The sequence below is a fragment of the Serratia sp. AS12 genome (genome assembly GCF_000214195.1).
In the GTDB taxonomy this organism is placed as follows: Bacteria; Pseudomonadota; Gammaproteobacteria; order Enterobacterales; family Enterobacteriaceae; genus Serratia; species Serratia plymuthica.
The window spans coordinates 3,939,950-4,053,902 of the sequence record NC_015566.1 but is presented as its reverse complement, the minus strand read 5'-3'; the positions used below and the strand labels follow the sequence as shown (position 1 = coordinate 4,053,902).

99 protein-coding genes, 3 pseudogenes and 1 riboswitch (1 of these 103 only partly in view) are annotated in these 113,953 nt (G+C 57.2%); of the genes and pseudogenes, 42 read left to right on the top strand and 60 right to left on the bottom strand.

Annotated elements, in window-relative coordinates:
* Positions 1-7: 7 nt before the first annotated feature.
* The gene (locus SERAS12_RS18925) at positions 8-484 is read right to left on the bottom strand and encodes a GNAT family N-acetyltransferase (protein WP_013814127.1); all 477 of its coding nucleotides are present in this window, start codon (positions 482-484) and stop codon (positions 8-10) included.
* Between the two features lie 454 nt (positions 485-938).
* Positions 939-1,313 carry a helix-turn-helix domain-containing protein gene (locus tag SERAS12_RS18920; protein ID WP_013814126.1) on the bottom strand — a complete coding sequence of 125 codons (375 nt, stop codon included), beginning with the start codon at positions 1,311-1,313 and terminating at the stop codon, positions 939-941.
* A gap of 124 nt (positions 1,314-1,437) precedes the next feature.
* Between SERAS12_RS18920 and SERAS12_RS18915 the strand changes: the two genes are divergently transcribed.
* Complete coding sequence (locus SERAS12_RS18915) at positions 1,438-2,274, top strand: enoyl-CoA hydratase/isomerase family protein (protein ID WP_013814125.1); 837 nt, start codon at positions 1,438-1,440, stop codon at positions 2,272-2,274.
* 39 nt (positions 2,275-2,313) lie between these two features.
* On the opposite strand, the gene SERAS12_RS18910 is transcribed toward SERAS12_RS18915, so the two are convergent.
* Both SERAS12_RS18910 and SERAS12_RS18905 read right to left on the bottom strand, forming a co-directional pair.
* Positions 2,314-4,095 (bottom strand): hybrid sensor histidine kinase/response regulator, encoded by a 1,782-nt coding sequence (locus tag SERAS12_RS18910; protein ID WP_013814124.1) that lies wholly within the window; start codon positions 4,093-4,095, stop codon positions 2,314-2,316.
* A complete protein-coding gene (locus SERAS12_RS18905; protein WP_013814123.1) occupies positions 4,092-4,724 on the bottom strand; it encodes a response regulator transcription factor in 633 nt (210 codons plus the stop codon). Before SERAS12_RS18905 ends, SERAS12_RS18910 begins: the two co-directional genes overlap by 4 nt.
* 179 nt (positions 4,725-4,903) lie before the next feature.
* Here SERAS12_RS18905 and SERAS12_RS18900 point away from each other — a divergent pair, with 179 nt between their 5' ends.
* Positions 4,904-5,218 carry a hypothetical protein gene (locus SERAS12_RS18900; protein WP_013814122.1) on the top strand — a complete coding sequence of 105 codons (315 nt, stop codon included), beginning with the start codon at positions 4,904-4,906 and terminating at the stop codon, positions 5,216-5,218.
* Positions 5,219-5,448: 230 nt separating this feature from the next.
* Positions 5,449-8,574, top strand: coding sequence for an autotransporter domain-containing protein (locus SERAS12_RS18895; protein ID WP_013814121.1), 3,126 nt, complete (start codon positions 5,449-5,451; stop codon positions 8,572-8,574).
* Positions 8,575-8,676: 102 nt separating this feature from the next.
* On the opposite strand, the gene rluF is transcribed toward SERAS12_RS18895, so the two are convergent.
* Positions 8,677-9,405: a 23S rRNA pseudouridine(2604) synthase RluF gene (gene rluF / locus SERAS12_RS18890; protein WP_013814120.1), complete on the bottom strand. Its 729-nt coding sequence runs from the start codon at positions 9,403-9,405 to the stop codon at positions 8,677-8,679.
* A gap of 21 nt (positions 9,406-9,426) precedes the next feature.
* Entirely contained in the window at positions 9,427-9,876 is a 450-nt protein-coding gene (locus SERAS12_RS18885) for a helix-turn-helix domain-containing protein (protein ID WP_013814119.1), read from the bottom strand.
* Positions 9,877-9,970: 94 nt separating this feature from the next.
* On the opposite strand from SERAS12_RS18885, the gene SERAS12_RS18880 reads away from it, so the two are divergent.
* Positions 9,971-11,212 carry an MFS transporter gene (locus SERAS12_RS18880; protein ID WP_013814118.1) on the top strand — a complete coding sequence of 414 codons (1,242 nt, stop codon included), beginning with the start codon at positions 9,971-9,973 and terminating at the stop codon, positions 11,210-11,212.
* Here SERAS12_RS18880 and SERAS12_RS18875 read toward each other — a convergent pair.
* Both SERAS12_RS18875 and SERAS12_RS18870 read right to left on the bottom strand, forming a co-directional pair.
* Positions 11,189-11,869 carry a class I SAM-dependent methyltransferase gene (locus SERAS12_RS18875; RefSeq protein WP_013814117.1) on the bottom strand — a complete coding sequence of 227 codons (681 nt, stop codon included), beginning with the start codon at positions 11,867-11,869 and terminating at the stop codon, positions 11,189-11,191. The two genes, SERAS12_RS18880 and SERAS12_RS18875, sit on opposite strands and share 24 nt — an antisense overlap.
* A 365-nt stretch (positions 11,870-12,234) precedes the next feature.
* A complete protein-coding gene (locus SERAS12_RS18870; protein WP_013814116.1) occupies positions 12,235-12,663 on the bottom strand; it encodes a GNAT family N-acetyltransferase in 429 nt (142 codons plus the stop codon).
* 68 nt (positions 12,664-12,731) lie between these two features.
* A riboswitch (TPP riboswitch) is annotated at positions 12,732-12,823 on the top strand.
* Positions 12,824-12,859: 36 nt separating this feature from the next.
* Between SERAS12_RS18870 and thiM the strand changes: the two genes are divergently transcribed.
* The 3 genes from thiM (at position 12,860) to SERAS12_RS18855 (ending at position 14,996) form a co-directional block, all read left to right on the top strand.
* Positions 12,860-13,654 carry a hydroxyethylthiazole kinase gene (thiM, locus tag SERAS12_RS18865; RefSeq protein WP_013814115.1) on the top strand — a complete coding sequence of 265 codons (795 nt, stop codon included), beginning with the start codon at positions 12,860-12,862 and terminating at the stop codon, positions 13,652-13,654.
* Positions 13,651-14,451 (top strand): bifunctional hydroxymethylpyrimidine kinase/phosphomethylpyrimidine kinase, encoded by an 801-nt coding sequence (gene thiD, locus SERAS12_RS18860; RefSeq protein ID WP_006327254.1) that lies wholly within the window; start codon positions 13,651-13,653, stop codon positions 14,449-14,451. Before thiM ends, thiD begins: the two co-directional genes overlap by 4 nt.
* 86 nt (positions 14,452-14,537) lie before the next feature.
* Positions 14,538-14,996 (top strand): inhibitor of vertebrate lysozyme family protein, encoded by a 459-nt coding sequence (locus SERAS12_RS18855; protein WP_013814114.1) that lies wholly within the window; start codon positions 14,538-14,540, stop codon positions 14,994-14,996.
* A gap of 42 nt (positions 14,997-15,038) precedes the next feature.
* Here the strand turns inward: SERAS12_RS18855 and gutQ are convergent, their stop codons facing one another.
* The 10 genes from gutQ to SERAS12_RS18805 all read right to left on the bottom strand — a co-directional run bounded on the left by gutQ (position 15,039) and on the right by SERAS12_RS18805 (position 26,988).
* Entirely contained in the window at positions 15,039-16,010 is a 972-nt protein-coding gene (gutQ, locus tag SERAS12_RS18850; protein ID WP_013814113.1) for an arabinose-5-phosphate isomerase GutQ, read from the bottom strand.
* A 168-nt stretch (positions 16,011-16,178) separates the two neighbouring features.
* Complete coding sequence (gene fbaB, locus SERAS12_RS18845; protein WP_004951977.1) at positions 16,179-17,228, bottom strand: class I fructose-bisphosphate aldolase; 1,050 nt, start codon at positions 17,226-17,228, stop codon at positions 16,179-16,181.
* Between the two features lie 326 nt (positions 17,229-17,554).
* Entirely contained in the window at positions 17,555-18,241 is a 687-nt protein-coding gene (locus tag SERAS12_RS18840; RefSeq protein ID WP_006327242.1) for a GntR family transcriptional regulator, read from the bottom strand.
* Positions 18,242-18,350: 109 nt separating this feature from the next.
* Positions 18,351-19,814 (bottom strand): mannitol dehydrogenase family protein, encoded by a 1,464-nt coding sequence (locus tag SERAS12_RS18835; RefSeq protein WP_013814112.1) that lies wholly within the window; start codon positions 19,812-19,814, stop codon positions 18,351-18,353.
* 47 nt (positions 19,815-19,861) lie between these two features.
* On the bottom strand, positions 19,862-21,151 hold the full coding sequence (locus SERAS12_RS18830; RefSeq protein WP_013814111.1) for an MFS transporter: 1,290 nt from the start codon (positions 21,149-21,151) through the stop codon (positions 19,862-19,864).
* Positions 21,152-21,235: 84 nt separating this feature from the next.
* Positions 21,236-22,252 (bottom strand): Zn-dependent oxidoreductase, encoded by a 1,017-nt coding sequence (locus SERAS12_RS18825; RefSeq protein ID WP_013814110.1) that lies wholly within the window; start codon positions 22,250-22,252, stop codon positions 21,236-21,238.
* A 14-nt stretch (positions 22,253-22,266) separates the two neighbouring features.
* A complete protein-coding gene (gene manD, locus SERAS12_RS18820; protein ID WP_006327237.1) occupies positions 22,267-23,481 on the bottom strand; it encodes a D-mannonate dehydratase ManD in 1,215 nt (404 codons plus the stop codon).
* Between the two features lie 193 nt (positions 23,482-23,674).
* The gene (gene yegS, locus SERAS12_RS18815; RefSeq protein WP_013814109.1) at positions 23,675-24,574 is read right to left on the bottom strand and encodes a lipid kinase YegS; all 900 of its coding nucleotides are present in this window, start codon (positions 24,572-24,574) and stop codon (positions 23,675-23,677) included.
* Positions 24,575-25,061: 487 nt separating this feature from the next.
* Positions 25,062-26,414 (bottom strand): tRNA 5-hydroxyuridine modification protein YegQ, encoded by a 1,353-nt coding sequence (yegQ, locus tag SERAS12_RS18810; RefSeq protein WP_004951966.1) that lies wholly within the window; start codon positions 26,412-26,414, stop codon positions 25,062-25,064.
* 235 nt (positions 26,415-26,649) lie between these two features.
* Positions 26,650-26,988: a YegP family protein gene (locus tag SERAS12_RS18805; RefSeq protein WP_013814108.1), complete on the bottom strand. Its 339-nt coding sequence runs from the start codon at positions 26,986-26,988 to the stop codon at positions 26,650-26,652.
* 352 nt (positions 26,989-27,340) lie between these two features.
* Between SERAS12_RS18805 and SERAS12_RS26490 the strand changes: the two genes are divergently transcribed.
* Positions 27,341-27,514, top strand: a complete 174-nt coding sequence (locus SERAS12_RS26490) for a hypothetical protein (RefSeq protein WP_013814107.1) — start codon at positions 27,341-27,343, stop codon at positions 27,512-27,514.
* A 6-nt stretch (positions 27,515-27,520) separates the two neighbouring features.
* Here SERAS12_RS26490 and baeR read toward each other — a convergent pair whose 3' ends face one another.
* Genes baeR through SERAS12_RS18775 form a run of 6 tightly spaced genes read right to left on the bottom strand, consistent with a single transcriptional unit; the run spans position 27,521 to position 38,509 of the window.
* The gene (gene baeR / locus SERAS12_RS18800) at positions 27,521-28,237 is read right to left on the bottom strand and encodes a two-component system response regulator BaeR (RefSeq protein WP_013814106.1); all 717 of its coding nucleotides are present in this window, start codon (positions 28,235-28,237) and stop codon (positions 27,521-27,523) included.
* Positions 28,237-29,619, bottom strand: a complete 1,383-nt coding sequence (gene baeS, locus SERAS12_RS18795) for a two-component system sensor histidine kinase BaeS (RefSeq protein ID WP_013814105.1) — start codon at positions 29,617-29,619, stop codon at positions 28,237-28,239. Before baeS ends, baeR begins: the two co-directional genes overlap by 1 nt.
* Positions 29,616-31,049, bottom strand: coding sequence for an MFS transporter (locus SERAS12_RS18790; protein ID WP_013814104.1), 1,434 nt, complete (start codon positions 31,047-31,049; stop codon positions 29,616-29,618). The genes baeS and SERAS12_RS18790 overlap by 4 nt, the downstream gene beginning before the upstream one ends.
* A 19-nt stretch (positions 31,050-31,068) precedes the next feature.
* A complete protein-coding gene (gene mdtC, locus SERAS12_RS18785) occupies positions 31,069-34,149 on the bottom strand; it encodes a multidrug efflux RND transporter permease subunit MdtC (protein WP_013814103.1) in 3,081 nt (1,026 codons plus the stop codon).
* Positions 34,146-37,265, bottom strand: coding sequence for an MdtB/MuxB family multidrug efflux RND transporter permease subunit (locus SERAS12_RS18780; protein ID WP_013814102.1), 3,120 nt, complete (start codon positions 37,263-37,265; stop codon positions 34,146-34,148). Before SERAS12_RS18780 ends, mdtC begins: the two co-directional genes overlap by 4 nt.
* On the bottom strand, positions 37,265-38,509 hold the full coding sequence (locus SERAS12_RS18775) for an MdtA/MuxA family multidrug efflux RND transporter periplasmic adaptor subunit (RefSeq protein ID WP_041416304.1): 1,245 nt from the start codon (positions 38,507-38,509) through the stop codon (positions 37,265-37,267). The genes SERAS12_RS18780 and SERAS12_RS18775 overlap by 1 nt, the downstream gene beginning before the upstream one ends.
* A 270-nt stretch (positions 38,510-38,779) precedes the next feature.
* Between SERAS12_RS18775 and SERAS12_RS18770 the strand changes: the two genes are divergently transcribed.
* Positions 38,780-39,733, top strand: a complete 954-nt coding sequence (locus SERAS12_RS18770; protein ID WP_013814100.1) for an aldo/keto reductase — start codon at positions 38,780-38,782, stop codon at positions 39,731-39,733.
* Positions 39,734-39,801: 68 nt separating this feature from the next.
* Entirely contained in the window at positions 39,802-40,419 is a 618-nt protein-coding gene (locus SERAS12_RS18765) for a pyridoxamine 5'-phosphate oxidase family protein (RefSeq protein ID WP_004951944.1), read from the top strand.
* On the opposite strand, the gene SERAS12_RS18760 is transcribed toward SERAS12_RS18765, so the two are convergent.
* From SERAS12_RS18760 to yegD, 3 genes are read right to left on the bottom strand one after another with little or no spacing between them, the layout of a single operon-like run.
* The gene (locus SERAS12_RS18760) at positions 40,416-40,925 is read right to left on the bottom strand and encodes an AAA family ATPase (protein ID WP_239440951.1); all 510 of its coding nucleotides are present in this window, start codon (positions 40,923-40,925) and stop codon (positions 40,416-40,418) included. The genes SERAS12_RS18765 and SERAS12_RS18760 overlap by 4 nt on opposite strands.
* A complete protein-coding gene (locus SERAS12_RS18755; protein WP_013814098.1) occupies positions 40,919-41,482 on the bottom strand; it encodes a GNAT family N-acetyltransferase in 564 nt (187 codons plus the stop codon). Before SERAS12_RS18755 ends, SERAS12_RS18760 begins: the two co-directional genes overlap by 7 nt.
* A gap of 47 nt (positions 41,483-41,529) precedes the next feature.
* Positions 41,530-42,882: a molecular chaperone gene (yegD, locus tag SERAS12_RS18750; RefSeq protein ID WP_013814097.1), complete on the bottom strand. Its 1,353-nt coding sequence runs from the start codon at positions 42,880-42,882 to the stop codon at positions 41,530-41,532.
* Positions 42,883-43,063: 181 nt separating this feature from the next.
* Here yegD and alkA point away from each other — a divergent pair, with 181 nt between their 5' ends.
* On the top strand, positions 43,064-44,560 hold the full coding sequence (gene alkA, locus SERAS12_RS18745) for a DNA-3-methyladenine glycosylase 2 (protein ID WP_013814096.1): 1,497 nt from the start codon (positions 43,064-43,066) through the stop codon (positions 44,558-44,560).
* Between the two features lie 3 nt (positions 44,561-44,563).
* Here the strand turns inward: alkA and SERAS12_RS18740 are convergent, their stop codons facing one another.
* The 6 genes from SERAS12_RS18740 to ppk1 all read right to left on the bottom strand — a co-directional run bounded on the left by SERAS12_RS18740 (position 44,564) and on the right by ppk1 (position 54,260).
* Positions 44,564-44,914, bottom strand: a complete 351-nt coding sequence (locus tag SERAS12_RS18740) for a DNA-binding protein (protein ID WP_013814095.1) — start codon at positions 44,912-44,914, stop codon at positions 44,564-44,566.
* A 216-nt stretch (positions 44,915-45,130) separates the two neighbouring features.
* Positions 45,131-48,469: a diguanylate cyclase gene (locus tag SERAS12_RS18735; RefSeq protein WP_013814094.1), complete on the bottom strand. Its 3,339-nt coding sequence runs from the start codon at positions 48,467-48,469 to the stop codon at positions 45,131-45,133.
* A gap of 162 nt (positions 48,470-48,631) precedes the next feature.
* Complete coding sequence (gene mgtE, locus SERAS12_RS18730; protein WP_004951933.1) at positions 48,632-50,065, bottom strand: magnesium transporter; 1,434 nt, start codon at positions 50,063-50,065, stop codon at positions 48,632-48,634.
* Between the two features lie 200 nt (positions 50,066-50,265).
* The gene (locus tag SERAS12_RS18725) at positions 50,266-50,445 is read right to left on the bottom strand and encodes a YfgG family protein (RefSeq protein ID WP_013814093.1); all 180 of its coding nucleotides are present in this window, start codon (positions 50,443-50,445) and stop codon (positions 50,266-50,268) included.
* Positions 50,446-50,635: 190 nt separating this feature from the next.
* Positions 50,636-52,186 carry an exopolyphosphatase gene (gene ppx / locus SERAS12_RS18720; RefSeq protein ID WP_013814092.1) on the bottom strand — a complete coding sequence of 517 codons (1,551 nt, stop codon included), beginning with the start codon at positions 52,184-52,186 and terminating at the stop codon, positions 50,636-50,638.
* Positions 52,187-52,196: 10 nt separating this feature from the next.
* A complete protein-coding gene (gene ppk1 / locus SERAS12_RS18715) occupies positions 52,197-54,260 on the bottom strand; it encodes a polyphosphate kinase 1 (RefSeq protein WP_013814091.1) in 2,064 nt (687 codons plus the stop codon).
* Positions 54,261-54,749: 489 nt separating this feature from the next.
* Between ppk1 and SERAS12_RS18710 the strand changes: the two genes are divergently transcribed.
* The 6 genes from SERAS12_RS18710 (at position 54,750) to SERAS12_RS18685 (ending at position 67,412) form a co-directional block, all read left to right on the top strand.
* Positions 54,750-56,924 carry an ABC transporter permease subunit gene (locus SERAS12_RS18710; RefSeq protein WP_013814090.1) on the top strand — a complete coding sequence of 725 codons (2,175 nt, stop codon included), beginning with the start codon at positions 54,750-54,752 and terminating at the stop codon, positions 56,922-56,924.
* Positions 56,921-58,573 (top strand): phosphate ABC transporter permease PstA, encoded by a 1,653-nt coding sequence (pstA, locus tag SERAS12_RS18705; protein ID WP_013814089.1) that lies wholly within the window; start codon positions 56,921-56,923, stop codon positions 58,571-58,573. The genes SERAS12_RS18710 and pstA overlap by 4 nt, the downstream gene beginning before the upstream one ends.
* A 28-nt stretch (positions 58,574-58,601) precedes the next feature.
* Entirely contained in the window at positions 58,602-59,414 is an 813-nt protein-coding gene (pstB, locus tag SERAS12_RS18700) for a phosphate ABC transporter ATP-binding protein PstB (RefSeq protein WP_006316912.1), read from the top strand.
* 229 nt (positions 59,415-59,643) lie between these two features.
* On the top strand, positions 59,644-61,323 hold the full coding sequence (locus SERAS12_RS18695; RefSeq protein ID WP_013814088.1) for a ShlB/FhaC/HecB family hemolysin secretion/activation protein: 1,680 nt from the start codon (positions 59,644-59,646) through the stop codon (positions 61,321-61,323).
* A gap of 63 nt (positions 61,324-61,386) precedes the next feature.
* Positions 61,387-67,029 (top strand): DUF637 domain-containing protein, encoded by a 5,643-nt coding sequence (locus SERAS12_RS18690; RefSeq protein WP_013814087.1) that lies wholly within the window; start codon positions 61,387-61,389, stop codon positions 67,027-67,029.
* A gap of 47 nt (positions 67,030-67,076) precedes the next feature.
* Positions 67,077-67,412, top strand: coding sequence for a hypothetical protein (locus SERAS12_RS18685; RefSeq protein WP_013814086.1), 336 nt, complete (start codon positions 67,077-67,079; stop codon positions 67,410-67,412).
* A gap of 116 nt (positions 67,413-67,528) precedes the next feature.
* Here SERAS12_RS18685 and SERAS12_RS18680 read toward each other — a convergent pair.
* Positions 67,529-67,789, bottom strand: a pseudogene (locus tag SERAS12_RS18680) (spermidine acetyltransferase); the annotation flags it as partial.
* A 10-nt stretch (positions 67,790-67,799) separates the two neighbouring features.
* On the opposite strand from SERAS12_RS18680, the gene SERAS12_RS26655 reads away from it, so the two are divergent.
* From SERAS12_RS26655 to SERAS12_RS26310, 3 genes and pseudogenes are all read left to right on the top strand, one after another.
* Positions 67,800-68,537, top strand: a complete 738-nt coding sequence (locus SERAS12_RS26655) for a hemagglutinin (protein WP_239440950.1) — start codon at positions 67,800-67,802, stop codon at positions 68,535-68,537.
* 379 nt (positions 68,538-68,916) lie between these two features.
* On the top strand, positions 68,917-69,282 hold the full coding sequence (locus SERAS12_RS18670) for a DUF596 domain-containing protein (RefSeq protein WP_013814084.1): 366 nt from the start codon (positions 68,917-68,919) through the stop codon (positions 69,280-69,282).
* 208 nt (positions 69,283-69,490) lie between these two features.
* Positions 69,491-69,634, top strand: a pseudogene (locus tag SERAS12_RS26310) (IS4 family transposase); the annotation flags it as partial.
* 46 nt (positions 69,635-69,680) lie between these two features.
* On the opposite strand, the gene speG reads toward SERAS12_RS26310, so the two are convergent.
* Complete coding sequence (speG, locus tag SERAS12_RS18665; protein ID WP_004951898.1) at positions 69,681-70,232, bottom strand: spermidine N1-acetyltransferase; 552 nt, start codon at positions 70,230-70,232, stop codon at positions 69,681-69,683.
* Positions 70,233-70,378: 146 nt separating this feature from the next.
* Between speG and SERAS12_RS18660 the strand changes: the two genes are divergently transcribed.
* Both SERAS12_RS18660 and SERAS12_RS18655 read left to right on the top strand, forming a co-directional pair.
* Complete coding sequence (locus tag SERAS12_RS18660) at positions 70,379-70,573, top strand: hypothetical protein (RefSeq protein WP_013814083.1); 195 nt, start codon at positions 70,379-70,381, stop codon at positions 70,571-70,573.
* 3 nt (positions 70,574-70,576) lie between these two features.
* Positions 70,577-70,846 carry a type II toxin-antitoxin system RelE/ParE family toxin gene (locus tag SERAS12_RS18655; protein WP_013814082.1) on the top strand — a complete coding sequence of 90 codons (270 nt, stop codon included), beginning with the start codon at positions 70,577-70,579 and terminating at the stop codon, positions 70,844-70,846.
* Positions 70,847-70,899: 53 nt separating this feature from the next.
* Here the strand turns inward: SERAS12_RS18655 and purN are convergent, their stop codons facing one another.
* Both purN and purM read right to left on the bottom strand, forming a co-directional pair.
* Positions 70,900-71,538: a phosphoribosylglycinamide formyltransferase gene (gene purN, locus SERAS12_RS18650; protein WP_013814081.1), complete on the bottom strand. Its 639-nt coding sequence runs from the start codon at positions 71,536-71,538 to the stop codon at positions 70,900-70,902.
* On the bottom strand, positions 71,538-72,575 hold the full coding sequence (purM, locus tag SERAS12_RS18645) for a phosphoribosylformylglycinamidine cyclo-ligase (protein ID WP_013814080.1): 1,038 nt from the start codon (positions 72,573-72,575) through the stop codon (positions 71,538-71,540). The genes purN and purM overlap by 1 nt, the downstream gene beginning before the upstream one ends.
* Positions 72,576-72,830: 255 nt before the next feature.
* Between purM and upp the strand changes: the two genes are divergently transcribed.
* Positions 72,831-73,457, top strand: a complete 627-nt coding sequence (upp, locus tag SERAS12_RS18640) for a uracil phosphoribosyltransferase (protein WP_006316899.1) — start codon at positions 72,831-72,833, stop codon at positions 73,455-73,457.
* A gap of 192 nt (positions 73,458-73,649) precedes the next feature.
* Positions 73,650-74,930: a uracil permease gene (uraA, locus tag SERAS12_RS18635; RefSeq protein WP_013814079.1), complete on the top strand. Its 1,281-nt coding sequence runs from the start codon at positions 73,650-73,652 to the stop codon at positions 74,928-74,930.
* Between the two features lie 49 nt (positions 74,931-74,979).
* Here the strand turns inward: uraA and SERAS12_RS18630 are convergent, their stop codons facing one another.
* Together SERAS12_RS18630 and SERAS12_RS18625 are read right to left on the bottom strand one after the other, a co-directional pair.
* Positions 74,980-75,228 (bottom strand): GlsB/YeaQ/YmgE family stress response membrane protein, encoded by a 249-nt coding sequence (locus SERAS12_RS18630; protein WP_006316897.1) that lies wholly within the window; start codon positions 75,226-75,228, stop codon positions 74,980-74,982.
* Positions 75,229-75,266: 38 nt separating this feature from the next.
* Positions 75,267-75,782: a hypothetical protein gene (locus SERAS12_RS18625; protein WP_013814078.1), complete on the bottom strand. Its 516-nt coding sequence runs from the start codon at positions 75,780-75,782 to the stop codon at positions 75,267-75,269.
* Between the two features lie 229 nt (positions 75,783-76,011).
* Here SERAS12_RS18625 and hda point away from each other — a divergent pair, with 229 nt between their 5' ends.
* Positions 76,012-76,713 carry a DnaA inactivator Hda gene (hda, locus tag SERAS12_RS18620; RefSeq protein ID WP_013814077.1) on the top strand — a complete coding sequence of 234 codons (702 nt, stop codon included), beginning with the start codon at positions 76,012-76,014 and terminating at the stop codon, positions 76,711-76,713.
* A 27-nt stretch (positions 76,714-76,740) separates the two neighbouring features.
* Here the strand turns inward: hda and SERAS12_RS18615 are convergent, their stop codons facing one another.
* The 5 genes and pseudogenes from SERAS12_RS18615 to SERAS12_RS18600 all read right to left on the bottom strand — a co-directional run bounded on the left by SERAS12_RS18615 (position 76,741) and on the right by SERAS12_RS18600 (position 79,787).
* A complete protein-coding gene (locus SERAS12_RS18615) occupies positions 76,741-77,280 on the bottom strand; it encodes an AlpA family transcriptional regulator (RefSeq protein WP_013814076.1) in 540 nt (179 codons plus the stop codon).
* Between the two features lie 13 nt (positions 77,281-77,293).
* Positions 77,294-77,525: pseudogene (locus SERAS12_RS26650) on the bottom strand (hypothetical protein).
* Between the two features lie 200 nt (positions 77,526-77,725).
* A complete protein-coding gene (gene arsC / locus SERAS12_RS18610) occupies positions 77,726-78,079 on the bottom strand; it encodes an arsenate reductase (glutaredoxin) (RefSeq protein WP_013814075.1) in 354 nt (117 codons plus the stop codon).
* Between the two features lie 20 nt (positions 78,080-78,099).
* Positions 78,100-79,569: a M48 family metallopeptidase gene (locus SERAS12_RS18605; RefSeq protein WP_013814074.1), complete on the bottom strand. Its 1,470-nt coding sequence runs from the start codon at positions 79,567-79,569 to the stop codon at positions 78,100-78,102.
* 29 nt (positions 79,570-79,598) lie between these two features.
* Positions 79,599-79,787, bottom strand: coding sequence for a hypothetical protein (locus tag SERAS12_RS18600; RefSeq protein ID WP_013814073.1), 189 nt, complete (start codon positions 79,785-79,787; stop codon positions 79,599-79,601).
* A gap of 165 nt (positions 79,788-79,952) precedes the next feature.
* On the opposite strand from SERAS12_RS18600, the gene SERAS12_RS18595 reads away from it, so the two are divergent.
* Both SERAS12_RS18595 and SERAS12_RS18590 read left to right on the top strand, forming a co-directional pair.
* Positions 79,953-80,492, top strand: coding sequence for an Rrf2 family transcriptional regulator (locus SERAS12_RS18595; protein ID WP_004951873.1), 540 nt, complete (start codon positions 79,953-79,955; stop codon positions 80,490-80,492).
* A 164-nt stretch (positions 80,493-80,656) separates the two neighbouring features.
* A complete protein-coding gene (locus SERAS12_RS18590) occupies positions 80,657-81,865 on the top strand; it encodes an NAD(P)/FAD-dependent oxidoreductase (protein ID WP_013814072.1) in 1,209 nt (402 codons plus the stop codon).
* Positions 81,866-81,960: 95 nt separating this feature from the next.
* On the opposite strand, the gene SERAS12_RS18585 is transcribed toward SERAS12_RS18590, so the two are convergent.
* Positions 81,961-82,167, bottom strand: coding sequence for a DUF2767 family protein (locus tag SERAS12_RS18585; RefSeq protein WP_006316883.1), 207 nt, complete (start codon positions 82,165-82,167; stop codon positions 81,961-81,963).
* A 29-nt stretch (positions 82,168-82,196) separates the two neighbouring features.
* Positions 82,197-82,652: an Lrp/AsnC family transcriptional regulator gene (locus SERAS12_RS18580; protein ID WP_013814071.1), complete on the bottom strand. Its 456-nt coding sequence runs from the start codon at positions 82,650-82,652 to the stop codon at positions 82,197-82,199.
* 208 nt (positions 82,653-82,860) lie between these two features.
* On the opposite strand from SERAS12_RS18580, the gene SERAS12_RS18575 reads away from it, so the two are divergent.
* Positions 82,861-83,478, top strand: a complete 618-nt coding sequence (locus SERAS12_RS18575; protein WP_013814070.1) for a LysE family translocator — start codon at positions 82,861-82,863, stop codon at positions 83,476-83,478.
* Between the two features lie 63 nt (positions 83,479-83,541).
* Here SERAS12_RS18575 and SERAS12_RS18570 read toward each other — a convergent pair whose 3' ends face one another.
* From SERAS12_RS18570 to SERAS12_RS18560, 3 genes are all read right to left on the bottom strand, one after another.
* A complete protein-coding gene (locus SERAS12_RS18570) occupies positions 83,542-85,830 on the bottom strand; it encodes an FdhF/YdeP family oxidoreductase (protein ID WP_013814069.1) in 2,289 nt (762 codons plus the stop codon).
* A gap of 89 nt (positions 85,831-85,919) precedes the next feature.
* Entirely contained in the window at positions 85,920-86,252 is a 333-nt protein-coding gene (locus SERAS12_RS18565; protein WP_041416297.1) for a hypothetical protein, read from the bottom strand.
* A 342-nt stretch (positions 86,253-86,594) separates the two neighbouring features.
* Positions 86,595-87,560 (bottom strand): Dyp-type peroxidase, encoded by a 966-nt coding sequence (locus tag SERAS12_RS18560; protein WP_013814068.1) that lies wholly within the window; start codon positions 87,558-87,560, stop codon positions 86,595-86,597.
* Positions 87,561-88,188: 628 nt separating this feature from the next.
* On the opposite strand from SERAS12_RS18560, the gene SERAS12_RS18555 reads away from it, so the two are divergent.
* The 6 genes from SERAS12_RS18555 (at position 88,189) to moaE (ending at position 92,665) form a co-directional block, all read left to right on the top strand.
* The gene (locus SERAS12_RS18555) at positions 88,189-89,598 is read left to right on the top strand and encodes a cytochrome ubiquinol oxidase subunit I (RefSeq protein ID WP_013814067.1); all 1,410 of its coding nucleotides are present in this window, start codon (positions 88,189-88,191) and stop codon (positions 89,596-89,598) included.
* 1 nt (position 89,599) lies between these two features.
* Positions 89,600-90,610 (top strand): cytochrome d ubiquinol oxidase subunit II, encoded by a 1,011-nt coding sequence (gene cydB / locus SERAS12_RS18550; protein WP_013814066.1) that lies wholly within the window; start codon positions 89,600-89,602, stop codon positions 90,608-90,610.
* 28 nt (positions 90,611-90,638) lie between these two features.
* Positions 90,639-90,785 carry a DUF2474 domain-containing protein gene (locus SERAS12_RS25780; RefSeq protein WP_013814065.1) on the top strand — a complete coding sequence of 49 codons (147 nt, stop codon included), beginning with the start codon at positions 90,639-90,641 and terminating at the stop codon, positions 90,783-90,785.
* 159 nt (positions 90,786-90,944) lie between these two features.
* Entirely contained in the window at positions 90,945-91,931 is a 987-nt protein-coding gene (moaA, locus tag SERAS12_RS18545; RefSeq protein ID WP_013814064.1) for a GTP 3',8-cyclase MoaA, read from the top strand.
* A 37-nt stretch (positions 91,932-91,968) separates the two neighbouring features.
* A complete protein-coding gene (moaD, locus tag SERAS12_RS18540) occupies positions 91,969-92,214 on the top strand; it encodes a molybdopterin synthase sulfur carrier subunit (protein WP_004951848.1) in 246 nt (81 codons plus the stop codon).
* A gap of 1 nt (position 92,215) precedes the next feature.
* Complete coding sequence (moaE, locus tag SERAS12_RS18535; protein WP_013814062.1) at positions 92,216-92,665, top strand: molybdopterin synthase catalytic subunit MoaE; 450 nt, start codon at positions 92,216-92,218, stop codon at positions 92,663-92,665.
* Positions 92,666-92,727: 62 nt separating this feature from the next.
* Here the strand turns inward: moaE and SERAS12_RS18530 are convergent, their stop codons facing one another.
* Positions 92,728-93,645, bottom strand: a complete 918-nt coding sequence (locus SERAS12_RS18530) for a bestrophin family protein (protein WP_013814061.1) — start codon at positions 93,643-93,645, stop codon at positions 92,728-92,730.
* 605 nt (positions 93,646-94,250) lie between these two features.
* Here SERAS12_RS18530 and SERAS12_RS18525 point away from each other — a divergent pair.
* Entirely contained in the window at positions 94,251-95,321 is a 1,071-nt protein-coding gene (locus tag SERAS12_RS18525; RefSeq protein WP_013814060.1) for an AI-2E family transporter, read from the top strand.
* Between the two features lie 49 nt (positions 95,322-95,370).
* Here the strand turns inward: SERAS12_RS18525 and bcp are convergent, their stop codons facing one another.
* Positions 95,371-95,835 (bottom strand): thioredoxin-dependent thiol peroxidase, encoded by a 465-nt coding sequence (gene bcp / locus SERAS12_RS18520; RefSeq protein ID WP_006316879.1) that lies wholly within the window; start codon positions 95,833-95,835, stop codon positions 95,371-95,373.
* A 2-nt stretch (positions 95,836-95,837) separates the two neighbouring features.
* Positions 95,838-96,443 (bottom strand): glycine cleavage system transcriptional repressor, encoded by a 606-nt coding sequence (locus SERAS12_RS18515; RefSeq protein ID WP_199634699.1) that lies wholly within the window; start codon positions 96,441-96,443, stop codon positions 95,838-95,840.
* A 110-nt stretch (positions 96,444-96,553) separates the two neighbouring features.
* Here SERAS12_RS18515 and dapA point away from each other — a divergent pair, with 110 nt between their 5' ends.
* From dapA to ypfH, 6 genes are all read left to right on the top strand, one after another.
* Positions 96,554-97,435 (top strand): 4-hydroxy-tetrahydrodipicolinate synthase, encoded by an 882-nt coding sequence (gene dapA / locus SERAS12_RS18510; protein WP_013814058.1) that lies wholly within the window; start codon positions 96,554-96,556, stop codon positions 97,433-97,435.
* Between the two features lie 16 nt (positions 97,436-97,451).
* On the top strand, positions 97,452-98,504 hold the full coding sequence (gene bamC / locus SERAS12_RS18505) for an outer membrane protein assembly factor BamC (protein ID WP_013814057.1): 1,053 nt from the start codon (positions 97,452-97,454) through the stop codon (positions 98,502-98,504).
* A 257-nt stretch (positions 98,505-98,761) separates the two neighbouring features.
* On the top strand, positions 98,762-99,475 hold the full coding sequence (gene purC / locus SERAS12_RS18500) for a phosphoribosylaminoimidazolesuccinocarboxamide synthase (protein ID WP_004951825.1): 714 nt from the start codon (positions 98,762-98,764) through the stop codon (positions 99,473-99,475).
* Between the two features lie 173 nt (positions 99,476-99,648).
* Positions 99,649-100,515 (top strand): neutral zinc metallopeptidase, encoded by an 867-nt coding sequence (locus SERAS12_RS18495; protein ID WP_013814056.1) that lies wholly within the window; start codon positions 99,649-99,651, stop codon positions 100,513-100,515.
* Positions 100,516-100,590: 75 nt separating this feature from the next.
* Positions 100,591-102,585: a tRNA(Met) cytidine acetyltransferase TmcA gene (locus SERAS12_RS18490; RefSeq protein WP_168157932.1), complete on the top strand. Its 1,995-nt coding sequence runs from the start codon at positions 100,591-100,593 to the stop codon at positions 102,583-102,585.
* 111 nt (positions 102,586-102,696) lie between these two features.
* Positions 102,697-103,386, top strand: a complete 690-nt coding sequence (ypfH, locus tag SERAS12_RS18485) for an esterase (protein WP_013814054.1) — start codon at positions 102,697-102,699, stop codon at positions 103,384-103,386.
* 37 nt (positions 103,387-103,423) lie between these two features.
* Here ypfH and SERAS12_RS18480 read toward each other — a convergent pair whose 3' ends face one another.
* From SERAS12_RS18480 to SERAS12_RS18450, 7 genes are all read right to left on the bottom strand, one after another.
* Positions 103,424-104,350, bottom strand: coding sequence for a transglutaminase family protein (locus SERAS12_RS18480; RefSeq protein ID WP_013814053.1), 927 nt, complete (start codon positions 104,348-104,350; stop codon positions 103,424-103,426).
* Entirely contained in the window at positions 104,347-106,839 is a 2,493-nt protein-coding gene (locus SERAS12_RS18475) for a circularly permuted type 2 ATP-grasp protein (RefSeq protein ID WP_239440948.1), read from the bottom strand. The genes SERAS12_RS18480 and SERAS12_RS18475 overlap by 4 nt, the downstream gene beginning before the upstream one ends.
* A gap of 105 nt (positions 106,840-106,944) precedes the next feature.
* Entirely contained in the window at positions 106,945-110,232 is a 3,288-nt protein-coding gene (locus SERAS12_RS18470) for a DUF2126 domain-containing protein (protein ID WP_013814051.1), read from the bottom strand.
* Positions 110,233-110,495: 263 nt separating this feature from the next.
* Complete coding sequence (locus SERAS12_RS18465) at positions 110,496-110,687, bottom strand: YpfN family protein (RefSeq protein WP_004951808.1); 192 nt, start codon at positions 110,685-110,687, stop codon at positions 110,496-110,498.
* A 2-nt stretch (positions 110,688-110,689) separates the two neighbouring features.
* On the bottom strand, positions 110,690-111,364 hold the full coding sequence (locus SERAS12_RS18460) for a M15 family metallopeptidase (RefSeq protein WP_013814050.1): 675 nt from the start codon (positions 111,362-111,364) through the stop codon (positions 110,690-110,692).
* Positions 111,361-112,488, bottom strand: coding sequence for a succinyl-diaminopimelate desuccinylase (gene dapE, locus SERAS12_RS18455; protein ID WP_013814049.1), 1,128 nt, complete (start codon positions 112,486-112,488; stop codon positions 111,361-111,363). The genes SERAS12_RS18460 and dapE overlap by 4 nt, the downstream gene beginning before the upstream one ends.
* Positions 112,485-112,850, bottom strand: a complete 366-nt coding sequence (locus SERAS12_RS18450; protein WP_013814048.1) for an ArsC family reductase — start codon at positions 112,848-112,850, stop codon at positions 112,485-112,487. The genes dapE and SERAS12_RS18450 overlap by 4 nt, the downstream gene beginning before the upstream one ends.
* A gap of 226 nt (positions 112,851-113,076) precedes the next feature.
* Between SERAS12_RS18450 and SERAS12_RS18445 the strand changes: the two genes are divergently transcribed.
* On the top strand, positions 113,077-113,502 hold the full coding sequence (locus SERAS12_RS18445; protein ID WP_013814047.1) for a GNAT family N-acetyltransferase: 426 nt from the start codon (positions 113,077-113,079) through the stop codon (positions 113,500-113,502).
* Positions 113,503-113,517: 15 nt separating this feature from the next.
* Here SERAS12_RS18445 and SERAS12_RS18440 read toward each other — a convergent pair whose 3' ends face one another.
* Positions 113,518-113,953: the 3' portion of a GNAT family N-acetyltransferase gene (locus SERAS12_RS18440; RefSeq protein ID WP_013814046.1), read on the bottom strand. It continues 170 nt past the right edge of the window; only the last 436 of its 606 coding nucleotides appear in the window; its start codon lies off the right edge, out of view — the gene reads right to left on this strand; its stop codon occupies positions 113,518-113,520.

Genomic DNA, 113,953 nt, shown 5'->3' with positions numbered 1-113,953 from the left:
GGCAGTTTTAGTAACCGCTACAATTTTTTCTCATAAAGACGGTCGTTCCACCTTTGAATGGTTCATGTCTATCGATTTCATATCCTAGCGCCGCATATAGTGCAATGTTCGCCTCGAACGCCTTGTTCGTCTGCAAACGAATTTCCCCAAGCTCCGCTTGAGCTGCTTTACTTTCAACATGTGCCAGCAATGTACGGCCGATTCCTATTCCTTGCCGGTGGGGATGTACCGCAACATTTTCGATCCAAATATGATCAGCCTGGGGCCATATTTCGATGAGACCAACTACTTCTCCTTCGACAATGGCGAGGTCAATGTCATGATCACGGATGGCTTTATTAAAATCGGCAGTCATCGGAGTCGGTTCACGACCAATAACTGAAATCCATTTGGAATATGCCGCACGCACTATCTCACGAACCAATTCCGCATCATTTTCTTCCGCGCGGCGGAACCAAACGGCGATGTCAGGCGATTTGCTCATATAAACTCCTTAAAGCTCGGCTGCCACTAGCTCGGCTGCCACCAGTTCGACGTTGTAACTGCCAGATTACTGACACTGGATAGAATAAGCAAAGTGTACAGTTGGAGGAAAAAAGAGGTAAGAAAGCATGCTAGCGGCCTAGCTGTTAGGATTGACTCGATAGTTGAGATCTCGCCGTTAGAATCAAATTCAACACGTCGGTAATGTCCGCACCTCGCCCATAGCAGCCCAAGAACACCGTTACTGGCACTACAGCTACATTGATTTCAGAACAGGCTCACCGCGCTGCTGGGCCAATGGCGAAAACGGCAAGCTTTCTGGGATGAAACGGGCACTGATTTCCTCCTGAAAACTCTCCTGCATGTTTTTTTCACCGATGTACAGGATAAACCCCATCCCCAAATACGATTCTTGCCTGCAATGGAGCGCATGTATGCCTTATCAGTAGCCAGCCTCAATTTTCAATCTGGTTGTTCTGCTCATCATACCTGCGCTGGCAGTCCTGAATTGCCTCCATATTTCCCAGCGTCCAATTGAACAGTATCGAGAATGGCCCCTGCAAAGATTCGCCAAGCGGCGTCAGTGAATACTCGACGCCAAGCACCCGCCCATCCAACACCTTGCGTTTCACCATGCCGTTGCGTTCCAGCTTGCGCAGCGTCTGGGTCAGCACGCGTTGAGTGACGCCATCCAGGCGGCGCTTGATGGCGTTAAAGCGATGCGGCTCACGCAGCACCTCCAGCACCATCATTGACCATTTGTCGGCGATCTGGTCGAGAACGATGCGGCTCGGGCAGTCTGCGCGGTATATCGGGTCAGTCTTGTCCATAGGTATTCTCCAGCATCCCTGGGATGCTTAAGGTGCGTAATTGACGCCAGGTATGCAAAGTATACCATTCGACGAACGGCGCGAAAATCCAGCACCGCTATCCCCAGGCAAAAAGGACATGGATATGAAAGATACAGATTTCGGCAAGCTCAGGCTGTCTCACGCGAATGGCGTATTGACGATCGCTATCGATAATCCGCCGGTAAACGTGCTTGATGTGGCTCTGATGTCGGAAATTGGTCGTTTATTGCTTTCGGTACGCGACGATCCGAACACGCGCGTGCTGGTTTTCCAGAGCGCGGATCCCGAGTTCTTCATTGCGCATGTCGATATGACCCTGATCGATGAGCCGCACGCCTTCGATGATGAATTGGCGCGCAACGCACCGGAGGGGCTTAATCCGTTCCAGGCCTTTGGCGAACTGATGCGCAGCCAACCGCAGGTCACCCTCGTTAAGTTGGCCGGGTTGGCGCGCGGCGGCGGCGCAGAGTTCGTGGCGGCGGCCGACATGGCCTTCGCCGCGGAAGGGCGGGCGGGGCTTGCCCAGTGCGAAGCCCTGATGGGTATTACGCCCGGCGGCGGCGCGACCCAATATCTGACGAGCCGCATGACGCGCGGCCGCGCGCTTGAAGTGATCCTTGGCGCCGATCTTATCGACGCGGCAACCGCAGAGCGCTACGGCTGGATTAATCGCGCATTACCCGCCGCCGAGCTTGATGCGTTCGTCGAGCGGCTAGCGCGTAACATCGCGGCATTGCCTGCCGGGGTTATCGCGGCGGCCAAGCAGGCGATGCCCGCGCCGGACCTGCGGACGGGCTTTCAGCGCGAGCACGAAGCCTGGGCGGGTTTGTTTGCCCGCCCGGCAGCGGAGCAGTTGATTCGCGATGGGCTTAAGGCCGGTGCCCAGACTAAAGAGGGTGAACGCAACCTCGAGGGCCTGCTGCGCGGGCTTGGCGTTTAAGGTGTTTTGGCGACAGGGCCGGGGGCCAGTCTGTGTTCGCTAACTACTCGCCCACTGGCTCAACAAAGCATGCAATTTCGCCGGCTCCAGCGGCTTTCTCAATACCAGGTAACCTTCCTGCTCGGCCTCTTGCAGAACCGGCGAGTTGAATTCCCCGCTGACCATGGCGCCGCTGGTATCCGGCAGGCGCTCAAACAGCGCTTTCAAGATATCGAAGCCGCTCTCGCCGGAGCGGAGCCGTTGGTCGCACAGCACGGCGAAAGGCGTGAAGCCTTCGTCGATAATCGCAAAAGCCTCTTCTGCGGAAGCCGCACAGCGCACGGTAATGCCCCAGGTGCTCATCAAACTCTCCCAGGCGGAGGTCACCAGCGGGTCATCGTCCACCACCAGGCAGGCGCCGCGCAATGACTCATAGCGGGTTGGGGCGCCGGTGTTGGCGTAGCTGTTAACGCTTTCCGGCGGGTGCTCTTCGCCGGCATACAGGGCAAAACGCATCCAGAAACGCGATCCTTTGCCTTCGATGGAGCGCATGCCGTATTTCACCTTCATCAATTTGGCGCAGCGCGCCACCACCGCCAGCCCCAATCCATGGCCGGCACTGTCGATTTTCCACGCCAGCTCGGGGCGATAATAGGGGGAAAAGATTTTACCTTTCTCTTCGTCGGCGATGCCGACGCCGGTGTCCCACACCTCGATCAGGCATTCTTCGCCCCGTGGGCGGATCGCGATCAATACGCCGCCTTCTTGCGTATAACGCAGCGCATTTTGTATCAGGTTGATCAGCGATTGCCGGATGAGCAATTGATCGCCCATCACGCAAACCCGCCGTTTGGGCCGCCATGTGCGCAGTGATAATGCCCGGCTGTTCGCCTCTTCGCGGAACAGCGTAATCACGGAATCCAGTAGTTTTCCAATGTCCACATGGGTGGTCGCCGTACTGACGTTGCCGGACTCAATTTTGCTGAGATCGAGCAGCGAATTGAACATAAGATGCACCGATCGCACGCTTTGTTGCAGATCCAACAGCTGAGGGAGCAGCGTGGCGTCGCGATTCTTATGGATGATCGCCTCGATCAGAAAACCCATCGCGTGTACCGGCTGGCGCAAATCATGGCTGGCGGTGGTCAGGAATTGATTTTTATCCAGCAAGGCTTGCTCCGCCTCTTCTTTGGCCTGCCGAAATTGTTCCGCAAGGCGCGAGCTTTTCTCTTCGAGCAGGGCTTGCTGAATAAAGAAGGCGTGCGAGGTTAATGCGTGCCGGTAAATGGCGAATCCATAAAGCAAATTGAGCATCAGTACGATCGGCATGACATCGCCCAGTCGCCAGACAATGCCAAAATTAAGCACACCCCAGGAGGCGAAGAAAAAGCGCGTAAAGGTGCTGATGACCGGCGTCAGATGGGTTGCATTGGCAGCGACGATGGCCGCAATACTGATGTTTAATAACAGGAAAAAATCGAAACTGTTTTTTTCTGGGGCGATTAAATATAAGGATGAAATACCCAAACCATGCACGAAGGCGACGTTATTAATGCGCGGCAACCAACGGCTAATCACAGTGCTGGCGTTATTTTCCTGGGTGTCATGGCGATAGCGACGATGCCATAGTCTGATGGCCAATGCGCAGAAAAAATATATCAGTATCCAGGCAATAATTGGCGTGAGTTCTTTCCCCAATAAATAGAGCCAAATGGCGAAAGGAATACCGACAAAGGGCACGGCGGTAAAGCTGAAGACCAACCGCATGAAGGTATTGTCCAGCAGGCGGATCTGCGCGAGTGGGGAGATCTCATCATTTTGTAATGATTGAAGTAATTTCATTGCGAATGATCCTGCCTGCCATGCAGCAGGGTGATGGCTTCTACCCGGCTGTTTACGCCTATTTTTTTGAGAATGTTGCTAATGTGCTCTTTAACCGTGGGTTCGGAAATAGACAACTGCGCAGCTATTCGCTTATTGGGAAAACCGCGCATCATCATGATTAATACTTCTATTTGTCGCGGGGTTAAATTGAATTTTTGCAGGTGGCTGTGAGCGCTGGTTACACATTCTCCATGCTCCAGAGGGAACCAATTTTTATTTTCCATCAGAGCGGAAACGGCTTCGGCGAATAATTCAGGTGGTTCATTTTTAAGCACAAAGCCGTGCCCGCCGGCATCACGCACCTTTTGCCCTATTTCATTGTTCTCATCGCCGCTGACCACCAGAAAACGAATCTTCGAATACTGGTCTTTTAGCTCTTTGAGTAACTTCAACGCCGTCCCCTCGGACAACCAAAAGTCGATGACCATTAAGCGCGGAGCGCCATTTTCCAGAATATGGCGATAACAATGAGCTTCGTTGGTTACCACATAGGCATGTTTAAAACGACAATGCGTATTCAGGTAATTGGCGATGCCGCTTGCCACCAGCGGATGGTCATCGACAACCAGTGCATAATCCTGCTCCAAAGAGATCTCCTTTCGTGTAAACGTACCAGATTGGCTCCGATGACTCGTTATTATCAACCCTCCCTACTTTAGGAGGGTTTTTTAACTTAAGAAAGGGAAATATATTATTCGGGGATTTGGATAAGGTAAAACATAAAACCATTCAGCGATTGGATCTGTTTGGTTACAAAGGATAATTTATGAAAAAACCACTTATCGTTTTAGCCGTTACTTTACTGGTGGCCGGCTGTTCAACGTTGAAAACCGATCAGGCAATACCCTTGCTGCAGGCGGAAACGGCTAAAATGCTGGGCCTGGGCTCATCGGATGAAATAACCGTGACCAATGTCAATGGTGCTCAGCCCGATGCCTTGGGTGGGCAAAAACTTTCTTATCGCGCCACCACCGAGAAAGGCCGCATTTTCGACTGCTCCTCGCTGATGATGCCGGGTATTTTAGGCTCGGCACCCTCGCTGAGCGCACCGACTTGTACTCCAGTCGTCACGCATAAATAATTCGCCTCAGGCGCGAGCCGGAGTTGGCAATCAGGACTGGTCCGCAGTCCCAATAATTTTGGCATCGGGGCATTGGCGCTGGGGGGCAATAAGCTGGCGTCTCGATGACAATTCCTCTGTACTCGCCCTCTGTACTCGCAAATAACGCACCACGCATTTTCTAATGCATTGAGTTTTTCATATAAATAATAACTTTGATGGCATCAAGATAATTGGGCCGGAGATAGAACATGAAAGATCAAACATCGCATCACTTAGCGGTAAGAAAGCCGCTTTCCAAAGTTTACCTCGCACTTTTTTCCGCGCCATTGATATTGATTGGGCCCGCCGATATGGCGCGCGCCGATGATGCTATTTTTGATGGCGACTCCCGTATTACGGAACCTTTGAGTTACGCGGGCAATGTTTACGTCGGTCGTAATCAAGGCGGGAACCTGTTGATCGATAATGGTGAAGTCAACGCCTATAACATCAATATCGGCACCCGCGCCAATGGTCAAACTTATGAAAGTTCGGTCACTGTAAAAGGGCCGAACGCGGTATTGAACGCCATCAATGACCAATCCGTCATGCACGGCAATATTAATCTGGGGCTGGGCACATTGCGGGTTGAGGATGGTGCGTTGGCCAGTGCGGAAGAGATTGTCGTCGGCACCACCGGGGGCTACGACAGCCATCTCAATGTTAAAGGCGCCGGCTCCAGGGTCATCAGTGAAAGGCTCGGCATCGGCTTTGGGCAGGGGGCGCGTTCCACCTTGCTGATTGAAGACGGCGGTGTGGTGACTACCACGGCGGCGGCCAGAATCGACAGCGGTTTCATCCCCGATGAGGCCGACAAGCTCAACCCCAAAGCCACGGTGACCGGCAATAACTCGTTGTGGAATATCACCCAATCTCTCACCGCTAACGGCGATCTGGACGTGCTGAACGGCGGTGCGGTCAATGTCGGCAGTGCGCAGATTGCCGGCGTTTCAGGCTCGCGCAAAACTGCCGAGCTGTATATTGCCGGCAATGGCTCGCGCTTTACCAGCGGGAGCCATGTCAACGTGGGGGATTACGGCAACGGCGTGCTGTCGGTCGTTGACGGCGGCGAGTTTTCCGCCGGCGCAAACGAACTGCGGTTGGGCGATACCGGCTCCGGCTCGAACAGAGGCGCGCTGATCATCGGCAGCCGCGGCAATATGGACACCGGCACCGGGTTGACCGAACCCACGCTCGGCGCGGCGGGTGGCGCGGGCACTGTCGATGCCCAGACGGCGGTCAACCTGCGGGGCGGCTTGTTCGGCAGCTATGTTTACTTTAACCATACTTCCGACAACTACGACTTCCGCAACAAGATGATGGGGGAAGGCGAGGTTATCAATACCGCCGGGCATACGACGCTGAGCGGCGACCTGACCCAGCTCAAGGCGAATGTGACCGCGCGGGGCGGCAAAATCATCATTGCCGGCGATATCAATACGCAGCCAGAAGACAGCCCTTTCGACGTGCAGACGCTGAGCGCCGAGAACGGCGGCACCTTGATCCTCAACGCCACGGCCGGTTCTGACGTCAGCAATGGCCTGGGTTACAGCAGTGCCGCGTCGATCAAATCCGGCGGTACGCTGGGCGGCAACGGCACCTTGGGTCAGACCGAGATCCAGTCCGGCGGCCATATTTCCCCCGGCGACGGCAATATCGGCACGCTCACGCTGAAACGCTATCTGAATTTCCTCGGTGAATCTTTCTACGACGTCGATATCGCCGGCGACGGCAGCAGCGACAAGCTGGTCGTCGCGGGTAAAACCACCATCAGCGAGCAGGCCAAAGTGCAGGTTACCGCGCTGGATCCGCAAACCAGTTATAAGACAGGACAAAGCTATCGCATTCTAACCTCGGAGGGTGGGATTGACGGCCGGTTCGCCGAGGCTATCTCAAAATCTGCCTTTTTGGACGTGGCGCTCAACCAGAGTACGAATGCCGTGGATCTGACGATTGCGCAAAAAGGTGGTAACCCAGGTGAAGGCGGCAACCCAGGTGAGGGCGGTAACCCAGGCGAGGGCGGTAACCCAGGCGAGGGCGGTAACCCAGGCGAGGGCGGTAACCCAGGCGAGGGCGGTAACCCAGGCGAGGGCGGCAACCCAGGTGAGGGTGGTAATCCAGGCGAGGGCGGCAACCCAGGTGAGGGTGGTAATCCAGGCGAAGGCGGCAATCCAGGTGAAGGTGGCAATCCAGGTGAAGGTGGTAACAAGCCCGGTATTTTCCAAACGGTGGCGCAAACCGGCAACCAGTGGAATACCGCCGGCGCCCTGTCGACGTTGGCGCAGAGCGGCCCTTCACTGGCCTTATATAACTCCTTGCTGTTGTTGAACGCGCCGGAAGCCCGCGATGCATTCAATCAACTGTCTGGTGAAGTCTATCCCTCCATTCAGTCAAACCTGATTGCCGGCAGCACCCAAGTGTTCAGTGTTCTGAATCAGCGCATGTTGCGCGCGTTTGATAATGATGCGTTGCCCGTTCCACCGCTGGCGATGACGCTGGTTCAGCCGGCCAATGCCGAAAATAACGGCGTATGGGGGCAGACCTTCGGCTCTTGGACAAGAAACAGCGGTAACGACAACGTGGGGAAACTGGATGGCAACACCAGCGGTTTCCTGATCGGTGCCGATCGTAAACTCACCGACCACAGTGTCCGCGTTGGGGGATATTTTGGGTATAGCCGCGGCGATTACGATATTGATAGCCGCCGCTCCAAGTCCGACAGCGACAATTACCACCTGGGTCTGTATGCCGCAGGGCAGCAGGATGCCTTCTCCTTGCGCGGGGCGCTGGGTTACACCTGGCATCGGCTTGAGAATGAGCGCAACGTTGATGTCGGCAATTTCTCCGATCGGCTCAAGGCGGACTATGACGCCGACTCGCTGCTGGCGTTCACCGAAGCGAGCTACCGTTTCGGGCAGCCGGACGCGAACGTCGAGCCCTTTATCAATCTGAGCTACATCCGTCTGCACACCGATAACTTCCAGGAAAAGGGCGGCGCCGCCGCGCTGAGCGTCCGCAATGAAACGATGAATACGTTCTATTCAACATTGGGCGTACGCGGTACCAAAGAGCTGCCGAAAAACGTCAGCCTTTACGGCTCGCTGGGTTGGCAGCATGCCTACGGCGATAAAAACACCTCATCGCGCATGGCATTTGCCGGCAGTGACGCTTTTGTCACTCAAGGTCAGGCGGTTGATGACAATCTGATGGTGGCTGATGTCGGGGTGAGCGTGAAGCTGTCGCGATCCACCACGTTGGCCGTCGGTTATCAGGGGCAATACGGGTCTGATACTCAGGTTAATGCAGTCAATGCCAGCATCAAATGGTCATTCTGATGTGTTGAGGCATTAGGTCTTTGTGGTATCGAGATGTCGCTGGGCAACGGGAGGTTGCCTGGCGATATCTCAACGTCGGCGCTATTGTGCCGCAAGGCAACGCTATTCGGACGACGAGTGTTCTATCAGCTTAAATAATTCGAGCCGTTCATCAGCGGTGAAATCCCGCCACTCGCCCAGCGCCAGCCCGGTGAGTTCGACGTTCATGATACGCACGCGCTCGAGTTTGGTGACTTCATAACCGAAATATTTGCACATGCGGCGAATCTGGCGGTTAAGCCCCTGAACCAGCGTGATGCGAAACACCTGCGAGGTTTCTTTCTCCACCTGGCATGGATGGGTCACTTTACCCAATATCGGCACACCCGCTCCCATACCCTGAATAAACGCCTCGGTCAGCGGCTTGTTTACGGTGACCAGGTACTCTTTTTCGTGATTATTGCCGGCGCGGAGGATCTTGTTGACCAGCTCCCCCTGATTGGTCAGAAAAATCAGCCCCTGAGAGTCTTTATCCAGGCGGCCGATAGGGAAGGTGCGTTGGCTGTGGTTAACGAAATCGCCGATGTTATCCCGCTCGTGCTTGCCCATGCTGGTGAGGACGCCAACCGGCTTATTGAGCGCGATAAGCACCAAATCATCCGCATCACGCGGCGCGATTTGCTGACCGTTAACCCTCACCCTGTCCCCTGAAAATACCTGTGCGCCCACGGCGGCCAGCCTGTCGTTGATAAAAACATTGCCCAGTTTGATGTGGCGATCGGCATGGCGACGGGAACAGATGCCGCTGTCGCTAATGTATTTGTTAAGGCGAATGGATGATTGAGTCAGCATGGTTTCCCCGTAAAACGCGGACTATACATCACCGACCTTCACCACTCTAGTATTCAGCGGCGTAAGAGTCTGCCCGCCGTGGCCGGTCGGCGTCATGCGCGGGATAGGTTGGCCGCTGCCGCTTTCCACCAGATGCGAGTGCGCTTCGCCCGATGCAAACAGATGATCTTCCCCCCACTGGCGCAGGCCGACGATCACCGGGAACAGGGCACGACCTTTCTCTGTGAGCGCATACTCCTGATAGGCGCTGCCGTCCGAGGCAGGCACGATCTCCAGCACCCCGTGCGCCACCAGCGTGCGCAGGCGGGTGGAGAGAATGTTCTTCGCCATCCCCAACCCCTTTTGAAACTCGCTGAAGCGGCGTACGCCGTCAAAGGCGTCGCGCACGATCAGCAGCGACCACCAATCGCCGATCACATCCAGCGTACGTGCTACCGGACACTGTGCATCTTCCAGGCTTTTACGTTTCATGGCTCAGTTCCATTCATGATATCTGGTTGCATTATAAAACCTCTGCGCGTAAAGTTCATTGGGTTTAATAATGAAACCACATTAAGGGTGAACGATGAGTGACAAAACGCTGGATCCGATCTGTACGCCGCAAAGCCGTGCGCTCAGCCGGCTGCCCGTTTCGCTGGTGCTGCTGCTGGCCGGGGCCAGCGCTTTCAGCGTGGCTAACGTGTATTACGCCCAGCCGCTGCTGGATGCGATCGCTCATGATTTCAACATCAGCCTGGCGTCGGTGGGGATAGTGATCACCGTCACCCAGCTTGGCTGTGCGCTGGCTCTGTTGCTGGTGGTGCCGCTGGGGGATCTGATTAATCGCCACCGGCTGCTGGCGATACAGCAACTGTTATTGATGGCCGCGCTGTGCGTGGTGGGATGGGCGAACAGCAGTGCGCTATTGCTGGCGGGCATGCTGTTGGTGGGTTTGCTTGGCACCGCCATGACTCAGGGATTGGTCGCCTTTGCCGCCACGCTGGCGGCACCGCATGAACGCGGGCGGGTGGTGGGTGCGGCGCAAGGCGGGGTGGTGCTGGGCCTGTTGCTGGCGCGCACGCTGTCCGGCGCACTGGCGGATATCGGCGGCTGGCGGGCGGTCTATTTTTTCTCGGCTGCGGTGACGTTGATCCTGCTGCCGGTGTTGTCGCGCCTGTTGCCAACGCCGCGCACGCCGCCGTCGACGCTCAGTTATCCGGCCTTGCTGTACTCCATGCTGGTTTTATTACTGCGCGATCGCACACTGCAAATTCGCGGCATGCTGGCGCTGCTGATGTTTGGCGCGTTCAGCATCTTTTGGAGCGTGCTGGTGCTGCCGCTCAGCCAGGCGCCGTTCAATTTTTCACATTCGGTGATTGGCGCCTTTGGTTTGGTCGGGGCTGTGGGTGCGCTGGCGGCGGTGCGCGCCGGGCATTTGGCGGATCGTGGGTTAGGGCAAGTGGCGAGCGGTGTCTGCCTGCTGTTGCTGGTGCTGGCCTGGCTGCCGCTCGGCATGCTGGGGTACGGTCTGGTGTGGCTGGTGGCCGGTATTGTGCTGCTCGATCTGGCCGGGCAGGCGATTCATGTGCTGAACCAGAGCATGATTTTTAGCGCACACCCGCAGGCCCACAGCCGGTTGGTGGGCTGCTATATGCTGTTTTACGCCGTGGGCAGCGGGCTGGGTGCCTTTGCCGGCACCCATGCCTACGCCGTGGCGGGTTGGCCCGGCGTGTGTTGGTTGGGGGCGGGCGTCAGCCTGGTCTCCTTGCTGTTCTGGTGGCTGACGCTGCGTAGTATGCCGGCCTCAGGCGCGGCGGTAGAGCAATGACAGCCGGAAACCCAGCGCGTCGCACAGCAATTGCGGTGAGGTAAAACCGCTTTCCGTCAGCAGCAATCGGGCGCGCTGCGCCGCTAGCGGATGCCAGTTGCTGCGGGTGCGTTCAATCACCTCACGTGCGCCGTCGAGGGAATGCCCGGCGCTTTGCAGCCAATGCTGATAGTGGCTGACCGGCAGGCCATCCGGCTGATAGTCGAACAGCAGCAGCGGCGCGCCTGGCGACAAACGTGCGGCCAACTGTTGCAGGAAGGCCAGCTTGGCGCCGTCATCGGCAATAAAGTGCAGCACCAGCGAACAAACGGCGGCGTCGTGCAGCGCTTGCGGCACCTGGTCCAGCAGTTGCTGGTGGAAGGTGACTCGCGGTTCGCAGCCTGCCATTTCCGCCTTGGTGCGTGCAGCTGCCAGCATGCCGGCGGAAGGTTCCACGGCGCTGAAAAGCCATTGCGGACCGATACCCGCCAACGCAATCAGTTCGTTGCCGGTGCCGCAACCGGCCAGCAGCAGCCGGGCTTGCGGCGGTAACGCCTGTGCCAGAGTGGCGGTCAGCAGCGACTGGGCGAACTGATAGCCGGGCACCAGCGTCAGAATACGGCGATCGTAGTCTGCCGCCGCAGCGTCCGGGAAACGGGTATCCGTTTGATGTTGCATGTCCATTCCTTGAATAGCCTGTAAGAGGTAAACCGGAGGATAGTCTTTAACGCAAATGAAATCCATTCGCATTGTTGCGTTGGCGCTGGGCAGTGCTGAAAGGCCCTCGGTACAGGGCAGCTAACATCCCTGCGATGCAGGATATCGTTTTGCGGGGGCTGTAGTCTGAGCCGTGCCAGAGGCCTGAGGTTGATGACAAAGTTGTCTTTGAGTCCGAGATACCCGGGCCTAGCGCACCGAGGGGCGCTCCGACGGCCAAGGCCGTTACGACCCCTTCGGCACGCTCTCCCTAATAACGGGCTTTGTCAGCAGTCTGAGGCCTGACGATGTCAGGCCTTTTCCAGTTCGGCTCACAGCGGGTGAGGCTATTTTTTAGGCGAGTGCAGCAGGTAGTATTCTTCTCCGCCGTCGTCGTTGCCGATGGTTATCTTTTGCCAGCCATGCTTATGGTAAAACGCCAGCGCCTTCTCGTTTTTCACCAGGCATTTCAGCGAACCGGTAGCGGTAAAGGTTCGCTCCGCCGCTTGCAGCAGGGCCGTGCCGACGCCGCGTGGCGGCAAGTGAGGATCGACATACAGGTTGTGAATAAAGTTATCCTGGCGATAAATCGAGACGAACCCCAGTAGTTTTCCCTGATCTTCCGCCACCCAGATATCCTCGCCCAGCGTCGAGCGGTCGAAATCCTCCAGCCGGTAATCTTCGGTATCGCGCCACGTGAACGCCGCCTTGCGCGCAGCCAGATAAAGGGTGCGCAGGAACGGGCGATCGGCTTCTCGGTAGGGTCTTGTTTGCATGGCAGCTCCTTTTTATTTTTTGACACTATAGCGCGATTGACCTCACCGGCAGCAACCCCAATAATGGCCTCCTTGACTCGGGGTGCCCCAAGGGGCTGAGATTTTACCCGTATTACCTGATCTGGATTATGCCAGCGTAGGGAAGTCTCGGTGCCCCAGCCGGTACCCGCCTTCTTGAACGCCGGTTGGGAGGAATATGTTCGCTCGACCTGATGCTTTACCCGGCGCCCGCGCCGCGGCCTGTCTGACCCAATTTAAACAACGGCCCCCGCTGATCCACTGCCTGACCAACGAAGTGGTGCAGGAGCTCACGGCTAACGTATTGCTGGCGCTTGGCGCTTCCCCGGCGATGGTGGTGGAACCGACCGAAGCGGCGCAGTTCAGCCAGATGGCGAGTGCCCTGTTAATCAACATCGGCACTCTCAATGCCTCGCGCGCCGAATCCATGCTGGCGGCGGTAGAGGCCGCCAATTTGGCGGGAACGCCCTGGACGCTGGATCCGGTGGCGGTAGGTGGGTTGGCGTATCGCACCGCCTTTGCCCGTCGTTTGCTGGGCGAGAAGCCGGCGGCAATCCGTGGCAACGCGTCTGAAATTATGGCGCTGAGCGGCCGGCAGGCCGCCGGGCGTGGCGTAGACAGCACCGACGACTCGCTGGCGGCTTTGCCGGCGGCACGCGAACTGGCGCAGCTCAGCGGCGCGGTGGTGGCGGTAACCGGCGTGGTGGATTACATCACCGATGGCCGGCGCGACTGGGCGGTCGCCGGTGGCGATGCGCTGATGACGCGGGTGGTGGGCACCGGTTGCGCCCTGTCGGCGGTGGTGGCGGCATTTTGCAGCCTGCCGGGCGATCGGTTGGACAACGTCGCGACCGCTTGCCGTGTGATGTCGCTTTGCGGCGAGCGGGCCACGCACCGAGCTGCGGGGCCGGGCAGCTTTACCCCGGCGTTTCTCGACGCCCTGTATCAACTGCGTGCGGAGGAGCTGCAATGAAACGGATTAACGCTTTGACCATCGCCGGCACCGATCCGAGCGGCGGCGCCGGCATCCAGGCCGATCTGAAAGCCTTTTCTGCCTTGGGGGCTTACGGCACTTCCGTGATCACCGCGCTGGTGGCGCAAAATACCCGTGGCGTGCAGTCGGTATATAACATCGATCCGGCGTTTGTCGCCGCCCAGCTGGATTCGGTATTCAGCGACGTGCGCATCGACAGCGCCAAAATCGGCATGCTGGCCAACGCCGATATCGTGCAGGCAGTGGCCGAACGTCTGCGCCACTACCGGCCGCCGTTCGTGGTGCTGGATACGGTGATGCTGGCGAAAAGCGGCGATCCCTTGCTGGCGCCGGAGGCGGTAGAGTCTATCCGTCGCGAACTGCTGCCGCAGGTGTCGATCATCACGCCGAACCTGCCGGAGGCAGCGGCTCTGTTGGCGTGCGCCCCGGCGGAAAATGAGCACCAGATGCGCGAACAGGGCCGGGCGTTGCTGGCCATGGGCTGCCAGGCCGTGCTGATGAAGGGCGGCCACCTCAGCGAAAACGAAAGCCCGGACTGGTTGTTCAGCGCGGAGCAGGAACTGCGCTTCACTGCACCGCGCGTAGCGACTCGTCATACGCACGGCACCGGCTGCACGCTCTCCGCTGCGTTGGCTGCGCTGCGCCCGCGTCATGAAGACTGGGCCGGCACGGTCGCCGCCGCCAAGGACTATCTGCAAAAGGCATTGCAGCAGGCGGATACGTTGGAAGTGGGGCACGGCATCGGGCCGGTGCATCATTTTCACGCGTGGTGGTGATTCAACTTTTTGCCGTTGTTGTGGTCAGACTGGATCCATGCCCGGCGCTCGCCGGGTACGATCGGATTTAACCAAGGGAGAAGGCCATGACAGGACAAAACGCACTTCGCTGCGCCATCTTCGGCGCGTTACTCAGCCTCAGTGCGGGCAGTGTTGCCCAGCAGATTGTCACCACCTCGGACGTGATCCAGCAGCCGGGCTATCAAACCAGCTGGCAGAACATGGTGAAGGGGCAGGCTCGCCTGCCGGGCTGGGCGCGTAAGGGAATAGGCACTTCCACTCCGGCGCAAAGCCTGAGCTGGAAGGGGCAGAACTATCTGGTAGGCAATCTGTGCAAGCCGCACGATTGTGCCAACAACTTCTTGATTGTGGCGTTTAAAGAAGACAAATCCCAGGCCTGGGGCGTGCGGGTAGAGGTCGCCAACAAACCGGAAGCGATCGATCATCCGAAGAAATACGCCAAATACCAATGGCTGGGCAAGCCGGACGAAGACATGAAGGCGCTGCTGAAAAAACAGTTCGAGAGCAATCCCGACTGGAAATAAAACGACCTGGGGCGCAGTTGCCTGCGCCCTGAGGCAACGCACTCAGCCAATGCCGGCCTGATGCAGATCGTGCAGGTTGATGGCGCCCACCAGCACGCCATCCAGATTGACCACCGGCGCGGCGCTGATGTGCTGTTCGTGCAAGGCCTCCAGCGCTTCTCCGGCGCGCCACTGTTCCGGCAAGCGGTAGCCGGGGCGGGTAATCGCCGGGCCCAACGCATCCTGCAGGCTATGGCCTTTCACCAGCCAGCGGCGCAGGTCGCCGTCGGTAAACACCCCCACCACTTTTTGCTGCGCATCGCACACCGGTACCAACCCCAGCCCGGTGCGGCTCAGTTCGAGCATCGCTTCCATCACGTTGGCGTTTTCACTGACCTGCGGCAGGCGATCGCCGGTGCGCATCAGGTGGTGTACCCGGTTCAACAGGCGCGCGCCCAGGCTGCCGCCCGGATGGGAGCGGGCAAAGTCTTCGGCGTTGAACCCGCGTTGGCGCATCAATGCCATTGCCAGCGCGTCGCCCATCATCAGCGTATTGACCGCGCTGGAAGTGGGGGCCAGCCCCATCGGGCAGGCCTCACGTTCGACGCTGATGTCCAGCACACAGGCGGCGGCCAGCGCCAGCGGCGACTCTTTGCCGCCGGTAATGGCGATCACCGGGATGTTATTTTCCGCCAGCAGCGGCAGGATCAAATCCAGCTCCTTGGCGCGGCCGGAATAGGAGATAAACACCACCACGTCGTCGGCGCCGATCATGCCGAGATCGCCGTGCAGCGCCTCCGCAGGATGGACGAAGAACGACGGCGTGCCGGTGCTGGCCAGCGAGGCGGCAATCTTTTTGCCGATGTGGCCGGATTTGCCGATGCCGGAAATCACCGCCTTGCCCCGGCAGTTCAACAGCAGTTCGCAGGCGCAGACGAAATTGTCGTCCAGGCGCGCCAGCAGGCGCTGCGCTTCGGTCAGCTCAATTTCCAGCGTTTCGCGGGCAAAGGCCAGCAGGGCAGTAGCGTTACTCATCGGAATCTCCGGTAACCACATCAGAAGGAAAGGAAGGTGAAAATATCACGACTCAGGGGAAATCACTAAGTACAGCGTCTTTCTATGTGGTCAATTCCGGATCGGGATCGCAGAGGCAGAATAATAGCAAGCCCAATGCATTGGGCTTGCAGTATGAAGAGCCGCGAATCAGGCGATGGTGACGTTTTTGTCCAGATAGGTGTCCTGCACGGCGTTGATCAGCGCCACGCCTTCTTTCATCGATTTCTTGAACGCCTTGCGCCCCAGGATCAGGCCCATGCCGCCCGCACGCTTGTTGATGACTGCGGTGCGCACCGATTCCTGCAGGTCGTTTTCACCGGCGGCGCCGCCGGAGTTGATCAAGCCCGCGCGGCCCATATAGCAGTTGGCCAATTGGTAACGCACCAGATCTATCGGGTGGTCGGTGGTCAGCTTGTTGTAGACGCGGTCATCGGTGTAGCCGAATTTTACTGCGCGGTAACCGCCGTTGTTTTCCGCCATTTTTTGCTTAACGATATCGGCGCCGATGGTGGCGGCAATATGGTTGGCCTGGCCGGTGAGATCGGCGCTGGAATGATAATCCACGCCGTCTTTGGTGAACGCCGGGTTACGCAGATAGGCCCAGAGTACGGTGACCATGCCCAGCTCGTGCGCGCGTTCGAAGGCGGCAGAGATCTCTTCGATCTGGCGGCGAGATTGCTCGGAGCCGAAGTAAATCGTTGCGCCGACCGCAACCGCCCCCATATTGAAAGCCTGCTCGACGCTGGCGTACAGCGTCTGGTCGTATTGGGTCGGATAGCTCAGGGTCTCGTTATGGTTCAGTTTGACCAGGAACGGAATTTTGTGGGCGTAGCGACGTGATACCGACGCCAGCACCCCGTAGGTGGAGGCGACGCAGTTACAGCCGGCCTCGATTGCCAGTTCGACGATGTTTTTCGGATCAAAATACAAGGGATTGGCGGCGAAAGAAGCGCCGGCCGAGTGTTCAATGCCCTGATCGACCGGCAGAATCGACAGGTAACCGGTACCGGCCAGGCGGCCGTGGTTGAGCAGGGTTTGCATGGAACGAAGGACGGTATTGGGACGGTTGTTATCGATCATTATCCGGTCAACAAAGTCGGCGCCCGGCAGGTACAGATTCTCAGCAGGGATGGTGGTACAGCGGTGTTGCAACAGGTCTTCCGCTTCCTTTCCTAACAACTGCGCGATATCAGTCATGATTAACTCCCGATTTAGCTCCCTGGTACACCGGCAATGCCATCCCCGTCGTCTTTCAAGCTGCAGCGTTGTTACCTGCACTAGCCCACCCCAGTTACTTACTAAAGTAAGCGCCTGGGGACGAGCAAGCTGGGTGCCTAGCTGCAACTTGAAAGCCATAGGGGATATTGGGTCACCGGCATAGCAGAAAGCGGTGATTAAAGCTGAAAGAACGAGACTACTGAATTTCCTTTGGCAAGGAGAAACAATAGATGCGATTGAGAGGAAATTCCATTTGCAGGGGCAAATACGCGAGGGCGATCGCCCCCGGCGCGGTAACTGACTGATTACTCGATATCGAACCACTCGGTGTTTTGCAGGGCGATCGGCGTAATAGAGTAGATCATCTCCTGCAGGTGCTCATGGATGGCGCGTTCGGCGGCGTCCGCATCCTGCGCCTTCAGTGCGGCAAAGATCCGATAATGCTGCTGGATCAGGCTTTCCGGCGGCGACACCTCGCTCAGGCTGAGAAAACGCACCCGGTCCATGGTGGCCTTGATGGTTTCGATGGTTTCCCAGGCCAGGGGGCAGTCGGCGAACTGGGTCAGCAACTGGTGGAACTCATCGTCCAGCGCCAAAAACTCGCGCGTCTGTTGGTTTTGCGCCGCCAGTTCCTGGCGATGCAAATTGTGCTCCAGCGTCATCAGCTGTTCCGGCGTGATCCGCTGCGCCACGCGGCGGACGATCGCGCACTCCACCGCCTGGCGGATAAAGCGCCCGTCGGCCACCCGCTTGGCGGAAATCTTCATCACGAAAGTGCCGCGCTGCGGCAGTATCTGCACCAACCCGGCCTCCGCCAGCTTGATGAAAGCTTCGCGCACCGGCTGGCGCGAAACGCTAAAGCGGGTGGAAATCTCTTTCTCGGAAAGCAGCGTGCCGGGCGGAATGGTGCAGTCGACAATGTCTTTACGCAGGAAACGGTAAATTTGCTGGTTGACCGGAAGGGTGTTGGTGAGGCTGTAGGATTCAGACATGGCGACAATCAGTGACCCGACTTGCTGTGAATGCCACCATACTAGCAGATTATCTTGGGGCTGCGGGCGGATAAATCCCGCCGCAGCCTGATGAATTTCAATCGATCTATCAACTAACCGCTAATCCGGCGACGGCGGCTTTTGCTCCCTTATCCAACAGCGCCAAATAGGCCTGGGTTACTGCGCTGACGAAGCGTGGGCTGTCCGGCAGGTCATGGCCAAATACCCTTTCCAACTGGAGCAACGCAAGCACGCGCTGTGGGCCTTCCTCGCTGCCCGCCACCAAATCGGCAATAGATTCACGCAACGGATCGCTGATATCTATCGTCCGGCCCTGCTCATCCAGGCCGCCGACGTAGCGCATCCAACCGGCCACGGCCAATGCCAGGGCGTCAAAACGGCTGCCGTGCGCCAGATGGTGGCGAATGGGATCCAGCAGGCGCTGCGGCAATTTTTGCGTGCCGTCCATGGCGATCTGCCCGGTGCGGTGTTTCAACGCGCTGTTACGGTAGCGCTGCAACAATGAGTCGGCGTAATGCGCCAAATCGACACCGCTTACCTGCAGTGTCGGCGCCTGTTCCGCCAACATTAAATGGCGAGCGGCGCGGACAAAGTCCTCATCCTGCATGCAGTCGCTGACGTGCGGATAACCGGCCAGATAGCCGAGATAGGCAAGGAACGAGTGGCTGCCGTTCAGCATCCGCAACTTCATTTCCTCGTACGGCAGCACGTCGCTGGCCAGTTCGGCGCCCGCTAGCTCCCACTCTGGCCGCCCCTGCGGGAAGTCGTCTTCGATCACCCATTGGCGGAAGGGTTCGCAGGCCACGCCGACCGCATCGCCCAGCAACGCCTGCAACTGGCGTTGGGTTTCCGGCGTCACCGCCGGGACAATGCGGTCTACCATGGTGGAAGGAAAGCGGACGTTTTGCCGCACCCAGCCGGCCAGCCCGGCATCCTGCCGCTGCGCCAGTTGGGTGACGACGTTGCGGGTTACCTGGCCGTTGGCCGGCATGTTGTCGCAGGACATCACGCTAAACGCCGGCAGGCCGCGCTCCCGGCGCAAGCGCAGCGCAGCCAGGATCAGCCCCGGCGCGGACTGCGGCCGCAGCGGGTTGGCGATGTCGTGCTGAATATCCGGGTGATCGAGCATCAACTGGCCGTTGGCAGGTTGATAGCAGTAGCCTTTCTCGCTGACGGTCAATGAAACTATGGCAATTTCTGGTTGCGCCATGGCGTCGAGCACCGCTGCCAACCCGTCAACCTGCAGGTGCAGCGCCTGCCTGATCACGCCGATAGTCCGGCCGCGCCAGCCGTCGCCGTCCATTTCGGCCACCGTGTACAGCAAATCCTGCTGTTGCAAATCAGCGATTTTTTGCTGGCCGTTATGCATGCTGATCACGCAGTAGCCCCAGTCGCCGGCGTGATCGTTGGCCAACTGCTCGGCATACACGGCCTGATGTGCGCGAAAAAAGGCGCCAAAGCCGAGGTGGACAATGCGGGGTTTTATTCGTTCACGGGGGTAACCTGGTCGGGCAATTGCCGCCGGCAGCGCGCTGTTGCTGGAAAGTGTCATGCTGAAATCCCTGAAAGAGCGGGGCGACGCTGGCCGCCCCGAAGGGGTTAGTGTTTCGAGATCTGCGGTTGTGCGGCATTGCGCGGTGCCTTGATCACCAGCAACACCAGCACCGCGCCGAGTGCGGCCACGCCGCCGGCCAGGATAAAGGCGCTGTCGAACTTGCCGGTGTTTTGCACGATATAACCGGTCACTACCGGGCCAATGATCCCCGACACGCTGCCGATCATATGAACAAAGCCACTGGCGCCGCCGACCCGGGATTTATGCACCACGTCCTGAATGATCGCCCAATAAATGGCTCCGGTGATATACAGGAAGAAGATAGAGACCGACATCAGCATCACCGCCGGCACCACGCTGCTGACGGTGCCCGCCAATGCGACGCAAATGGCCGCCGCCAACAGGCTGGTCACCAATACGATCTTGCGCGACAGCAGCAACTTGCCGGTGATATTGAAAATCTTGTCGGAGATATAGCCGCCGAGCGCCAGTCCGACAAAACCGACAATCCACGGGATCATGGTGGTAAGGCTCATTTCCTTGATGTTCAGGTTGTGCGCCTGCACCAGATACGCCGGGAACCAGCTCAGGAAGAAGAACAGGATGTAGTTGTAGCAGAAGAAGGCGAATGCGGTCACCAGGATGATCGGCTGCTTCAGGTAGTAGCCTAGCCCATGTGCGGCGTCGCTCAGTTCTTCTTCTTCGCTGATTTTTTCCTCTTTCAGTTTGTTGATCAACGCCCGCTCGTTTTCGCTGACGTGCTTGCTCTTGGCCGGGTTATCCGCCACCACGAAGAACCACACCAGCATCCAGACGATGCCGATCGAGCAGATGATCATGAACGCCATCCGCCAGCCGAACGCCAGCGCCAGATAGCCGACGATCGGCCCGGCTACCGCGCCGCCCAAAGGCGAACCGGCGCTGAGCAGGCCCATGGCGGTAGCCGCCTGTTTCTTCGGGAACCAGCCGTTGATCATTTTGTTGGCGGAAGAGCTGATCGGTCCTTCGGCCATGCCGAACAGGATGCGCAGGATCAGCATGGAATAGAAGCCGGTGGCGAACGCCGTCATGCCGCAGAAGATTGACCATAAGGCCACGGCGATGCCGAGCACCAGCGTCGGGCCGTACTTGTCGACCGCCAGCCCGCCGATAAAGTTGAAAATGGCGTAGCCGAAGAAGAAGCTGCCGAAGATGAGGCCGAACTGCTCGGCGTTCAGCATCAGATCTTTTTCGATCATCGGCACGGTAATCGACAGCGCGACGCGGTCGAGGTAGTTGATCATAAAGACCATGAACAGCAGGAATACTATGGTCCAACGCAGGTTTTTAAACATAAAAGCACTCCATATATTTCTAGTTTTGATGCTTTGTTCTCTGCAAGGGCGGCCAGGCCGCCCTATGCCCCGGTGTTAACAAAACTAACTGAATTGCAGTAACACTTTGCAGCAGGTGCGCTGATCTTTTTCGAACATCAGCATCGCCTGTTCCACTTCATTGGCGGCTACGCAATGGGTGATTAACCGCTGCGGGTCGATTTTTCCGCCGGCCATCCAGTCGATAACCTGCGGGAAGCGGGCGCTGTTGAGACGCGAGGAGAAAATCGACAGTTCCTTGCTGGTGATGCTTTGCTGGGTGACGGTGCAGGCATCGCCGGAGAACCCCATGATGCCGATGCGCGCCGCCGGTGATGCAAGGTTAATGGCTTCCTGCAAAATGGTCGGGTGGCAGGCGGCGTCGACGATCAGCGTCGGGCGGATGCCGCGCTGTTCCAGCTCGGCCGGCAGTGAAGCCTCGGCGTTATTGAACGTCCAGTCGGCACCGTTTTCTTGCGCCATAGCCAGCCGTTCAGCGATGCGGTCGGTGACAATCACCTGCTTCACGCCGTAAACCCCTTTCAGCGTCTGGATCACCGTCAGCCCCATCGGCCCGGCGCCGTAGATCAGCGCGATATCCTCGGCCCTGGGCTGCAGGTGGGCGGTGATATTGGCGGCAATGGTGAAAGGCTCGACCATCGCGGCGTGGCGATCGCTGATGCTTTCAGGAATGCGGTAAGCGTTGCGCGCCGGGGCGCAGGCATAGTCGCTGAAGCCGCCGTCGCGGTGCACGCCGATCACTTGCAGCTCGGTACAGACGTTGGGGCGCCCGATGGAACAAGGATAGCAATGGCCGCAGCTCACCACCGGATCCACCGAAACGCGTTCGCCGATACGTTGCGGGTCGACGTCGCTGCCCACCTGGTCAATCACGCCGAAAAACTCATGGCCGATCACGCGCGGGTAGCGGGCGAACGGGTTATGCCCATGATAAATGTGCACATCGGAGCCGCAGATGCCGGCAAACTTCACCTTTACCCGCACTTCGCCGGCCGCCGGCTGCGGCAGCGGGCGCTGCTGGATAACCAGCCGGCCAGGTTGTTCAATCACCACGCTTTGCATTGCGCGTTCTCCCGTTACCAGTTCCATAAGGTGCCGTCCTCCAGGCGCGCGACCGGCAGATAGGCCGGTTCGTACGGATAGCGTGCGGCCAGTTTTTCGTCGAACTCAATGCCCAACCCCGGTTTGTTGCCCGGGTGCATGTAGCCGTCGTTGAAGGTCCAGCTGTGCGGGAACACCTCGAGCATTTGTTCGGAGTAACCCATATATTCCTGCACGCCAAAGTTCGGCACCCACAGATCAAAGTGCAGCGCCGCCGCCATGCAGATAGGCGACAGATCGGAAGGGCCATGCGAACCGGTACGCACCTGATACAGCGAGGCGAAATCGGCGATGCGGCGCATGCCGGTGATACCGCCGGCGTGGGTGAGGGTGGTGCGGATATAGTCGATAAGTTGTTCTTCAATCAGCTGTTTGCAGTCCCAGATGCTGTTGAAGACTTCGCCGACGGCGATAGGCGTAACGGTATGCTGGCGGATCAGGCGGAAACATTCCTGGTTCTCCGCCGGGGTTGGATCTTCCATCCAGAACAACCGGTACTGTTCAATGCTTTTGCCAAAGCGAGCGGCCTCGATCGGCGTCAACCGGTGGTGCATGTCGTGCAGCAGATGCTCGTCAAAACCGAACCTGTTGCGCACCGCCTCGAACAGCTTGGGGGTGAAATCGAGGTATTTCTCCGTGGACCACAGCTGCTCTTCCGGCCAGTTGCCTTTGGTGGCCGGTTCGTAAGCCAGCCCTTTGCCTTTGGCCATGCCGTAGGTGGTTTTCATGCCCGGCACACCGCACTGGGCGCGAATGGCTTTAAAGCCCAGCTCTTTATGTTTGGCGTAGTCGTCGAGCACTTCGTCGATGGAATGGCCGGTGGTGTGGCAGTAAACCATCACACCGGTGCGCGATGCGCCACCCAGCAACTGATACAGCGGCATATTGGCGGCCTTGCCCTTGATGTCCCACAGCGCCATATCGACGGCGGAGATGGCGGACATGGTGACCGGGCCGCGCCGCCAGTAGGCACCTTTGTAGAAGAATTGCCAGATGTCTTCGATCTGGTGGGCATCGCGGCCGATCAACTGCGGGCAGACATGATCTTTCAGGTAGGAGGCTACCGGCAGTTCGCGGCCGTTGAGGGTGGCGTCGCCGATGCCGGTAATGCCGTCGTCGGTGGTGATCTTCAGCGTGACAAAATTCCGGCCTGGGCAAGTGACAAACACCTCTGCGTTAACAATTTTCATAACGTCTACATCCTGTTCCCACGGGTCATTAATAGGGAAAAAATACGCCATGAACTAACTACCATACAAGTATGATTTAAAGGATTTGCCGGGGAAGATCACATTTCATCGCGTAATGAGGGAAAGGAGGAGGGGGAACCGGCAAGAGGGCGCAGCAGGCTGGCTGCGCCCAGGGATCAGAGAAAGGGCGGCCTTAGCCCAGCAGTTCGCAGTTGGGTGGCAGGCGGCATTCAATGGCGTTCGGCAGCACTTCGATGCGGAAATGCGTGCCCTTCAGCGGCTCGCCGTCTAGGTTAAAGGTGATCTCGTGCGGCGCATTGATTTCCAACCAAGGCAGCGCGGCGCTAACCACGTTTTTGTTTTCCTCGCCGTTAACCAGGCTGGCCACCAACGCGGGCAGCAGTTCGTCTGCGATCAACAGCCGCAGTTGCAGCAGCCCGTCGTTGATTAACGCGTCCGGGCACAGCTGCTGGCCGCCTCCGGCCTGCTTGCCATTGCCGATGCCAATCACCAGCGCGTCACCGGACCATTGGAAATCCGGCCCGCGGATCTCGCAGCGGTCGGCTTTCAGCGTATCCATGCGCAGCAGGCCATGAATAAAGTAAGAAACGCCGCCCAGTACGGCCTTTAGTTTTTCCGGCGTTTCGGTGGTGATGCGGGTACCGAAACCGCCGGTCGCCATGTTGATAAAGTAGCGTTCGTCATTGACCTTCGCCAGATCGATAGGCACCGCGCGGCCTTTCGTCGCCAACTGCAGCGCCTGTTCCGGCATTAGCGGGATATTGCAGGCCACGGCAAAGTCATTGGCGGTGCCCAGCGGCAGTATGCCCAATGCTGGGCGGCTGCCTGCAGGCAGTGCCGTCAGCGCGGCGGCCACTCCGTTGATGGTGCCGTCGCCGCCACCGGCGATCAGGGTGGCGACCCCCAGTTGGCAAGCTTCCTTCACATAGCGCGCTGCGTCACCCTGTTCCCAGGTAACGCGAACGTGCAGGGTCTGGCCCTCATCCCGCAGCTTCTGCACCGCAAGGCGAACGTCTTCGTTGCCGGCGCCTTTGCCATTAATGATAAGAAGCGCTGACGTGTGTTGACTCATTCCCTCTCTCCCGGCTGACAAATGCTTTGGACAGAAACGATAAACCACAAGCGGAGAGCAGACCATCAGAATATTCAGTTAATTCTGATTATGGTCAGCGGGCCAGCGATTATTTCTGCATGTTTGACTTAATTTAAGATATAGGTGCGGTATCAGCAGCGAGTTTTTGTTAATGGTTTAATTAATCGATGAGGTCGGGTATTTATATCGAAGTGCGGAGCGGCGTGTTATTAAAATAGATAACTCGACAATTTTAAATGTTGAAAAAATAGTAGGATTTCATCTGCGGGTATTTTGACGGCACCAAAGAAAAAGCCAGCCCAAGGGAGATTGGACCGGCTAAGGAGGTGGTTCCTAGTATTGCTATGCAAATATTTTTCATTCTTGGTTTTAAGCAGGCTGATGGTAACCAAGCTGCGCGGTAATTGATGTGATCCAATTCTAATATTTGCTAAAAATCGCCACCTAAGGGTGGCGATGGGTGTTTTTACGCGGCGGGACTCTGGGTGTCCGGTAAATTGCGGATCAGCAATGCGTAATTGAGATCGATATCCTGTGGGATCGGCAAATAAACGATATGCCCGTTGCCAGGCGCCACGTCGATCGCTTCGCCTTTCTTATTTTGCATGCTCTCCAGGGTAAACAACACGTTACCGCCGGGGGTCATCATCTCCACGCCGTCGCCGATCATAAACTTGTTTTTCACGTCCACTTCCGCCCAGCCGTCGCGCCTTACGCCGGTAAATTCGCCGACGAACTGCTGGCGTTCGGACAGCGAGGAGCCGTAATCGTAATTTTGCTGTGCCTCATGCACGTGGCGGCGCAAGAACCCTTCGGTGTAACCGCGGTGTGCCAAACCTTCCAGCGTGGTAAGCAGCGAGGGATCGAACGGCTTGCCTGCGACCGCATCGTCAATGGCGCGACGGTAAACCTGTGCGGTACGCGCGCAGTAGTAAAAGGACTTGGTGCGGCCTTCAATCTTCAACGAATGCACGCCGAGTTGAGTCAGACGCTCTACGTGCTGGATGGCGCGCAGATCTTTCGAGTTCATGATGTAGGTGCCGTGTTCATCTTCAAAGGCGCTCATGTATTCATCCGGCTTTTGCGCTTCGGAGAGCATGAACACCTTGTCGGTCGGCGCGCCGATACCCAGCGTCGGCTCGACGGTCTGCACCGGGATCGGCTCATGCAGATGCACGATGTTGCCGGTGTCATCCTCTTTGCCTTCTTCCGCCTTGTACTGCCAGCGGCAGGCGTTGGTGCAGGTGCCTTGGTTGGGATCGCGCTTGTTGATATAGCCGGACAGCAGGCAGCGGCCGGAATAGGCCATGCACAGGGCGCCGTGGACGAAGATTTCCAGTTCCATCTCGGGGACCTGGCTGCGGATCTCGGCGATCTCCTCCAGCGACAGTTCGCGCGACAGGATCACACGCGTCAGTCCCATCTGTTGCCAGAATTTTACCGTCGCCCAGTTGACGGCATTAGCCTGCACCGACAGATGAATGTCCATCTGCGGGAAGGCTTCGCGCACCATCATGATCAGGCCGGGATCGGACATGATCAGCGCATCCGGGCCCATATCGATCACCGGTTTAAGATCGCGCAGGAAGGTTTTCAGCTTGGCGTTATGCGGGGCGATGTTCACCACCACGTAGAACTTCTTGCCCAGCGCGTGCGCTTCGTTGATCCCCTGCGCCAGATTCTCGTGATTGAATTCGTTGTTACGCACCCGCAGGCTGTAACGCGGCTGGCCGGCATAAACCGCATCGGCACCATAGGCAAAGGCGTAACGCATGTTTTTCAGCGTGCCGGCCGGGGAGAGAAGTTCCGGTGTAAACATAATGAGTCTCGGTCTGATTTCAGGTCAGTATACCTGTGTCTTTCAAACTGCAGCGTTGTTGGCTGCAACATGAAAGCCAGTGGGTATAACGCACCACCAAATGGCGCAGTAAAAGCGGGGAATTGTAGCGGCAGCGCGGCAAAAAATCAGCAGTTAACCGGATTTATTACAGGGGGATTGATCCCGGTCATAAGAAAAACGCGCGATGGCGATCATCGCGCGCCGGGTGACGAAGCTATGCGCTTAAATCGCGCACGTCGGTGCTTGGGCCGTTCTTGATCACTGACTGAATGCCATTTTTCGCGGCAGTTTCAGAACTGTACATTTCGCTGACGCCGATCACCTGATGGTTCTTGGCTTTCAGTACAAAGTAAGGTTGATTGCTGGTGCTGTGTTTCAATTCATACTGCCCTTCCTGAGGCGAATTGGTTTGCACCGAGGCAATGCCATTCTCCGCCGAGGCTTTGCTGGCGTACATCTCACTGCCCAGAATGATCTCGCCATTGCTGGCTTTCAGGTTGAAGTGGTATTGCCCATTCTTTGCTTTTTTCAGCTCATAGTGACCGATTGCCATGGTTCCTCTCCTGTGGGTTCCGATAAGTGATGTAAGTGTAGCCAATAGCTTGAAATTGGGCGGCTAATAAACATCCCTTGCGCAGCATAGCTTAAAAAAAACGCAATTTTTTTGCGTTGGCGTTGAGTTTCATCAGCAAAAGGCGCCAAAGCACGGGAAGCTAACGGCGATCCCGATGCCCAAAATTGCGTAGCTTGCCGCACATTGGATAACGCGGTATTCCGCTGAAGGGCATTGCGCATTAAGGTTTGCCGCATCGCAAAGCAATGCGATTAAAAAACAAGCAAAGCATTTGGATGTCGACGCTCAACAGGCATATTCTTGGAAAGGAATTCGTCAAAAGGAGTCAGGGATGGAAAGAAACGCAAAGCAGTTTAGAGACGGCAAAAGCCAGGCTAACCCGGATAATTGGGATGTATTGCTGACAATGATTGCCAAAACAGAGATGCCCCATGATTTTCTGACGGCTGAGGAACGCCGGCAGGAGGGTGTTGACCGCGACCTTTTTCGGAGCGCAGCCAGTTAACCCTCCTTATAGCCCGTTTATCAGCCGACAAGGCTCGGATTCCCAGCGATAGCCCACGCCGTATACCGAGCGAATAAACGACTTTTCACCGTCGATCAGCTCCAGCTTGCGCCGCAGGTTTTTGATATGGCTGTCGATGGTTCGGTCGGTGACTACCCGGTAGTCGTCATACAGATTATTCAGCAACTGCTCACGCGAGAAGACGTTGCCCGGCTGGCTGGCCAGGGTTTTCAACAGGCGGAATTCCGCCGGGGTGAGATCCAGCATCTGGCCTTGATAGCTGGCCTGAAAGCGCGGTTCGTCGATATGCAACTGCGTTTCTTCCAGCAGGTTTTCCAGCGGCCGATAGCAGCGGCGCAAAATGGTTTTCACCCGAGCCACCACTTCTCGGGGGCTGTAAGGCTTGCAGATGTAATCGTCCGCGCCAATTTCCAGCCCCAGCAGGCGATCGATCTCTTCAATCTTGGCCGTCACCATCACCACCGGAACATCGGTAAAACGGCGCAGTTCGCGGCATACCGTCAGCCCGTCGCTGCCCGGCAACATTAAATCCAGCAGGATCAGCGCCGGGGAGTGTTCATGCACCGCCGGTACCACCTCGCTGCCGTTGGTCAACCAACGGGTGGCGTATCCCGCGGCTTGCAGATAGTCCACCAGCAGTTGGCCCAGTTTGGGTTCGTCTTCAACAATCATGATTTGCAACGGCTGATTCTGGGATTCCATCATGGCGCCTTATTCATTATCGGGGTGGCAAATTCTACTGTAATCCGCACGCCGCCTAAAGGCGAGTGCGCAGCAAAGATCTGGCCGTTGTGGGCTTCCACTATGTTTTGACAAATCGACAACCCCAGGCCGGAACCGCCGCTGGCGCGGTTGCGCGAGCCTTCGGTGCGGTAGAAGCGTTCGAAAATGCGCGCGAGCTGTTCGTCATTGACGCCGGGCCCGCTGTCCTGCCAGTAAAGCCGCAGTTGGCCCGGCAACTGTTCTGCGCCAATCTCCAGCTTACCGCCGGCGTCGGTGTAGCGCAGGCTGTTCTCCAACAGGTTGTTGAACAACTGATTGAGACGATCGGGATCGCCGAACAGCGGCGCCTGTTCCGGCAGCAGGGTGACGATCTCAAGCCCTTTGGCGCGAAAACGCTCGCGGAAGGTGGCGACCGCAATTTGCAGCAAATGTACGCAGTCGACCGACGATTTACGGTAGGCCAGCGCGCCGAGATCGGACAGCGAAAGCTGATGCAGATCGTCCACCAGCTTGGTCAGGGTGGTGACTTCCGCCTGCAACGAGCCGAGCGACGCCGGCGTCGGCTGGCGCACGCCGTCCTGCAATGCTTCCAGTTCGCCACGCAGTACCGCCAGTGGGGTGCGCAACTCATGCGACACGTCGGCCATAAAAGCGCGTCGCATCTGCTCGTTCTTTTCCAGTGAGGTGGCGAGCTGATTGAAATCCTGCGCCAATCGGCCGAGCTCATCCTGGCTGTCGACGGTCACGCGGGTACTGAAATCACCGGCCGCCAGCCGGTGGGTGCCGGCGACCAGCCGCTTGACCGGCGCCAACAGCCCGCGCGACATCAACCAGGTCACTGCCGCCGCCAGCAGCGTGGAGAGTGCGACTATCATCCAACTGGTGCGTTTTTGCTGCTGATCGAAATTGATATCGGTATTGCGGGTCAGCCTCTCTACCGGCGTGGTGATCACCCAGCCGACGATTTCGTTGTTGTAGCGGATCGGATGGCGCGGGCCCTCTTTGGGCACCGGGCCGGAATGCCCCACCAACCGGTTGAATTGGTTGTCCACCACCCAAAACTGAGTGCGCCAGCCTTTGGGCGGCAGATTATGGCTGCTGTCGCTGTTTTGTTCGAACGAGCGCATGATCTGGTAAATCACCTGATCGTTATTGCGCAGAAAAACCCAGTTGCCGTGATGACTGTACTGTTCTTCCAGCGCTTCGCTCAGCATGTTGATACGTTGTTCGTTGCTGTGCTTGATGTAGCCGATGAAACCGCGTTCAAAGCTGACGCGTACACCCCAGTGCATGGTGATCAGCACCAGCATGCAGGTGGCGAAGATGGCCAGGAACAGTTTCCCGGTGATGCCTATTCTCATTTTTGTAACCTCGTTGAACCGGTGCCCGGCTCTTTGGTCAGCGTGCGGTTTGGCGCACTATCCGGCGGCACGCGGGCAAAGGCCAGCGCGGGCAGGGCAATGATTAACGCCATGCAGCAGTAGCTGTAAATAAATGCGCTGTGTATCGCCGGGCTGTCGGTGACCACCTGGTGATGGGCAAAGCTGCCAATCAGGATCCCGGCGATGCTGACGCCGAGGCTCATGGACAGCTGCATCACCATCGACAGCAGGCTGTTGCCGCTGCTGGCCAGCCGGTCCGGCAAATCTTTCAGCGTCAGGGTATTCATTGCCGAGAAACGCAGCGAGTTGACCATGCCCTGGAAGAACAGCACCACCGGCAGCAGCCAGATCCAGCCGATCATCGCCACCAGCGGGAAGCTCAGGCTGATCAACGCCAGCATCAGCGTGGCGGCCACCAGCACGTTGCGGTAACCGAAACGGTTAACCACCCGCACCACGATACGCTTCATCCCCATGCTGCCGATAATCATCGGGATCATCATCAGCCCGGCGTGGAACGGGGAAAACCCCATACCCACCTGCATGAACAGCGGGGTCATAAACGGCAGCATGCCGCTGCCGATGCGGCCAAGCAGGCCGGCGGTCAGCCCCACCTTGTAGGTTTGGGTTCTGAACAGCCGCAGGGAGAACAGCGCCCGGCTGTTACCGCGCGCATGCCACCAGTAACCTGCCAGCGCCGCCATGCCCATCGCCACCAGCCCGGCGATAGTGGCGATGGACAGCCCCATGCCCTTGTGGCCGTCAAGCGCCAGCGTCAGCGTCGCCATACCGATCGCCAGCATGATAAAGCCGCTGATGTCGAAGCGCCGGGTCTGCATGCGGTAGTTGGGCATCAGCAGCAGCGTGGCGATGGCGCCTGCAATGCCGACCGGGATATTGATCAGGAAAATCCAGTGCCAACTGGCGTACTGCACCAAAAAGCCGCCTAGCGCCGGGCCAATCAACGGGCCGATTTGGCCGGGCAGGGTGACAAAGGTCATTGCCGCCATATATTGCTCGCGCGGCACGATTTTCATCACCGTCAGGCGGCCGACCGGCACCATCATCGCGCCGCCGATGCCCTGGATCACCCGCGAGGCGATCAGCTCATTCAGGGTTTCCGAACGGGCGCAGAGGATTGAACCGAGGGTGAACAGCACGATGGCGCTGAAGAACACCCGCTGTACCCCAACCCGGTCCGCCAGCCAGCCGCTGGCGGGCAGCATCACGGCTACCGTCAGCACGTAGGAGACGATCACCGACTGCATGCGCAGCGGGTTCTCCCCCAGGCTGACGGCCATCGACGGCAGGGCGGTGTTGACGATGGTGGTGTCCAGCGCCTGCATAAAGAAGCCGAACGCCACGATCCAGAGTTGCCACTGTACTGAGGCGGTGCGTTTTATGATCATCAGTCAACCGGGTTAATCATTAGTGAGGCAGCGGATCCAATTTCTTGCCGCGCCGGAACTTCATCTGCAGCCGGTCAAAATACAGATACACCACCGGCGTGGTGTACAGCGTCAGCAACTGGCTCATGATCAGACCGCCGGCGATGGTGATGCCGAGCGGCTGGCGCAGCTCCGCGCCGTCACCGCTGGTCAGCACCAGCGGCAGTGCGCCGAACAGCGCCGCCAGCGTGGTCATCATGATCGGCCGAAAACGCAGCAGACAGGCCTGGAAAATGGCTTCTCGCGCATCAATGCCGCCGTTGCGCTGCGCAACGAGGGCGAAGTCGACCATCATGATGGCGTTCTTCTTCACGATGCCGATCAACAGCATAATGCCGATCAACGCGATCAGGCTGAACGGTGCGCCAAACAGCTCCAGCGCCAGCAGCGCGCCGACCCCGGCGGAAGGCAGAGTCGACAAAATCGTCAGCGGGTGAATATAGCTCTCGTAGAGCACGCCGAGCACGATATACACCGTGGCGATCGCGGCGGCGATCAGGAACAGCTGGGATTTCAGCGTATCCTGGAATACCTGCGCGGTCCCGGCAAAGGCGCCGCGTACCGTGGACGGTACACCGAGCGCCGTTATGGTGCGTTCGACTGCGGCGGTGGCGTCTGACAAGCTGCCGCCGTCCGGCAGGTTAAAGGAGAGGGTCGAGGCCGCCGACAGCCCCTGATGATTGACCGACAGCGGCGCATTGGCCGGCTGCCAGCGGGCGAAATAGGCCAGCGGGATCGCCTTGCCGTCTTTGTTTATCACGAACATCTTGTCCAGCGAGCTGACGTCCTGGGTATAGGGCGGCGCCACTTCCATCACCACCTTGTACTGATTGAGCGGCTGATAGATGGTGGAAATTTGCCGCTGGCCGAAGGCGTTGTTCAGCAGGGCGTTGGCGTCGGAGACAGAAATGCCGAGCCGTGCCATGGTTTCACGGTCGTAGATCAGATCCATTTCCGAGCCTTTGTCCTGCTGATCGGAGTTGACGTCCGCCAGCTCCGGCAGCGCGGCCAGCGCGGTACGGATCTTCGGCTCCCATTCGCGCAGCGCGGCGAGATCGTCTGCCAGCAGCGTGTACTGGTAGCTGGCGTTGGATTGCCGGCCGCCGACGCGGATATCCTGCACCGCCATCAGGAACAGGCTGGCCCCCGGCTCTTTCGCCAGCCGGGCGCGCAGCCGGGCGATCACCTTCTGCGCGTCATCGCTGCGCACCGAAAGCGGCTTCAGCGAGATAAACATCGATCCGCTGTTGGTGCGCGAACCGCCGGTAAAACCGGTGACGTTTTCCACGTCCTTGTCTTCACGCACGATCTTCATGAAGTCTTCCAGTTTGACGCGCATCGCCTGAAAAGAAATGCTCTGGTCGGCCTGGATAAAGCCCAGCAAGCGGCCGGTATCCTGTTCGGGGAAAAAGGTTTTCGGGATGCTGACATACAGCCAGACGTTGAGCGCGATGGTGGCGAAAAATATCGCCAGCACCCAGCGCGAGTGGCCGAGCACCCAGTTCAGCGAGCGGCCGTAGCCCCGTTGCAAGGCCAGCAACATTTTGCCGAAGCCGCGAATGCGCCGCTGCGCGCGCGCCGGCTGGTGGCGCAGCAGGTAGGCGCACATCATTGGCGTCAGCGTCAGCGAGACGATCAGCGACAGCCCGATCGACACCGACAGGGTGACGGCGAACTCGCGAAACAGCCGCCCGGGCAGGCCGTCCATCAGCAGCAACGGGATAAACACCGCCACCAGCGACACGCTCATCGACAGCACGGTAAAGCCGACTTCCCGCACCCCTTGCAGCGCGGCGTTGAGCGGTTTCATGCCGGCCTCGACGTGGCGCGAGATATTCTCCAGCACCACGATGGCGTCATCGACCACAAAGCCGGTGGCGATGGTCAGTGCCATCAACGACAGGTTATTCAGGCTGAAGCCGCACAGGTACATGGCGGCGAAGGAGCCAATCAGCGACACCGGCACCGCGACCGCCGGGATCAGCGTGGCGCGGCCGGAGCGCAGGAAGATGAACACCACCAGGATCACCAAACCTATGGCGATCACCAGCGACTGCTCCACTTCCGCCAGCGAGGCGCGAATGGTCGGCGAACGATCCTGGGCGATATTCAGCTGGATTGACGCCGGAATACTGTCCTGCAACGTCGGCAGCTCGGCGCGAATGCGATCGACGGTTTCAATGATGTTGGCGTCCGGAGCACGGCTGATCGCCAGAATAATCGCCGGTTTGGCATTGGTCATGCCTGCGTTGCGTACGTCCTGTACCGAGTCTTTGACCTCGGCCACATCCCCCAGCCGCACCGCCGAGCCGTTGTTGTAGTGGATAATCAACGGCCGATAGGCGTCGGCGGTTTTCAGCTCGTCATTGGCCTGGATCTGCCAGCGCTGCTGCGGGCTTTCCACCGATCCCTGCGGCCTGCGTACGTTGGCGCCGCTGATGGCCTGGCGCACGGCATCCAGCGATACGCCCTGGTTGAACAGGGCGGTCGGGTTCAACTCCACCCGCACCGCAGGCAGCGAGCTGCCGCCGACCGAGACGTCGCCCACGCCTTCGGTCTGGGCGATTTTCTGCGCCAGTTGGGTAGAGGCGAAATCGTACAGTTGGCCCTGGCTGTAAGTTTCCGACGTCAGCGTCAGGATCATGATCGGCGCGTCGGACGGGTTGACCTTACGGTAGCTGGGGCGGTTCGGCATGCCGGTGGGCAGCAGGCTTTGCGCAGCGTTGATCGCCGCCTGCACGTCGCGGGCGGCGCCGTTGATATCGCGATTGAGATCGAACTGCAAGATCACCCGCGTGCTGCCCAGCGAGCTCATCGAGGTCATCTCATTGACCCCGGCAATCCGCCCCAACGCACGCTCCAGCGGTGTTGCCACCGACGAGGCCATGGTTTCCGGGTCGGCGCCCGGCAGTGAGGCGCTGATCGAAATCACCGGGTAATCGACCTGCGGCAGCGGCGAGACCGGCAGCAGGCTAAAGCCAATCACACCGCTGATGGCTATCGCCAGCGTCAGCAGCGTGGTGGCGACCGGTCGGTAGATGAACAGGGCGAAGAATTTCACGGCAGCTCCTGCGCATCGGGCTGGCGGCGGGTATTGCGCGCCAGTTTGTCAAACAGCAGGTAGATCACCGGTGTGGTGAACAGCGTCAGGATCTGGCTCATCACCAGCCCGCCGACCATACAAACCCCGAGCGGGTGACGCAGCTCAGCGCCGGCGCCGGTGCTGAGCATCAGCGGCAGTGCGCCAAGCAATGCGGCCAGCGTGGTCATCAGGATCGGCCGGAAACGCAGCAGGCAGGCCTGATAAATCGCGTCGTACGGCGTCATGCCCTGTTCACGCTCGGCGGCCAGCGCGAAGTCGATCATCATGATGGCGTTTTTCTTCACGATACCGATCAGCAAGATGATGCCGATAATGGCAATCACGTCCAGTTCGCTGCCGGCCATCATCAGCGCCAGCAGCGCGCCGACCCCGGCGGTCGGCAGGGTGGAGAGAATGGTCACCGGGTGAATAAAACTCTCGTACAGCACGCCCAGCACGATATACATCGCCACTACCGCCGCCAGGATCAGCCACAGCGTGCTGCCCAGCGCCGCCTGGAACGCCAGCGTTGCGCCCTGGAACTGGGTGGTGATGTCTTTCGGCATGTTGAGGTTTTTTTCCGCCAGGCTAATGGCGTCCACCGCTTCGCCGAGCGAATAGTTGCCCGCTACGTTAAACGAGATGGTCGCCGCCGGGAATTGATCGAGATGGTTGACCGACAGCGGCCCGAAGCGTTCTTCGATTTTGGCGAGGGTGCTCAGCGGCACCGTAGTACCGCTGCTGCTGGTCAGACGGATATCGTTCAGCGCTGCCAGCCCCGGCGTGGTGCTGACATCGTGCTCCAGCACCACGCGGTACTGGTTGGCCTGGGTGTAAATGGTGGAGATCAGCCGCTGGCCGAAGGCGTTGTACAGCGCGTTGTCCACGTCGCTCATGCTGATGCCAAGGCGCGAGGCCGAATCGCGATCGACATTCACGTAGGCCACCAGCCCCTGATCCTGCCAGTTGCTGGTCACGTCCGCCAACTGCGGCGTCTGCTTCAACTCGGTCATCAGTTGCGGCACCCACAGGCTGAGATCGTCCAGCGACATCGCCTGCAAGGTAAACTGGTATTGCGTGCGACTGACCTGGGTGTCGATGGTCAGATCCTGTACCGGCTGCAGATACAGCTTCACGCCGGGGAACTGTGCGCTTTGCTGTTGCAGGCGGGCGATGATCGCCGGAATGCGTTCACTGCGCTCGCTCAGCGGTTTAAGGTTGATCTGCAAACGGCCGCTGTTGAGCGTGGCGTTGCTGCCATCGACGCCGACGAACGACGTCAGGCTTTCCACCGCCGGATCTTTGAGGATTTCCGCCGCGACCTGCTGTTGGCGTTCGGCCATATTGCTGAACGACACCGTCTGCGGCGCTTCCACCGTGCCCTGAATAATGCCGTTGTCCTGCAGCGGGAAGAAGCCTTTCGGGATCAGCAGATACAGCAGCACCGTCAGCGCCAGGGTGCTCAGCGCCACGCCGAGCGTCAGCCACGGGTGATTCAACACGATTTTCAGCCACTTGCCGTATTGCGCAATCACCCGGTCGAAGAAGCGCTCGGAGGCGGCGGAAAACCGGTTCTGCTTGCGCAGCGATTCGTGGCTCAGCATGCGCGCGCACATCATCGGCGTCAGCGTCAGCGACACCACGGCGGAAATCAGGATCGCCACCGCCAGCGTTACGGCGAACTCGCGGAACAGCCGGCCAACGATATCCCCCATAAACAGCAGCGGGATTAATACCGCCACCAGCGAGAAGGTCAGCGAGATAATGGTGAAGCCGATTTCGCCGGCGCCTTTCAGCGCCGCGTCGAGCGGCTTTTCACCCTTTTCGATATAGCGCGAGATGTTTTCGATCACCACGATGGCGTCATCGACCACAAAACCGGTGGCGATGGTCAGCGCCATCAGCGTCAGGTTATTGATCGAGAAATCGAGAAAATACATGGCGGCAAAGGTGCCGACCAGCGACAGCGGTACCGCCACGCTCGGGATAATGGTGGCCGGCACGTTGCGCAGGAACACGTAAATCACCATGACTACCAGCGCAACCGCCAGCAGCAATTCAAACTGCACGTCGTTGACCGAAGCGCGAATGGTGGTGGTGCGATCGGTCAGCACCTTGACGTCCACCGACTTCGGCAGGCTTTTTATCAGTTGCGGCAGCATCTCGCGAATGCTGTCGGCGGTGGTGATCACGTTCACGCCCGGTTGGCGTTGAATGTTCAGTACGATTGCCGGCTGCTTGTTGGCCCAGGCGGCCAGGCGGGTATTTTCCGCCCCCTGCTCGATGGTAGCGATATCCTGCAACCGAATGGCCGCGCCGTTTTGGTAGGCGACAATCAGCTGGCGGTAGTCGTCGGCGGATTTCATCTGATCGTTGGCGGAAAGCGTCACCGAGCGCGTCGGCCCGTCCAGGCTGCCTTTGGCGGAGTTGACGTTAGCGTTGCCGATGGCGGTACGGATGGTTTCGCTGTCCAGACCGTAGGCGGCCACCGCCGCGGCGTTGAGCTTCACGCGCACCGCCGGCCGCTGGCCGCCGGAGAGGGTAACCAGACCCACGCCGGTCACCTGGGAAATTTTTTGCGCGACGCGGGTTTCCACCATGTCTTCCACCTGGGTCATCGGCATGGCGGTCGAGGTGACGGCCAGCGTCATGATCGGCGGATCCGCAGGGTTGACCTTGCTGTAAATCGGTGGGTAGGGCAAATCGCTCGGCAGCAGGTTGGTGGCGGAGTTGATCGCCGCCTGCACTTCCTGCTCGGCGACGTCGAGCGGCAGCTCAAGCTGGAATTGCAGCGTTACCACCGACGCGCCGCCGGAGCTTTGCGACGCCATTTGTTTCAGGCCGGACATCTGGCCGAACTGGCGCTCCAGCGGGGCGGTGATGGCCGAGGTGACCACGTCCGGGCTGGCGCCGGGATACAGCGTGACCACCTGAATGGTCGGGTAATCCACTTCCGGCAGGGCGGAAACCGGCAGAGAGCGGTAGCCGATAATCCCCGCCAGCAAAATAGCCACCATCAACAGCGTGGTGGCGACCGGGCGCAGAATAAACAGGCGGGAGGGGCCGCCGCCGGCGTTAGGTGGCATCGCCTGCATCAGGATTTCCTCTGTGCGAGCGGCTTGCTGCCCGATGTGGCCGCCGCCGGGGTGGCCTGCGGTGTCACCACTTCAACCTGCATACCTTCGGTCAGGCGATCGATTCCGTCGGTCACTACCCGGTCACCGACGTTCAGGCCGGCGCTGATGACCACTTGTCGGCTGTCCTGCACGCCGGTGGTCACGCGGTGCTTGCTGACCTTGTTGTCTTCGCTCAGGGTCCAGACGAAGTTGCCTTCGTTGCCCATCTGCAGCGCGGCGGTCGGGATGACAATCGCGTTATGCAGGGTATCCACCTTCAACCGGGCGTTGACGAACTGGTTCGGGAACAGCGCATCGTCTTCATTGGTGAAACGCGCCTTCAGCTTGATGGTGCCGGTCGTGGTGTCAATCTGGTTGTCCAGGCTCAGCAGCGAACCGGTCGCCAGTTGAGTCTGGTTGGTGCGGTCCCAGGCTTCGACGCTGATCGGACCGGCTTTTTGCGCCTTGAGCAAATCGCCGATATTGCCCTCCGGCAGGGTAAACACCACGTCGATAGGGTGGGTCTGGGTGATTACCACGATGCCGGTGGTGCTGCCGCTGGTGATGTAGTTGCCGACATCCACCAGTTTCAGGCCGACGCGGCCGTCAATCGGCGCGGTGATGCGGCTGTAGGTGATTTGCAGTTTGGCGCTGTCGACCGATCCTTGATCGGCTTTGATCGCGCCTTCGGTTTGCTGCACCAACGAGAGCTGGGTATCCAGATCCTGACGTGAAACCAGGTTGGTTTTCGCCAGTTGCTGGTAGCGCGCCAGATCCCGACGCGCATTGGCGAGTGTCGCCTGATCTTTGGCCAGTTGCCCCAAAGCCTGCGTCAGTTGCACTTCAAACGGGCGCGGGTCGATTTCGACCAGCAAATCGCCGGCTTTGACCTGCTGGCCCTCGGTAAAGTGGATAGCCATCAGTTGGCCGTCGACCCGGCTGGTGACGGTAACGGTATTGGCGGCGGTGGCGGTGCCCAACCCGGAGAGATAGCGCGGTACCGTCTGTTCGGTGGCGGTTGCCGCCTGTACCGGCGACATCGGCGCGCCGCGTCGCCCACCCGCTGCGGCTTTGCCTCCACCGGCGTGAGGTGCGGCAGAGGCCGTATCTGATGCGGGAACCGCAGTATTGAAGTGACGCCAAATCAGAACGGCGGCAATGACCACTATCACCACAACCAGCAGGCGCGGCAGCAGTGAACGACGTTGGGTTTTTGCATTCATGGTGGCGAAAATTCTCTCCAAAAGGCAGGGGTGCGGGCACTCATTGCCACAAAAGTTACACTCCTTACAGAATACTAGTTTAGCCAGTAAAGACGGCATAAAAATGAAGGAAATATGGAGGAAGCGTCAGCATTATCTGAATAGAGTGTCAATTTTATCCTGCTATGTTTATAAGCGACCGGCTTTGACTTATAGCCAAGGCGTTTTAACGACTTTCCTGATTTTGCGCTAATAATTATCCTGCGAATTATTTATCCCATGGAGCATGCAATGAGCAAAAGAGAATTGGGCCGTTCGGGCATTCAGGTGCCGGCATTAACCTTCGGCGGCAATGTGTTTGGCTGGACGGCGGATCGCGAGACTTCATTCAGCCTGTTGGACGCGCTGGTGGAAAACCAGCTCAATTTCATTGATACCGCCGACGTCTATTCGAGCTGGGCGCCGGGTAATCAGGGGGGAGAGTCCGAAGCCACGATTGGCGAGTGGCTTAAAAAAAGCGGTAAACGCGATCAGGTGATTATCGCCACCAAGGTGGGCAAACCGATGGGCGAAGGCAAACAGGGGCTGTCGCCGCGCTACATCCAACAGGCGGTGGAAGACTCGTTGCGCCGCCTGCAGACCGACTATATCGATCTCTATCAATCGCACGACGATGACCGGGACACGCCGCTGGCGGAAACCCTGGCCGCGTTCGATGCGCTGATCAAGGCCGGTAAGGTGCGGGCGATAGGCGCTTCCAACTATCAGGCCGATCGCCTGGAAGAGGCGCTGAAAGTGAGTGAGCAGGAAGGGCTGGCGCGTTACGAAACCCTGCAACCGGAATACAACCTGTACGCGCGCGAAGGGTTCGAAAAAGAGCTGGCGGCGGTGACGCAACGCCATGGCCTGGGGGTGATCAACTTCTTCTCGCTGGCCAGCGGCTTCCTGACCGGCAAATACCGCAGCGCGCAGGATGAGGGCAAGAGCCAACGCGGGGACCGTATTGTGGCGCAATATCTCAACCCGCGCGGTTTCCGCATTTTGGCCGCGTTGGATCGGGTGGCGGAAAAACACCGCACTTCGCCGACGCAAGTCTCGCTGGCCTGGTTGATCGCCCGGCCGGGCATCACTGCGCCAATCGTCAGCGCCACGTCGTTAAAGCAGCTGGATGAGCTGATCGCCGCTACCCGGCTGCAACTGGATGCCGATGATATTAAGGTGCTAAACGAAGCCAGCGCCGGGTAATAGGGATTACTGGACGGTAATTTTGCTCTATCCTGAATGGGTCAATGTGATCCATTCAGGGAGCAGTAATGCAAAGCGATATTATCAACGATCTTGCCGCGCTGGAGCAGCTGTACGGCAAACCCGCCGCGCCGTCGATATTTAAAGAAGTCAGTTACATTCATCCGGTCTACCGCCCCTTTATCGAAGCTGCACCTTTTGCCGCATTGTCCACCGTTGGGCCTGATGGGATGGACGTTTCCCCACGCGGCGATCCGCCCGGTTTCATTCATATCGAAGATGAGAAAACCCTGCTGCTGCCGGACCGGCGCGGTAACAACCGTATCGACAGCCTGCGCAATATCTTGCACGACAACCGGGTGGCGCTGCTGTTGCTGATCCCCGGTATCGGCGAAACGCTGCGGATTAACGGCCGTGCGGAGATTGTTGTGGCGCAAGAGGTGCTGCAGCGCTTCGCCCACCGCAAAATGCTGCCGCGCTCGGTGCTGCGCATTCATGTGGAAGCGGTGTTTTTCCAGTGCAGCCGGGCGATATTGCGCTCAGGGCTGTGGGACGAAGCCAGCCACCTTGAGCGTTCGGCACTGCCCAGCACCGGCAACATTCTGGCCGAAGTGAGTAAAACGCAGTTTGACGGCGACGAGTACGACAGCGCACTGCCGCAGCGACTGCGGGATACGCTGTATTAGCGCGGCGCGGCGTTTAACAACGCCAGCAGCCGGGCGAGGCAACTTTCCACCGGCTGGCCGGCGGTATCGATGCGGGCCACCGGCGTGGCCCAAGGCGTATAGTCATGGTCGATAACGCTCTGCCAACCGGGGAGTTTCAGCCCGGCGATATCCCCGTCGCGGGTTTCCACCCGGCGGCGGTGTTCGGCGCTGTCGGAACAGTAGACTTCAATATCAAAGCAAGCGGCACCGGCCCGTTGCGCCACGCCATGCCAGGCGGCCCGCGTCACCGGCAGCGGGTTGACCGAGTCGGCAATCACCCGGTGGCCCAAACGCAGGTTGTCTTCGGCCACGCCATAAGCGGCAAAGTAACCGGCCGGCCCAATGTCGCCCGCCAGCATGCCGCTGTTGCGGATCGCCTGTTCAAGCGTGTCTATGCGCAGATGGATGGCCGGCAGCGTGGCCGCCAGCGCTCGCGCCAGTGTGGTTTTACCGCTGCCCGGCAGCCCGGAAAAAACGATCAGCATTGCTGTGCCCGCCATTGTTGCTGTCCCAGCCGATACACTACATGGTTTTGCAGCGGATGGCCCTGCGGCAAACGCGGGTGCAGGAAACTTTCGCCGTTGAACGCCATGCCAATACGCGCCATTACCCGACGCGAAGGTTGGTTGACGCTAGCGGTAAAGGACACCACTTCATCCAGTTGCAGCGAATTAAAGGCGGTAGCCAGTACCGCCCTGGCCGCTTCGCTGGCGTAGCCTTTGCCCCAGTGGGGGGCCGCCAACCGCCAGCCGATTTCCACGCAGGGGGAACAGGGCAGATCGTCCGCCCGCCTCGCCAGCCCGACAAAGCCGATAAAAGGCGCACCGCCTTTCACTTCCAGTGCCCAAAAGCCCCAGCCGTGCAGGCGCATGAACCGGCGGATGTTGTCGGCCTGCGCATCGCTTTGATCGGCTGTCATGACCGAGGGGAAATACCGCATGACTTGCGGATCGGCGTTGAGGGCGGCAAAGGCCGGCAGGTCTTCGTCGCGCCAGACGCGCAACCGCAGCCGAGCGCTTTCAGGGGAGAGTATTTCAGACATCACTGGCCTCCAATGACCGGGGCGCGGCAGGCCGCGCCCACGGGGAATTAACGGAACAGCGTTTGTGCCCAGCGCGCCAGTCCGGCGGTGACCGAGCCGAAGTCGTTGCCGCCGACGATAGGAATGCCAGGCAGCTGTTGTTGCAGCGCGGCGCGCAGCAGCGGTGAGCGCGCGCTGCCGCCGGTGAGATAAATCACCTCCGGTGCGGTCTGGCTGCTGGCCAGCGCGGCACTGACCTGTTCCTGAATGCGCAACAGCGGCTGAGAGATAGCCTCGGCCAACTGATCCTGGCTGATGGTTTCCGCCAGTTCCGGTTGGACGAACGCCAGCGGTGCGTGGGTGGTTTGCTGTGCGGACAGGGCGATTTTACTCTCCTCCGCCGCGCGTACCAAACGGTAGCTTAACCGTTGTTGGTGTACTTTCAGCAGGCGCTTGACCTTTTCCGGATCGGCGGCGTCGCGGATCAGATCCCGCAGCATACGGCCGTTGGCGGCGCTGTAGAAATCGATCTGCGCCGGCACGTCGTTGGTGGCTACCGCGTTCCAGTAAGGCAGCGCAGGCAGGGCGATGCCCTTTTCGGTTTCGCCGCCCATGCCGAACAGCGGCATCAACTGTTTGAACGCCAGCATGATGTCCAGATCGTTACCGCCGACGCGGCAACCGCTGTGCCCCAGCAGGCTCTGCTGGCGATCGGCGCGATCGCGCCATTGCGGCCCCATCAACAACACCGAACAGTCGGTGGTGCCGCCGCCGATGTCCACCACCAGCACGGTTTTCTCTTCGTTCAGCGTGGCTTCGAAGTCCAGACCTGCCGCTACCGGCTCGAACTGGAATTCAATATCCTTAAACCCGGCGCGTTCGGCGGCGCGCTGCAAAATGCCCTGCGCCTGCCGGTTGGCGTCTTCACCGCCGATGCCCTGGAAGTTGATTGGGCGGCCAATGACCGCCTGGCTGATGCTGCTCTGCAGCACGTTTTCCGCCTGACGTTTGATGTGGAACATCATGGCGCACACCAGGTCTTCGAACAGCGCGATCTGTTGCGGCTTCAGGCCGTTGGCGCCGAGGAAGGATTTCGGCGAGCGGACAAAATAGACTTCTTCCGGATCTTCAACGTATTGCGCCAGTGCCTGCAGGCCAAACTGTACGCTGTCGTTGCCGACCGGAATGTCTTCTTCGCGGTTGTAGTTGATGGCCCTGCGCAGCAACTGTTGGTTCTCTTCGCTGCCGGTCGGCACCTGCCAGTGGCGGTGCAGGCATTCGCTCACCGCTTCGCGCGTCGGTGCGCACAGCATCGACGGCAGGTAAGGTTCGTTGTTTTCCAGCGTCAGCAGCTCGGGGCCGTTATCTCGCATCACTGCGACGGAACAGTTGGCCGTTCCGTAGTCAAATCCAATAAACATGTCTTTTCTCTACTCCCCATGCCAATGAAGGGGGGCGACTTTACCCGAGTCCCGGCCCCTGGGCAACGTATGCGCGCTTAACTGACGAAAAATTTAGCGGGGCGGGCGGCGTTATGCTTAACTTAGGCTTCCTGTCTTAATGTCCGAATCCCGCACGTCAGCGCGCCAGCCGAGTCGCATAATGAACAAAAAACTGACCCCGAGCGTTGCCATGAAAAACCAGCAACAGGCCCTGTATGACGCACTGAGTGCGCGCGATCGAAAATTTGACGGCCGCTTTTTTGTCGGCGTGTCGTCGACCGGCATCTATTGCCGCCCGGTGTGCAGCGCCCGCACGCCGAAAATCGAAAACTGCACTTTTTATCCCAGTGCGGCGGCGGCGGAACTGGCAGGGTTTCGCCCCTGTCTGAAGTGTCGGCCGGAGCTGGCGCCGGGATTGGCGCTGATCGATCTTGGCAACCGCTATGCGCAGGTGGCGGTGCAACTGATTGAGCAGGGCTATTTGTCCGAACACAGCTGCGAGCAACTGGCGGCGCGGCTTGGGATTTCCGATCGCCACCTGCGGCGCATCTTTGCCGATCAGTTTGGTGCCTCGCCGATTGATTACGCCCAGTCACATAGGCTGTTGCAGGCCAAGCGGTTGCTGGCGGATACCGACTTGCCGTTGAGCGAGGTGGCGTTTGCCGCCGGTTTCGGCAGCCTGCGGCGGTTTAATGAATTGTTCAAGGCGCGCTACCGGCTGATCCCCTCCGCGCTGCGCAGCAACGGTAGCCGCAATGAGCGTACCGTCGCCAGTGGGTTGGTGTTTCATCTGGCTTATCGCCCGCCGTATGACTGGCCGCGCATGCTGGGCTTTTTACAGACGCGCGCGGTAAGTGGCGTGGAAAAAGTGCAGGATCAACAGTATTTGCGGTCGATCGCCGTCACTCTGGGCGGGGTGGAGTACCGTGGTTGGGTCAGCGTGCTGCCGGAAGAGGCGCATAACCGGGTGCGGGTAGAAGTTGCGCCTTCGCTGAGCCGGGTGACCACCGAGGTGCTGCGGCGTATCCGCCAGCTATTCGATTTGGACGCTGCCCCGGACCTTATCGCCAATGCGTTAGGGACATTAGCCGCCGATGCGCCGGGCTTGCGGCTGCCCGGCTGCGTTAACAGCTTCGAGCAGGCGACCCGCGCGGTGCTGGGGCAACTGGTCAGCGTGAAGATGGCGGCCACCTTTGCCGGGCGGATGGCCGAACGTTGGGGCACCGCATTGGAACAGCCTTACGACGGCATTACCCATGTGTTTCCCAGTGCTGAACGGGTGGCTCAATTGCAGCCCGAAGATTTGCGCCCGCTGGGGGTACAGCTCAAACGCGCGGCGGCGCTGATCGCCCTTGCGCAGGCGGTCACCGAAGGGCGGTTGCAGTTAGATAACGTGCTGGATATAGAGCAGGGGATTAAGGCACTGACCGCGCTGTCGGGTATCGGCAACTGGACGGCGAGCTACATCGCCATGCGTGCCTGGTCATGGCCGGATGTATTTTTAACGGGGGATTATCTGATCAAACAGCGTTTCCCCGGCATGACACCGCGCCAGATTGAGCGCTATGCCGAACGCTGGCGGCCGTGGCGTTCCTACGCCACGCTGCATTTGTGGCATAACGACGCCTGGGCGCCGTTAACGGATACCGCCGGGTAAGGGTTACTCTTCAGAGGGGATCAGCGCCAGCAGGCTGCTGATGCCTTCGCGCATCAGAAAGCTCAGCAGCTTTTCGCGTTCGCTTTGCGTCAGGTGGTAGTAATACTCAATCCACACGGCCAGCGGCGGCTGGCGTTCCACCTGGTAGGCAGCCGGCTCCTCTTGCAGCATCAGCAAGCTGCGCGCGCCGATGGGCAGGCTGTCGATATGGTATTCCACGGCCTTGCCCTGTATGCCTTCTCGGCGGCGGCTGATCCAGCCTTCGCGCCGGGCTTTCAAATTGATTCCCTGTGGTGAGGTGGGTAATCCTGCAATGCCTGTAAGCTCCCTGGCGGCGAACCACTCATTTTTCATAGCCATAATCCCTGGGCAATCGTACGCAAAGACGGTGTTCTAAACCGCCTGACTGGCGTTTTTGATCGCCGTCCGGCGATGTCATGTTATTCAAACGATTAATCTTTACCCATTAGTTATACCATTAACTCAAGCTTGGCTAAGCAAAAAAAGATCGGCAGGGGGCGTGCGGCCGATGATAAGGCCGCCGTCTGAAAAACAGGGGAAAGGCTAGGGTTAGCGGATACCGAAATAACCGCCGCTGAGCAGCTCCGACAGCGGTTGTTCCAGCGCCACGGTGTCGCCGTCGGCCAGATCGACGTCGATGGCCTGCAGCGTATTGAGCGTGATCTGCTGGTGCGCCGGGCCGGCCAGCGTCTGCGCATGCACCCGGTGGGCTGCGCCGTTGAGCATCGACACCATCAGCTCGTCCATCTGATTGCAATGCACGTTGGTGATAAAGCGTTCGTCGATGCGGATATAGTCAATTTTCTGGCCGTGCAGCTCGTCGAAGGCGTTGAGGTTGTGGCCAAAACCGTTGACGATCAGCTTGCAACCCAACTGCTGCAACTGGTGGATAAACGGCCTGCAGATGGCCGCATGCTCGAATACCACCGAGTCATCGACCATCAACAGCAGAGCTTCAGGCTGTAACGGGGAAGCGTTAAGCGTTGTCAGCAGATCGTGCCGGAACTGCGCATCGAGCAGGCTGTCGGTCGCCAGCGGCAGCGCCACTGACAGCCCGTTGCGGCTAATGTCGACGGCGTTCTGCGTCAAAATTTGCCCGATGATCCAACGATCCAGATCCGGCTGCAGGTTATAAATCTGTACAGCGGCGATAAACTCGTCGCGGGTCAACGTCCGGTCGTCCAGCGCCATGACCTGCAGTTTCAATTGATAAAAACAGACTGCCTGCGGCGTTTTGGGCGGTGCCGCCGCTTTGACGTGCAACACCAACCGCCCATCGGCGATAATGTCCGCCACTTCTTGCCGTGTCAGCAGTTGATGCTGGCGTTCCTGCATCATTTTTTGGCGCGCTTCGTAGAGGTAAACCTGGCCGCGGCCGCGATGTTTGGCGGTATAACAGGCGATATCCGCCTGCGCCAGCAGTTCGCCGCTCTTGCCACTGGCAGCATCGATATGGGTGATGCCTGCGCTGGCACCGACGTGATAAATTTTCCCTTCCCAAAAGAACGGGTGTTGGCTGATGTGGCTAACCAGTTGCTGCGTCAGGGATTTGGCCTGTTCCCGTGAGCAGTCGAACAGAATCAGCCCAAATTCATCGCCCCCGAGCCGGGCCAGGCAGTCGCTGTTGCGCAGATGATGTTTCATCAACTGGGCGATATCTCTCAACAGCGCGTCGCCGGCGGCGTGGCCGGCACTGTCATTGACCGCCTTGAAGCGGTCGAGATCGAGGAAGACCAGCGCATGCTGCTGTTTTTCACCGGCTCCGGTGATGGCGGATTTCAGGCGTTTCTCAAAGCTGGTGCGGTTTGACAAGCCGGTCAGCGCGTCGTGCGAGGCGCTGTAACTCAGTTTTCTCATCAGTTCGCGGGAGGCGGTGACGTCTTGCAATACCATCACTGCGCCCATCACTTCGCCGTCGAGCGTTTTCAACGGCGATACCGATTGCTGAATATCGAAATGGTGCCCGTCACGGCTGTGCAGCACCAGGGCATAATCCGTCGATAACGGCCGGTTTTCCTGCAGGCAGCACTGGATCGGGTTTTCCACTTCCTCGCCGTCTTTGCCGTTGGTCAGGCGCACCACGCCGGCGATAGGCATGCCGATCGCCAGGCTCAGCGGCCAGCCGCACATCTGTTCGGCCACCGGGTTCATAAAGGTGATATGCATTTCGTCGTCGGTGGAGATCACGCCTTCGCCGATGGCGTCGAGCGTAATGTGCAGACGCTCTTTTTCTTCGTGCAGCGCGCCGGTGAGGTTTCTGACCTCCGTCATGTCGATATTGGTGCCGATCATGCGCAGCGGTCGGCCCTGTTCGTCCAGAATGACGTTGCCCTGGCCACGAATGTGGCGCACTTTCCCTTGGCGGGTGAGCAGCCGGAATTCCAGAATGAACGGCCGTGGGTGTTCCAGCAAAGAGGCCATCTCAAGGTCGGTACGTTCACGGTCCTCCGGCAACAGCAGCGTGCGCCACAGCGACAGCGTCGGTGTCTGGTCCGGGCTGAGGTCATAAAGCTCATACATGCGTTTGTCCCAGGTGAGGACTTCGTCGTGCATCATCCATTCCCAAATGCCGACGCCGCCCACCTGATTGGCCAGCGTGATACGTTCCACCAGCCGGTGGTTTTCCGCTGCGGTGCGTTTCAGTTCACTGATATCTTCAACCTGAGAAATAAAATACAGCGGCAGCCCTTCGGGATCGCGTACCAGCGATACCGCCAGCAGCGCCCAGACGTGCTCGCCGTCGCTGCGAATATAACGTTTCTCCAGGGTGTAGCTGCTGATATTGCCGTCGAGCAGGTCACGCAGTTGCGTCAGATCGGCATCCAGATCGTCCGGGTGGGTGATTTCCTGGAAAGTCAGCCGTTGCAGCGCTTCTGGCGTGTAGCCCAGCAGTTTGCACAGCGCCTGGTTGACCTGCAACCATTTGCCCTGCGGAGACACCAGCGCCATGCCGATGGCGGAATACTCCAGCGCGTTGCGAAAACGGGTTTCGCTCTCGACGATATGCCGTTTTTCCTCCCGGAAGGCATGCATCACCATCGCCATCGAGTGCGCCGGGATCAAAATCAGCAAAATCGGCAGGTAAATCTCGATGTCGCTGAGGGGCGTTACAGCCAGATGGATATGCAGTAGCCCGAATGAAATCATCACGGTGATCATCAGCGTGGTGTAAAAACAGATGATGAAGGCTTCCAGCCGAGGCAGCGCGATCGCCGCCCACAGCAGCGGCAGAATGACAAAGGTGAACGGGAAGGGCAGATGGCTCAGCGCCAGGTAGCTGAAGGCCAGTGTCACCATCAGCGTCAGCAACAGCGAGAACAGATTAAGCGTTTCCAACATGCGGCGACGGTACACCAGCCCGATCGGCGTTAGCGATAACACGCCAATCGCTTCCGAAATAAACCAGGTGCTGAACGGGTGCCAGAACGGCTGTCCGGGCGCGGGGGCCCACCAGGCGGCCAGCAGAGCGCTGAACAAGGGGGTGAATATCACCGCACAGACCACGAATTTAAGCCAACTGATCAGGCCGTTCAGCGGATCGTCCGCCAGCAGCAGGCGGCGCAGCAGCAGAGTACTGACCACGGCTTCCAGCAGATTGAGCAGCGCCAGTTTGACCGGCAGCCAGCTGTAGCCGAACAGCATGATGCTGGCGGCTACGATGGCAATCCAAAATGCCAACAGCGGCAATCCCCACCGCTTAGGTGGGTGCCGGTACAGCACCGCGATGATGGCGGCGGTCGGGAACCACAGCGGAGTAAAATGGCTGGACTCGCTGGAAAGCGTCAGGCTCAGCAGCGCCAGGACAAATACCGCCAGCGTTGCCAGCAGAATCTGCGTCCGCAAAGCGCCTTTGCGTGGGGTGAAATGATTGGGTGCGCTGATATCCATAGATAACCTTATCGTGGCATCTGTCACTGAACGAGGTCATGACGCGGATGGAATGAGACAATTTATTCGCAAAGGGTAGTACAGCACGGCAATAAAGCCTACCGAATCAGGCTGTTTTAGTGAGCGAACTCAAAAGCCGGCGCGGGCGCCGGCGATAAAAAATCAAAGCAGGAACAGCGTAGCCAGGCCGAGGAAGATAAAGAAGCCGCCGGTGTCGGTCAGCGCGGTGATCAAGACGCTGGAGCCCACTGCCGGATCGCGCCCCATTTTAATCATGGTCATCGGGATCACTACCCCCATCAGCGCCGCCACCAACAGGTTGAGGATCATCGCCAGCGTCATCACGCCGCCCATCGCCCAGTCCCCGTACAGCAGCCAGGTAACCACCCCCATGATGCCGCCCCAGACCACGCCGTTGATAATCGCCACCCCCAGCTCTCTCAACATCAGACGGGAGATATTACCGACTTCGATCTGGTGCAGCGCCAGCGCGCGGACGATCATGGTGATGGTCTGGTTGCCGGTGTTACCGCCGATACCGGCGACGATCGGCATCAATGCCGCCAGCGCCACCAGCTGTGAAATGGTGTGTTCAAACATGCCGATAACGCGCGAGGCGATAAACGCGGTGCACAGATTGATAGCCAGCCACGCCCAGCGAGTTTTTACCGCTTTCATGACCGGGGCAAACACGTCCTCATCCGGGCTCAGGCCCCCCATGCGGCGCAGGGTGGTGTCGCTTTCTTCGTTGACCACGTCAACGATCTCTTCAATGGTCAGGCGGCCCATCAGCTTGCCCTTGGCGTCGACCACCGGGGCGCTGATCAGGTCATAACGTTCGAACGCGCTGGCCGCCGCTTCGGCTCTGTCTTCCGGCAAGAAACGGGTGGGATCGCTGTCCATCACGTCCTGCACCGGGGTTTCCGGGTCGTTCAGCAACACGGCGGTCAGCGGCAACTCACCCAGCAGGGTATTCTTGCGATCGGTGACAAAGAGTTTGTCGGTAGCCGCCGGGATGGTTTTACGCAGACGCAGGAAACGATGCACCGCGCCGAGCGTGACGTCCGGACGCACCGTGACCAGTTCAAAATCCATCATCCAGCCTACGGTGTCTTTACCGTAGTGGATCATCTCGCGTACCTGCGCGCGCTGATCCGGCTCGAGCGAGGTCAACAGGCGGCCCATCAGGTTACGCGGCAGATACTGTGCCAGATAGGCCTGCTCATCGACGTCCAGCGTTTTGATCGCCTTGAGCAGGTCTTTATCGCTCATCTCTTCGATCAGGCTGTCCCACACCGGTTCGGCCACTTCCACCAGCGTCTGGCCGCGCTTACCGTTGCCTACCAACCGCCACAGCGCCAGGCGTTCGTCCTGTGGCAGCGCTTCCAGCAGATCCGCCAGGTCAGCGGCGTGCATATCGTCCAGCAAACCGGTGATTTCGGCGGTCTGGTTCAGCAATTCGGTTTTGCTGAGCGCATTTTCATCCCCCGGCCGACCAAGAATGCCATCGACCAGGTCTTTATTGTTTAGCAGCAGTGAAAGAATGCGCTGGCGATATTCAGCGACTTTTTTAACGTTATGCGTTGCGACAGACATGGTATTCCTTGCTGGCACTCAGTAGTCCTCACAGACAATCTCTACCCAAGATAGAACATAGTGAATGCAGGCGTCATTTTTATGAAATGGATGCAGGCGCTGAGGAATAAGTAAGGGGCCTGGCATACCCAAAAGGCGTTGGCCTTCGGCAGGCTGCTTAACTATTCGGTTGCCCTGCGTGCTGAGGGTATCTTGCCGTCTCAGGGGGCGTCGTCCCGGTTTTCCTCGTGGATCTCTGTGGCGTTCTGAGAGGGAGCGAGTTTTTTTTCCTGATGGTGCGGCACCGCAACCACGGCGGCATACAGCAGACGGCCAACTAAAATGATAAAGCTGATCAACAGCACTATCTTTGTCATTTGTCCGGTGGTTTTTTTACGCATATATCACCCGGCATGCCGGTTTCCTGTGCTATCTGATGCTGGAAATTGTAACCGGAATTTTAGGAGGGGATGACAAAAGTTGTCCATTTATTTCCGGCGTAAGCCGCCGGGCATTTCATCGTCGTTTAGGATAGAGATTCAGCTGCTTCGGCGTTTAATGCACCCCCACCGCAGGGTGGGGGCGTTGGACTCAGGCTGAGCGTTTCTCGTCCTGCGAGCCTTCTTCTTCAATCATCAGCTTCCAGCCCACCACGTCGTTCCAGTAGGCTTGCTCACGTTCGAAATCCAGCTGTACCAGGTTGTTCTGCGCCAGATAGCCGGCCGGGAAGCGCAACGTCCAGTGGTTATCGTCGGTGCTAAGACGCAACGTCTCCGGCGTCGTGGTCGACTGGCGCTGGTTATTGAGCAGGGTGCTCAGGCGCAGCAACTGGATCAGCGGCAGATAATACTTTTTCTTGAACAGGTTCAGGCGCGGCAGTTCTTCGAGCTTGATGCCCTTGCGGTGGAAACGCACCAGCGCGGCCAGCAGCAATTGCTGTTCCTGATGGAAACCCGGCAGGTTGGTGTTCTGCAGAATATAGGCCGAGTGGCGGTGCATGCCGCTGTGGTTGATGCTCAACCCCACTTCATGCAACATCGCGGCCCACTTCAACAGCGCTTCCAACTGCGGATTCGCCAGTTTGGTGTTTTGCGCCATCCACTGCGAATACAGCAGCTCGGTGGTTTCCAGCACACGCTTGGCCTGTTCACGGTCAATATTGTAGTGATCGGCCAGGCTTTTGGCGGTGCGGCTGCGGATATCCTGATGGCGGAAACGGCCTTCCATTTCGTACAGCACGCCTTCGCGCAGCGCGCCGTCGGAAAGGCGCAGATCGCGGATCGCCAGCGCATCGAACACGCCGCACAAGATCGCCAGACCCGGCACAAACACCGACTGACGGTCTTCGGATAATCCCGGCAGGCTCAGCGCGCTGAAGTTTTTAAACTGCAGCACCTGTTCCGCCAGCATCTCCAGCCGCTCCAGGGTGATCAGGCCGTCTTTTTCGCCCATCTCTACCAGTACTTCGTGCGCAGCCTTGATGGTGCCGGACGCGCCAAGCGCATACTGCCAGCCCTGAATGCGGTATTGCCAGGCCAGGGTTTCGAGCTTCTGCGCCGCCGCCAGGCGTGCGCGCTTGAAGTTGTTCTTGCTGATTTCGCCGCCTGGGAAAAACTGTTGGGCGAAGCTGACGCAGCCCATGCGGCGGCTTTCCGCCAGCAGCGGCTCAAAGTCTTCGCCAATCACCAGCTCGGTGGAGCCGCCGCCGATGTCGATCACCAGCTTGCGGCCTTTTTCCGGCTGCGTGTGTTCCACGCCCATAAAGATCAGGCGCGCTTCTTCCTGCCCAGCGATGATTTCAATCGGATAGGGGATCACTTTGGCCGCGCGTTTGAGGAACACTTCCGCGTTAATCGCCTGGCGCAAAGTATGGGTGCCGACGATGGTGACGTTATCTGCCGGAAAGCCTTGCAGCCGTTCGGCGAACAGCGCCAGGCAGGCAAGGCCGCGTTCTATTGCCTCTTCACTGAGCACATTGTTGCTGTCCAATCCATCGGCGAGGTGGACCCGCTGTTTTAAACGGCCCAACACCTGTAAGGCGCCGTTGACGACGCGGGCAATCACCATGTGGAAGCTGTTCGACCCAAGGTCGATGGCAGCGATTTCCTGCGGTTTGTTCGTTGCAGTGCTTTTTAGCGGCATAGTGGCTGGCCTACTGTCCTGGTTGTTCCAGAGCTTTTAAATACTCATAAATGGCAACCTGAGCACGCACTTTACGGCGGTTGCCGCGCGGTACGTACTGGTTGCTCAGTTCTTTATCGAGGTAGCGTGCCTTGACCGTGTCGCTGAACAGGATTTCCAGAATATCCAGAACCCGTTGTTTCAGCGTTGGATCCAACAGCGAGACCGCCACTTCTATACGGTAATCTATGTTACGGGTCATCCAGTCGGCAGAGGACAGATAGACCAGTTTGTCACCTTTGTTGTCGAAAACGTAAACCCGATCGTGTTCCAGATAGCGGTCGACGATGCTGATTATCTGAATATTGTCACTGATCCCCGGCAGGTTGGGAATCAAAGAACACATACCCCGGACCAACAGGCGGATTTTTACGCCGGCGCCGGAGGCGGTATATAACCGATCTACCAGCCCTTTATCCACCAGATTGTTGATTTTCAGCATAATGCCGGCCGAGTGCCCGGCCCGGGCGTTGGCGATTTCCTGGTCGATCAATTCGTACAGCTTCAGGCGCGAGTTTTGCGGCGACACCATCAGATTGTCGAAGGTCACCGGCCGGTAAGGGTTCTCGATAAAGTTGAACACCCGGCGCACTTCATTGGTGATGCGCGAGTCGGCGGTCAGCAGTGAATAGTCGGTGTAAATACGCGCGGTTTTCTCGTTAAAGTTACCGGTACCGATATGAGCATAGCGCACAATATCGTCGCCTTCACGGCGCGAGATCAGGAACAGTTTGGCGTGAATTTTCAGCCCTGGCGCAGAGAAGATAACGTGCACGCCGGCTTCGGTCAGGCGCTTGGCCCAGTGAATATTGGCCTCTTCATCAAAGCGCGCCTGCAGTTCCACCACCACCGTGACTTTTTTGCCGTTGTGCGCGGCGTGGATCATCGACTCGATAATGCGCGAGTCTTTCGCTACGCGGTAAATATTGATTTTGATCGCCAGCACGCTGGGGTCAAACGACGCCTGGCGCACCAGCTCCAGCACGTGCTCGAAGGTATGGTATGGATAGTAGAGCAGCACGTCCTGTTCGCGGATGGCGTCAAAGCCGTTGCGGAATTTATCGAACCAGATGTGGCGCAGGCGCGGCAGCGGTTTATTGACCAGGTTGGCCTTACCGACGTTCGGGAAGCTGATAAAGTCTTTAAAGTTATGGTAACGGCCGCCGGCGATCACCGAATCATAGTTGGAGATGCCGAGCTTGCCGCGCAGCAGTTCCACCATTTCGTTCGGCATGTCGCGCTGATAAACGAAACGCACAGGTTCGGCGGTGAGGCGTTGTTTCAGGCTGGAGGACATCAGTTCCAGCAGGCTGGATTCCATTTCTGTCACCAGGTCATATTCGGCATCGCGCGTCATTTTCATCGAATAGGCGTTGAGCGCATCGTAGTCGAAGAAGCCCTTGAAGATATCGTCCAGGCAGTAACGCAGAATGTTGTCCAGCAGGATCATCGGTTTGCGGCGGCGCGGCGCTTCCGGCGGCAGGTTGACGAAGCGCGGTACCTTATCGGACGGGATCTCCAGCAGCGCATACTCGATGCGCGTGCCGCGGATAATCTCTACCGCCAGATAGGTGTAATCGTCTTTCAGGAACTGCACCAGATTGGTGTCGTGGTTGATCAGGATCGGGGTGATGTGTTGGCGCAGATGCTGCTTGAAGTATTGGCGCAGCCAAGTCTGCTGGTTTTCCGACACCTGACGTTCGTTGATCAAGAAGATCTGGTTGCGTGCCATTTCCAGCAGCAGATCGTTATACAGGCTGTCGAATTCCTGATCGGTTTTTAATACCTTGGCCTGGATCTTCTTCAGCAAATGACGTGAAGCGCCGCCGGACCCTTGCTCTTCGCTGATCAGAATGCGTCGTTTGAGATCGGCAAAGCGGACCTTATAGAACTCGTCGAGGTTATTGGAGTAAATGCCCAGAAAACGCATGCGCTCAATCAGGGGATTGCTCTTATCTGCGGCTTCCTGCAACACGCGTTCATTAAAGGATAACCAGCTTAATTCTTTTTCGATGTAGAGCTTTTCCTGACCCATTGCCACTCCAGTTCAATTTTAGAAAAGGACCGGGGACGCCCCCCAAAAGCCCATACTCTGCGTTGTCGGGCTTGAACGTAGCCCGGCCATGTCCTGCACCCTCAACCTTGATGATGGGCTTTTGAGTCCGCAACGGCCCGGGACACAGCCTATTGTCCTTCATCATTATTGCGAGAGATTGACAGGAAAGTCCAACATATCCATTGCGTTGGCACGGGGCATTTTGCGGTATAAAAAATATTTTTGCGGCGGTGCAGCTGCTGGTCAATATTGTCCGATATAAAATATCGAATATGAATCCTTATTGTTTGCTATATGACCGGTATTGCCATCATTTTTCAGAAATATACTTGGCATATGGTGGGTTTTGTTGGTGGAATAATCCAATTAATAGATGGGGAACTTTGTCATGCAAACGTCACAAAACTGACATAAGATGCCCGGTTATTCTATGGCGCAAGCCTGATTACATCAGCGACAGCGAGAGACATGGCACAGACTACGGTAAACCAACATCCCCGGGATCGCCTGCGCGCGCGGATCGACCGGAGCGTGCAGGCGGCGGTGACCGTCAGCGGGCTGCTGGTGCTGATGACGCTCATGCTGATCTTCGTTTACCTGCTGTTTGCGGTGCTGCCGCTGTTCAAACCGGCGGCGATGGGCAAGGCGCAGCCGCTGGCGATCGCTGCTTCAGCCCCGGCGTTGGCGTTGGGCATGGATGTGCAACAACGCATCGGTTACCGCATTGATGCGCAGGGCGCGGGTCAGTTTTACCGTCTGATGCCGCAAGAGGGTGCGAAGGCCGGCGAACTGCTGGCGCAGCAACCGCTGCTGGCCAAGCCGGCGTTGCTCGCCCAGGCTGCGGGCGAACGCGACTTGTTTGCTTTGGCGCAGGCCGATGGCCGGTTTATTGTCGCCAGCGCAGACTTTGCCGCGGCGGGATCGGCGGTGCCACAGTGGGCGTTTCCGCTCGGGCAACGGCCACAGGAGTTGGATCAACGGGGCCGGCCGCTGACGCTGCTGACGCTGGCCGAGGCGCGGCGCGGCCAGTACTTGCTGGCCGGCGTTACCGACGATAACCGGTTGGTGTTTGGCCGTTTCGGTAACGAGCACCCGCCGCAGTTGAGCGCAAGCGCGCTGGAGAGTGCGCCGCAGCAGATCGTGCTGACCCCGGACGGGCGCCAGCTGTACCTTTTGACGGGTAATCGCCTGGCGCGTTACCAGATTAACGACACGCAGCTGCAGCTGAAAGAAACGCGCACCCTCGGGGAGCATTCGCCTTATCAACTGACGGCGTTGCCCGGCGGCAGCGCGCTGTTGATCGAAGCGGCTGACGGCAGCGTGCGCGAATGGTTCGACGTGGAAAAGAACCAGCGCTGGCAACTGACGCCGGTGCAACATTTCGAACACAGTGCCGAACCGCAAGATTTGCTGGTGGCCGAGCCTTATCGCCGGGTATTCGCTACCCTGCGGCCCGATGGCGGTTTCTCGCTGTTCTCGAGTATTCAGCCGCAGCCGTTGCTCAACGGCAGGCTGAGCAGTGGCGTTCAGCAGATGGCGTTCGCCCCGAGCGGCGACGGCCTGCTGCTGGAAACGGCGCAGGGCTGGCAGCACTATGCGATTGATAACCCTTACCCTGACGTGACCTGGCGTTCGCTGTGGCACAAGGTGTGGTATGAGAATTACCCTGAGCCGGCCTACGTGTGGCAATCGACCTCCGGTGAAGACAGCTATCAGGCCAAATTCAGCCTGATACCGGTGATTTTTGGCACCTTCAAGGCGGCGGGTTACGCGATGCTGTTCGCTATTCCGCTGGCGCTGGCGGGGGCGATTTACACCGCTTATTTCATGTCGCCCGGGCTGCGGCGGGTGATCAAACCGGCTATCGAGGTGATGGGCGCGTTGCCGACGGTGGTTATCGGGCTGGTGGCCGGCATCTGGCTGGCACCGGTGATTGAACATTATTTGCTGGCGGTGCTGTCGCTGCCGGTGCTGCTGGCGGTAGCGGTGTTGGCCTGTGGCGCATTGGTGAACCGGTTTGCGCCGCGGCGGTTACCGCCAGGTTTCGATCTGCTGATCCTGCTGCCTTTGATATTGCTGACCGTCTGGCTGACGTTCAGCGTTGGGCCGTGGCTGGAAGTGAAACTGTTCGGCGAACCGCTGCATTTCTGGCTGGGCGATGATTATGACCAGCGCAACGCGCTGGTGGTCGGCGTGGCGATGGGATTTGCGCTGGTGCCGATTATTTTCTCACTGGCGGAAGACGCCTTGTTCAGCGTACCGGCTACGCTCAGCCAGGGATCCTTGGCGTTGGGGGCGACCCAGTGGCAAACCGTGATGCGAGTGGTGCTGCCTTCGGCCAGCGCCGGTATTTTCTCGGCGCTGATGATAGGGTTTGGCCGGGCGGTGGGCGAGACCATGATTGTGTTGATGGCCACCGGCAATACGCCGATTATCGACGGCAGCCTGTTCCAGGGCCTGCGTGCGCTGGCGGCCAATATCGCGATAGAAATGCCTGAGGCGGTAGCCGGCAGCAGCCATTACCGGGTGCTGTTCCTTACCGCGCTGGTGCTGTTTATTTTCACTTTCGTGTTCAATACGCTGGCGGAGTCGGTTCGTCTGCGTCTGCGTAAACGCTATACCCTGAATCAGGAGGCGCCATGAAGCACTGGGTGAAAAGCGGCTCGCCGTGGATCTGGCTGACCGCCGGTTCGGTGACCGTCAGCCTGCTGGCGTTGCTCGGTATCATGCTGCTGTTGGCCGGGCAGGGGATGCGCTATTTCTGGCCCAGCCCGGTTTACCAGTTTGAGCTGAATCAGAGCGCGGCCGGCCCGGTGATGATGATCGGCGAGCTGTACCAGCAGCAAAGCATTCCCCGCCGCCAGTTGCAGGAGTCCGGCGTTGCGCTGCCGCCGGGCAATGCGCAGAACTTCGAACGTTATCTGATCAAAGTCGGCAACCGCGAGAGCGAAGGGCAGGATTTCCGCACGCTGCTGGCCAGCGACATCCTGCGACAGAGCACGCCGCGTGACCTGCTGGTGCTGGAGCGCAACAGCAACGGCACTGCTTATGGTTATTTGGCGGGGATGCTGGAAGATGGCCAGCCTTTGACCGGGCGCAATATCAACCAGGCGTTACAGCAGCGTTTGCCGCAGATTGCCGCGCTTTCACGGCAGGCGCATGACATTCAATTTCGCGATATGGCGCGTATCAACCAAAGGTTCGATACGCTGCGCCTGCGCGAGAAGAGCCTGCAGCGCGATGACAAGCTCGACGCTCGTTCGCAGGCGTCCATCAGGGCTGAAAGGCTGGAGTTGCAACGTCAATATCGGCAGTTTTCCGACCGGCTGGAAGGGCTGAACCGCGATCGCCAGCGCGATGCGCTGTTGCTGCGTGACATGCACGGGCAGGTTCATACCATTGCGCTCAGCCAGGTGCGCGATGCCTGGTATCCCAATGCAATGAACACCACCCAGAAGCTGGCGCATTGGGCCGAGCAGGTGAAGAAATTCCTCAGCGACAGCCCGCGTGAGGCCAATACCGAAGGCGGCGTGTTCCCGGCGATTTTCGGCACCGTGCTGATGGTGATCCTGATGTCGATAGTGGTGATGCCGTTTGGCGTGATCGCCGCCGTTTACCTGCACGAGTATGCCGGCAATAATTTGCTTACGCGGCTGATCCGCATTGCGGTGGTCAATCTGGCCGGCGTGCCGTCGATTGTTTACGGCGTGTTTGGCCTGGGGTTCTTCGTTTATATGATTGGCGGTACCCTCGATCAGCTGTTTTACCCGGAGTCGCTGCCCAACCCGACCTTCGGTACGCCTGGCGTGCTGTGGGCGGCGTTGACGCTGGCGTTGCTGACGCTGCCGGTGGTGATCGTCGCTACCGAGGAGGGGCTGTCGCGCATTCCCGCCACGCTGCGCCAGGGATCCTTGGCATTAGGCGCCAGCCGTGCGGAAACGCTGTGGCGCATCGTTTTGCCGATGGCCGCACCGGCGATGATGACCGGCCTGATCCTGGCGGTGGCGCGCGCCGCCGGTGAAACTGCGCCGCTGATGCTGGTGGGCGTGGTGAAATCCGTGCCGGTGCTGCCGGTGGACGATATTTTCCCGTATCTGCATCTGGAGCGGAAGTTTATGCATCTGAGCTTCCAGATTTACGATATGGCCTTCCAGAGCCCGAGCGTGGAAGCCGCCCGGCCGCTGGTGTTCGCCACGGCGTTTCTGCTGGTGACGATTGTGGTGGGGTTAAATCTGGCGGCGATGGGCATCCGCCATTCGCTGAGGGAGCGGTACAGAGCATGGTCGCAGTAACAATGACGTTATTTCTGGGGAGTGCGTAATGGGTTTGATGACGCCAGGCAGTTTGCCCCGGCTGGATGTCCAGCATCTTGATGATGAACATACCGCGCTGGCGGTGAACGGCCTCAACCTGTTTTATGGCGAGAAACAGGTGCTGCACAATATTTCGCTGCGTATTCCTAAGCACCGCGTTACGGCGCTGATCGGCCCTTCCGGCTGCGGTAAATCGACGCTGCTGCGCTGTTTTAACCGCATGAACGATTTGGTGGATAACTGCCGGATCGAAGGTGAGCTTCAACTCAACGGGCAGGGCATTTCCGGCACGCAGATCGACGTGGCGGCGCTGCGGCGGCGGGTCGGTATGGTGTTCCAGCGCCCTAATCCGTTTCCGAAGTCGATTTATGAAAACGTGGTCTATGGCCTGCGGCTACAGGGCGTGCGCGACCGGCGGATCCTGGACGAGGCGGTGGAGCGTTCGCTGCGCGCCGCAGCGCTGTGGCATGAGGTCAAGGATCGGTTGCGCGAGAATGCGTTCCGCCTTTCCAGCGGCCAGCAGCAGAGGTTGGTGATTGCGCGGGCGATAGCCATTGAGCCGGAAGTGTTGTTGCTCGATGAACCGACTTCTGCGTTGGATCCGATCTCCACCTTGACCATCGAAGAGCTGATCTCCGCGCTGAAACAGCAGTACAGCGTGGTGCTGGTTACCCACAACATGCAGCAGGCGGCGCGGGTGTCCGATTACACGGCGTTTATTCACCAGGGGCAACTTGTGGAATACAACGCGACCGACGATATCTTTACGTCACCGCGCCAGCGCCGCACCGAGGATTATATTACCGGGCGTTACGGCTAAGGATTGTTGGGCGCAGTTCACATGCTGCGCCCCGTTCCACTGGATCTCGTTCGCTTCAATGCCCTTTAGTTCATACGTCGCTCCTCCTCCCGCTCCTTCACGGTTCTCCCCTGAACTTTCGCTATTTTCTGCACTTTGAATAAAAACAATTCTCATTCGTATGGACGGAAAGGGATAAATGTTTATAATTCGCTAATCTATGTAAATTACAGTAAATGGATGTTTTAAAATGTGTGCATGGAAGCTATGCATCTGGGCTTTGGCGTTTATGGCCAGTGTCGGGCGTTTTCATTGCGTTCAGGCAGCGGAAATTGCCAGCCCGGTAGACCGCGACAGCATTACCCAACAGCAAAAAACGTTGCTGGAACAAGCGCAGCAGCAGCGTGAAGCACTGCAAAGCAATGTCGCGTTGCCTGCATTACCGCTGCCTGTGGCGAGTGTGGGCGAGGAAACCTGCCACAACGTGCAACGCATTGTATTTCAGGGGGCGGAACACCTCTCCTGGTCGGTGAAAGAAAAACTGGCAAAACCCTACCAGGGCCGTTGCCTGACTTTGAACCACATCAATCGCCTGATGCGAGAAACCACCAATGCCTATCTGCAACGCGGCTATATCACCTCGCAGGCCTTCCTGCAGGATCAGGATATTGCTGGCGGTACATTGATCATCAGCGCCAATGAAGGACGGGTGGAATCCATTACGCTTGATGGAGAAAACACGCTGGCGTTACGTATGGCGTTCCCCGGCAGGGCCGGTGAGGTATTGAACCTGCGGGATATTGAACAGGGGATGGAACAGCTCAATCGGTTGCCCTCAAAGCCGGTGAGCATCGATATCCAGCCTGGAACGCATTCTGGTTATTCAAACGTGGTATTGCGGCGCAGTTCCGCGCGTTTGCCTGTTGCACTTTCTTTTGGTGCAGACAACAGCGGCCAGAAAAGCACGGGCACCGGGCAGATGAATGCCGGCATGACGTTGGATAGTCCGTTGCGTCTTGCCGAACAGTGGTCATTTTCTGCGGCACGTAACAGCGATTTCAGCCATAGCCATCGCAGCCGCAGCCTCAACGGCGGCGTGACCTTGCCCTACGGCTACTGGTTATTCAGCTATCAATATGCCTGGAATGATTTTTTCCAGAACGTGCCGTTCAATGGCGACGCTTACCGCTATAAGGGTAACAGTCAAACCCAGCGTTTGGGTGCCAACCGCACGCTGTTGCGAGACGGTACGCGCAAGTTTTCTGTCGACATAGGGCTGACGCGCAGGCGTACAGAGAACCAACTGGCGGGTGAACGTCTGGCTATCAGCAGCCCGACGCTCAGCGTATTTAGCCTCGGCGGAAATTACAGCGCGGTTGCCGGGCGCGGCTATCTGACGCTGAACCCGACGGTAAGCCACGGCCTACGTATGTTGGGTGCCACCACAGATGACCCGGAGCATACCAATGCGCCGCGCAGCGAGTTTCGCAAACTCAGCCTCAGCGCCAGTTACTTCTATCCTCTGACCCCCTCTTTGTACTACCTGACATCAGCCTACGGGCAAACTACGCCGGATAACCTGTACTCCAGCGAGCGCGTCTCCGTTGGCGGGCAGTATTCGGTTCGCGGCTTCAAGGAGCAATACCTGACCGGCAATCGCGGTGGGTACTGGCGTAACGAGCTCAACTGGCAATGGATGACGCAGCCGGGGCTGGGGGACCTCTCTTTGATTGGCGCGTTGGACACCGGCTGGGTGCAGGGGCGCGCCGGGCAAATCGACGGTGGAAACGTCAGTGGCATGGCGCTGGGCGCTTTGCTGAATGGCCGATGGTTCAATCAGTCGTTCACCGTCGGTAAACCCCTGAAGCACTCTGGCAGCTTGCAACCGGATCATTGGGTGGCCTACTGGCAAGCCGCCTTCACGTTATAACGTCAGCACAGGGCAAGACGCCGGCAGATGTCTAAAACCAACATCATTTCAAAGGAGTGAATAATGGATAAGCTCAACCACCCGTTACCCCGGAGTATCAGCTATCTGCTGATTTATCTGACGGCGCTGCAGCCATTGCACCCCGCCTTTGCCGCGGGTATCAACGCCGCCAACGGCAACACTCAGGTCCATATGAAGCCGGGTAATGTACCGGTGGTGAATATCGCCACGCCGAACGGTGCGGGCATTTCTCATAACACCTATAAGGATTTCAACGTCGGGGCTCCGGGTGCTGTGCTGAACAATGCGACACAGGGCGGAAAAACGCAGTTAGGTGTCGATATTATCAACGGCAACCCCAACCTCAAGGGTAAACCGGCCGATTTGATCATCAACGAAGTCACCGGCGGTAGCCGCTCCGAACTACAGGGCAAGCTCGAGGTGTTCGGCAACAAGGCCAACGTGATGATCGCCAACCCCAATGGTATCAGCTGCGACGGTTGTGGTTTTATCAACGCTCCCGGCGTCACCCTGACTACCGGTAAACCGCAGTTCGACAAGCAGGGTGCGCTGGAAGCGCTGGAGGTGAAAAAGGGGGGCGTCACCATCGGCGGCAAAGGGCTGGACGGCAACAGCGCCGATTACGTCGACATCATCAGCCGTGCTACCGAACTGAATGGCAAGATCAACGCCAATAATCTGTCGCTGACCCTGGGGGCTAACCGCGTCAGTTTCAAAAACGGCACCATCAAGCCTATCGCCGGCGAAGGCGCTAAACCTGTTCTCGCGGTGGACACCAAAGCATTGGGCGGCATGTATGCCAATAAGATCCGTCTCGTGGCCAATGAGGACGGGGTCGGGGTGAATCTGAAAGATCTCACCAGCAAACAACGGGATGTCACGTTGAGCGTAAATGGCAAAATCTCGCTTAATGGTACAACGCACAGCAAAACAGACCTCAATGTCAGCGCTAAAGAACTGCATGTCACGCCGGGAGCTATCGTGCAGGCCGACGGCAACGCCACGTTGGCGGCCACCAGACTGGTAAACGACGGGCAAACCAGCACCAGCGGCGATATGCGCATTTTCAGCGATCATGTCCGCAATGCGGGAGAAAACGCCAAGCTTCACGCTAACAAAAATATGTGGATCCAGAAGGATGCGCAGGGCAATAAGGCGAATAGCGTTGAGAACCGCTCGGCGAAGATACTGACCAACAGCGGTGATTTGGTTATACGCACGGAGAAGCTGGATAACGTGCGCCAACAGTTTGCCATTTCCTCGACCAACGCACCGAAAGACAACAAGGATATTGATCGTTGGCTGGCTGACGGTGTTTATCAAGACCAATTCGACTACCGATTCTTTGACTATCTGGCTGAGCTTGAAGACAAGAGTTTCACATGGCTGGGGCATATCGATTTCAAAAGAACACCCTGGGTTAACAGTGAGCGCGCGCGTTTTACCGTGGTGAGGGACAGCAAACCGGCTGAGATCATTTCAGGTAAGAGCGCCTATATCAATGTGTCGGAGCTTTGGAATCACGTCAGTACAATAAAGGCGGGTAAAGACCTGATTTTAACTGGCAATAATCTGAGAGTCCGTAGTGAAACCCTTGGCAATCTGAATGATTACGCCTTGTTCGAACAGAAAATGCCCAATCAGAACATCGTACTGGGGCATAAATGGCAGGATGCGAAAACGACGACGCCGGAATACATCCTCTACGTAAGGAAAGGTACGCAGAAAAGTTGGGCGGCGGAAGGATATTCTGTATCCCTGTTGCAGGCCGGCGGCAACCTGGTGGCGGATTTCAAAAACCGGATAGACATCCAAACGCCAACGCCCAACGAAAACCAGCTCAATGACGTCAAAACGACCGGTCGCCCCGAAACCATCAAAGCGCAGAATGTACTCCTGCATGCGGCCAACATCGTCAACACCGACGCCATTAACGCCAGCGGCAATCTCACTGCCATCGCCGAAGACCGCATCGTGCTGGGGCAGGGCATTCTGTCCGCAGGTAAAGCGCTGGATTTGAGCGCCGGCAACACCATCGATGCCTGGCAAAGCGAACTGAAAGGGCAGGACGTTACGCTGACCGCCCGCACCGGTGAAATCAAGATCCACACCAGTGAAAAACCCAACTATTACCACCCGGACGGCGTTCGCTGGCTGGGCAGCCTGCAGGCCTCACGTGACCTGACGTTGACAGCAGGCAGTACCATTACCCTACTCAATACGTTACTGGCGTCGCAAAGCCGCAACGTCAGCATGACGGCCCCTGGCAGCATCTCCATCATTAAGAATGACGCCATTTTGACGCGTAATCGTCCCGGCGAAGACCTGTCGGCGGACAAGCGACTGCAATACTTCAACGGCCTGCTTCAGGTCGGTGCGATGAAGGCCACCGGTTCGGTCTCGCTCAACAGTGGCGGCTATCTGGCGTTGCGCGGCACCAACATCCATGCAGGCAAGGACGTGACGCTGCTGGCCGGGCACAATGCCGACCTCAACTACCGTGCACTGGACGGCAATTATGGCCATCCCTTTGTATCCTCGCGCACCCCAGAACTGGGCAGCCGGATACACGCCGGTGGCGACCTGTTGATTAACTCGGCCCGTGACCTGGGCACCCAGGGTGGCACGCTCTCTGCCAACGGCAACATCACGTTGCTGGCCGGGCAAAACCTGTGGCTGTCCAACGTGGCTTATTCCGCCATCGATGCCGCCAACGACAACAACAAGGATGACCGTCATGCGGTAACGGCCATCAATGCTGGAAAAAACCTAACGGCAGCGGCCAACAATCAGTTACTGACGTACGGCGCCAAACTCACCTCCGGCGGCAATATGACCCTGACATCTGGTGCCGACATGCGCTTTGAGGCGGTGCAAAACCACACCTACCGCGAGGGCAACAAGGAATTTACCGAAACACGAACCCAGCAGGGTACTGAACTGAATGCCGGTGGCCTGATGACGGTGATTTCCGGTGGCAGCATTTTATTCCAGGCCACCAAACTGGTGGTTAAGGGGTTGGGTGCCAACTGGAAACCGCCGGTTGCGGTGACTGACTGGGGCCAGCGCATTGCGGTAGCTGAGCAGCAGATTCAGAATGCGCAACTGCAGATTAACCAGGCACAACAGGACAAAAAGAATGCTGAGCTTACTGTTGCTCAACGCGTATCCGCTGTTCAGCAAGCAGAAGCCGCCGTTAGAGAAGCAGAAAACGGGCGCGACGAATTTATTAGCAATAATCCACCTCACGAGTATGGAAACGGTTGGTCAGCGGAGGTGGGGAGTTGGAAAAAATTTGTTACACAGCGTGAGAATGAGCTTGCTACGGCGAAAAATAGCCTCGCGGCAGCCCAAAATGACGTCATTCTGGCTGCCCAGCGTATCAATCAGGGTAACAACGGTAAAAACGAAGCGCAAAATCGCCTGACGGCTGCGCGTCAAGAGGCGCAACTCAAGGAGCCGGATGAGGCTCGTCAGAGGGCTGAGGTCAACGCGTATAACCAGGCCGAAGCCATGCGAGCCGGCAATATGGATATCGCCGCCAAGGGCGGTTATCTCTATGCTCAGGCGATGGAAGAGTCCAGCCACTACGAGAAAACCGAGAAGAAACGCAAATGGTGGGGCAAGAAAACCGAAGTTAAGCAGACTCACCATGATGTAGCCAATAAGGTCACCGAGTTTACTGCCGCCGGCAACATCAACCTAATGAGCCGCGACGACAGCACCTATGAAGCCAGTAAAATCGCCGCCGGGCAGAATGCTCGATTAACCAGCACGTATGGGCAGGTCAACTTCCGTGCCGTAAAAAATACCTCCTTCGAGCAAACGATCAGCAACTCGAAAGGTTTCTTCATCAAGCAATCCAATAAAGGTTATGAAGACAACAAGTGGGTGCTGCCGAGCATTCATACTGGCGGTGCGTTGACCGTCGATGCGGCAAAGGGTGTTAGCGCCGACGTGAAGGCGAAAAACGGCCAGGCGCTGCAAAGCGCGATAGATGCGCTGGGTAATACGTCGGGCACCACCTGGGTAAAAGACCTCAACAAACGCAACGACGTGCAGTGGAATATCGTCAAGGACGCCTACGACAGTTGGGACTACAAGAGCCAACACCTGAACCCGGCGGTGGCGGCGGTGATTGCCATTGCAGCGGCGGCAGTGACAGCGGGCAGTTCGCTCACGGCGCTAGCTGCCAGCAATGTTGCCGGGGCCATTGGTGGCGGTGCAGTGACCAGTGGTGCGGTGACGGCCGGGATGTCGTCGCTTGCCTCTCAAGCGGCAGTGGCATTGGTGGAAAATCAGGGCAACCTATCGAAAACCCTGAAAGTGCTGGGCAGTAACGAAAGCGTCAAGGCGACCGCGACCGCCATGGCGATTGGCGGGGCGCTCAACGGCTTTGACAGCGCGATGGGTTGGAGCAAGGACGCAGCGGGCAAACCGCTCAACCCGAACAACGTCAAGCTGCCGCAGCTGAGCAATGGCGACTGGAGCAAGGTGGCGCAGCGGGTGGCGGGGCAATCGGTCATCAGCTCCAGCCTGAATACCGCCATCAATGGCGGCAGCTTTAAGGACAATCTGACCAATGCCCTGCTGGCCAATATCGGCAGCCAGATTAATGCCGAAGGGGCGAAGCTGATTGGCGATAACGGCGAAGTATTGGGCGTAGTCGGTAAATCTGTCAGCCATGCGGTGGTGGCGGGTGTGGCGGCGGAAATCGGACGCGGTGACGGTAAAGGTGCGGCGGCTGGGGCGCTGGCGGCGGAGCTGGCTGCAATCACATTGGGTGATATTTTTACAGAGCCGGCAACGCGGGACGCTAAAGTGCAGTCTGCTGGGCGTATTATTGGCGCGGTAACCGGTGCAGCTATCACTAACTCTGCCAAGGGAGCCAGCAGTGGAGCCTCCGCTGCTGAGAATGTGCTGGTTTACAATTTCCTGATGCATGATGAACCGGCAAAAATGGCGAAGAAGCTTGCCGACTGCAAAGGTAATAGCGGTTGTGAAATCAATGTTCGCCGGGAAATGGCACAATTGTCGGCGAAAAATGAAAAAAGTTTTGAATCCTGTCGGATTTCGGGCAATGGGGACTGTATCAACGATATGTTATTGGGGATCTCTGATGCAACAGGCTTCAGGGAACTGGGTCTCCAACTGGGATTTGATATTGCTTCGCAGTACGAGCAGATGGGGCAAAATGCCTATGACCGGTTTGATACTTGCGGCTGGAGTGCTGGTACTGGATGTGCTTTAAAATTATGGGGTAAGGATGCGTTAGCTGAGGCTGCTTTATTGGGGGCCGGGTGGGGGGCTGGGAAAATTGTAGCTCCTGTTATTGGGAAGTATTTCAGTGAAGTGGGTATACTCTCTCAAAAAGGAGCGTTTGCCAATATTAAAAGTGCTCAGATTGGGCTAAAGAACCCCGAACAGGTTGATGCGATAAAAGCATCGATGGAATTAAAAGGGTTCAATTTTAGCGATCCAAAAAATGTAATTGGCGGGTACGTTGATAAAAGCGGAAGGTATTATATCCTTGAAGGTAATCACAGAATGGTTGCAGCTAAAGAGTTGTATGAGATAACAGGGAATTCAAGCTATGTTGATGGCTTGATAAAAAATGGACGTTGGACTTATGTTGATAAGTATGTTGGTGACATGCACTCACTGCCAGTCAGGAAAAATAAATAAACTATGTTAGTACCATTGATATTTCTTAGGTTTTGTAGGGGATGTGTATGAAAAAAAATGATGTTTATCTGGAGATTTTACAGGTGGCACTTCCACATATTCGCAATGTGACTACTTGGAGGTTATTCTATCGAATTAAAGACAGATCATGTTTTTATGAGTCTCAGTTGATTCATAGCTTTTACATCCTGCTTGCTTCAGAGGACTTTAATGAATCGGATATGTGGTTTTTAAACCATCATGCACGTAGTTACTATGAAGAGTGTGACTCGAGTAAGAGCATGCTCTATAACGCACAAGTGAAAAGTATTTCAAAACTTTTTTTACTCGTTCCTGAGAATCTGAAAGATACCCTTGAATGGAGAGGGCCGGTTGAGCAATGATATTTGGACAACCATGTAAAAGTTGCTAAGGATAGGGGCCTTTCGAAAGCTCATAGGGATGGCTATAGAGCGGACTGGAGGTCGTTGTTTCAGAAAAACCCGCTTTCTCGGGTTTTTCACTTTTGTTTAACCAGCGGCTTATCACCAGGCGTTTTTAACTTCGTCAGATACTGCGGTTGGAAGATGCACATACGCAGCACGGTGTGGTATTCGCCGTTAACGAAGAATTCGTCAATCAGTTCGCCTTCCACTTCGAAGCCCAGTTTGCTGTAGATGTAGATCGCCTTCGGGTTTTCTTTGTCGACGATCAGGTACAGCTTGTACAGGTTGAGCACCGAGAAGCCGTAATCCATCGCCAGCTTGGCGGCGGAGCTGGCTGGCGTGATTATGCAAAGCACGCTGTTTGAACCGGCCAATCTCAATGAAAAGGAACGCCAGCTCTACCGTCTGCAGGAAGCGTTAAACGGCAATGAAGTAAAAGAGCAAACGGCACGAGTAATCGGGGCTTTGACCGGGGCGTTGACAACGCATACACCGGAAGGCGCCTACAGTGCTGCGGACAGTGCACAGTCGGTTTATCGCTACAACATGACCGAACATATGTTGATGCAGTATGCGCTGGATAATCAGAAAGATATTTTGGCCGCTGATAAAGGCGATGTTGCTGCGGCAAAACGTGTTGTGGCTAGCCGGGAAGCAGCAGCCATTGTGGCAGCTGTTGGTGGTGGCGGTCTGGTTCTTGCTGCGGGTGGAATGACGTTAGTGGGGGCCGCCCCTGAGTTGGTTTTAGCTGCGCGTTTGGCCATTGCTAGCTGTAAAACCAATCCGGCACTTTGCCTGAATCAGGCTGGGATTTATGCGGCAGACATTGTGGCACCGGAGGCGATAATTGGAACGGGAGCCGTCACTACCGGCAGCACGCTGATCCTGGGAAAAACCGAGGATAGCGTTAAGAAGCTGACGCAGCAGTTGGTGAAGACTTCAGACGAGTTGTATAAAACAAAAAATTTCAATGCTCAACCGGTTGTCGATTTCATCAAGGGTGAAACGGCTGCGGGAGCTAATCTGTCGGCCAAAACGACGGACTATCTGCTTGAAATTCAAAAAATAACACGAATCAACTAGTTAAACTTTTCGATAAAACACAGCCAGATGGTAGCGTAACTGTTTTTGGCAAGTCCAGATCACAGGTTTTAGGTGATGGAGGAAGTAATAGAAAAGGGACAACGAAAGTGTTTGCATCTGAGTTGTTAAGCGATAAAGAAATCTATGATTATGCTCAGTAACTTACTGGCGGTTTCCCTCTTAAAGAAGTAAGGAACCCGAGAGGTGTTGTTTATTTTGGTAAGTTTGATGGGAAGATAATAAACTTAAGAAATTACTCTTCCAGTGCGCAAGAGTCGAAAGCTCGATGGACAATTGATGTTATTGGGAATAAAGATATAAATAAAAATTCAAATCTTTCTGATAACAAGTTTGAAATAAAATTTAGATAGGTGGTTTTATGCTTACAGCGGAACAATATGAAGATAGAAAAGAGGAACTTGAGGGTGCGTCGATGGTTACCATTTGGGAGAATATTCATCCGGATAGTATTTCTGGGGAGATAACTCTTTCTTTTAGTGAGGAGAAAGAGTTGTTTCTATGGTTTATTGAGCATCTGATGGATGATGGGAAAATTAAACTTGGTAGTGATGGATTGCTTTTGACAGGAACCATAAAAGAGCAGGTTGATAAATTTCGTGTTAGTTTCCCTAATACTCCAGAAGAGATGGAGTATGGGGCTTTCAATGGTTATTGGTTTTTATCTGATGCTTGTCCTGTGGGTATTGTCTGGATCCATGAAAACGGATACTTAGACTGGACCTAACGACTTTGCAGAGACGGCTCTTCGGAGCCGTTTCCTACCTAATTCTTTCTTCACAAAAATACCAATACGCTTAGCGAGTTATGGTCTCATCGAGAAGAGGACATCTGGCGCGGGGAGCTAGATTGCCCCAGCATGCGGCGGGCAGTCTGTTATCAGTTCCAGCTTGCACACCACCATCAATTGATGAATGTCTTGGGGGGATTACCGTATTAAACCACGGCGAGTCATATCATTTTTGACATTAGCGGAGAATATCTTGCGACACTCTCCGCTAATTTTAACCCGAACAGTACTGGATACCGTTCTTAACCAACTCGCCAGAGCATACCGAAGTATGGTGCTGATTTATTAGCGCTGATTTCTGGGGATCTCTCAGCGCCGAGGCGGGTTTTTCACTTTTACTTCACCAGCGGCTTATCGCCAGGCGTTTTGAACTTCGCCAGATACTGCGGCTGGAAGATGCACATGCGCAGCACGGTGCGGTATTCGCCGTTAACGAAGAACTCGTCAATCAGTTCGCCTTCCACTTCGAAGCCCAGCTTGCTGTAGATGTGGATCGCCTTCGGGTTTTCTTTGTCGACGATCAGATACAGCTTGTACAGGTTCAGCACCGAGAAGCCGTAATCCATCGCCAGTTTGGCGGCGGTACTGGCGTAGCCTTTGCCCTGATGGGCCGGATCTATGATGATCTGGAATTCTGCGCGGCGGTGGATGTGGTCGATCTCCACCAGTTCCACCAGCCCGACCTTGGCGCCTTCGTGGGCGATGATAAAACGCCGTTCGCTCTGATCGTGAATGTGTTTGTCGTAGAGATCGGAAAGCTCGACAAAGGCTTCGTAAGGTTCTTCAAACCAATAGCGCATCACGCTGGCGTTGTTGTCCATCTGATGGACGAACGCCAGATCATCCCGTTCCAATGGACGTAGCCTGACGCTGGTAGTGCTGGACATGTGTGTTCCTCTATGTCGTGGGTAAGTACCAATGATAATACTGGACAATAAATTATGGAAAGAATGCCGGTTTGAGTCGCGTATTTTTTGGTAACCAAAGCCGCTATACTGCCTGAAATATAAATACCTCAGAGAGGCCAAACTTTATGGTGATCAAAACCTCCCTCTCCACCCAGCCCACAGCTGAGGTAGCCGAACAAGGCGAAAGTTACGATCGTTGGTTCCGGGCCAAGATTGAAGCAGCCATTAACAGCGAAAAACCAAGAATTCCGCACGAGCAGGTCATGAACGAGATGCAAATTCGTTTAGCTGCAAAGAAAAAGATACGCAAAATGGAATGATTGATGCGGATAGAATGGAGTCGTGAAGCTCAGGAAGAGCTATGGAACATTATTGATTATATTGATGATAGAAACCCGCAGGCGGCGCTCATTTTACAGCGCGAGATCGAAACGGCGGTGCATTCGCTGTCGCTGAATCCCTTTATGTACCGGTTGGGCAGAGTAGATAACACTCGTGAGATTGTCGTCCATCCCAACTACCTGATTGTTTATAGAATCATCGGACATATAGAAGTTCTTAGTGTTATTCACGCTAAACGAGAATATCCCTGAAGAACAAACCCCGGCTAAAAGCCAGGGTTTGAGGAGTGAATCAAGATAGGCGATCAGTCCGCTGCGTGTCCCTGTTCCGGCAGGCGTTCGCCGTCCAGCCAGGCGGCGTTATCACGCATCGCCAGTCGGCCTTCGGCAAACCAGTTCACCACCAGCGGGTAAATGGTGTGTTCCTGGGTTTGCACCCGTTCAACCACCTCGTCTTCCTCGTCGCCGGGGAAAATCGGTACCTTGGCTTGCAGGATCACCGGGCCGCCGTCGAGCTGTTCGGTCACGAAGTGCACCGAGGTGCCGTGTTCGCTGTCACCGTTGTCGATGGCCTGTCGGTGAGTATGCAACCCAGGGTATTTCGGCAGCAGAGAAGGGTGGATATTCAGCATGCGGCCTGCATAGCGCTGCACGAACTGCGGGCTGAGAATGCGCATATAGCCGGCCAGCACCACCAGATCCGGCTGGTACCGGTCGATGGCGTCAGCCAGCGCAGCGTCAAACGCCGCGCGGTCGGCAAAGGCCTTGGCATCCAGCGCATGGGCGGCAATGCCTGCCGCTTCTGCGCGTTGCAGGCCGTAAGCCTGCGCCTTGTTGCTGAACACCGCCACAATGTCGGCGGCAATCCGGCCCTGCTGGCAGGCGTCGATCAGTGCCTGGAGATTGCTCCCCTGGCCGGAGACCAACACCACGATCTTTTTCATCAGTTGATGACCACTTGTTGTTCGTCGGAAGATGCGGACAGTTTACCGATCTTCCACGCTTTTTCACCGGCTGCGGTCAACAATGCGATGGCTTGTTCAACGGATTCTTCCGGCAGCGCGATGACCATGCCCACGCCACAGTTAAAGGTGCGGTACATTTCGTGGCGGCTGACGTTACCGGCCTGTTGCAGCCAGCTGAATACCGCCGGCCACTGCCAGCTTGATTCGTCGATCACCGCCTGCATGCCTTCCGGCAGCACGCGCGGGATATTTTCCCAGAAGCCGCCGCCGGTCAGGTGAGCGATAGCGTGCACGTCGATTTTCTCGATCAGTTCCAGTACCGATTTCACGTAAATCTTGGTTGGTTCCAGCAGGTGGTCAGCCAGCGATTTACCTTCCAGGTCGGTGGTGGTTGGATCGGTGTTGCTGACTTCCAGGATTTTGCGCACCAGCGAGTAGCCGTTGGAGTGCGGGCCTGAAGCGCCCAGCGCGATCAGTGCGTCACCGGACTGCACTTTGCTGCCGTCGATGATTTCGGATTTCTCGACCACGCCGACGCAAAAGCCGGCCACATCGTAATCTTCGCCGTGGTACATACCCGGCATTTCGGCGGTTTCACCCCCCACCAGCGCACAGCCGGACTGCTTGCAGCCTTCGGCGATGCCGGTGATGACGCTGGCCGCGGTGTCCACGTCCAGTTTGCCGGTGGCAAAGTAATCCAGGAAGAACAGCGGCTCAGCGCCCTGTACCACCAGGTCGTTCACACACATTGCGACCAGATCGATGCCGATGGTGTCGTGGCGTTTCAGGTCCATCGCCAGACGCAGCTTGGTGCCTACGCCGTCGGTACCGGAAACCAGAATCGGCTCGCGGTATTTCTGCGGCAACGCACACAGGGCGCCAAAACCGCCCAGACCACCCATCACTTCCGGGCGGCGGGTCTGTTTAACTACACCTTTGATGCGGTCTACCAATGCATTGCCAGCATCGATATCGACACCTGCGTCTTTATAGCTGAGAGAGGTTTTGTCGGTCACTGCGCGATCCCCACGACGGTTTGCGGTTTGAATACGGTGCATCCGGCGTTGATACCGGAATAAGGCGCGGCAATTCTAACAGCGCAGGCAAACGTTTGCGAGTGGCTTGTGAACCAGCTCCGCTTTTTCGTCATCTATACTGTTATTCGAACTTTAGTTGATCCCGATCGGGCTATTGTGGGTGGCGCGGCCGGTAAAAGGAGTTATAATCCCGCGATTTTTTTGGCCGTCAACCACCTTAATAGGAGAAAAATGATGAAGATCGTTGAGGTGAAACACCCGCTGGTGAAACACAAGCTTGGTCTGATGCGTGAAAATGACATCAGCACCAAACGCTTCCGTGAGCTGGCCTCTGAAGTGGGTAGTTTGCTGACCTATGAAGCGACCGCCGATCTGGAGACGGAAAAAGTCACTATCGAAGGCTGGTGTGGGCCGGTTGAAATAGACCAGATTAAAGGGAAAAAAATTACCGTTGTGCCGATCCTGCGTGCAGGTCTGGGCATGATGGAAGGGGTGCTGGAGCACGTCCCGAGCGCGCGTATCAGCGTGGTTGGCGTTTACCGCGACGAAGAAACCCTGGAGCCGGTACCCTATTTCCAGAAACTGGTGTCCAATATCGAAGAACGTTTGGCGCTGGTTGTTGACCCGATGCTGGCTACCGGCGGTTCGATGATCGCCACTATCGATCTGCTGAAGAAAGCTGGCTGCAACAGCATCAAGGTGCTGGTGCTGGTTGCGGCGCCGGAAGGGATCGCTGCGCTGGAGAAAGCGCATCCGGACGTCGAGCTGTACACCGCCTCCATCGACCAATGTCTGAACGAGAAAGGATACATCGTGCCGGGCCTGGGTGATGCCGGCGACAAGATATTTGGTACCAAGTAAGAAATTTAGCCGACTTAATGAGTCGGCTTTTTTATGCATAAAACATATCTGTCCCCTAAATAATTGATGTTGCATCAAGGCGGCAAGCGAGAGAATTCCGATGAGCTTACTTAGGTAAGTGATTCGGGTGAGTGAGCGTAGCCAACGCAGAGGCAGCGGCAAGTAGGACGGGGATAGCAGAGGAAAACACCCATGACCCGTCGCGTCATTGGCGTCAGCGAACGCCCGCCGCTACTGCAGACCATTCCGCTCAGCTTCCAGCATCTTTTCGCCATGTTTGGCGCTACCGTGCTGGTGCCCATCTTGTTCAAGATCAACCCGGCGACGGTGCTGCTGTTCAACGGTGTCGGCACGCTGCTGTATCTGTTTATCTGCAAGGGCAAGATCCCGGCCTATCTCGGCTCCAGCTTTGCGTTTATCTCACCGGTGCTGCTGCTGTTGCCGCTGGGTTATGAGGTAGCGTTGGGTGGTTTCATCATGTGCGGCGTGCTGTTTTGCCTGGTGGCGCTGATCGTCAAAAAAGCCGGTACCGGCTGGCTGGATGTGGTATTCCCGCCGGCGGCGATGGGGGCGATTGTTGCCGTTATCGGCCTGGAGCTGGCGGGCGTGGCGGCCAATATGGCGGGCCTGTTGCCGGCCGAGGGCACCAATGCGGATACCACTACCGTGACCATTTCACTGGTGACGCTGGGCGTGACCATTCTGGGCTCGGTGCTGTTCCGCGGTTTTCTGGCGATAATTCCGATCCTGATTGGCGTGCTGGTGGGGTATGCGCTGTCGTTCTTTATGGGCGTGGTGGATTTGACGCCAATCCGCGAGGCGCACTGGTTTGCGCTGCCGACTTTCTATACCCCGCGTTTTGAATGGTTCGCCATCTTCACCATCTTGCCGGCTGCGCTGGTGGTGATCGCCGAGCACGTTGGGCACCTGGTCGTGACCGCAAATATCGTGAAGAAAGACCTGCTCCGCGATCCGGGCCTGCATCGCTCGATGTTTGCCAACGGTATCTCGACGGTGATTTCCGGTTTCTTCGGCTCAACGCCGAACACCACCTACGGCGAGAATATCGGCGTGATGGCGATCACCAAGGTTTACAGTACCTGGGTGATCGGCGGCGCGGCCATTCTGGCGATTCTGCTTTCCTGCGTCGGCAAGCTGGCTGCGGCCATCCAGGCGGTGCCTGTACCGGTGATGGGGGGAGTTTCACTGTTGTTGTATGGGGTGATCGGGGCTTCCGGCATTCGCGTGCTGATTGAATCCAAAGTGGATTACAACAAGGCGCAGAACCTGATCCTGACTTCGGTGATCCTGATTATCGGCGTTAGCGGCGCCAAGGTGCATATCGGGGCGGCGGAGCTGAAGGGCATGGCGCTGGCGACTATCGTCGGTATCGGCCTCAGCCTGCTGTTCAAGGTCATCAGCCTGTACCGCAAGGAAGAGGACGTTATCGAAACGCCGGCAGAGCTGAAGTAAATAAAAACGGGCAGCCAAAGGGCTGCCCGTTTCGTTAATGAGTCATCCGTTAACTGCGGATTTTACGGTAAACGAACAGCACCACGATAGCGCCGATCACCGCCACCACGAAGCTGCCGAAGTTGAAACCGTCAACTCTGCCATAACCAAAGAAGGTGCTGATATAGCCACCGACCACGGCGCCGACAATACCCAACACGATAGTCAGAATAAAACCGCCACCGTCTTTGCCTGGCATGATCCACTTGGCTAAAATACCGGCGATGAGACCGAAGATAATCCAGGAAATAATCCCCATTTACTGCTCCTTACTTTGCTTTTGAGACTCGATTTTTATCACTGCTGCTTGGCTGGCGGGGTGTTTTCCGTCCCTACAGCGTTGGCATCATTTTTTAATTCTTCCGCTTTGTTCTCAGCGCTGTTTTTAATGGCTTCGGTTTTCGCTTTGGCTTCTTCGGTCAGATCCTTGGCGCCACTGATGGCATCGTTTTTAATGGATTTAGCCTGCTCGACCAACTGTTGGCTTTGTTGGGTGGCGTCATTCTTGATGGCGTCGGCTTTGGCCTTGGCATCATTGGTGATCGCTTCCGCCTGCTTGGAGGCGTCGTCTTTAATGGCTGAAGCCTTGTCTTTAAGCTGGTCAGCCTGAGTGGACGCCTCTTTTTTGATGTCCTTGGCGGTAGCTTCCGCTTTATCGGTCAGATCGTCCGCTTTTTTCTGTGCGGCGTCTTTCATCTGATCTGCGCTGTCTTTGGCTTTCTCAAGATTGGCGTCGACCTTGGATGAGTCATCACAGCCGGCAACCAACAGCCCAATGATTGAGGCCAAAAGCACTTTATTCCATACTTTCATTGTCTATGTCCTTGTAGAAACCTTGTTTATGGTGACTGCATTTCGCCTTTCTATACTAGGATAATCCTTGGATAAAATACAAATTTCACCCGCAATGGCAATGCGTTGGCTTGTCGCCAGTGGGGCCCGTTGCTCACTATTGCGGCATAAAATCCTGCCGGTTCAACAGAGCCCGCTTTTTGTGATAGACTTACCGCGTTTTCCTGCCAGTTTTGGTTGAGGTGCTTCCCTGAATACGCCGGCACAGCTGTCACTGCCACTTTATCTTCCCGATGATGAAACTTTTGCCAGTTTTTATCCGGGCGAGAACCCATCCCTATTGAGCGCGATCCAGTCCGCCGTTCGTCAGGAACATGGCAGTTATATCTATTTCTGGTCTCGCGAGGGCGGTGGGCGCAGTCACCTGTTGCATGCGGCCTGTGCGGAGCTTTCACAGCGTGGTGAAGCGGTGGGCTATGTCCCGCTGGATAAGCGCGCCTATTTCGTGCCTGAAGTGCTGGATGGCATGGAGCAGTTGGCTTTGGTGTGCATCGACAATATCGAATGCATCGCAGGCGACGAAGAGTGGGAAATGGCGATCTTTAATCTCTACAACCGCATTCTGGAAACCGGCCGTACGCGCCTGTTTATTACCGGCGATCGCCCGCCGCGTCAATTGAACCTCCATCTGCCTGACCTGGCTTCGCGCCTCGACTGGGGGCAAATCTACAAGCTGCAACCGCTGTCGGATGAAGAGAAACTGCAGGCTTTGCAACTGCGCGGTAAACTGCGTGGGTTTGAACTGCCGGAAGACGTAGGCCGTTTCCTGTTGAAACGGTTGGATCGTGAAATGCGCACGTTGTTTACGACGCTGGATCAGCTCGATCGCGCCTCTATCACTGCCCAGCGCAAGCTGACCATCCCGTTCGTCAAAGAAATTCTGGGGCTGTAGCCGTAGCCCTGCAATGACCTACCGCCGTTATTCTTCCGCGTGTTCCAGTAAGGAAAAATAGCGATCAATCTGACCGCGTTCCTTGCTGGCCCTCAGTTGCAACGCCAGATTGATGTTCTCCAGACAGCGCGCATTATCTGCCAGTTCCTGGCCAATTTTACCTTTGCTCGCCAACCAGGTTGCTACGCTAGCCCAACGCCATAAGGGCGACGAACCTTTGATTCTTTGGATCGGGGAGGGGAAATCACCGGAACCGCGTGTGCCGTCTTTCAGCATAGCGATGGCCTGCCGCGACATGTCGGTGAGTTCGGCAATATCGCTTAAGCCCACCAGAGAGGAATCGACGGACACTACCTGAGCGGCAATACCGGCGGATTCGATATCTTCGATGGCGCTGAAAATAGCCTTGGCGAAGCTGTCGCTTTCACGATCGAACTCCAGGTAAACGGTCTTGCCATAGAAACAGATTAAGCCGTCATCACACCCGCCGGCATACAATGCATCCTCCAGATTGGCGGTCTCTGAGGTTACGCCGGTCAGCGTCAGTGAGAAATGGTAAAGCGCCATAGGGGCCCCCCGGTTACTTTTTTCCTGATTGAGCAAGACATTGATCTACCTTACGCCGTATTTGCATGGCGTGCTGTTCAGGGTTTTTTGGCGTGGACCAGATGCTCATCATGTGTTCTCGATGCTCCGGAAGAGAACATTGTAGGCGGCCAAACGCGTGGCCCATTGCTGGAGCGAAAAAACCAACCTTGCGAGATGGCATAGGATAACGCGGCCTGAATATGTTTATTAGGGTGGTTTTTCATCGGCCACCTAAAGCTATGTTGAGGATATTTTAACCGTTGACGGTTGTCAACGCCGTTTGTGAGTTAAAACTGCACGCCGGGAGAATAGCAGGAAGAACCAAAAGGGATGATGAAAAGTATTTATATAACAATCAATTAAAAATAGCCCAGGTAAGGGCTATGATCATAATCTTGGTCAATGGGGGCGACCGGAGCGGCGTTTACAATATCTCCAGCACCTGCTCCGGCGGCCGGCCGATACGGGCTTTGCTGCCTTTGACCACGATAGGGCGCTCGATCAGCTTCGGATGCTCCACCATTGCCGCCAGCAATTGCGCTTCGCTCAGGGTTTCATCCGCCAGCTTCAGTTCTTTGTACAGATCCTCTTTTTTACGCATCAACTCGCGTGCGGAACTGAAACCCAGTTCCTTCAGCAGTTTCTTCAGCTCGTCTGTCGACGGCGGCGTTTCCAGATACAGCACCACTTCAGGCGTTACGCCATGCTGTTCCAGCAGCGCCAGGGTCTCGCGGCTCTTGGAGCAGCGCGGATTATGGTAAATAGTGACGTTTTTCATTTAATTCATCCTTATGAAAATCAGCCGCGCTGGTACTGGCGGAAACGCTCTTGCAACTGGCGCAGCTGGTCGATGCGCGCATCATAACGCGCCTGTTTCAGGCTGCCGAGTTTTTGCAGCGAGCTGGCGTTGCTGAGCAGGCCGATCGCCTGATCTAGGCGGCCGGTTAGCGCCAGGCTTTCGGCGCGGGCGGACAGCTCTTCATCGCGCAGCCCCTGTGCGGCGCTGGCCTGTGCCAGCAGATCCCAGGCGTTGGGATCGTCCGGGTGGGCGAAGGTGTAGCGGTTAAGTATTTTTGACGCCTGCGCCGGTTGGTTGCCTTCCACATAGGCGTTGGCCAGATTGAGCTGCAGCACCGGGTTGTTGCTCTGTGCGGCGTTGGCGGCCTGTAGCCGCGCAATGGCCTGCGGCGCGCGTTTCTGACCGAGATCGATGTCGGTCATCAGATCGAGCAGCCAGACGTTTTTCGGATCTTGTGTCAGCAGCGGCTGCAGGATGTTACGGGCATCGTCGTATTTTTTCGCTTCATAGAACAGGATGGCGCGGCCGTATTTGGCGGCCATCTGCTCGCGTACGTTGCCTTTGCTGTAGGCGTCGAGCAGCTCTTCATTCAGGCTGTAGCCTTCCGTGCTGTACATGCCCAGCGAACGTACCTTGGCCATCAGGTAATCCTGCGTGGACTGCACCAGGTGCTTGGGCATTTGGTTGGCGCGGTTGCGCGCATCGGACAGGCGGCTGTCGGGCAAGGGGTGTGTCAGCAGCATTTCCGGCGGCTTGGAGGCATAGCGCGATTGGTCGGACAGTTTCTGCAAGAAGTTGGGCATCGCTTCCGGATCGAACCCGGCGCGTTGCAGCACCTGAATGCCGATACGGTCGGCTTCCTGCTCATTCGATTGGGTAAAGCTGATCATGCCCTGTTGGGTGCCGGCCAGCGTGCCGCTCAGCGCCGCCATGCCCATGGTCGGGTTGGCCATCGCCAGCAGGATCGAACCGAGAGCGCCTACCCAGGTCAGCGGGGCATTGCGCTGCTGGTCTTCCATCGCCCGCGCCAGATGGCGCTGGGTAACGTGCGAGATTTCATGCGCCAGCACCGAGGCCAGTTGGCTTTCGTTGTCGGTTTCACGGAACAGGGCGGAGTGCAGCACCACGTTGCCGCCAAAAAAGGCGAAGGCGTTGATTTCGTCGTTGCGCACCAGATAGAAATGGAACGGCGTACGCACCGAATAGGCGCTCGCCACCAGCCGGTTGCCCAACTGGTTGATGTATTGAGTCAGCAGCGGATCGTTGATCAGGGGCGCGCTGGCGCGTAACTGGCGCACATAGAAATCCCCCATCGCCAGCTCCTGGCCGATGCTCAGGGTGCCGCCCGCAGAGGTGCCCATGTCCGGCAGTTGATCCTGGGTTTCCGCCTTGGCCGGCGCCATCGCCGTGGCGTTGATCGCGCCGAGCAACAGTACTGCAATCGCTGTTTTGGTCAACCGGGTGGTCATAGTCAGGCCTTTCCCTTAAATAGTCATCTCTAAGACGTCAGCATCACATAAGAGTTCTTCTTCCGTGCCGGGGTTGCCAAAACAATCGACGCGAAAGTGCGGTGGCTCACAAAACGGCGCACTGCGGCGCCGTTTAAACAGATCACATCATAGTCAGCCGCTGGCGACAATGAAACTTCCGTCAGGGAATAACCGGGCAAAAAAGTTTTATTTTTCATTTCTGAACCCTCGCTTTTATCCCGCTCTGCCCACCGTTCCCTTTTCGATTGATTCAGGTTGCACGATAAAACAAGGATCAAGTTTGTCCGTGTTTTATTGACAAGATAAACGGAGACTCATATAGTCTGTGTTATTGAAGGCCACATCATACTGAAGACTCAAAAATGGCGTACATCACAACCAGCGTTGAATATGGTATCCACTGTTTGCTCTGGCTGGTCGGCGATAACCAGCGCGCCCTCAGCAGCCGTGAGCTGGCGGAATTGCAGGGCGTTTCCCCCAGCTTCCTCGCCAAAATTTTTCCCAAACTCGAAAAGGCGGGGATCGTTGCGGCCAGCGAGGGGGTGCGCGGCGGCTACCGGCTGGCGCGCCCGGCGGATGAAATCAGTTTTCTGGAAATCATCGACGCCATTGAAGGGCACAAACCCTTGTTCGACTGCCAGGAAGTGCGCGGCCGCTGCGCCGTATTCGACAATTCGCCGCCCGACTGGGCGGTTTCCGGTAAATGTGCGATCCACGCGGTGATGCTGCAGGCGGAAAAAGCCATGCGCGACGCCCTGGCGGCGCAAACTCTGGGCGCCGTTGCCACGCGTTTTGGCCGCAAGGCACCGCAAGGCTTCTTCAGCGAGGTGAATATCTGGATCGATGAACGCATGACCGGGCGCACCACCCGCAGCGGCAAACCGGCGCGCACCAAGCCCTAACATCGCCGCACTACTTCCCTGAAAAGACACTTTTTTCCCGCCTCTCCGGAAGAGGCGGGGGCCTCTCTGCGCCCTGTTGACGGGCGGCGGAGCGGCACCGTTCGTCCGGAAAACGTCACGGGCAGCCTGAAGGCCCGGTTATCTATCTTTGAAGGAGTAAACCAATGACGCAGAAAATAGTGATCGCCGGTTCGGGTTTTGCCGGGTTTTGGGCTGCCGTTTCCGCCATGCGCGCCATCACGCTTGCCGGTAAAACCGGGGCGATTGAGGTGACGATGGTGTCGCCGACGCCAAATGTCACCATACGACCACGCCTCTATGAGGCGGTGCTGGAAAACATGAACCCGGACATTTCCTCCCAGCTTGCCGCCGTCGGCGTGCATCATCTGGCGGGGCTGGTGGAACAGATCGATACCCTGAGTCAATCGCTGGTGGTTCAACAGGCCGACGGGCAAAAAATCTCCCTGGTTTATGACCGTTTTGTACTGGCGACCGGCAGCCGGCTGTTTGTTCCTGCGGTGCCGGGGTTTGCAGAATACGGTTTCAACGTGGATACGCTGGAAAACGCGCGGCGCCTGGATACCCATTTAAAAACGCTGAGCAATAAAGCGGAAACCTCGGCGCGCAATAGCGTCGTGGTGGTCGGCGGCGGGTTGACCGGGCTGGAAAGTGCCACCGAGATGCCAATGCGGCTACGCGACATTTTTGGCAGCCAAGCGGATATTCGTGTGGTGATTGTTGATACCGCGCCAGAGGTCGGTGCCGGAATGGGCGCTGAGCCTGCCGCAGTGATCCAGCAGGCGCTGGCCGAGTGCGGCGTCGAGTCGCGGGCCGGAGTGCGGGTTACTGCGATGGATGCGGACAGCGTTACGTTGTCGAACGGCGAACGCATCGCGACCAATACGGTGATACTGGCTGCGGGCATGCGTGCGCATCCGCTCACTGCGCAGATCCCCGGCGAACGCGACGGCAGCGGGAGGGTGATCGGCGATGCGTTTCTGCGTGCACCGGCGGCGGCGGGCGTCTTTGTGACCGGGGATACGGTGAAAGCAGCGACCGACGATTGCGGCAACTACAACGTGATGTCCTGCCAGCACGCCATGAGCCTCGGCCGCGTTGCCGGCCATAACGCGGCGGCAGAACTGACGGGGCTGCCGGTACACCCTTACAGCCAGCCGAAATATGTCACTTGTCTTGATCTTGGCCCTTGGGGGGCGCTCTACACCGAAGGGTGGGATCGTCAGGTACGCTTCACCCGGCAGGAGGGCAAAAAGATTAAGCAGGAGATCAATACGCAGTGGATCTATCCACCGGCGCCGGACCGCGATGCGCTTTTCGCCGTTGCCAATCCGGACTTTGTGATTGTGCCCTGAGCCACAGGCGGGAGCGGAGACGCTCCCGTTTTATTGCCGGTTTTCCGTGGGTAAAAAAGAACGCGGCCAAACCCCGGTTTTTATCCTCGGCACCGTTATCGCTCCAGCCACTCGATCGCCAATTCGCGCGCTTCATCCAGGCCGACATCCCGGCCTTCACGGGTAATCGCCGTTTTGAGCTCATTAATCACGTCCGCTTTTTGCGTTTCACGCTCCTCATTGGCCAATGCCAGGAAGGCATCGCCTACCACCGTGCAGATGCCGATGTATAAGGCTTTTGAATCCTCGAAACCACTGCTCATGACTGTTTCCTCTTGGGGTTGATTTGAATCTACAACGGCAGAAAAGGCCGGTCTTGCACCACGCTTTTCATGACCAGTGTGGAGGTAAGGCGCTGTACGCCGGGCAGGGCGGAAAGCCGTTCGTCGTAAAGCCGCTGAAAAGCCGGCAGATCGCGGGCGATGACGTGCAGCAGATAATCGGGGTCGCCGAACAACCGCTGCGCCTGGACAACCTGGGGAATGTCCAGCATGGCATTCTCGAAGGCTTCAACGGCCTGGCGATCCCCTTCCCGCATAGTGACAAACACCAACGCAGCAAAGTTAAAGCCAAGGCAGCCGGGATCGAGATGCGCGCGGTAGCCCCTGATCACCCCGGATTGCTCCAGAGCGCGTACCCGGCGATGGCAGGGGGAAACGCTGAGCCCGATCCGGTCAGCCAATTCGGTAACGGAAAGACGCCCATCGAACTGGAGTTCAGCAAGGATTTTGCGGTCGATCTTATCCATTTGGAATAATTTCCCTCAATCTGCAATTTATACGCAAATAATTGAAACCACATTCTAACAACTTGGGGATATTCTTTTCAATAATTGAACAATTTTAGACATTCCTGGCTTTTGGAGCCGGAAGGCCGTGTCCTGCGGAGGAAAGTGAAATGATAAAACGGATAAGCCAACGCACCGCGCTTCGGTGGCCGCAAAAGGTATCGCGCACATGACGCCGGCTATTTTCGCCGCCTTCTGGGCGGTATCCATGCTGTTTGTCATTACGCCGGGGCTGGACTGGGCGTACATCATATCGGCAGGCATACGCGGACGGGGGGTGGTGCCTGCGGTGGCGGGCTTGCTGTTGGGGCATCTGATGGCGATAGCGATCGTGGCGGCCGGCGTGGGTGCGCTGGTGGCGGGCAATCCGCTGGCCCTCACGGCGCTGACCCTGATTGGCGCGGCTTATCTGTTGTGGATCGGTTTTAACATGCTGCTTCATCCCTCCGCGCCCAACGCGGGTGAAGGGCAGCCGTCCGGCTCCTGGCTGCGTTGGGCCGGTAAAGGGATTTGCATCAGCGGCCTGAACCCCAAGGTTTTTCTGTTGTTTTTGGCGCTGTTGCCGCAGTTCACCGATGCCAATGCCGCCTGGTCGATTCCGATGCAGATCCTCGCGTTGGGCCTGTTGCATCTGGTGAGTTGCGGGCTGGTTTATCTGCTGGTGGGATGGGGGTCGCAGTCCCTATTGCAGGCGCGTCCGCAGGCTGCCCGTGTCGTCAGCCGCATTTCCGGCGTTGCCATGCTGTTTATTGCCATCGGTTTGCTCGCCGGGCAGGCGTTCAAATAAAAAGGGGGGAATGCGACTTCCCCCCTTCAATACAGACTCGTTAACGACGGGTCTATTACGCCGTTAGCTGGCCGTGGCGTGAGTTACGCGAACCGGCACCGATTTATAAGACGGGGTGCCGCTTTCCTTGTCGATATAATCCAGCGGAACCAGCACGTTCGCTTCAGGATAATAGGCCCCGACGGAGCCTGGAGCGATGTTGTAGGAGATCACCGTGATATTTTCCAGCCGCAGTTTGCGCCCGGCCACAACGGTTTCGATATCCACCAGATCACCATGTTCCAGGCCCCGCTTCTCGAGATCGATGTCGTGCATGAACAGAACATCGCGACGGCCAAATACGCCTCTGTAACGGTCATCCATTGCGTAAATAGTGGTGTTGTACTGGTCATGGCTGCGCAGGGTGATTAGACGCAGCACGTCGTCGCCCTGGACGTCGGCATCTTCTTCTACGCCGCTGAACACCGAGAACATGGCTTTGCCGGTTGGCGTCGGCCATATGCGCTCGGTTGGCGGCAGCGGCATACGGAACCCACCGGGCTGTGCGATACGCTCATTGTATTTATCGAAACCGGGAATGGTTTTTTCAATCAGATCGCGAATGATGCTGTAATCGGCCACCAGTTCCATCCAGGGCACCTTACTGTCCTGCAGGGTTGCCTTGGCCATACCGGCGACGATCGCCGGCTCTGAAAGCAGGAACGGGGATGCCGGTTTCAGTTTGCCGGAAGAGGCGTGCACCATCGACATGGAATCCTCCACCGTGATCGACTGGCGACCGCTGTCTTGCATATCCAGTTCTGTACGCCCCAGGCAAGGCAGGATGTAGGTTTCCTTGGCTACCAGCAGGTGTGAGCGGTTCAGCTTGGTGCCGAGATGGACACTTAAATCCAGCGACTTCATCGCCGGGAAGCACAGATTCGGGTCCGGCAAGGCCACGGCGAAGTTACCGCCAAGGCAAATCAGCGCCCTGGAGGTGCCTTCCACCATGGATTGCATGCCTTTTACCGCATCATGCCCGTGCTCTTTCGGAGCGACAAAGCCGAATACGTTTTCCAGATTGGCCAGGAACTCTGGCGACGGTTTTTCAGTGATGCCGACGGTGCGGTTACCCTGTACGTTGGAATGGCCGCGCAGCGGGCAAATCCCGGCGCCGGGTTTGCCGATATTGCCGCGCATTAACAGCAGATCGGCAATCAAACGTACGTTTGCCGTTCCTTTGTTGTGCTGGGTAATGCCCATGCCGTAAGTAATGATCGTGGCTTTGGATTTCGCATAGGCCAGCGCAACCTGCTCCAGATTTTCCTGAGTCAGGCCGCTCTCCGCTTCAATGTCTTTCCACGGGGTGGCGGCCAAATCCGTGGCGAATTGCTCGAAACCCTGGGTGTGTTCGGCAATGAAGTCACGGTCGATAACGTTGCTGCCCGCACCCTGAGCGGCGTCATATTCCAACAGCGCCTTGGCGATCCCTTTCAATGCGGCGGCGTCGCCGCCGGCTTTAACCTGATAGTAGGTTGAAGCGATATTGGTGGAGCTGTAGGTCGCCATCTCGATAACGTTTTGCGGATCGGCAAAGCGCTCGAGCGCGCGTTCACGCAGCGGGTTGAAGACGATAATCGGTATCTGGCGCCGCGCCAGTTCGTGCAGGGTACCCATCATGCGCGGGTGGTTGGTGCCCGGGTTATGGCCAATGGAAATCACCAGTTCGGTATTGTCGAAGTCATCCAATGACACCGTGCCCTTGCCGATACCGATGGATTGCGGCAGGCCAACGCTGGTCGGTTCATGACACATGTTGGAGCAATCCGGGAAGTTATTGGTACCGAATTCACGGGCAAACAGTTGGAACAGGTAGGCGGCTTCATTGGAGGCGCGGCCGGAGGTGTAGAACTCAACCTGGTCCGGCGACTGCATGCCGCGCAATAGTTCGCCGATGCGCTTGAAGGCATCTTCCCATTCGACCGGGCGCAGCGTATCGCTGGCGCTGTCGTAAACCAACGGATGCGTCAGACGACCATAGCCTTCCAGCTCAAAATCCGTTTTTTCCAGCAGGGAGGTCACGGTGTTGGCCGCCAGAAACTCCGGTGTTACCCGCTTGCTGGTGGCTTCCCAGGTGACCGCCTTGGCGCCGTTTTCGCAGAACTGGAAGGTCGAGTGGTGTTCTTTGTCAGGCCAGGCGCATCCGGGGCAGTCGAAGCCGTCCGGTTGGTTGGTCCGCATCAGCGTGACCGGCGCTTCGAAGGTTTCCATTTGTGTTTTCACGGCGATAGCCGTCGCTTTCAATGCGCCCCAGCCACCTGCCGGCCCATCATAGGGCCGTATTCCGGGAACGGCGCGTTTCTTCTTCATCATATGAACTCCTACCGCCCCTGAGTGGGCGATATCTTATTGAGACAGGTCTATTCGGCGTTCCCCTCGGGAGGCGGGATAACCGACAACTATTATTGCGGCCCAGCCTGAGTAACAGGCGGTTCTGGTGTTGCTCGCGGGTCTGCATTCTCCTTACTCATGGGGATCAGTTTGTGAAACACGACCTTGTCAGTTGTTTGATCATAGCCAATCTCGACGCTGTCGCCTGACTTCAGGTTGTCGCCAAGAATTTCCTTCGCCAATCGGGTTTCCACTTCCTCGCGGATCCGGCGTTTCAATTTACGGGCACCAAAATCAGGCTGATAGCCCACGTCCACCAGGTGTTCCACCAAAGAATCTGCAATATTGAGGGTGATATTCTGAGCCGCTGCCGTGCGCGTTAAATGCTCCAGCTGGATATTCACGATTAAACGAATTATTTTGCATCACTGTCACACGGCCAGAAGCCGGGCGAGCATGACAAATATCACATAAAATAGGCATGGTGAATTAACTCCTATCAAGTTAAAGCGATTTAACTTCAATAAAACAGGCGTTTTTAGATATGTCTGTTATTTATTTAATCTTCTCAGATTAAATAATGGTGTTGACGAATTTAATGCCGGCTCCTTATTGGTGGTGGTGAGTTAAGGCATCGTTACCACAATGCCAGATGACGAAATAAGGTGCATTCAGCATTTTTCAGTAAAATGCTGGATGCGTTACTCTTTAATTACCTTTGAATGATGTTTTCGCCAGTCGTGACGTTAATGACTATTGGGCGGCACACTGCGCGTCGACAAGGCTTCTAATAACGTCAGCGATGGAATAAAGAATAAACCGCCGGTGACGGCATGGCTGAAGTCGAGCAAACGGTCATAATTACCCGGTGGAAGGCCAATAATCATATTTTCAAGCATTTGTTCTATCGGCACCGGGGAGCGGGCATAGCCGATGAAGTAGGTGCCGAACTCGCCCATACCGGGTCTGCCAAACGGCATGTTATCGCGCAGGATCTTTACTTCGTTACCGTTCTCGTCTTCCAGCGTGGTGAGTGAGCTGTGGGATGAGGAAGGTTTTACGTCGGCATCCAGCTCAATATTGGATTGTTTATGGCGGCCGATAATGCCCTCTTGCTGTTCAACGGTCAGTGCATTCCAACCTTTCATATCATGCAGATATTTCTGCACCAAGGCGTAGCTGCCGCCGGCAAAGGCGCGGTCTTCCTCACCCACCACGGTGAAGTCGATGGCTCCGCGGCCTTCGGGGTTTTCGGTACCGTCGACAAAGCCGATCATGGCGCGTTGATCGAAATAACGGAAACCCTGAACTTCATCCACGACGGTGACGGCATCGCCGAGTTTATTCAGCAACTGGGTCGCCAGCTCAAAGCACAGATCCATTTCTTCGGCACGAATATGTAAGAGAATGTCACCGGGCGTAGCGACGGCGACACGGCCGCCGGATCCTATTTCACGAAAAGGATGCAATTGCGCCGGGCGCGGAAGGCCGAAAAGCGTATTCCAGGCGGTGGAACCGAATCCGCAGACACATGACAGCCGCCCATCCGGCGATCTTTTCGCTACCGAACGCACTACCGCCGCCACGTCGGCACACCAGTTACGTACGGTGGCGTGGTGTTCCGGCGTGTTTGTTATTGTCGCGACAATGAAGATGGCACTGCGCGTAACAGGGCTAAAAACTGCCTGTGAATCATCATAATACGTGCTCATAAGTCGTCTACCATCCAGTAAAGGTTAAATATGATATTTAAAAAGCAACAATAACTGATGTAAAACGCATTAAATATAGAGCTACCTTTTTTACTTTGCATTGTCAATGTTGAAACAACCTTTCCAAATAGCATATCAAAACTTAACAAGGTGCGTGATAGATTGTATCTATTGCGCAATAAAATTAACCAATTTGACGAAATGTTATTGGCAGGTAAAATTACTTCACACAGCGAGGGGAACTGAGAAAAACCAACAGATCATTAGTAGGAAAAGGGGAGTGGTAAGTTCAGAAGATATACCGTTAAAATTTAAAATAAAATCATCTGCGTCGACTAAGGCGTGTCGAGGCTAATTAATTATCCTGATTCCTCCCATGTTCGTGCCCATAAACTCACCCTTGGGGCACCCGCAGGCCTGTTTAGCTAAAAATACGGACAGGAAAAGAAAACTAAAAAATTACCGGGATTGTAAAACAAAAGAGCGGTATGAGGTTTTCCTCATTTTTTGCGTGGCTCATGTAAAGAGTGTGGCCCCGCTTTTTAATGGATAACGGGCAGTGACCTGGAATAGCAATATAACTCGTGGTTTATAAACTTATCAAAATGGTGATACACAGGGGTGAACAATGTTGGGATTAGATGCCTTCCATTTAGCGAGGATACAGTTTGCCTTTACTGTCTCCTTTCATATTATTTTTCCGGCTATTACCATCGGGCTCGCGAGTTTTCTGGCGGTGCTGGAAGGTTTGTGGCTGAAAACACGTAATGACACCTACCGCGAGCTTTATCATTTTTGGTCGAAGATATTTGCGGTCAATTTTGGTATGGGGGTGGTGTCAGGTCTGGTAATGGCTTACCAGTTTGGCACCAACTGGAGCGGTTTTTCGCAGTTCGCCGGCAGCATTACCGGGCCGTTATTGACCTATGAAGTGCTTACCGCTTTCTTCCTGGAAGCCGGTTTCCTCGGGGTTATGCTGTTTGGCTGGAACCGGGTAGGGCGCGGGCTGCATTTCTTTGCGACCTGCATGGTCGCGCTGGGGACGCTCATCTCGACCTTTTGGATCCTGGCTTCGAACAGCTGGATGCATACGCCGCAAGGCTATGCGATCGAAAACGGTATTGTTGTCCCGGTCGACTGGCTGAAAATTATCTTTAACCCGTCATTCCCCTACCGTTTATTGCACATGTCTACCGCCGCTTTCCTGGCCAGCGCCTTCTTTGTCGGGGCATCGGCTGCTTGGCACCTGCTGAGGGGCAACGATTCACCGGCGGTGCGCAAAATGTTTTCCATGGCGCTCTGGATGGCGTTGTTTGTCGCCCCGATTCAAGCGGTTATCGGCGATGCTCACGGCTTGAATACCCTGGAGTATCAACCGGCGAAAATTGCCGCCATTGAAGGCCATTGGGAGAACAAGCCGGGTGAAGCCACGCCGCTGGTGCTGTTCGGCGTGCCGGATATGGAACAGGAAAAAACCCGTTATAAGCTGGAAATTCCTTATCTGGGCAGCCTGATCCTGACGCACAGTCTCGACAAGCAAGTACCGGCGTTGAAAAGCTTCCCTAAGGAAGATCGCCCGAATTCCACCATCATCTTTTGGTCGTTCCGCGTGATGGCCGGTTTGGGCATGCTGATGATTCTGCTTGGCGTCGTCAGCGCATGGCTGCGTTGGAGAGGCCGTTTGTATCAGTCGCGTCCTTTTTTGTGGTTCGCGTTGTTAATGGGGCCTTCAGGCCTGATTGCGTTGTTGGCCGGATGGTTCACCACTGAAATTGGCCGTCAACCCTGGGTGGTCTATGGGGTGCAACGGACCCGCGACGCCGTTTCCGCACACGGTGATATGCATATGACCTTCAGCCTGCTGGCTTTTATCGCGGTGTATTGCTCGGTGTTCGGCGTTGGCTATATGTACCTGATGCGTCTGATCAAGAAAGGCCCGGGGAGCGACGATACGCATGGCGCCGTTGTCGACGGCACGCCGGCGCGTCCGCTGTCTGCGGTTCAGGATCCTTTGAACAAGCCGGAAGGGAGAAACTAACATGGGCATCGATCTTTCAATTATTTGGTTCACCATCATCGTATTCGCCACCTTGATGTACATCGTGATGGATGGTTTCGATCTCGGGATTGGTATCCTGTTTCCGTTCAATAAGGATGCCACCGAGCGCGACATGATGGTCAACACCGTGGCGCCGGTCTGGGACGGCAACGAAACCTGGTTGGTGTTGGGCGGCGCGGCGCTGTATGGCGCTTTCCCGCTGGCTTATGCCGTTATCACCGATGCGTTGTCCATTCCGCTGACTGCGATGCTGATTGGCCTGATCTTTCGCGGCGTGGCGTTTGAATTCCGCTTCAAGGCCACGCCGGAGCATCGTCCGTTTTGGGACAAGGCGTTTATTGTCGGCTCGATCCTGGCGACCTTCAGCCAGGGGGTTGCCGTCGGGGCAATATTGAATGGCTTCGACGTCACCGGCCGCGTCTACAGCGGTTCGGCGCTGAGCTGGTTGGCACCGTTCCCGCTGTTCTGTGGCCTCGGCCTGGTGGTCGCCTATGCGTTATTGGGCTGCACCTGGCTGATTATGAAAACGGAAGGGGCCTTGCACCGCAAGATGTCCGAGCTGGCGATCCCCTTGACGCTGGTGCTGCTGGCCACCATTGCCATCATCAGCATCTGGACGCCGTTAGCGCACCAGGATATTGCCGCGCGCTGGTTCACCGCGCCGAATATCTTCTTGTTCCTGCCGGTGCCGCTGTTGGTTCTGGCCTTTGCCTGGGGCATCGTGCGGGCGGCGTATAACCGCCGGGCCAGCTATGGTCCATTCCTGATGACCCTGGGCTTGATGTTTCTGGGTTTCAGCGGTCTGGGGATCAGCATTTGGCCGAATATCATCCCGCCGTCGATCTCCATCTGGCAGGCGGCATCCCCGCCTCAAAGCCAGGGCTTTATGCTGGTCGGCGGGTTGCTGATTATCCCGGTCATCCTGGCTTACACCTGCTGGAGCTATTACGTGTTCCGCGGAAAAATCAAACCGGACGAAGGTTACCATTGATCGATAACGTTGCCAGGAGACGAATATCATGAAACCTGTGACAGACAACCACCCGGCCTTTTGGCGGCGCTTGATGTGGATGATGGCCATTTGGGCCGCCAGCGTGCTGGCCCTCGGCGTAGTGGCATCGGTATTTAAACTGCTGATGGTCGCAGCCGGCATGAAGTCTCACTGAAAAAACAAGCAGCCAGGCTATGGGGTTAACAGATAGCCTGGCTTTGCTTTTCAGTCAGCCTCGGGGCAATCAACAGCAACGCCATTATTTTCCGCTCTGACACTTAAGTCATAAGTGCCTGATGATTTCTTGTTACTGCTCATTTGGGAGGTATTGCAGATGTCGACATTTACCGATCCCTGGGAACGTAAGTTCTATTATTTACGGCTCTCCATTACGGATGTGTGTAACTTCCGTTGCAGCTACTGTTTGCCTGATGGGTATCGTCCCACTGGGGGCAACAACAAAAGCTTTCTGACGTTGGATGAAATCCGGCGGGTTACGCGGGCTTTTGCCGCCTGCGGTACGGAAAAGATCCGTCTGACCGGTGGTGAACCCTCACTGCGCAGAGATTTTGTCGAGATCATTGAAACCGTCAGACAAAACCCGGAAATCAGCAATATCGCCATGACCACCAATGGTTACCGCATGGCGCGTGATGTGGCGCGTTGGCGGGCCGCTGGGTTGACGTCCATTAACGTCAGCGTGGATAGCCTGGACGCCAACCAGTTTCACGCCATAACCGGCCAGGACAAGTTCAGGCAGGTCATGGACGGTATTGACGCCGCCTTTACGGCGGGGTTTGACAAGGTCAAGGTCAATGCCGTTTTGATGCGCGGGATCAATCATCATAGCCTGCAGACGTTCCTTGACTGGATTAAGCACCGCCCGATTCAGCTGCGTTTTATCGAACTGATGGAAACGGGGGAAGGACGAGACCTGTTTCGCCAACATCATATTTCGGGAGAGGTGATCCGCGAACGCCTGGTCGCCATGGGGTGGCAGCGGCGGGAACGAGAGCGCAGCGCAGGCCCGGCTCAGGTGTTTTTCCACCCGGATTACCAGGGGGAAATCGGCCTGATAATGCCGTACGAAAAAAACTTCTGCACCAGTTGTAACCGGCTGCGGGTTTCCGCAACGGGGAAGTTGCACCTGTGCCTGTTTGGTGACGGCGGTGTCGCCTTGCGTGACCTGTTGCAGGCCGACAGCAGCCAGCAAGCATTGCAAGAGCGTATTGCGCACAGTTTATTGCAGAAAAAGCAAACGCATTTCCTGCATCAGGGGAATACCGGCATCACGCAAAACCTGTCGTTTATCGGGGGGTAAATTTTACTGGAGAAAGACCATGACCACACGGGGGATCATGATTGACGTTTTATTCTTTGCTCAGGTACGTGAGCTGATCGGTTGCAACCATCTGCAACTCCCTGCCGACTACGCCACGGTGGCGACGTTACGTCAGGCGCTGTCGCTAAAAGGCGACCGTTGGGCACTGGCACTGGAGGGCGATAAACTTTTGGCTGCGGTAAACCAAACGCTGGTGCCTTTCGATCACCCCTTGAATGCCGGTGATGAAGTGGCCTTTTATCCGCCGGTAACCGGGGGTTGAGATGCAAAACAAAATTATCGTCGACACCGAGAGTTTTGATATCGCACGGGAACATCAATGGTTATCAGCCTCAGAGACCGAGGGCGCCGTGGTCACTTTCGTCGGCAAAGTACGAAATAATAATCTGGGCTGCGATGTCAATTCCCTGACGTTGGAACATTATCCCGGCATGACCGAAAAGTTGTTGGCGCAGATTGTTGATGAAGCCCGCCGCCGTTGGCCACTGGGGCGGGTGGTCGTGTTTCATCGCATTGGCGAGTTGCGGGCAGGCGATGGCATCGTTTTGGTCGGCGTCAGTAGCACTCATAGAGCCGACGCCTTTCTTGCCGCAGAATTTATTATGGATTATTTGAAAACCAAAGCGCCATTCTGGAAAAAGGAATCAACGCCGCAGGGCGAACTATGGGTTGCCGCAAGGGATAAAGATTGCGCGGCAGTTGAACGTTGGTAGTTATCTGAACATTTGATTCCCATCAGGCTTCGGCACGGTGTACACCGTGCCGAAGAGCGGCGTCAGATCAGATTGAAATAACGGTCGGGTTTGAGCAGGGCAGGCAGAGGTTTTTGATTGTTCATTTCCATCAGATTACGTTCGATGGTATTGCAGATGGCATTCAATGGCAGATCATTGGCGCTGGTACCAAAGGGGTCTTCCAGCTCTTCGGCCAGTGAGTCCCAGGATAAAAAGGTATAGGAAATAAACACGGAAACGAACGGCGTCATGTAATGCAAATCAGAAACCAGCGCAAACGGCAGCAAGGAACAGAATAAATATACGGTGCGTTGCAGGATCAGCGTGTAGGCGAAAGGCACCGGCGTGTTGGCTATTCTTTCGCAACCGCCGAGAACATGTGCGAGTTCATCCAGTTTATTATCGAGCATTTTATAGGTGACGTCGCTTAATTTACCCGCCAGACGCAATTTGCCAATCTCATCGCCCAATAATAACAAGACTCTGTTAGTGGGCATTGGGCTGGCGATGATCTCCGAGAAAGCCTCTCTCGGTAAAATGCGATATAAGTCAGCGGTGGGATCGGTGTTTCTTAATTGGTGCTTCAAACTCCAGCTAAACGCAATAAGATATTTTGCTATTTCTTCATGATGTTTTTTATCTTCTGGAAGCAGGTTTTTTAATTGTCTTAATAATGTGCGCTCCGCTATCAGCAGGGTTCCCCATAACATTCGCGCTTCAACAAAGCGGCTGTAGCTGGCGCTGTTGCGAAAACCCAGAAAAATAGCGATGGCAATCCCCAACAGGCTGAAGGGGGCAATGGTGAGATGTATGCCAAGTTGTTCATACCATTGGTAAATGATGATGGCGACAATAGACATGAGGATATTTAAAAACAGGCGGAAGGTGATTTTTGACAACACCGAACCGTGCCAGTCAAACAGGCGGAGAAACCAGTGCTGGTTTGGGCGAATAATCATGGGTTTACTACTCCCTGGTAGCTTACTTTTGGCTGTGATTGTTTTAGTGATGAATAATTATCATGGCCGATAATATGTAACAATGTATGAGATTTCTCGTTTGCAAGTGAATGCTTACTGTATGACATAGGGCAATGATGTTCAGACTCTCTGAGCCGGTGCTTAAATTATCTGATTTATTTATTCAATAATCAATATGTCTAAAAAATAATTAAGATTGTGATGCTAAGATAAATAAGAGTTATTGAATAACTTGCCGTTTGCACGCCCCCGTTTTCGTTTAATGGCCGAGGCGCGGAGGCCAAATGAGAATAAAGAATATGGTCTGCCAACGGAATGCCCTGCACGTTGCCGGGATGTGCGGATTGCGATTCGTCTCGGTTTAAGGATACGCTTGCCCTGGGCTCTGGTATTCTTATGGAGCGTGTTGTGAGTTGGATGTTCTCCGGAGCGGAAAATCCACTCCGTTTGGTGTTGAAGCGCAGCGGGCTCGTTCAGGTACTTTGCGTGTTGGCGTGCCCAAACCTGTACCCCATTCATTTCATAAAAAGACCAACCCCAGGAACCGCAATGCCTGCCAGTCAAACCTCTAGGAGCACTCTCTGATGCTGGAGATGTTATTACAGTGGTACCGTCGTCGCTTCACCGATCCGCAGGCTATCGCCCTGCTGGTGATTCTGGTCGCCGGGTTCCTCATTCTCTATTTTCTGCATGGTATCTTGACGCCGCTGCTGGTGGCCATCGTGCTGGCGTATCTGCTGGAGTGGCCGACCGCGCGGCTGCAGCGTATCGGCTGTTCGCGCAACTGGGCGGCGAGCCTGGTGATGATCATGTTCGCCGGCATCGCGATGTTGCTGGTGTTTGTGGTGGCGCCGACCGCCTGGCAGCAGGGTATCAACCTGATGACCGATCTGCCGGGGATGCTCAATCAGTTCTATAACTTTGCGGCGACGCTGCCGAAGCGTTATCCGGCGCTGGTTGATGCCGGCATCATCGATATGATGGCGGAGAACCTGCGCGGGCGGCTGTCGGGCATGGGGGAGTCGGTGGTGAAATTCTCGCTGGCTTCACTGGTCGGGCTGCTGACGTTGGCGATTTACCTGATTCTGGTGCCGATGATGATGTTCTTCCTGCTGAAGGACAAAGAGCAAATGCTCAACGCGGTGCGCCGCGTGCTGCCACGCAATCGCGGGCTGGCAGGGCAGGTGTGGATCGAGATGAACCAGCAGATCACCAACTATATCCGCGGCAAAGTGCTCGAGATGGTGATCGTCGGCGTGGCGACCTACCTGGTGTTCGTTATTTTGGATATGCGCTATTCGCTGCTGCTGGCGGTGCTGGTTGGCTTCTCGGTGCTGATCCCTTATATCGGCGCGGTGTTGGTGACCATTCCTGTGGTGGTGGTGGCGATGTTCCAATGGGGCGTCGGCGCCGATTTCTGGACGCTGATCGTCGCCTATCTGGTGGTGCAGGCGCTGGACGGCAACCTGTTGGTGCCCATTTTGTTCTCCGAGGCGGTCAATCTGCATCCGCTGGTGATTATCCTGTCGGTGATCATTTTTGGCGGGCTGTGGGGCTTTTGGGGCGTGTTCTTTGCTATCCCGCTGGCTACGCTGGTGAAGGCGGTGATACACGCCTGGCCGGACGAGCTGCGGGTGGACACGGAACAGGAATAAGCGCGAATGACGAAGCGCAGCAGGCCTGGGCCGCTGCGCTTCGTGAGAATTATTGCTGCAGGTAACTCAGAACGATGTCGTGATGATTGGTGGTTTTGAAATCATCAAACACTTTCTCGACTTTACCCTTGGTATCAATCAGGAAGCTGATACGGTGAATGCCGTCATAGGTTTTCCCCATAAAGGTTTTTTCACCCCAAACGCCGAACTGCTGTGCCACCTGATGATCCTCATCAGATAACAGCGTGAAATTTAACAACTCTTTCTCGGCAAAACGCGACAGCTTCTCTGGTTTATCCGTGCTGATGCCCAGCACTTCGACACCCGCTTTTTTCAAGTCATCCATGTTATCCCGCAGACCGCAGGCCTGAACGGTACAACCCGGCGTCATCGCCTTCGGATAAAAATAAACAAGCACTCGCTGTCCCTGGAAGTCGGCCAAATTAATTTCCTCACCGTCCTGGTCAGGCAAACTAAATTTCGGCGCTGTGTCACCGGCTTTCAATGGGCTCATCACTACTCTCCATCTTTCTCATCATGCTGTGGATAGTTAACAACGCTAATACTGCCTTGTGCGTTCAATTCTGTACATAGGTGATGGAAGGCTTGCTCAATATTTGATGCATCCGCGTTGCCGGGGCTGTGCGCGGTGATCTGAATGTAAAGCTGCGGCGGCAGGTGACCTTCCGCCGGTTGGGTTCTGGACACCAGCTCGGCAATGTTCATCTGGCTGGAGTCGAACAGATCGGTGAAGCGCTCAATGATGTGCGGCGAGTCTTTCACCTCAACCTGCACCCACACCGTGGCCGGCATCGGCGGCCTTTCATGCGAAGTGGTGCGTTTCATCACAATCAGCAGCTCCATCTCCGCGCCTTTTTGCGGCAGAGTGGATTCAATCAGGGTAATCGCGTTCCAACTGCCGGAAAGCAGCATGATGAAAGTGAACTCCTCACCCAGCATGGCCAGACGGCTATCTTCGATATTGCACCCGCAGCTGCTGACGTGGCGAGTGATGGCGTTAACGATTCCGGGGCGGTCGGCGCCGAGCGCGGTAATCACGAGATAGTGTTCATCTGGCTTAGGCAAAATGGATCTTCCTGTCGTGCTCAATGGGGTTACCATGGTAAACATAAAAAAAACCGCCTGCCAAGCGCTTACAACGCTGTTGTTTGCTTGCTTTTGGATAGGTAGCAAAAGTACCATGAGTGACTTGTTTGTGGAGGGGACGGCCAATGTTTACGGGAAGTATTGTTGCACTGGTTACGCCGATGGACGACAAAGGTGCTGTCGATCGTGCGAGCCTAAAAAAACTGATTGATTATCATGTAGCCAGTGGGACCGCGGCCATTGTTTCCGTAGGGACGACCGGCGAGTCCGCAACGCTTGCCCATGACGAGCACGTTGAGGTGGTATTGCAGACGCTGGAACTGGCCGCAGGCCGTATTCCGGTGATCGCCGGTACGGGCTCCAACGCCACCGCCGAAGCCATTTCGCTGACCAAAAGCTTCGAAAATACCGGCGTAGTGGGTTGCCTGACGGTAACGCCTTACTACAATAAGCCGACCCAGGAAGGGCTGTACCAGCACTTCAAGGCGATTGCCGAAAGCACCGAGCTGCCGCAGATCCTCTATAACGTGCCTTCACGCACCGGTTGTGACATGCTGCCGCCGGTGATTGCGCGTTTAGCAAAAATTAAGAATATTGTTGCCGTTAAAGAGGCAACAGGGAACTTAAGCCGTGTAAGTCAGATCCAAGTGCTGGTTGATGATGAAGATTTCATTTTGCTGAGCGGCGATGACGCCAGCGGTCTGGATTTCATGCAACTGGGCGGCAAAGGGGTGATTTCCGTGACGGCCAACGTGGCGGCGCGTGAAATGGCGCAGCTTTGCACGCTGGCAGCACAGGGCAACTTTGCTGAAGCACGCCGCCTAAATCAGCGCTTGATGCCGTTGCATCAGGATTTGTTTGTAGAAGCAAACCCAATTCCGGTGAAATGGGCCTGTAAGGCATTGGGATTGATGGCAACCGATACGATGCGTCTGCCTATGACGCCGTTGACTGACGCTGCTCGTCCGATCGTTGAGCGCGCGTTGAAAAGCGCCGGTTTGCTGTAACTCTAAGGGAAATTTGATGGTTTATTCATTGCAAAAGTCGACGGTAGCAAAAGTCGTGGGTATTTCGCTGGTTATGATGCTGGCCGCCTGTACCACCGATCAACGTTACAAACGCCAGGTCAGCGGCGATGAGTCTTATCTCAACGCGTCGGAGCTCAAACCGTTGAACGCGCCGGCCGGTATGATCCTGCCGGTGCAGAGCGGGAATTATGATGTTCCGGCAACCACGCTGAAAGGCGGCGTTGGCAAGCAACTGGATATTCGTCCGCCGGTGCAGCCGTTGGCGTTGCTGAGCGGTTCACGCGCGCAATATGCCGGCGACAGCGGTACGCTGCTGCTGGAAAACAGCCCGCAAAACCAGAACCTGTGGTCACGCGTCGTCAGCATGTTGCAGACGAAAAATATCGCGATTGCCTCACGTCAGGACGCCGGTCAGACCCTGACCACCGACTGGGTGAAATGGAACCGCCTGGATGAAGACAACCAGTACGAAGGCCGTTACCAGATCAGCGTGCAGCAGCAGGGTTACCAGCAGGCGCTGGTGGTGAAAACCGTCGGCTTGCAGCAGCAGGGCAAAACCGAGCAGATTACCGATCCTTCTGAAGTGCAGCGCTACAACGGCATGATGATGAACACTATCGTTGAAGGTCTGGACAAGCAGGACAACCTGGTGAGCAGCCAAACCGCTAACCGCTTCGGCGCGCTGGACGTGCAGAGCGGCGCGGACGACACCGGCTTGCCGATGTTGGTCGTGCGCGGCCCGTATACCGTAGTGTGGGATCGCCTGCCTGCGGCGTTGGAAAAACTGGGGATGAAAGTGGGTGACCGCAGCCGTCCGCAGGGCACCGTCGCCGTGACCTACAAATCCCTGAGCGGTAGCGACTGGGATGCGTTGGGCGCCAAGGATCCTGAACTGACCGAAGGCGATTACAAACTGCAGGTGGGTGATTTGAACAACCGTACCAGCCTGCAATTTATCGATCCGAAAGGGAAGCCGTTGACCCAGTCGCAAAACGACGGGTTGGTTGCGGCATTCCAGGCTGCGTTCAGTAAAACCAGCGTTAAATAACTCAAAAAGGGGCTGCGGCCCCTTTTTGTTTTATCTGCACGGTATCGTTTGCGTTCCAGGTTTGGCACAATATGCCCATGTGTGTTGTTAAAGAATTCGTTGTATAAATTTTATACCCAATAGATTTCAAGCGACAGCCAGGCGGCAAGTGCGTGAATCTTCAGGAGCTTACTTGAGTAATTGACTGGAGTGAGGGCACGCAGCCAACAACGCTGTCGTTTGAAAGATGAAGGGTATTCTTTTATTGGAGTAATAAGATGCAAAAAATAGCTGAGTTGTATCGCGGAAAGGCAAAAACCGTCTACACCACCGAAAACCCCGATCTGCTGGTGTTAGAGTTCCGCAACGATACGTCAGCACTGGATGGTCAGCGCATCGAGCAGTTTGATCGCAAAGGCATGGTGAACAACAAGTTCAACCATTTCATTATGAGCAAACTGGAAGAAGCCGGCATTCCGACGCAAATGGAACGCCTGCTGTCCGACAACGAAGTGCTGGTGAAAAAGCTGGATATGGTGCCGGTCGAATGCGTAATCCGCAACCGCGCCGCCGGTTCGCTGGTGAAGCGTTTGGGCATTGAAGAAGGCCTTGTGCTGAACCCGCCGCTGTTTGACCTGTTCCTGAAAAACGATGCGATGCACGATCCGATGGTCAACGAATCCTACTGCGAAACTTTCGGCTGGGTGAACAAAGAGCATCTGGCGCGCATGCGTGAGCTGAGCTACAAAGCGAACGACGTGCTGAGCAAGCTGTTTGACGACGCGGGCCTGATCCTGGTCGACTTCAAGCTGGAGTTCGGTCTGTTCAACGGCGAAGTGGTACTGGGCGATGAGTTCTCGCCGGACGGCAGCCGCCTGTGGGACAAAAACACCCTGGACAAGATGGACAAAGACCGTTTCCGTCAGAGCCTGGGTGGCCTGATTGAAGCCTACGAAGAAGTTGCGCGCCGCATTGGCGTGAAACTGGACTAAGCGCTCTGCCGCAATACGGGGCTATCCTGCCGGAGCGCCCCGTCATTTATTCATTTTCCCTTCCACCTGCATTTCCAGAAAAATTCTACATTTCCCGCATCGTTAACCATTTATAATGGCAATCAGTGGGCTAGTTTCCTACGATTATTAAAAACCTAATCTGGAGTTTACTTATGCGTTGGCAAGGGCGTCGGGAAAGTGACAATGTTGAGGATCGTCGCGGGCAGTCTTCAGGTCTGGGTGGCGGTGGCGGTTTTCGCGCGCCAATCGGCGGCAAAGGCGGCATCGTCATTCTGGTGGTGGTGCTGGTGGCCGGCTATTACGGCATCGATCTCTCACCGCTGTTGAACGGCGGTGAAGTTAGCCCGCAAACTCAGCAACAGAGCGCCAGCATCAGTCCAAAAGACGATGAGTTGGCCAAGTTTACCTCGGTAGTGCTGGCTTCTACCGAAGATAACTGGAAAGAAGTTTTCCAGCGTATGGGCAAAACCTATCAACCGCCAAAACTGGTGATGTATCGCGGCGTGACGCGCACCAACTGCGGCACCGGCCAGTCGGCGATGGGGCCATTCTATTGCCCGGGCGATAAAACGGTGTATATCGATCTGTCGTTCTACCAGGATATGAAAACCAAACTGGGCGCCGGCGGTGACTTTGCGCAGGCCTATGTGGTGGCGCACGAAGTCGGCCACCACGTGCAGAACCTGCTGGGCATTGAGCCTAAAGTGCGTCAGATGCAACAGGGTGCCAGTCAGGTTGAAGTGAACCGCCTGTCGGTAAAAATGGAACTGCAAGCGGACTGCTTTGCCGGCGTTTGGGGCAAATATGCCGAGAAGCAGCAGATGCTGGAAGAGGGCGATTTGCAGGCGGCATTGAACGCCGCGCAGGCGATCGGCGACGACCGTTTACAGCAGCAGGGCCAGGGGCGCGTAGTGCCGGACAGCTTCACCCACGGCACCTCGCAACAGCGTTACACCTGGTTTAAACAGGGCTTCGACAGCGGCGATCCGAACACCTGCAACACCTTCGCATCCCGTTGATATACCCTGCCGGAGCCTGACTCCGGCATTTTTTTAGGTGGGAACATAGCCTTGCTACAGGCAATGCAACAACTCATGCGGCAGCAGGGCATCAGGCGCCTGCTGGTGCTCAGCGGCGAACCGCAATGGTGCCACCAACAGGCGCAACAGCTGGCTGCAAGCCTGCCGGGCGACTGGCCGTGGGTGGGAGAAAACCCGCCCACCGGCTTGCAACCTCTGGCGAGCGGCGCGGTGCGAACCCTGTTGGGCCAAGAGCGGCTGCATGCGGTGTTTGACGCGACAATGGGCCTGGATGTTGAAGCCCTGGCGGCGCTGGCGGGCACGCTGCGCGCCGGCAGTTGGCTGTTGTTGCTGACGCCGCCCTGGCGTCAATGGCATCAGCAACCGGATGCCGACAGCCTGCGCTGGAGCGATTGTCCACAGCCTATCACCACCCCGCATTTTATCCGTCATCTGCAACGCCATCTGGCGGCGGACAGTGAAGTTACGCTCTGGCGACAGGATGAGGCGCTGGCGTTGGCGGCATTACCGGAGCGCCCGCCCTGGCAAGCACCCGATGGCCACCCCACCGCCGAACAACAAAGGCTACTGGAGCAACTGCTGAATGCCTCGGCGGGCGTTTGGGTGCTGACCGCGGCACGTGGTCGCGGCAAGTCAACGCTGGCGGGCATGCTGGTGGCGAATACGCCGCTCACCTGCTGGATGACCGGGCCGAGCCGTTCCGCCACCGACGTCGCCGGCGAATGGGCACAGGGGCGCGCGCAGTTCTGGGCGCCGGACGCGCTGCTCGCCCATTGCCGCGAGCATGACGTCAGCAACGTGGGCTGGCTGCTGGTGGACGAGGCTGCGGCTATTCCGGGCCCACTGTTGCAGCGGTTGGTCAGTTATTTCCCCCGTGTATTGCTGACGACCACGGTACAGGGCTATGAAGGCACCGGCCGGGGATTTTTGCTGAAATTTTGTGCCGGGCTACCTTCGTTCCGGCCGTTAGCTTTACAGCACCCCATGCGCTGGGCACCGGGCGATGCGCTGGAACGGGTGATAGATAATGCTCTGTTGTTCAATGAACAACCGGAATGGCGAGCGACCGCGCAGGCCGCCAGTGTCAGCCTGGTCGAACAGAGCGCGCTGTGCGCCGATCCCCAACGATTGACGCGCTTTTACGCTCTGCTGAGCAGCGCCCATTACCGCACCTCGCCGTTCGATCTACGGCGGCTGATGGATGCGCCCGGCATGCACTTTGGCGTGGCGCAGGTGGAAGACGACGTGGTTGGCGCGTTGTGGCTGGTGGATGAAGGGGGCCTGAGCGCCGAACTGGCGCATGAGGTCTGGGCGGGCCGACGGCGGCCGCGCGGCAACCTGGTGGCTCAGTCGCTGGCGGCGCATGGCGGCCAGTGGTGGGCGCCGACGTTGCGGTCGCGCCGCATCACCCGCATTGCGGTGCTGCCCGCTCTGCGCCAACAGGGCATTGCCCGCAGTCTGATCGCGCAGCAGAGTCAACGGGCGCAGGGGCTGGATTTCCTTTCGGTCAGTTTTGGCTACACCGAACCGCTGTGGCGTTTTTGGCAATCCTGCGGTTTTGAACTGGTGCGTATCGGCAGCAAGACGGAGGCCAGCAGCGGCTGCTATGCCGCCATGGCCATCCTGGCGTTGAGCGAGCAGGGGGAAGCGCTGCGGCATGCGGCGCATAAACACCTGGCGCGCGATTGGCGCTGGTTGCAGCAACGGGTTGATCTGCAACTGGAGATCACCGGCGATGACGGCGATACGCAACTGAGTGAGGATGACTGGCGTGAACTGGCCGGTTTTTCCTTCGCCCACCGGCCGCTGGAGGCCAGCCTGGGTGCGCTGCAACGTTTACTGTTAGCGAGCGGCCTGCCGCTGCCCGCGCTGCGTGGGCATCTGCAACAGCAAAGGACGACGGCAGACTGCGTGACGCAGTTTGGCCTCAGCGGCCAAAAAGCCTTGCTGCGGTACTGGCGGCTGGAGGCGGCGCAGGCGCTCGAACAGTTGGAGGCGCAGCACTGCCTGCGCTGGCGCAACTGGGCTCAGTCGCAATCATTGCAATAAATCGACAATGTTGTTCAATAAAACCCGATTTTCCTGATTTCTCAGCGGCGTATAGTAGACGCCAACGGCCCGGAACCTCCGGGCGACATCTGATGAAGACGAGGAGTCACCATGAAACATGAGCATTTCGTTGTCCAAAGCCCGGCAACACCGGCGGTACAGCTGATCTTGCTGTTTCACGGTGTCGGCGATAACCCGGTGGCAATGGGCGAGATCGGCAGCTACTTCGCCAAAGATTTCCCGCAGGCGCAGGTCGTTAGTATCGGCGGCCCGGTGGCTTTCGATAACGGCAACGGCCGCCAGTGGTTTTCGGTTCAGGGCGTGACTGAAGAGAACCGCGCCGAGCGGATTGCACAGGTGATGCCGCAGTTCGTCGAAACCGTGCGTTACTGGCAACAGCAGAGCGGCGTCGGTTACGCCGGTACCGCGTTGGTCGGTTTTTCTCAGGGATCTATCATGGCGCTGGAAGCCCTGAAAGCGGAGGCTAAACTGGCCGGCCGCGTGGTGGCCTTCAGCGGGCGCTTTGCCAGCCTGCCGGATCAAGCCTTCGGCGAAAGCGTCGTGCATTTGATCCACGGCGAAGAGGATGCGGTGATCGCCGTGCAGCACGCCAAAGCGGCGGCGGAACGGTTGCAGGCCATCGGCGTGGATTTCACGCTGGACGTTGAGCAGGGCGTCGGGCACGGCATCAATCAGGGCATGATGAATAACGCCCTCGAGCGGTTGCACTACTACATCCCGCAGCGCTACTGGGATGAAGCGCTGTTTGGCAAACGTGGCGATTTGATCGCCTTTCGTTAATATTCCCCTGACGGGCGTGGCTATGCTGCGCCCGCTGTCATTGCGGCATCACCGTAACCTGAACGTCCAACTGGTGAGCGCCCCCGCCAAAAATAATGCCGTGCATCGGGCTGACATCGCCGAAATCGCGGCCCCAGGCCACGGTAATGTGCTGGGTATCGGCCAACACATTGTTGGTCGGATCGATATCTACCCAGCCATAGGGCGGACAATAAACCGACACCCAGGCGTGAGAGGCATCCGCGCCAATCATTCGCTCCTCCCCTGGCGGCGGCTGCGTGAGGATATAGCCGCTGACATAGCGTGCCGCCAACCCCAGCGAACGCAGGCAGGCAATCTGCAGGTGAGCAAAGTCCTGACAAACCCCTTTCTTCTCCCGCAACAGAGTTTCTACCGGCGTGGCGATGGTGGTGGCCGTCGGATCAAAGGTAAAGTCGTTGAAAATGCGCCCGGTAAAATCCAGCAACGCCGACAGCAGAGGCCGTTCCGGGGTAAAGCTCGGCAGGGCGTAGTGGCTCAGTGCGTTATCGATGGGAATAAAAGTGGAAGGAAACAGGTATTGAATGGGATCCAACACCTCGGTTCCCCCGTTGGCCAACTGTTGGCGTACCCGCTCCCAGGACAGGCTGTTTTCCGCCACCCATTGTGCGGCGTGCGGCAAGACCAGCACTTGCGAATCCACCCGCACGGTCAGTTGGGTATGCGGCGTTCGCAGGGCGAATTGCACCAGGTGGTTGCCGTAAAAATCGTCCAGTTCAAACCATTCATCGGGCTGCGGATCTACCTGGATCCGCGAAGCGTGACACTGTTGCCAGGCCAGATTGCGCGGCGACAGCCGCAGCAACTGGCGCGAATGCGGCACCGGCAGGCTGTATTGGTATTCGGTCACGTGACTGACGCTATAGCGGCTTCCGTCGGTGGGCGTGAGAGATTGGCCGGCAGTTTGAGTTTGGCTTTGGCTCATTCGTCGTTTCCCGTGCTGTAGTGGGGGCCATGGTTGAAGAAGCGCAGGCCAATCTGATCGGACAGCCGGTCCAGCGCCAGTTGCAACTGCGACACCGATTCTGACAAGGGGTGTGGGCCGCCGGCAAACCCGGCGTTACCCAGGCCGGCAATTTTCTCCGGCAGATCGAAAATGGCCTGATCGGTAAAAGGCCCGAACTGGTCGGTCAGTTTTTTCAGGTACTCCACCAGCCCCTTCAGCAGGAACATCACCGAGCGCGGATTCTCCTGGCTGGTCAACAACAGCGGCAGGGCGGTGACCAGCTCCGGCCGTTGCGGATAACTGGAGCGGTAGGTGATGGTGCTGTCGCACAACTCCAGCCACCATTCAAGCCCGGCGTTGCGCACTTCGTCATCGTCCAGCACCAGCGTCAGCATATGCGTCACCTGCTGCAAGCGTTCCAGCCGACGGCCAATACTGAGGAAGCGCCAGCCTACGTCACGCGTCATGCCGTCCAGCGCAAAACCGGAGAGCGCCATCATATGCCCGATCGCCTGATCGAGAAACGCCAGCGCCTCCGCCAGGTTCCAGCGCTGGGCCTGATGGCGCTGTTCCAGATCCTTGGCCAGCCGGTTGAGGATATGCCAGTTGTCCAGCGAAAGCCGCTCACGCAACTGAAAACCGATACGCAGCAGTTGCTGCAACGTGCCGGCAAACCCCTGTGGAATTTCCGGGTTGAACAGCGCTTCCAGCAGCAGGGTGTTCAACTGTTGCGGTGCCAGTTCTTCCAGCGGAGAGGCTTCGTCGTTCGGCAGCAGACCGTAGTGCAGGCAAAGCTCCATCACGGCTTTATGCTGCTGTTCGCTGCCTTCGTCTTCGTCGAGCCGCAGGGTGAGGGTGGTACGCAGCAGGCGAGCGATATTGTCGCAGCGTTCGGTATAGCGGCCCAGCCAGAACAAGTTTTCAATCACCCGCGTGGACAGCGTGTGGCCGGTCGGCGGCAACTCTTGCCTCAGCACGCCGGGCCGCGGCGGTGGCGCGGAAGGCGGTGCCAGCACCCAGGTATCCTTGCTGCCGCCGCCCTGCTGCATGGTCACGATCTGGCGGCTGTTGGGGCCGGAGATGCGGGTCAGGCCGCCGGGCATCACCCGGTAGCCGTCTGGGGTGGCGACGGCGAATACCCGCAGGCAGGTGGCATGGTTTTGCAACTGGTAGGGCGGGCGCGGGGACAGCCCCGGCGCCTGCGACAGGCCGATCAACTCCTGGGCGACATAGTTGTAAGGGCGCGCGCGGATGCGTTCCTTTAGTTGAGCCAGCTCGGTGGCGCTCAGATCGCCGGCGATGCAGGTCCTGATGCGCAACTGCGGGAAAGCGCCTTTGACAATCAGGTTAGGCAGGTTTTCCAGCACCGTTTCCCTTGCGGTGCTTTCCCCACACCACCAGGAAGCGACCGAAGGCAACAGCAGCGGTTGCCCGAGGATCTGTTGGCTGAGGTTTGGCAGAAAGCCGTACAGCGCGCCGGTTTCAATCAGGCTGGAACCGAGCGCATTGGCGATCAGCACCTGGCCTTCTCGCGCCGCCTGGATCAGCCCCGGAATGCCCAGCGAAGAGTCGGGGCGCGCCTCCAGCGGATCGCAGAAGTCATCATCCTGCCGCCGTAAAATCACATGCACACGCTGCAGGCCATCCAGGGTTTTCAGCCAGACGCGCCCCTGGGACACCATCAGATCCTGGCCTTCTACCAGCGGGAATCCCAGATGCCGCGCCAGATAGGCATGCTCGAAATAGGTTTCATTGTAAGGGCCGGGGGTCAACACCACGATGTGCGGGGCTTCGCCATCACCGGCGGCGAACGGTGCCCAGTGGCGCAGGCTCTGTTGCAGCGTGCGGAAAAAGGTATTCAGCCGCTGTACTTTCAGGTCCCGGAACTGTTCCGGGAAGGCGCGGGAGATCACCGTGCGGTTTTCCAGCGCGTAGCCGGCGCCGGAAGGGGCCTGGGCGCGATCGGCCAGCGCCCACCAGCGGCCATCGGCGGAACGGGCCAGATCGACGGCGTACAGATGCAGATAAACGTTGCCCGGGCAGCGAATGCCGTGCGCCGGGCGCAAAAAGCCGGCATGCCCATGCACCAGCGCAGGCGGCAGCAGGCCATCGCGCAGCAGGGTCTGCTCGCCGTACACGTCGGCCAGAATACGGTTCATCAGTTCCGCACGCTGGACAATGCCGGATTCTATCTGCTGCCATTCGTCGTGGGGAATAATCTGCGGCAACAGGTCCAGTTCCCAGGGGCGTTTAACCCCTTGCGGATCGGCGTAGACGTTGTAGGTGACGCCGTTTTCGAAAATCTGGCGCGCCACGTGGTTGAGGCGGCTTTGCAGCTGTTCGTCCGGATAGGCGGCCAGCTCGGCGGCAAAACGCTGCCAGTGCGGGCGAAAGGTTGCCTCGCCGGCAAACAGCTCGTCATAGTGTGCTTGCGAGTGGCGATAGCGGGTAAATAGTGATTGCGGCATAGGCATTGCGTTCCCGTTTTCCATGAGGCCTTGCGACGGCAGCTCCCTTGCGGCGCAGGCCGGCACCTTCCTGGTACCGACTTGCGCCCTTCCTGTATCGAACGTTTATTTCCAGCGCAAATCGAGCGTGAACGGGAAGTTCGGATTGCGCGTCTGGGGTTCGATGGTTAACTTTCCAGGCGTATGACCCATCTGCAAGAAACGCGCCAGCCTGCGGCCCTCCGCCTCATAGGCATTGATCGGGTGGGTATCGTGGCTGCGTCCACCCGGATGGGCGACGTGGTATTGGCAGCCGCCCAGCGAACGTTGCATCCAGGTATCCACCAGTTCCACGGTCAGCGGCGCGTGTACACCAATGGTGGGATGCAGGCTGGCTGCGGGTTGCCATGCCCGGTAGCGAACGGCGCCGACCGCCTCGCCGACGTTGCCGGTGGGTTGCAGCGGCACCGGGTGGCCGTTGACGGTCACCTGGTGGCGATCGTCATTAAACCCGGTGACTCTGATCTGCAGACGCTCGACGGATGAGTCAACATAGCGCACGGTTCCGCCGCTTGCACCTTCTTCGCCCATCACATGCCAGGGTTCCAGTGCATGATCGATTTGCACCTGGACGCCGTCGGCGGAGAATTCGCCATGCTGCGGGAAGCGGAAGGCGAAGTGTGCGTCGAACCAGGTGGCTTCAAACGGGTAGCCAAATTCACGCAGTTCGGCGAGTACGTCGTTAAAGTCCTGGCGCACAAAGTGCGGCAGCATGAAGCGATCGTGCAGTTCGGTGCCCCAACGGCGCAGCCGCTCCGGTTGATAAGGTTGCTGCCAGAAACGGGCCAGCAACGCCCGCAGCAATAGCTGTTGGGTGAGCGACATCCGGGCATGCGGCGGCATTTCAAAAGCGCGCAGTTCCAGCAGCCCAAGGCGGCCGCTGGGGCCATCCGGCGAATAGAGCTTGTCGATGCAGAACTCCGCCCGGTGGGTATTGCCGCTGGAGTCGATCAGCAGGTTGCGCAGCAGACGGTCGATAAGCCAGGGTTGCGCTTCCTCGCCCGCCTCCGGGAAGCGGCTAAAGGCAATTTCCATTTCATAAACCGAGTCGTTACGCGCCTCGTCAATGCGCGGTGCCTGGCTGGTCGGGCCGATAAACAGGCCGGAGAACAGATAGGAAAGCGACGGGTGGTTATGCCAATAACCGATCAGGCTGCGCAGCACGTCCGGGCGGCGCAGGAACGGGCTTTCCGCCGGGGTGGCGCCGCCCATCACCATATGGTTGCCGCCGCCGGTGCCGGTATGGCGGCCATCGATCATGAACTTTTCGGTAGTCAGGCGCGACTGGCGTGCGGCGTCGTACAGGAAGGTGGTCTGCTCCACCAGTTCGCCCCAACTGGCCGCCGGCTGAATGTTGACTTCGATGACGCCGGGATCGGGGGTGATGCGAAAACAGGTCAGACGCGGGTCAGAAGGCGGTTCGTAACCTTCCAGCACCACCGGAATACCCATTGAGAGCGAGGTGGCCTCAATGGCCTCCACCACCTGCAGGTAATCTTCCAGCGTGCGCGTCGGCGGCATGAACAGATAAAGAATACCGTTGCGCGGCTCGGCGCACAACGCAGTACGGGCAATCCAGTCCGCTGACTGTTTTTGCTCCGGGCGCTGGGTTACCGGCTGAAGTTGGGCATGGTCGGCTGCAGATGAATGCGGTTGCAGCAGTTGGCGATAGGCCGGCAGCGTCGGGAAAGACTGATGCGGATCGGCGCTGTGAATGTAGGGATAGTCGCTTTTATGCACCCAGGGTTGGGAATCCAGCGGCAAACGGTAACCCAGCGGTGAATCCCCCGGCAGCAGGTAGCAGTGCTCGCTGCGCAGGAACCAGGAGCCGCTTTGCCACGGCTGGTTCTCTTCTCTGGCCAGTGGCAGAACCTGGCCGATGATAGCCCCCAGACCTTGTTCAAACACCTTGTGCAACCGCGCCCGCTCCAGCGGATCTTCCAGCCGGGAGTCAGACGGGTCGACATTGTCTGGCAGACGTCGTTCGCGCCACAGGTAGTAGAGCGGGTCTTCATAAGCCGGGAAGATATGTTGGCCGGAAACCTCCAGATACTGCGCGACGCGTTGCAGGAAATCCGCCGCCTGCCCGGTGGTGACCGCAGAAGGTTCGCGTTCATCGGCAAACATGGCCGGATCGGCCAGCGGCTCGCCGTCCCGACGCCAGAAGCAGTTGAGCGACCAGCGCGGCAGTTGCTCGCCGGGGTACCATTTGCCCTGACCAAAATGCACCAGCCCGGCGGGGGCGTAGCGCTCACGCATACGCTGGAACAGCTCGGCAGCACGCAGGCGCTTGGTTGGCCCCAGAGCGTCGGTATTCCATTCATCGCCGTCAGGATCGTCGACGGCGACGAACGTCGGCTCGCCGCCCATCGTCAGATGAACGCCGTTGGCCTGCAAATCGCTGTCAATCTGATAACCGAGCGCGTCGATGGCCTGCCATTGTTCCTCGCTATAGGGTTTGGTCACGCGCGGCACTTCGTCCACGCGGGCGACGGCCATCAGGTGCTCAAATTCGCATTCGCACTCATCAATCGCGCCGCTGATGGGGGCGGCGCTGGAAGGTTCCGGCGTGCAAGCCAGCGGAATGTGCCCTTCACCGGCAAATAACCCGGAGGTGGGATCCAGGCCAATCCAACCGGCACCGGGCAGGTAAACCTCAGTCCAGGCGTGCAGATCGGTGAAGTCTTCCTCCGGCCCCGACGGGCCATCCAGCGATTTGACGTCCGGCGTCAGTTGAATCAGATAACCGGACACGAAGCGAGCGGCCAGACCAAGGTTGCGCAGGATCTGCACCAACAGCCAGGCGGAATCGCGACACGAACCGCTGCGCAGGGTCAGCGTCTCTTCCGGCGTCTGCACGCCAGGCTCCATGCGGATGGTGTAACCGATGTGCTGCTGCAATTGCTGGTTGATCGCCACCAGGAATTCCGCGCTGCGCTGGGCTTCATCGGGGATGCTGCTCAGGTAGCTTTCCAGCTCGGGGGTCAGCGGCTGGCAGTGCAGATAGGGCGCCAGTTCGATTTTCTGCTCTTCCGAATAGCAAAACGGAATATGTTCCGCCTGCGGCTCCAGGAAGAAATCGAAGGGGTTAATCACTGACATTTCAACCCGCATATCCACTTCCACGCGGAAGTGGTCGGTTTTTTCCGGGAACACCAACCTGGCCAGGTAGTTGCCGTTAGGATCCTGCTGCCAGTTGATAAAGTGATTTTCCGGGGTCACTTTCAGTGAATAAGCCAGAATAGAGGTGCGGCTGTGTGCGGCAGGGCGCAGGCGTATGACTTGGGGACCCAGGTTGATGCGTCGGTCGTAGCGGTATTCGGTAACGTGGTTTAGCGCAATATTAATAGCCATAAGCTCGAGCCTCAGAATAGGGGAATCTGAAATCGGGTCACATCAGTCTGCTGATGCCATGCTGTAGCCGTTACCGTGGAGGGTGGTGCTTTGGTTAACCCCCGTCTGTATTCAGACCGTTTTAACTGCTGGGAGTGTGATGACCATCACGTTAACCAATTAGGGTTAAATCTAGAGGCAATTTTTTGAGAAGTCGATTCTTTTTTCTGCGGGAAAGAGGCGAAAATGAAGCGCCGCCCTCGGGGGACGGCGCACACAGGCGGTTAAGGTTTTTTCTTCGGCCAGTTGTCGTCTTCGTCGTCCCACTGGGCGTTATTATCGCGGTGTGGCGGCAATTCCGGCTTATCGGCGAGGTAACGTTTTACGTCGACGCGACGCAGCTCTTTGATCCCGCTGATGATCATCCCGGCTAAAATCAGCAGGATAATCCACCAGTAGTCAGCTAACCATTGCATGTTTACTCCTTTCCTTCACTGCGTATAAAACGTGAAAATATCGCGGGCAGATGGCGTTCAAGCCATTCGGCACCGGCAACGTCCTTATTTTGCCAGGCGGCCAGCAGCAGCGCTGGCGTCAGCAGATGCTCGGCTTCCTGCGCCAGCGGCCGGTAGCTCAGATGCCAGGGTTCTACCGCCACGCCGTCGCCGTCTTCGGTGAACGGGCGGTAAAAGCCAAATTCTGCCATATGTTCCGTCATCCACTGATTGAGCGGATAAAAGTAACCGCCTTCCTCATATTCCCACGGCTCCAGTTGCAGCTTTTGCCCTTCCGGTAACAAAGAAGGGTCGTACACGTCCAGATCGCTGCCCCAGTGATGGCGGCTGGCGCCCGGCAGGGCGGACCAGCGCAGGATTGCTTCGCAGCGCTCGGCGGCGGACAGCGGCTCGATGTCGAGTGGTCGACTGTCTTTATCTAATACTGGGCGCTCGCCGCAGAATTTGCCATTCCAGATCGCCAGTTGCCGATCGAAATCACGAAATGTGCTGGCGGGCTGCAGATCGAACCCGGCCGCCAACGCGGCCTGCTGCATGGCGAGGAACGCGGTCACCGCCGCGGGCTGCAGGCGATGGTTGCCGCTCAGCGGCGCCAGATGATCGGTCGAGAGCCCGGTGAGCATGGTTGGCGTGATCATGCGACCAACTGCTCCATGATGCGCTGATACATGCGGCTCAGCAGCTGCAAATCGGCGGCGTGCACGCATTCATTGACCTTGTGGATGGTCGCGTTGACCGGCCCCAGCTCGACCACCTGCGCCCCCATTTGGGCGATAAAGCGGCCGTCTGAGGTACCGCCAGTGGTCAGCAACTGCGGCGTCAGTTCAGAATAGTGTTCGACGGCATTAACCACCGCGTCCACCAGCGCACCGCGCGCGGTCAGGAACGGCTGGCCGGACAAACGCCATTCGATGCTGTAGTTCAGCTGATGCCGCTCCAGCAACTCTTCCACGCGCTGTTTTATCGTCGCGTCGGTTGACTCGGTGCTGAAACGGAAGTTGAACTGGACGAACAGGTCGCCCGGGATCACGTTGTTGCTGCCGGTACCGGCCTGCACGTTGGCGATCTGCATGCTGGTCGGTGGGAAGAATTCATTGCCGCGATCCCATTCGGTCGCCACCAACTCATTGAGCGCAGGCATGGCGCGATGCACAGGGTTATCCGCCAGGTGCGGATAGGCGACGTGGCCTTGAATGCCGTGAATGTGCAGGTTAGCGGTGATCGAACCGCGGCGGCCGTTTTTCACCACGTCGCCGACGCGTTCGGTGCTGGACGGCTCGCCGACCAGGCAATAATCCAGGCGCTCGTTGCGCGCCATCAGCGCTTCTACCACTTTCACCGTGCCGTGAGTGGCACTGGCCTCTTCGTCGGAGGTGATCAGGAACGCCAGGCGGCCCTGATGGTACGGGTTGGCCGCCACAAAGCGCTCCGCCGCCACCACCATCGCCGCCAGCGAACCTTTCATGTCCGCCGCGCCGCGGCCATACAGCATGCCGTCGCGAATGGTGGGTTCAAACGGCGGGTTGTCCCAGCGTTTTTCATCGCCGGTCGGCACCACGTCGGTGTGGCCGGCAAACGCCAGCGTTTGCCCTTCGCCGCGCCAGGCCCAGAAGTTCAGGGTGTCGCCGAAGTGCATCGGCTCAACGGTAAAACCAATCGCTTCCAGACGTTCAATCATCAGCGCCTGGCAGCCTTCATCGTGCGGGCTGAGGGACGGGCGTTTGATGAGCTGTTGAGCCAGTTCGATAACCGGGCAAATCATGCTGTTACCTCAGAAATAAATTGCTGGTAACCTTCGGCGCTGAAGCCGAGCAGGGCGTGCCCCTTGCCGTCGTCCAGCAGCGGGCGTTTGATGATTGCCGGCTGCGCCAGCATCAGCGCGATGGCCGCATCGGCATTGTCGCAGGCGTTGCGCTGCGCTTCATCCAGCTTGCGCCAGGTGGTGCCGCGGGTATTCAGCAGCGGTTCCCAGCCCAGACGTTCGACGAACCCGCGCAACTGCTGTTCATCCAGCCCGTCGGCGCGGTAGTCATGAAATTGATAAGTCACGCCTTGCTCTTCCAGCCAGCGGCGCGCTTTTTTGATGGTGTCACAATTTTTGATGCCGTACATGGTCAACGTCATGGAATAAGAACCTTCTCTGCAACCCAACACCGGCATGGCGCCAGTGGTAAACCGCCGTGGCGGTAAAATGAAAACCAGCGCCCAGCATGCCGAAAAATGGCGGGGAGTTCCACCGTACAATGGTCCGAAAGCCAGGGAAAGGGCGAAAAAATTCAGGCCGCATTCAGTGTGGCAAATGTTTGCTAATCTGAATGCGGCAACCTGCCATCCTATCGGAGAGAGTAATGTGGAAAAATACCGTATCGAAACCACCGAGTACGCCGTCGATAAAATAGAAGCGCTGATCGCGGAAGGGCTGAATCAGTATAACGATGAGGTGACCGGCAGCAGCGATCGTCGCCCGCTGGCGGTGACGGTGAAAGACCCGAGCAGCGGTGAGGTGCTTGGCGGCATTACCGGGCGCTCTTCGCTGGGCTTGCTGTTTGTGGATTTGTTTTATCTGCCTGAATCAATGCGGGGGGCTGGCCTGGGCAGCGAACTGCTGCGCCGCTTCGAGCTGGAAGGGCGCCGCAGGGGGTGCGTTTCCGCAGTGCTGTACACCATCAGCTTCCAGGCACCGAGGTTTTATGAACTGAACGGTTGGACGCGCTTTGGCGAAGTGCCTTGCCTACCGGCAGGCACCAGCCGAATTTTTATGTCGAAGACCTTATGAGCTGACCCGCGGCAATCACTCCCTGGTCTGGCGTAATTTATACTCCAGGCTTTTTTTAACCATTGGCCATTCATGGTCGATGATCGAGAAAACCACCGTATCGCGATAGCTGCCATCCGCATTTTTCTGGTGGTTTCTCAGCACGCCGTCTTGCTTGGCGCCCAAACGCGCGATAGCCGTTCTCGATGCGTGATTGTGCCAGTGGGTGCGAAACTCAACGGCAATCACCGCCAGCGCTTCGAACGCATAACCGAGCAGCAGGCGTTTGCACTCGGTGTTGACGGCGGTTCTCTGATGGCTTTTGGCGTACCAGGTATAGCCAATTTCAACGCGGCGGTTGTGCCCATCGGCATTGCAAATGCGGGTGGTGCCGACAATCTTTTGCGTGTCGTTATGCACCACGACAAACGGCAGTGCCCGCCCGGCGGTCTGTTCGCTCAGGGCGAAACCG

What these genes read in the sequence shown, in the direction of transcription:
- SERAS12_RS18755 (WP_013814098.1), bottom strand. Translation starts at nt 41,482, where the DNA reads ATGTCTGAAATACTCTCCCCTGAAAGCGCTCGGCTGCGGTTGCGCGTC.
- SERAS12_RS18880 (WP_013814118.1), top strand. Translation starts at nt 9,971, where the DNA reads ATGAGTGACAAAACGCTGGATCCGATCTGTACGCCGCAAAGCCGTGCG.
- SERAS12_RS18480 (WP_013814053.1), bottom strand. Translation starts at nt 104,350, where the DNA reads ATGAGCCAAAGCCAAACTCAAACTGCCGGCCAATCTCTCACGCCCACC.
- purN (WP_013814081.1), bottom strand. Translation starts at nt 71,538, where the DNA reads ATGAAAAAGATCGTGGTGTTGGTCTCCGGCCAGGGGAGCAATCTCCAG.
- purC (WP_004951825.1), top strand. Translation starts at nt 98,762, where the DNA reads ATGCAAAAAATAGCTGAGTTGTATCGCGGAAAGGCAAAAACCGTCTAC.
- thiD (WP_006327254.1), top strand. Translation starts at nt 13,651, where the DNA reads ATGAAACGGATTAACGCTTTGACCATCGCCGGCACCGATCCGAGCGGC.
- SERAS12_RS18775 (WP_041416304.1), bottom strand. Translation starts at nt 38,509, where the DNA reads ATGAATGCAAAAACCCAACGTCGTTCACTGCTGCCGCGCCTGCTGGTT.
- manD (WP_006327237.1), bottom strand. Translation starts at nt 23,481, where the DNA reads ATGAAAATTGTTAACGCAGAGGTGTTTGTCACTTGCCCAGGCCGGAAT.
- SERAS12_RS18915 (WP_013814125.1), top strand. Translation starts at nt 1,438, where the DNA reads ATGAAAGATACAGATTTCGGCAAGCTCAGGCTGTCTCACGCGAATGGC.
- SERAS12_RS18525 (WP_013814060.1), top strand. Translation starts at nt 94,251, where the DNA reads ATGCTGGAGATGTTATTACAGTGGTACCGTCGTCGCTTCACCGATCCG.
- SERAS12_RS18595 (WP_004951873.1), top strand. Translation starts at nt 79,953, where the DNA reads ATGGCGTACATCACAACCAGCGTTGAATATGGTATCCACTGTTTGCTC.
- SERAS12_RS18615 (WP_013814076.1), bottom strand. Translation starts at nt 77,280, where the DNA reads ATGGCGCTTTACCATTTCTCACTGACGCTGACCGGCGTAACCTCAGAG.
- ppk1 (WP_013814091.1), bottom strand. Translation starts at nt 54,260, where the DNA reads ATGGGTCAGGAAAAGCTCTACATCGAAAAAGAATTAAGCTGGTTATCC.
- yegS (WP_013814109.1), bottom strand. Translation starts at nt 24,574, where the DNA reads ATGAGTCAACACACGTCAGCGCTTCTTATCATTAATGGCAAAGGCGCC.
- SERAS12_RS18900 (WP_013814122.1), top strand. Translation starts at nt 4,904, where the DNA reads ATGAAAAAACCACTTATCGTTTTAGCCGTTACTTTACTGGTGGCCGGC.
- SERAS12_RS26490 (WP_013814107.1), top strand. Translation starts at nt 27,341, where the DNA reads ATGGAAAGAAACGCAAAGCAGTTTAGAGACGGCAAAAGCCAGGCTAAC.
- dapE (WP_013814049.1), bottom strand. Translation starts at nt 112,488, where the DNA reads ATGATTTGCCCGGTTATCGAACTGGCTCAACAGCTCATCAAACGCCCG.
- SERAS12_RS18740 (WP_013814095.1), bottom strand. Translation starts at nt 44,914, where the DNA reads ATGAAAAATGAGTGGTTCGCCGCCAGGGAGCTTACAGGCATTGCAGGA.
- dapA (WP_013814058.1), top strand. Translation starts at nt 96,554, where the DNA reads ATGTTTACGGGAAGTATTGTTGCACTGGTTACGCCGATGGACGACAAA.
- SERAS12_RS26655 (WP_239440950.1), top strand. Translation starts at nt 67,800, where the DNA reads ATGCAAAGCACGCTGTTTGAACCGGCCAATCTCAATGAAAAGGAACGC.
- SERAS12_RS18805 (WP_013814108.1), bottom strand. Translation starts at nt 26,988, where the DNA reads ATGGCAATCGGTCACTATGAGCTGAAAAAAGCAAAGAATGGGCAATAC.
- baeR (WP_013814106.1), bottom strand. Translation starts at nt 28,237, where the DNA reads ATGGAATCCCAGAATCAGCCGTTGCAAATCATGATTGTTGAAGACGAA.
- fbaB (WP_004951977.1), bottom strand. Translation starts at nt 17,228, where the DNA reads ATGACTGATATCGCGCAGTTGTTAGGAAAGGAAGCGGAAGACCTGTTG.
- gutQ (WP_013814113.1), bottom strand. Translation starts at nt 16,010, where the DNA reads ATGAGTAACGCTACTGCCCTGCTGGCCTTTGCCCGCGAAACGCTGGAA.
- cydB (WP_013814066.1), top strand. Translation starts at nt 89,600, where the DNA reads ATGGGCATCGATCTTTCAATTATTTGGTTCACCATCATCGTATTCGCC.
- SERAS12_RS18655 (WP_013814082.1), top strand. Translation starts at nt 70,577, where the DNA reads ATGCGGATAGAATGGAGTCGTGAAGCTCAGGAAGAGCTATGGAACATT.
- moaD (WP_004951848.1), top strand. Translation starts at nt 91,969, where the DNA reads ATGATTGACGTTTTATTCTTTGCTCAGGTACGTGAGCTGATCGGTTGC.
- yegD (WP_013814097.1), bottom strand. Translation starts at nt 42,882, where the DNA reads ATGTTTATTGGATTTGACTACGGAACGGCCAACTGTTCCGTCGCAGTG.
- SERAS12_RS18765 (WP_004951944.1), top strand. Translation starts at nt 39,802, where the DNA reads ATGCAAAGCGATATTATCAACGATCTTGCCGCGCTGGAGCAGCTGTAC.
- SERAS12_RS18605 (WP_013814074.1), bottom strand. Translation starts at nt 79,569, where the DNA reads ATGACCACCCGGTTGACCAAAACAGCGATTGCAGTACTGTTGCTCGGC.
- SERAS12_RS18465 (WP_004951808.1), bottom strand. Translation starts at nt 110,687, where the DNA reads ATGCAATGGTTAGCTGACTACTGGTGGATTATCCTGCTGATTTTAGCC.
- moaA (WP_013814064.1), top strand. Translation starts at nt 90,945, where the DNA reads ATGTCGACATTTACCGATCCCTGGGAACGTAAGTTCTATTATTTACGG.
- baeS (WP_013814105.1), bottom strand. Translation starts at nt 29,619, where the DNA reads ATGAGAATAGGCATCACCGGGAAACTGTTCCTGGCCATCTTCGCCACC.
- SERAS12_RS18870 (WP_013814116.1), bottom strand. Translation starts at nt 12,663, where the DNA reads ATGCAAACAAGACCCTACCGAGAAGCCGATCGCCCGTTCCTGCGCACC.
- SERAS12_RS18875 (WP_013814117.1), bottom strand. Translation starts at nt 11,869, where the DNA reads ATGCAACATCAAACGGATACCCGTTTCCCGGACGCTGCGGCGGCAGAC.
- bamC (WP_013814057.1), top strand. Translation starts at nt 97,452, where the DNA reads ATGGTTTATTCATTGCAAAAGTCGACGGTAGCAAAAGTCGTGGGTATT.
- SERAS12_RS18530 (WP_013814061.1), bottom strand. Translation starts at nt 93,645, where the DNA reads ATGATTATTCGCCCAAACCAGCACTGGTTTCTCCGCCTGTTTGACTGG.
- SERAS12_RS18710 (WP_013814090.1), top strand. Translation starts at nt 54,750, where the DNA reads ATGGCACAGACTACGGTAAACCAACATCCCCGGGATCGCCTGCGCGCG.
- arsC (WP_013814075.1), bottom strand. Translation starts at nt 78,079, where the DNA reads ATGAAAAACGTCACTATTTACCATAATCCGCGCTGCTCCAAGAGCCGC.
- SERAS12_RS18580 (WP_013814071.1), bottom strand. Translation starts at nt 82,652, where the DNA reads ATGGATAAGATCGACCGCAAAATCCTTGCTGAACTCCAGTTCGATGGG.
- SERAS12_RS25780 (WP_013814065.1), top strand. Translation starts at nt 90,639, where the DNA reads ATGAAACCTGTGACAGACAACCACCCGGCCTTTTGGCGGCGCTTGATG.
- uraA (WP_013814079.1), top strand. Translation starts at nt 73,650, where the DNA reads ATGACCCGTCGCGTCATTGGCGTCAGCGAACGCCCGCCGCTACTGCAG.
- thiM (WP_013814115.1), top strand. Translation starts at nt 12,860, where the DNA reads ATGTTCGCTCGACCTGATGCTTTACCCGGCGCCCGCGCCGCGGCCTGT.
- speG (WP_004951898.1), bottom strand. Translation starts at nt 70,232, where the DNA reads ATGTCCAGCACTACCAGCGTCAGGCTACGTCCATTGGAACGGGATGAT.
- SERAS12_RS18690 (WP_013814087.1), top strand. Translation starts at nt 61,387, where the DNA reads ATGGATAAGCTCAACCACCCGTTACCCCGGAGTATCAGCTATCTGCTG.
- SERAS12_RS18660 (WP_013814083.1), top strand. Translation starts at nt 70,379, where the DNA reads ATGGTGATCAAAACCTCCCTCTCCACCCAGCCCACAGCTGAGGTAGCC.
- rluF (WP_013814120.1), bottom strand. Translation starts at nt 9,405, where the DNA reads ATGCTGACTCAATCATCCATTCGCCTTAACAAATACATTAGCGACAGC.
- SERAS12_RS18835 (WP_013814112.1), bottom strand. Translation starts at nt 19,814, where the DNA reads ATGACACTTTCCAGCAACAGCGCGCTGCCGGCGGCAATTGCCCGACCA.
- SERAS12_RS18670 (WP_013814084.1), top strand. Translation starts at nt 68,917, where the DNA reads ATGCTTACAGCGGAACAATATGAAGATAGAAAAGAGGAACTTGAGGGT.
- SERAS12_RS18840 (WP_006327242.1), bottom strand. Translation starts at nt 18,241, where the DNA reads ATGTCTGAATCCTACAGCCTCACCAACACCCTTCCGGTCAACCAGCAA.
- pstA (WP_013814089.1), top strand. Translation starts at nt 56,921, where the DNA reads ATGAAGCACTGGGTGAAAAGCGGCTCGCCGTGGATCTGGCTGACCGCC.
- SERAS12_RS18560 (WP_013814068.1), bottom strand. Translation starts at nt 87,560, where the DNA reads ATGAGCACGTATTATGATGATTCACAGGCAGTTTTTAGCCCTGTTACG.
- SERAS12_RS18630 (WP_006316897.1), bottom strand. Translation starts at nt 75,228, where the DNA reads ATGGGGATTATTTCCTGGATTATCTTCGGTCTCATCGCCGGTATTTTA.
- SERAS12_RS18495 (WP_013814056.1), top strand. Translation starts at nt 99,649, where the DNA reads ATGCGTTGGCAAGGGCGTCGGGAAAGTGACAATGTTGAGGATCGTCGC.
- SERAS12_RS18590 (WP_013814072.1), top strand. Translation starts at nt 80,657, where the DNA reads ATGACGCAGAAAATAGTGATCGCCGGTTCGGGTTTTGCCGGGTTTTGG.
- SERAS12_RS18460 (WP_013814050.1), bottom strand. Translation starts at nt 111,364, where the DNA reads ATGATCACGCCAACCATGCTCACCGGGCTCTCGACCGATCATCTGGCG.
- yegQ (WP_004951966.1), bottom strand. Translation starts at nt 26,414, where the DNA reads ATGTTTACACCGGAACTTCTCTCCCCGGCCGGCACGCTGAAAAACATG.
- SERAS12_RS18470 (WP_013814051.1), bottom strand. Translation starts at nt 110,232, where the DNA reads ATGGCTATTAATATTGCGCTAAACCACGTTACCGAATACCGCTACGAC.
- SERAS12_RS18695 (WP_013814088.1), top strand. Translation starts at nt 59,644, where the DNA reads ATGTGTGCATGGAAGCTATGCATCTGGGCTTTGGCGTTTATGGCCAGT.
- SERAS12_RS18725 (WP_013814093.1), bottom strand. Translation starts at nt 50,445, where the DNA reads ATGCGTAAAAAAACCACCGGACAAATGACAAAGATAGTGCTGTTGATC.
- SERAS12_RS18515 (WP_199634699.1), bottom strand. Translation starts at nt 96,443, where the DNA reads ATGGTAACCCCATTGAGCACGACAGGAAGATCCATTTTGCCTAAGCCA.
- SERAS12_RS18570 (WP_013814069.1), bottom strand. Translation starts at nt 85,830, where the DNA reads ATGATGAAGAAGAAACGCGCCGTTCCCGGAATACGGCCCTATGATGGG.
- SERAS12_RS18770 (WP_013814100.1), top strand. Translation starts at nt 38,780, where the DNA reads ATGAGCAAAAGAGAATTGGGCCGTTCGGGCATTCAGGTGCCGGCATTA.
- SERAS12_RS18490 (WP_168157932.1), top strand. Translation starts at nt 100,591, where the DNA reads ATGCGGCAGCAGGGCATCAGGCGCCTGCTGGTGCTCAGCGGCGAACCG.
- SERAS12_RS18450 (WP_013814048.1), bottom strand. Translation starts at nt 112,850, where the DNA reads ATGACGTTGACCATGTACGGCATCAAAAATTGTGACACCATCAAAAAA.
- ppx (WP_013814092.1), bottom strand. Translation starts at nt 52,186, where the DNA reads ATGCCGCTAAAAAGCACTGCAACGAACAAACCGCAGGAAATCGCTGCC.
- SERAS12_RS18830 (WP_013814111.1), bottom strand. Translation starts at nt 21,151, where the DNA reads ATGTTTAAAAACCTGCGTTGGACCATAGTATTCCTGCTGTTCATGGTC.
- moaE (WP_013814062.1), top strand. Translation starts at nt 92,216, where the DNA reads ATGCAAAACAAAATTATCGTCGACACCGAGAGTTTTGATATCGCACGG.
- SERAS12_RS18685 (WP_013814086.1), top strand. Translation starts at nt 67,077, where the DNA reads ATGAAAAAAAATGATGTTTATCTGGAGATTTTACAGGTGGCACTTCCA.
- SERAS12_RS18780 (WP_013814102.1), bottom strand. Translation starts at nt 37,265, where the DNA reads ATGCAGGCGATGCCACCTAACGCCGGCGGCGGCCCCTCCCGCCTGTTT.
- SERAS12_RS18910 (WP_013814124.1), bottom strand. Translation starts at nt 4,095, where the DNA reads ATGAAATTACTTCAATCATTACAAAATGATGAGATCTCCCCACTCGCG.
- SERAS12_RS18600 (WP_013814073.1), bottom strand. Translation starts at nt 79,787, where the DNA reads ATGAAAAATAAAACTTTTTTGCCCGGTTATTCCCTGACGGAAGTTTCA.
- SERAS12_RS18825 (WP_013814110.1), bottom strand. Translation starts at nt 22,252, where the DNA reads ATGCAAAGCGTGGTGATTGAACAACCTGGCCGGCTGGTTATCCAGCAG.
- SERAS12_RS18735 (WP_013814094.1), bottom strand. Translation starts at nt 48,469, where the DNA reads ATGGATATCAGCGCACCCAATCATTTCACCCCACGCAAAGGCGCTTTG.
- mgtE (WP_004951933.1), bottom strand. Translation starts at nt 50,065, where the DNA reads ATGTCTGTCGCAACGCATAACGTTAAAAAAGTCGCTGAATATCGCCAG.
- alkA (WP_013814096.1), top strand. Translation starts at nt 43,064, where the DNA reads ATGAACAAAAAACTGACCCCGAGCGTTGCCATGAAAAACCAGCAACAG.
- SERAS12_RS18760 (WP_239440951.1), bottom strand. Translation starts at nt 40,925, where the DNA reads ATGCTGATCGTTTTTTCCGGGCTGCCGGGCAGCGGTAAAACCACACTG.
- upp (WP_006316899.1), top strand. Translation starts at nt 72,831, where the DNA reads ATGAAGATCGTTGAGGTGAAACACCCGCTGGTGAAACACAAGCTTGGT.
- SERAS12_RS18895 (WP_013814121.1), top strand. Translation starts at nt 5,449, where the DNA reads ATGAAAGATCAAACATCGCATCACTTAGCGGTAAGAAAGCCGCTTTCC.
- bcp (WP_006316879.1), bottom strand. Translation starts at nt 95,835, where the DNA reads ATGAGCCCATTGAAAGCCGGTGACACAGCGCCGAAATTTAGTTTGCCT.
- ypfH (WP_013814054.1), top strand. Translation starts at nt 102,697, where the DNA reads ATGAAACATGAGCATTTCGTTGTCCAAAGCCCGGCAACACCGGCGGTA.
- SERAS12_RS18920 (WP_013814126.1), bottom strand. Translation starts at nt 1,313, where the DNA reads ATGGACAAGACTGACCCGATATACCGCGCAGACTGCCCGAGCCGCATC.
- SERAS12_RS18925 (WP_013814127.1), bottom strand. Translation starts at nt 484, where the DNA reads ATGAGCAAATCGCCTGACATCGCCGTTTGGTTCCGCCGCGCGGAAGAA.
- SERAS12_RS18475 (WP_239440948.1), bottom strand. Translation starts at nt 106,839, where the DNA reads ATGCCGCAATCACTATTTACCCGCTATCGCCACTCGCAAGCACACTAT.
- SERAS12_RS18585 (WP_006316883.1), bottom strand. Translation starts at nt 82,167, where the DNA reads ATGAGCAGTGGTTTCGAGGATTCAAAAGCCTTATACATCGGCATCTGC.
- SERAS12_RS18575 (WP_013814070.1), top strand. Translation starts at nt 82,861, where the DNA reads ATGACGCCGGCTATTTTCGCCGCCTTCTGGGCGGTATCCATGCTGTTT.
- SERAS12_RS18885 (WP_013814119.1), bottom strand. Translation starts at nt 9,876, where the DNA reads ATGAAACGTAAAAGCCTGGAAGATGCACAGTGTCCGGTAGCACGTACG.
- pstB (WP_006316912.1), top strand. Translation starts at nt 58,602, where the DNA reads ATGGGTTTGATGACGCCAGGCAGTTTGCCCCGGCTGGATGTCCAGCAT.
- SERAS12_RS18625 (WP_013814078.1), bottom strand. Translation starts at nt 75,782, where the DNA reads ATGAAAGTATGGAATAAAGTGCTTTTGGCCTCAATCATTGGGCTGTTG.
- SERAS12_RS18790 (WP_013814104.1), bottom strand. Translation starts at nt 31,049, where the DNA reads ATGATCATAAAACGCACCGCCTCAGTACAGTGGCAACTCTGGATCGTG.
- SERAS12_RS18855 (WP_013814114.1), top strand. Translation starts at nt 14,538, where the DNA reads ATGACAGGACAAAACGCACTTCGCTGCGCCATCTTCGGCGCGTTACTC.
- SERAS12_RS18555 (WP_013814067.1), top strand. Translation starts at nt 88,189, where the DNA reads ATGTTGGGATTAGATGCCTTCCATTTAGCGAGGATACAGTTTGCCTTT.